The organism is Rhizobium aethiopicum (genome assembly GCF_014197535.1).
Taxonomy (GTDB): domain Bacteria; phylum Pseudomonadota; class Alphaproteobacteria; order Rhizobiales; family Rhizobiaceae; genus Rhizobium; species Rhizobium aethiopicum_A.
Genome location: NZ_JACIFV010000023.1, coordinates 1 through 104287 on the forward strand (window position 1 = coordinate 1; position 104287 = coordinate 104287).

Below are 104287 nucleotides of genomic sequence, written 5' to 3' on the forward strand. Positions count from 1 at the left end.
CTCGACAACCAGAAAATAGACGGAAAACCTCCGTCTGACGGGGCATGCGCCTGCGGCATTTCGATTCACCCAGAACTTTCCCCGGACAGCCCTGCGTTTACGGGGAGAGGGTTAGGGTGAGGGGCAGCCATCTGCACGAAGAGGACAGCATTGCAGCACAATCGGGAGTTTCGGTCTCTTCGAGATAATAAGGCAGGAACGGGGATAATTGCCAGCGTTCCATCCGTTCGGCAGTTATCACGAGATCTTCATCTGGCTCGAATATGCCCTCGACGTACCATCGATTGAGACTTATCCTTGCGTAATAGGAAGCGATATCGATTCCCAATGACGGCAGCCTAACCCGCATATATTCCCGCTGCATTCTTGGAACGACTTCAGTGGAAAGGCGCGCCAGGAAAGCCTCTTCAGCGGCCCTCTCTGCGCCGTGGGCTAAAACCGGCATTGCCAGCGCCCCGCAGAGCAAAGCAGCCTGGATCAAACTTCCATCTAACCCCATGTCGAGCCCCTCAGCTTTCCCGAGCATGGTAGCGGTAGCAGCGCGCAAGCGCCATACAACTTATCTGCGACTGCTCAAAATTCCTGCTGGCGGCACACCCCTGGCGATCCGCCTCACTCAACCTGGCATTTCGCCTCATCAGCAACAAACGATTCACCATTGTTGATGGCAAAAATCGCGCTAGAATGCCTACCATGGCGGCGTCCGTCCTGAGAATGGGCGTTGCACCCTGTTTCTGTCGACAATCGTGGAGGAGTATCGATGGCAACTGAACGATGGAACAGCCCGGTCACGGTCGGTTTCGAGGGAGCCGATGCGCGAACGGTCACCGGGCCGTTCGATGCCCTGAAATGCCTGGCGGATTTCTGGCCGAGTTCGCGTGGGCTTCATTATATCAAGGCCCGCAGCACCTGCCGGGCGGCGCTCGACGGGCGCAAGAGCGTGGAGGAGGCGAGAGCCGAGTTCCTGGCGGCGGCCGAAGAGGCGAAGCTGAAGCTGCACTAGTAAGGCCGCCGGCTATTGTCGATTTGTTCGGCATGACGTGCCGGAACGATACAATGTATAATTTTTACTTAACCCTGCATCCAGCAGGCGCCGGGTTTTGGCGCAAAAGGCGTTGCGCCTGAGACAGGTGTTTCGATAGAAAACAGGCAGCCATCATGATGATGGTCAGAGGCTCGTCACCGGAAACGCAGGCGAGCCTCGTTCGAGCAGATCGGATTTTCAGCAGTCCGCCCCGCCTTCATTTTCCACCTCGAGATAGCCTACACCGATGATCGTGCCGTCTGCCGCGCGAATGAAGGACGGCAGATAGTGCGGCTCTGCCGGCTTGCACGCGGCCGTCTCCGTATATTCGTTGAGAGCGATCTGGTCCTTCGGAAGCGCGGAATAATTTGTGCCGGTTTCGAGTGAGGCATGGGCGGAGCCGGCAAAGACACCGCAACCGATAATCAAGGTCGTTGCCCAGAGGCGAAGAAGCGACTGCATGATGGTCTCCAGCGTTTCAGGTCCGGCATTTCAACACGTGGCGGCTCACTTGGTTCCCTCAGCGCCGCAATAGGCGGCTATGCACATGGCTTCGGCTGACGATGCTGCCGCTATCTAAGGCCGCCCGTCCCGGCGCATGAAACCTTCGAGAGGACGACGGGCAGGCAGCTCTTGGCGAAAGAGGCTGCGGCTTCCATATTCGGTTCGAAAAGAGGGATGACGACGATGAAAGTGCTTCTGCCCGCCTTTGTTGCCGCGGTTTTGCTGGCCGGCTGCTCCTCGGCTGATAGCCCGGCGCTGGAACCCATTCACGGGAGCATCACCTATGGCGGCCAGCCGCGGACCAAGCTCACAAAATCCCCGATCGGCAGCGCCGTCTACAATCAGTTCTACAATGAGACGGGGCAGCGCGTGGAGGAAACCTATATTCTTCAGCCGGACCGCAGCTTGAAACTGGTGCGGCGCGAGGTGGGACCGGATTTTCCCGATTGAGGATCGCCGAGCCGCAGGCTTGACAGCGGGCGAAATCGCGAACATTCAAGGAACATCTAATCTTCTCGCAGTGATTCTGCGGGAGCCCGACCGGACGGCTGGATGTATCTCGAAAAGCTCAATCCCCAGCAGCGCTTAGCCGTCGAGCACGGCACGCTCACCGACGGCAGCCATATTGCCGGGCCGCTGCTGGTCATTGCCGGCGCCGGCTCCGGCAAGACCAACACGCTGGCGCATCGCGTCGCCCATCTGATCGTCAAGGGCGCCGATCCGCGCCGCATCCTGCTGATGACCTTCTCGCGCCGGGCAGCCGCCGAGATGGCGCGGCGCGTCGAGCGCATCTGTCGTGATGTGCTGGGTTCGAATGCCGGCGTCATGGCCGATGCGCTGTCCTGGTCCGGCACCTTCCACGGTATCGGCGCGCGGCTGCTGCGCGATTATGCGCAGCAGATCGGCCTCGATGCCGATTTCACCATTCACGACCGCGAAGACAGCGCCGACCTGATCAACCTCATCCGGCACGATCTCGGCTTCTCCAAAACGGAAAGCCGCTTTCCGGCCAAGGGCACTTGCCTTGCCATCTATAGCAGGGCGGTGAATTCGGAGACCGCGCTCGATCAGGTGCTGCGCGACGCCTTTCCCTGGTGCGCGGCGTGGGAGCAACAGCTGCGTGAGCTTTTCGCCTGCTATGTCGAGGCGAAGCAGGCTCAGAACGTGCTCGATTACGACGATCTCCTGCTCTACTGGGCGCAGATGGTCGGCGAGAGCGTGATTGCCGAGGATATCGGCCGCCGCTTCGACCATGTGCTCGTCGATGAGTATCAGGATACGAACAGGCTGCAGGCCTCGATCCTGCTGGCGCTGAAGCCCCAAGGGCAGGGGCTGACCGTCGTCGGCGACGACGCGCAGTCGATCTATTCCTTCCGTGCGGCGACGGTGCGCAATATCCTCGATTTTCCCGGTGCCTTCAGCCCGGCCGCTAATGTCGTCACCCTCGACCGCAATTACCGCTCGACGCAGCCGATCCTGGCGGCGGCCAATGCCGTGATCGATCTGGCCTCAGAGCGCTTCACCAAGAATCTCTGGACCGAGAGGCAATCGGCGGAGCGGCCGCGCCTCGTTTCGGTACGCGATGAGGCCGAGCAGGCGCGTTATATCGCCGACAAGGTGCTCGACAACCGCGAGGAAGGCCTGAAACTCAAACAGCAGGCCGTGTTGTTTCGCGCTTCGCACCACAGCGGGCCGCTGGAGGTCGAGCTGACCCGGCGCAACATTCCCTTCGTCAAATTCGGTGGCTTAAAGTTTCTCGATAGCGCCCATGTCAAGGACATGCTGGCCGCGCTGCGTTTCGCCCAGAACCCGCGCGACCGGGTGGCCGGCTTCCGGCTGATGCAGATCCTGCCGGGCGTCGGGCCATCGACGGCGCAGAAGGCGCTCGACCTGATGGCCGAGGATGCGAGCCCGATATCGGCGCTGGCCGAAATGCCGGCGCCGCCGCGCTCCGGCGAGGACTGGACCGCCTTCGTATTGATGCTGCAGGAGCTGAAATCCGGCCAGGCCGGCTGGCCGGCGGAAATCGGGCTGGCGCGGCAATGGTACGGCCCGCATCTGGAACGGCTGCATGAGGACGCCGCGACCCGGCAGGCCGATCTCCTACAGCTCGAACAGATCGCCGGCGGTTATGCCTCGCGCGAGCGTTTCCTCACCGAACTCACGCTCGATCCGCCGGATGCGACCAGCGACCAGGCCGGCGTGCCGCTTCTCGACGAGGATTATCTCATCCTGTCGACCATCCATTCCGCCAAGGGTCAGGAATGGACGAGGGTCTTCATGCTGAATGTCGTCGACGGCTGCATTCCGAGCGATCTCGCCGTCGGCGCCACCGCCGAGATCGAGGAAGAACGCCGGCTGCTCTACGTGGCGATGACGCGGGCGAGAGACGGCCTCGATTTGGTCGTGCCGCAACGCTTCTTCACTTATGGGCAGAACGCGCAGGGCGACCGGCACGTCTATGCCTCGCGCAGCCGCTTCATTCCGGCGACGCTGCTGCAGTTCTTCGAGGCCTGCAGCTGGCCGCAGGTGAAATCGGACGCCGCCGCCCAGGCGCAGGCCCGGCAGGTGCGTATCGATGTCGGCGCCCGCATGCGCGGCATGTGGCGATAGAACCTTTCTGGTTAAACGCTGCAGCACCGCGCATCCTTTCAGACACGCGGTGCTGCAGATTGTCGTGAACGCAGATCGCTGCACGCTTTTGTGCGCTCAGTAGTCCCAGACGACCGGCACCCAGCGGAAGGCTTCGCCGTCAACCGCGACATGGCAGACGGATGGGAACGGCAGGTGCGTGGCCACCAGCATCTCGCCGGTCGCCGCCAGCTCCCGCAACAGAGTGACCCGGACGCGTGCCGCTTCCTCGGGGTCATGCTCGAAGCCGTTATGCCAGTCAGGCTGATCGAACCCGACCGCGAACACGGCATCACCGGCAAACATCAGCCGCTCGCCGCGGGACGCCAGGCGGACCACGCTGTGGCCGGGGGTGTGGCCGCCGGTGCGGGAGACGACGACGCCCGGCGCCACCTCGGACTGCTCATCGAACAGCCGCAACTGGCTCTGGTACTCGTTCACAAACCGCTTGGCGGTCGCCCGTAGCGCATCCGGGAAGCCCGGCGGCATAGAAGTCCGGGAGAAGTCCGGCGCCTCCCAAAACTTGACCTCGGCGGCGGCCACGTGAATCCGCAGGTCGGCACGCAAGCTTTCCTTCACGCCGTCGACGAGCAGCCCGCCGATGTGGTCCATGTGCAAATGCGTCAGCACCACGTCGGTCACGGACGCAAGATCGATGCCGGCGGCCTCAAGTCGCCTGATCAGCTGCCCGGCGCGCGGCAATTGCAAGTCCGGATCCATCCCCAGACCGGCGTCGATGAGGATGGTCTGCGCACCGCTGCGCACCACAACCACGTTCAGAGGCCAGTCCAACGCGTCTCTCGGTAGGAACATGTCGTCCAGCCAGGCTGCCCGAACCGCCGGTTCAGCATTGTGCGCCAGCATCGCGGTTGGCAGCGGCAGTACGCCATCGCTGATGATCATCACCTCGATCTCGCCGATTCGCACCGCGTAGCGCGATGGAACCAACTCGTCGAGCCTTGGCCTGCCGGTGTCGTCCAGCTTGTTTGTCTCCTGCTGACCAGTCGTACGAGGTTTTGCTTCTGCCTGCGACATGATGCGCTCCTGTTTTGGGTGATCGAGAAGTGTGGGGTCACCCTGCGGACACTATGTTGGCGCGTGTTGACGGTCGATCGGATCAAGGGAGAGGTAAAGCTAGGCTTTCGGACAGGACGGCCCATGGTTTCGGCGGGGCACAGCGCAGATTTGGCGTGAAGAGGCCGGCATGAGGGCGCAGAGGCTCTCGCCCGGGGCGGTGCCCCGCATACATCAATGCAGAAGGGTTACAGCATCAAAGCGAAAGCGGCGGCTCGGCCGGTTTCAGGAAGCGCTCGACCGTTTCCGCCGTCACCGCCTCGACCGAGGCCGGCGACCATTTCGGATTGCGGTCCTTGTCGATGACGGCGGCGCGGATGCCTTCGAAGAAATCGGGATTATCCAGCATCTGCAGGCAGGCGCCGAGTTCGCGGCGAAGACATTCGGCGAGCGAGGCGCTGCGCCGACCCACCCTCAGCAGCCGCAGAGCGAGTTTCAGGCTGGTCGGCGAACGACTGAGCAGCACCCGGCACGTCTCGGCGGCAAAGTCGCCCTCTTCCTTGGCGAGAGCCGCGAGGATTTCCTCGACACTGTCGAAGGAAAATGCGCGGTCGATCACATCGACATTCTGCCGCAACCGGCTTTCCCCCAGCGGCTCGGAAAATCCCTGCAGCAGGGCATCGACTTCAGACGACACGCTGGCGCGCGGCAGGTGGCAAAGAGCGTCGATCACCGCGTCGAGCCGCGACGAAGCGATCTGAAGATCGGCGAGACCCGCATAGATCGCGTCCGCAGCACCAATATCGAGCCCGGTCAGGCCGAGCCATGTTCCGGCTTCGCCGGGTGCCTTCGGCAGCAGCCATGTGGCTCCGACGTCAGGGACATAGCCGATGCCGGTTTCCGGCATGGCCAGCCGCGTGCGCTCGGTGACGATGCGATGGCGGCCGTGCGAGGACAGACCGACGCCGCCGCCCATGGTGATGCCGTCCATCAGCGCGACATAGGGTTTGGGATAGACGGCGATCATATGGTTGAGGCGGAATTCCTCGCGCCAGAAGGTTCCGGCGAGATCATTGCCGGCGCGGGCGCTTTCATGCAAGGCACGGATATCACCGCCGGCACAGAAGCCGCGTTCGCCTTCGCCCGTTATCACGACGCTCGCCACGTCGGATTCGGAGGCAAAGCCCTGAAGGGCTTCGGCAAGCGCGCGGATCATCGGCAGCGTCAGACTGTTCAGCGCCCGCGGCCGGTTGAGCCGGATGATGCCGGCAGTGCCCCGCCGTTCGATGATCACTTCGCTGTGCTGCATGGTTCACCTCGTCTGTTGAACCATGCATAGACGAGGATGCGGCATCGCTCCAGAGTATTTGCGGGCGAGCACCGATCGATTGCTCAGGCCGACAGGGCGTCTCGGGCTGACGCTGCGGCTTCGCAGCGGCCCGCATATTCGATGGCGAGTTCCAGCGGCAGAGGCCGTGAGAAATAATAGCCCTGCGCCAGACGCACCCCCATCGCCTTCAATCCCTCGGCGATCGCTTCGCTTTCCACGCCTTCGGCGACCGAGGCGATGCCGAGATTCTGACAGAGGTTGGCGACCGAGCGAGTGATGTTCATGCAACGGGCGTCGCGATCGAAATTCATCACGAAACCCTTGTCGATCTTCAGCTTGTCGAAGGCAAGGCGATGAATATGGCTGAGGCTCGAAAAGCCGGTGCCGAAATCATCGAGGGCGATCGAGATGCCGGCGGCGCGCAGCATCGTGATCACCCGGTCGGCCGTGTCGAAATCGGAGAGCAATGCGGTTTCGGTGATTTCGAATTCGATGCGCTTTGGGTCGACGCCGGAGCGGGTGATCATGGCAAGCAGCGCCATCGAGGTCTCATGATCGCAGATATCGCGGGCCGAGAGGTTGAAGGAGAGCCTCAGATGCCGCGGCATGATCGCCAGCGCTTCGAGCGCCTGGGCAAAAAGGATGCGCGTCATGCGACCGATCACGGCCGTGCGCTCAGCGGCGGGAATGAAGGCTGTGGGACTGATGCGTCCGAAACGGGCGCTATCCCAGCGGGCGAGCGCCTCATAAGCGACGACGCGGCCGCTCTTCAATTCGACGATCGGCTGGTAATCGAGCTTCAATTCCCCGGCGAAATCGTTTGCCTGCAGCTCGAGTTCGATCAAGTGGCGCTGCGTCAGGATCTTTTCGTGTTCGGCAGAGAAGAATTCGACGCCGCTGCTGCGCTTGCTCTTGACCTGGTAGAGGGCGAAATCGGCCTTCTCGTAGAGATCTTCGGCGGTGTATTCGCCGAGATCGGGATAGACGATACCGCAGGAGCCGAAGACGCGCACCGAGCCGTCGGGGATTTCGATGGGATCACGGACGGCGGCGCAAAGCGCCTGGCCGAGATCGGCGACCGCCTGGTGCGTCATCGATGAGGGGAAAATGATGCCGAATTCGTCGCCGCCGAGACGGGAGACGATACCCCCCTCGCCAACCAAAGCGGTGAAGCGTCGGGCCGTTTCCTTGAGCACGAGATCGCCGGCGGCATGGCCGAAAACGTCGTTGACGGGCTTGAAGCCGTCGAGATCGATAATGCCGAGAACGGGCGGCGAGAACGGATTCTTCTGCAACCGTTCTTCCAGGGAGAGAAAGAAGCTGCGGCGATTGGCAAGGCCGGTCAGCTGATCATGCAGCGCGTTGCGGCTGTTGACGAGGTTCAGCTCCTCGGCCTCCGCCTGCTTCTTCTTCAACTCCTCGGTCAGTTGCACCAGGCCGACGAAATTCTGGAAATAGCTGTTGATTACCCTGAGGAAGGGTAGGATCAGGAAGAGGCCGCTGACGGCGGTCGCCACGAAAACGGGATTGCCGGAGAACATGAAGGTGGTGATCATGGCGGAGAAGGTGATGACCGTGGTCATCGCCGCAGCCATCGGCAGATGCATCAGGCAGAAGATGCAGGAAATGCCGGTCACGACGAGGAAATAGGCGATCTGGCCTTGCTGCGACGCATCGCCATATTGGTAAAGCGCGATCGACCAGCTGCCGAAAGCGACGGTCAGGATGCCGGCGCCCGATATCGTCACCTTCATCAGGCGATAGGCCCGCTCGGCGGTGATGTTTTCCTTGCCCCTGATCTCCCACCAGCAGAGACGGAAGAAACAGACGACGCTGAGCGCCAGGGGAATGTAGAGCGACAGCCACAGCGGCGCGGATTTCAGATGGGTGATCGCCACCGCCAGCGCATTGATGATCAGCAGGATATAGAGAATGGGGATCTGCGACGACAGGGCCTGGAACTGCGCCATCAGAAGCGTCGGATTGTCTTTTTGCAGCTGCAATGAAGCCAGAAAGTTCTTCATCTTCTCTTATCCGTCGGCCGGAGCCAGCCAGAGAAAGTTTGGTGTTTCCTTATTCACGTCACATCATGCGAGACCGCGGGTGCGGAGGTAACCGGGCCGTTGCCGCCAGGCGCCGATTAAAAGGATGCGGCGGCAAGTGCCCGGTGGATGCTGTGCAGGTCGTCGACGTTTCTGTTCGACAGGAAGAGTTCCCAATCGAGCGAACTCTGGACGATGGTCTCAAGCGAATCGTAGCGGGGCTTCCAGTCGAGCACCTGCCGGGCGAGCGAAGGATCGGCGACGACGCTGGCCGAATCTCCGGCGCGCCGCGGCGCCATGTGAATCTTGAAGGAATGCCCGTGCAGGCGGGTGACCATGTTCAAAACGTCGAGCACGGAATAGCCGCTGCCATAACCGCAATTGGCGACGAGCGGGCCCTTGTCCCTGCGCAGGTGCTGCAGCGCTTTCAGATGCGCATCGGCGAGGTCGGTGACATGGATGTAGTCGCGCACACCGGTGCCGTCATGGGTGGGGTAGTCGATACCGTAGACATGGACGCTGTCACGCTTGCCGAGCGCTGCCTCGCAGGCAACCTTGATGAGGTGCGTGGCGCCCGAAGTCGACTGGCCGGTGCGGTGGTGCGGGTCGGCGCCGGCGACGTTGAAGTAGCGAAGCGCGACATAGTTGAAATCATAGGCGGCGGCGGCATCGCGCAGCATGAATTCGGTCATCAGCTTCGACTGACCGTAAGGATTTTCCGGATTGAGGGGTGCCGTCTCCTTGACTGGCAGGTCCGTCTGCTGCTGGCCGTAAACGGCGGCCGTCGAGGAGAAGACGAAATTGCGGATGCCAGCCCTGACCGAGGCGGAAAGAAGCGCCCGGGTCTTGCCGGAATTGTTGTCGTAATAGGAGAGCGGATCGGCGACCGAAACCGGCACGACGGCGGAGCCGGCGAAATGGATGATCGCCTCGATGTCGTTTTCGATGAAGATCTTCTTCAGGATGTCGGGGTCGGCGATGTCGCCGAGATAAAAACGCGCCGCCGGCGCCACCGCCCAGCGGAAGCCGGTGGAGAGACGGTCCAGCACGACCACATCCTCGCCGGCATCGATGAGCGCCCAAACCATGTGACTGCCGATATATCCGGCGCCGCCCGTCACCAAAACCGCCATGCCCCACACCCCACTTCCATTTATAAGCAGGGGCATCAGGCGCCGGTTTTCTTTCCAATTTTCTTATCACGGCGCCGTTGGAAGGCTTTTGAACGGGTATGTTTGGAGTCGTGGTTAGAGGCCGATTTCGGTCTTTGCTACAGTTTTATCGATCGGGCGATTCCGGCACGAAATCGTCCCGGCAGTGCGTGCGCCCCGCCCCTCTCAGCGCTTGAGAATATAATCGCAGAGACGCTCGGCCGCGATCGCCACCTGGGCGGGGTCGCGCAGGAAACAGGCGCGCAGGAAGAGCTCGCCGCCGGCGCCGAAGGCAGTCCCGGGCGCAAGGCCGACGCCTGTCTTGTCGACAACGTCGATGGCGGCGCTACGGCTGTCGGTGACCCCGTCGATCTTCAGGAAAGCATAGAGCGCGCCGTCCGGCTTCAGCGTCTCGACACGATTGGTGGCAATCAGCGCGTCGCAGAGGACATCGCGCGACCGCGCCGCCTTGGCGATATTGGCGGCGACGAAATCGTCGCCTTGATCGAGGGCTGCGACGGCGCCTTTCTGCATGAACTGCGCCACGCCCGATGTCGAATATTGGATGAGATTCTCGAGCACCTGGCCCATCTCGGGCGGTGCCACGATCCAGCCGACGCGCCAGCCGGTCATCGACCAGTTTTTCGAGAAGGAATTGACGAAGACGATCTTGTCGTCCGGCTCCATCACGTCGAGGAACGACGGCGCGCGGCCGCCGGCGAAGTAATAGAGGGCGTAGATTTCATCCGCCATGATCCAGAGATCATGTTTACGGGCGAGCGCCAGGATGTCGGCAAGATCCTTCTTCGTCGCCGTCCAGCCCGTCGGGTTCGACGGCGTGTTGATGAAAATGCCCCTGGTCTTCGGCGTGATCGCGGCTTCGATACGGTCGAGATCGACCGCCCACTTACCGCCTTCGAAATCCAGCTTAACGCCGACGGAGCACGCACCTGCTATTTCGAGGGCAGCGGCGATATTCGGCCAGGCGGGGGTGAGATAGACGAATTCGTCGCCCGGCGAGGTCAGCGCCTGCACAGCGATCTGGATCGCCTGCATGCCGGAACCGGTGACATAGAAATGCTCGGCCGGCAGCCGGACGGCGAAATGCCTGTGGTAATAATCCGAAAGCGCCCGGCGAAGCTCGGGGATGCCGCGCTGCCAGGTGTAGAAGGTCTCGCCGGCGGCCAGCGCATCCATCGCCGCCCTGCTGATGAAATCCGGCGTCGGAAGGTCACCTTCGCCCACCCAGAGCGGCAATAGGCCCTCGCGGCCACGGGCATAATTGACGACTTCGACGATCCCGCTTTCTGGCGCCGCTATGGCGCGCGGGCTGAGGCTTTTCACGATCGACATGCATATCTCCGGTTTCCGCCTTCATAGCGGATTTGTGCCGGCAAATCCTATGATAACAAATGATGGCATATCGATTTTCGTGATGAATAGCGGCCCGCTCGAACGCGGGCCGAAGACCGGTCAGACGGCCGGGCGGTTGGCCAAGAGATCGCGGATCTCGGTCAGCAGCTGGACGTCGGCCGGCGGCGGCGGCAATTGTTCCGGCTCCTGCTTTTCCTGACGCTCGACCTGCAGGCGCAGATAATTCACCGCCTTGACCATCAGGAAGATAATCCAGGCAAGGATCAGGAAATTGATGAGGACGGTGAGGAAGCTGCCATAGGCGAAGACCGCCCCTTGGGCGCGGGCGGCGGCCAGCGTCGGCGCGTTGACGGCCGACGAGAGCGGCAGGAAATAATTGGAAAAATCGAAGCCGCCGAAAATGGCGCCGACGATCGGCATGATAAGGTCGTCGACCAGCGATTTGACGATGCCGCCGAAGGCACCGCCGATGATGACGCCGACCGCAAGATCCATGACATTGCCGCGGGCGATAAAGGCCTTGAACTCATTGAGCATCGGATCCGTCTCCCTTCGATCCCATTTCAGAGATATGCCGTTGTTTCGATTAGCTACATCTTCGTTGCAATTAATCAATCGGCAATCGCAATTATCCGGCGAAGTCGCCATGAAGTCTTTGACTTAAGGTGTAGATGCGCGGGAATTTCCAAGGCAGCTGAAATGACTTAAGCTGCCCTTATTGCGGGAGGTGCCGGCGGCCTTTTCGCCGGCGGAGGGTCAATGCTTCCAGGCTGGGTCATATTCGCGTCTGCCTTCGGCTATCTGCTCCTGCTTTTCGCCGTGGCAAGCTACGGCGACCACAAGAACCGCGGGCCAGGGGCGCTTGAAGGCGGATGGCCCGTCGTCTATGCGCTGAGCCTTGCGATCTATTGCACGTCGTGGACCTATTTCGGCAGTGTCGGGCTTGCGGCGCAACGCGGCCTGGAATTTGCCGGCATCTATATCGGCCCCGTCCTCGTCTTCACGCTCGGCATGCCGCTGCTTCGCCGCATCATCGAGCTCGCGAAGGCGGAGAAGCTCACCTCGGTCGCCGATTTCGTCGCCGCGCGCTACGGCAAAAATCCGACGGTCGCAACGATCGTGGCACTGATCTCGCTGATCGGCACCGTTCCCTATATTGCGCTGCAGCTGAAGGCGATCTCGAGCACCGTCGGGGCCATGGTCAACCCGTCCGATTACGGCATCGGCAGCGGCAATCTCTATTTTCTCGATCTGCCGCTCATAGCGACCCTGGTGCTTGCCTGCTTCGCCATCATGTTCGGCACGCGACATACGGATGCGACGGAACACCAGGATGGGCTGATCCTCGCCGTTTCGATGGAATCGGTGGTCAAGCTGGTCGCCTTCCTGACCGCCGGCGTCTGCGTCATCTGGTTTCTTTTCGATGGCCCGGCCGATCTCTGGCAGAAGACTGTCGACGACGAGCTGGTTATGTCGGCGCTCGCTTACCATACGCCGATCAGCCGCTGGATTACCCTGATCCTGTTGTCGGCCTTCGCGATCATCATGCTGCCGCGGCAATTCCATGTGACGGTCGTCGAAAACCGGACGGCGAAGCAGCTGAAACTCGCAGGCTTCCTGTTTCCCATCTATCTCATATCGATCAATCTCTTCGTGCTGCCGGTGGCGATCGGCGGGCTGCTGACCTTCGGCGGCGGCGGTAACGCCGATTTCTACATGCTGTCGCTGCCGCTGGCCGGCCAGATGCCGGTAGTGACGCTGATCACCTTCATCGGCGGCTTCTCCGCCGCAACGGCGATGGTCATCGTCGATTCCGTGGCGCTGTCGATCATGGTGTCGAACGACATCATCATGCCGATCTTTCTCCGGCGTAAACTTGCCGGCCGCGCCGGCCAGCGCGACGATTTCGCCAAGACGCTGCTCAACATCCGCCGCAGCGCCATCTTCGCCGTGCTGCTGTTCGGTTATGCCTATTACCGCTCGACCGACAGCACCGCCGGCCTCGCCTCGATCGGTCTGCTTTCCTTTGCGGCGATCGCGCAGATTGCGCCGGCGCTGTTCGGCGGGCTGATCTGGCGGCGGGCGAATGCGCGTGGCGCCATTCTCGGTCTGACCTCCGGCTTCGTCATCTGGGTCTATCTGTTGTTCCTGCCTTCGCTTGGCGGGCCTGATTATTCCTATGTGGCGAGCGCCGTGCTCGGCTTCATCTTTCCCGGCGCGACGCTGTTTACCGCCGCCGACGCCGATCCGCTGGTCAATGCGACGGTCATGAGCCTGCTCGTCAACACCGCCTTCTTCATCGTCGGCTCGCTCACCCGCAATGCCAGGCCGCTGGAGCGCATCCAGGCCGGCATCTTCGTCAAACGGCATTCGCGCTCGCAGTTCGCCACCCGCGGCTGGAAGACCCGCATCAGCGTCGGCGACCTTAAGGCGGCGATCTCGCGTTATCTCGGCGAAGAGCGCATGCAGCGCTCGTTCACCACCTACGAACAAAGCTCCGGCCGCAAGCTGGAGGACGAACAGCAGGCCGACATGGCGCTGATCCATTTCAGCGAACAGCTGCTCGGCAGCGCCATCGGCTCGTCCTCGGCAAGGCTGGTGCTGTCGCTGATCCTGCAGAAGATCGAGGATGCCTCGTCCGACACCGCCTGGCTGCTCGACCAGGCGAGCGAGGCGCTGCAATATAACCAGGACATGCTGCAGACGGCGCTGTCGCAGATGGATCAGGGCATTGCCGTCTTCGACAGTTCCAACCGGCTGACGATCTGGAACCGGCGCTTCCGGCAATTGCTTGAACTGCCGGAGAATGCCGGCCAGGTCGGCTTTCCCCTCTCAGAGATCGTCACCATCCTCAGCCAGCGCGGCGACATCGCGCCCGGCGATCTCAACCAGACGGTGCGGCATTTCCTGACGCTCGACAAACCCTTCGCGCTGGTGCTCGCCGGCGGCGAGCGGATCATCGAGGTGCGCTCCAACGCCATGCCCGACAAGGGCATCGTCGCCACCTTCACCGATATCACCCAGCGCGTCAGCGCCGACCAGGCATTGAAACAGGCGAATGAGACGCTGGAGCAGCGCGTCGCCGAACGCACGGCCGAGCTTACCCGCGTCAACCGCGAACTCGCCGAAGCGCGGGCCGCCGCCGACGAGGCGAATATCGGCAAGACCCGCTTCTTCGCCGCCGCCGGCCACGACATCCTGCAGCCGCTCAATGCCGCCAGGCTCTATTCCTCGGCGCTGGTCGAGCGCATGGCGCAATCCGACAACAGCCCGATCGTGCGCAACATTGATTCAGCACTGGAATCGGTCGAAACCATCCTGGGCGCGGTGCTCGATATCTCCAGGCTCGATACCGGCGCCATGCGGCCGCGGCTTGCCTCGGTCGCGCTTTCCGACCTCCTGGAGCGGATCGAGACCGATTTTGCGCCGATCGCCCGGGAGAAACAGCTGAAGCTGGTGGTCATGCCGACATCGCTGCGCGTCCGCTCAGATCCGAACCTTCTGCGCCGCCTGGTGCAGAACCTCGTTTCCAACGCCATAAAATACACGATCACCGGCAAGGTGCTGGTCGGCGCGCGGCGGCGCGGCAACCAGGTGATCATTCAGGTGATCGATTCCGGCATCGGCATTCCGCCATCGAAATTTCGCACCGTGTTCAAGGAATTCGCGCGGCTGGACGAAGGCGCCAAGACTGCTTCCGGCCTTGGGCTCGGCCTTTCGATCGTCGACCGCATCGCCCGCGTGCTCAACCATCCGGTTGAGCTGCTCTCGACGCATGGCAGGGGCACTGAATTCCGCATCGCCATGCCGCTCGACGTCTCGCGCCCGGCCGAGGCTGCGGCAGCCGTCACCCAAGCCGACCGCCCCGAGCAGCCGCTCAAGGGTCTGAAGATCCTCTGCATCGACAACGAGCCGAAGATCCTCGAAGGCATGCGGTTGCTGCTCAGCGGCTGGGGCTGCGAGGTGGCGGCGGTGGATTGCCTTGCCGAGGTGATCGCCATGGACGGCCGGGATGGGCCGCCGGATCTTGCCATCGCCGATTATCATCTCGACGACGGCACCGGCCTTGCCGCAATCCTGCATCTGCGCCGGCAGTTCGGCATCGACATCCCCGCCTTGCTTGTTACCGCCGACCGCACGCCCGAAGTGCGCAGCGAGGCCGAGCGCTACGGCATCGCCGTGCAACACAAGCCGGTGCGGCCGGCGGCGCTGCGCGCCTATATCACCCAGATATCGGGCCTCAAACGCGCCGCTGCGGAGTAGCACAAGTTCAGTCGGGCGCGCTGATGATGCGCGAGACGAGATCGCGCACACGCGCCGTATCCGGCGCGTCGCCGAACAGGATGCGGTACATGATCGGCGCCACCACCTGGTCCATGACGAGGTCGACATCCGGAAAGGTCTCGCCGCGCGCCTTTGCCCTGTCTGCAATGACAACGATCTGCTGGCGCGTATATTCGCAGCACTTGCAGGCATTGGCGCCGGCCTGCGCGGCCAACACGTCGCGGATCATCTCGCGGCCCGGCCCGGAGGACATTTCTTCGGCATATTGTTCGGCCCAGGCCTGAAGATCGGCCCTGCCGCTGCCGGCGTCGACCGGCTGCATATCCGGCCGCAGCCGCTCGACGGCGACGTCGGCGAGAAGCTCCTGCAGATCGCCCCAGCGGCGATAGATGGTCGACGGCGTCACGCCCGCCCTGGCGGCGATCAGCGGGATCGTCACCTCCGTGCGATTCATCTCGGCCATGAGATCGCGCGCCGCCTTGTGCACCGACGCCTGGACGCGGGCGCTTCGTCCGCCCGGACGGAGATTCTCTTTCACTGCCATGCCTGCAACCCGACCTTCGTCCTGGCATTGATGGTTCAAAATCTTTGACAGGAGCATAAACGCAAATAATTTGCCTTTGCGGCTTATTCACCCTACATGGAGCTAACGCAACGGGTTAGCTTTAAGGGGCTTATATATGTTCGCTGCCGCCAAATCCACAGAGAATGCGCCGCGCCCCTCGATCGGTTTTCATGCGCTGACGCTCGCCACTTTCTTCGGCGCCTCCTCGGTGCCGACGCCGCTCTACCGGATCTATCAGGAGAACTTTTCCATCTCGCCGGTGCTGATCACCGTCATTTTCGCCGTCTACGCCTTCGCGCTCCTGGCGGCGCTGCTGACCGCCGGCTCGATCTCCGATCATCTTGGCCGCCGGCCGGTGATCTTTTCCGCCCTGCTGCTCGAAATCGCCGCCATGATCCTGTTCGTCGTCGCCAGCGGCCCCGGCTGGCTGATCGCGGCGCGGATCGTCCAGGGCATTGCCACCGGCATCGCCGGCGCCTCGCTCGGAGCAGCGCTCGTCGATGTCGACCGGGCGAAGGGCCAGATCGTCAATTCGATTGCGCCGCTTTGCGGCATGGCGGTGGGGGCGGTCGGCACCAGCGCCCTGATCCAGTATGGCCCCTTCCCGATGCATCTGGTCTACGCGCTGCTCTTCGTCGCCTTCGCGCTGCAGGCCGCCGCGACCTGGCTCATCCCCGAGACCGGCGGCACGCGGCCGGGTGCGCTCGGTTCTCTGATACCGCGGGTTTCCATTCCGCCGCAGGCGAAGCGGCCGCTCTCGCTGGTGACGCCGATCAATATCGCCAACTGGACGCTCGGCGGCTTCTACCTTTCGCTGGTCCCGTCCTTGGTCGCCAGCACGACCGGCAGCACCGCGCCGCTGACGGGCGGGGCGGTCGTCGCCGCACTGACGGCGAGCGGAGCGATCGCCGTCTATCTCAGGCGCGGCAAGACGGCCCAGGCCAATCTCGCCTTCGGCGTATCGGCGAAGACCCTCGGTATCCTGACGGTCGTTGCCGGCGTGCATCTCGCAAACGTGCCGCTGCTGCTGATCGGCACGATTTTTACCGGAGCCGGTTTCGGCACCAATTTCCTCGGCTCGCTCGGCACCATCATGCCGCTTGCCAAAGCGGACGAGCGGGCCGGACTGCTGTCGGCCTTTTACATCCAGAGCTACCTCGCCTTCAGCCTGCCGGCGATCCTTGCCGGCTTCCTGGCGAAATCCGCCGGATACCAGGTTACGACGGATATTTATGCGACGGCGATCCTGCTGTTGCTGGGCGTCGGGATCGTGGCCCTTCGCGCCGGCGGAGGAAAAACTGCGGAGAATGCCGCCTGATTCCGGAGGGAGTGTTCACGGCTGGAGATCCAGCAGTGCCCGGCCGCTGCCATCCATGGCGAAAGGCACCGAGGCGTGCTGGTGGGCGACCAGCCAGCGGCCATCCTGCTTGACGAGGCCGAGGGTCTGACGGAACCAGAGATCGACTTCGGTGCCATCGATCTTGGTCCCGGTCATCCGCATGAGGCCACTCCAGAAAGCGACACCCTCGCCGACCGTCAGTTTGGCATCGCGCACCTCGCCGCCGATCGGACCTTCCCAGGTGTCGAACCAAGCCTGCAGGCCTGCCTTGTCCTTGCCGTTGATGACCAGCGGCGGCGCCAGGGAAAATTCCACGGAATCTTCGGCCTCGTAGGAAAGCGCCTCCTCGGCGTTCTTTTCCCCCAGCGCCTTGGCCCGCATCATCAGCATGGCAATGACCGCCTCTTCCTCGTGCCTAGCATTTGCTTCGTCTTTCACGGCCGTTCTCCTTCTCCGTTATGGACAGAGGACGCGCGGCAGGAGGACGATCCGACAATGATGCATTTCAATCTTGGCAATTTCCGACGCAAGATCGCGGCGCGTTCTACGGAAATTGCTTCAGAGATAACTCGTCACCTCAGGCTCGTTCCACCAGGCATCGTGCCTGCCATCGGCGTAACGAACCGGCAGCGCCGCCAGTTCCTCGGGCGTAATATTATCGAGGCAGGCGATGTTGATCGAGACATAGGCGCCGCCGATCGCCTCGACGTAACCGTCGCCATAGGCCGGCACGCCGCAGGTGCGGCAGAAGCGGTGATGGCCGCTCATCGTGTTGAACTGGTAATCCGACGTCTCCGCCGGGTCAGACATTAGCCGGAAATCCTCCGGTTTGACGTTGGCGCCCCAATAGCGCCGTTTGGCGCAGATCGAACAATTGCAGCGGCCGGTGCCGGCTTCGAGATCCATATCCACCTCATAACGCACTTTGCCGCAATGGCAGCTTCCCCGATAGGTCTTCTTCATGGCGCGCTCCTCCTTCGGCGTTGCATCAGGCTCTTGGATATGACAATATGTTGTCACTATGGATGAGATACAAAATAGACAACATGTTGTCAAACAAAATCGACCCGAGCGAACAGTCGAAGGAGACGCCTTCTCCGCTTTCGCGATCACAGCTCTGCGTCTGGCCGGCCACCTGACGGCGGCCGGAGACCGGTTGGCGAAGCCTGCAGGACAAACCAGCGCACGCTGGCAGGTCCTCGCTGCGGCAAGGCGCGGCGACTTGTCGGTGGCGCAGATCGCCCGCGCGCTCGGCCTCGCCCGACAGGGCGTGCAGCGGATTGCCGATGTGCTGGAGGGTGAAGGGCTGATCGCCTATGCCGACAACCCGCAGCACCAGCGCGCCAAGCTGGTGCTGCTGACCGAGAAAGGGGCGGCGCGGCTCGGTACGATCGAGATGGCGCAGGCCGGATGGGCGAACGGGCTCGGCGCCGCGTTTAGCTCAGCCGAGCTTGATGCGGCGCGGACTGTCATGGCGCGGGTGATGGAAATGATGGAGGTCGACGAGATACCCGGCAATTGAGCAATTCGCCCTGTGATGATGCGCCCGCCGTCGACCGGAAACAAAAAAAGGCCGGGCTAACCCGACCTTCCCTGCCATCTCAACGAACCGTGCCAGTACATCCGTGGTCACGATCCGGAGATGAAATTCAAGCCTTTGAAGGCTCAGGCCGCCTGGAGGCGGTCTGCCGACATTTTGCCGGACTTGTTGTCGCGGACGAGATCGTAGGATAGCTTCTGGCCATCCTTGAGATCACGCATGCCGGCGCGCTCGACGGCCGAGATGTGGACGAAAACGTCGGCTGCGCCGTCATCCGGCTGAATGAAGCCGAAGCCCTTGGTTGCGTTGAACCACTTTACGGTACCAGTGCTCATGACGATATCCCTTTCGAATCGCTCATAGAAGATTGCAGCCCGGCGAAATACCGAGCGGCGATGAAAACCGATTTTGGAGGAAGGTCGCCAGGAACGACGCGAACGCCGTTTCAAAGTTCATCTAGCAAGATCGATGCAGCAATGTTTAATCGGGAATTGTGTCGACGGCAAGGCGTCAGCAAGGAAAAGTTGAATTCGACGGCTTGAGCGAAATTGGAAGATCCTTCAGCGTTGTGCCGTGCCACCCCCTCTGCCCTGCCCGGCAAAGGGGGTGGCACGGCACAACGGCAAAGATGGTCCCCCTAAAGCCAAGACCGCGAAAGCGGCTTACGCCGCCTTCCCCATCTTTGCATGGGGATCGAACCGCCCATAAAACGTCTCGTCCTTGGCGGCCATATCTTTCAGCAGCGGCGTCGACTTGAAGTGAGATCCGTAAGTCTCTGCTAACTTTTCGGCCAGTTCGACAAAAGCCTTGACGCCGATGCCGTCGATGTAGCTCAACGCCCCGCCAGTATATGGCGCGAAGCCGAAGCCGAGGATCGAGCCGACATCGGCTTCGCGCGGATCGGTGACGATGCCTTCCTCGACGGTGCGGGCGGCTTCGAGGGCGATGGTGACGAGGAAGCGTTGTTTGAGCACGTTGACGTCGACCTCGTCCGCCTTCTTCTGCGGGTAGAAGCTCTTCAGCTCCGGCCAGAGCGACTTCTTCGCCGGCTTCGGCGGATAGTCGTAGAAGCCCTTGGAATTCTTGCGGCCGAAGCGTCCCTCCTTTTCGACCATGCGGGAGATCAGGTCCATATGCCTGGGATCGATGGCCTTCTCGCCGAGATCGGCAACGGTCGCCCTGAGGATTTTCAGCGAGAGGTCGATCGCCACCTCGTCGTTCAAAGCCAGTGGTCCGACAGGCATGCCGGCCATCTTGGCGGCATTCTCGATCATGGCGGGCGGCACGCCCTCGATCAGCATGTCGTAGCTTTCCGACATGTAACGCAGCACGCAGCGATTGACGAAGAAACCGCGGGTGTCGTTGACGACGATCGGCGTCTTCTTGATCGCCGCGACATAATCGAGAGCGACGGCGAGCGCCTTGTCGCCGGTCTCAGCCCCGAGGATGACTTCGGTCAGCATCATCTTTTCGACAGGCGAGAAGAAGTGGATGCCGATGAAATCGGCCGGGCGTTTGGAATTCTTCGCAAGACCCGAGATCGGCAGCGTCGACGTGTTGGAGGCGAAGATCGCGCCTTCCGACAGCACGGCTTCGACCGCCTCGATAACAGCCTTCTTCACCTCGCGATCCTCGAACACGGCCTCGATCACGAGACCGGCATTGGCGAGTTCAGCATAATCGGCCGAAGGCGTGATGCGGGCGAGAAGGGCTGCCGCCTCTTCTTGCGTCAGCCGCCCCTTACCGACAGAATCCTTGACCAGGCCTTCGGAAACGGCCTTGCCCCTGGCGGCCGCTTCCATGTCGCGGTCGATCAGCGTCACCGGAATGCCGGCGGCGGCGGTGACATAGGCGATCGAGGCGCCCATGAAGCCGGCGCCGACGACGCCGACATGCTTGAGTTCCGTCTTCGGAATGCCGGCCGGGCGGCGGGCGCCCTTGCCGAGTTCCTGCATGGAGATGAACAGCGAACGGATCATCGAGAAGGCTTCGCGGGTCTGCAGCACCTCGGTGAAATAACGCTGCTCGATCTTCAGACCCGTGTCGAACGGCACCTGCAGGCCTTCATAGACGCATTTCAGGATGGCGAGGGCTGCCGGATAATTGCCGGATGTTTCCCTGCGCAGGATCGCCGGCGCGGCCGGCCAGAGCTGGGCTGAGGCCGGCGTCCAGATGCCGCCGCCCGGCAGCTTGAAGCCTTTCTCGTCCCAGGGGGCGACCGGCTTCAGGCCATCCTTGATCATCTGCTTGGCGGCCGGGATCAGCTGATCCGGCTCGACCACCTGATGGACGAGGTTCATCGCCTTGGCGCGCGAGCCGCTCAGCGACTGACCCGTCGTCATCATCTGCAGCGCGTCCTGGGCGTTGGCGAGCCGCGGCACGCGCTGGGTGCCGCCTGCGCCGGGGAAGATGCCGACCTTGACCTCAGGCAGCGCGATCTTGACGCTCTTGGCATTGGAAGCGACGCGGCCGTGGCAGGCGAGCGACAATTCGAAAGCGCCGCCCATGCAGGTGCCGTTGATCGCCGAAACCCAGGGCTTGCCAGAAGTTTCGAGCTTACGAAACAGGCCGCTCATCCGGCCGACGATACCGAAGAGCGTCTGCACCGCCTTTTCCGGGCTCTTGGCCTTTTCCTCCTGATAGGAGCTGAACATCGACTTGATCATTGAAAGATCGGCGCCACCGGAGAAGGAGGATTTGCCTGACGTGAAGACGACACCCTTGACGGCGGCGTCGGCAGTGGTGGCGTCGATGATGGCGTTCAGCTCTTCCATTACCTCTGATGTGAAGACATTCATCGATTTGCCGGGCATGTCCCAGGTGACGAGCGCGATGCCGTCGGCGTCGGTTTCGAGCGTGAAATTGGTGTAGCTGCTCATTGGGAATTCCTCTCCCTGAATTCTCTTGCGGTGAAGCCCCTCCCCTTGTGGAGAGGGCCCCGATCCCATCACACGCGTTCGATAACGGTTGCCGTGCCCATGCCGGCGCCGATGCAGAGTGTTACCAGCGCGGTGTTGAGGTCGCGGCGTTCCAGCTCGTCGAGCACAGTGCCGAGGATCATGGCGCCAGTGGCGCCGAGCGGGTGGCCCATGGCGATGGCGCCGCCATTGACGTTGATCCTATCGTGGTCGATGTCGAAGGCCTGCATGTAGCGCAGCACGACGGCGGCGAAGGCTTCGTTCAGCTCGAACAGGTCGATGTCCGACAGGCTCATGCCGGTCCGTTTCAACAGCTTCTCGGTGACGTCCACAGGCCCTGTCAGCATCAAAGCCGGATCGGAGCCGATATTGGCGAAAGCCTTGATCCGGGCGCGCGGCTTCAGCCCCATGCTTTGACCGCCTGCCTTGGACCCCAAGAGCACCGCAGCGGCGCCGTCGACGATACCCGAGGAATTCCCGGCGTGATGGACATAGTTGATGCGTTCGATCTCGGGATGAGCTTGGATACCGACGGCTTCGAAGCCGCCCATCTCGCCGGGCATCTGGAAGGACGGGTTGAGGGAGGCGAGCGCCTGCATATCGGTGCCGGGGCGCATATGCTCGTCCTTATCGAGGATCGTCAGGCCATTCTGATCCTTAACGGGGACGACCGATTTGTCGAACCAGCCCTGCTCCCAGGCGTTGGCGGCGCGTTTCTGGCTCTCGACGGCGTAAGCGTCGACATCGGTCCGGCTGAAGCCGTATTTGGTGGCGATGAGATCGGCCGAGACCCCCTGCGGCATGAAATAGGCTGGGAAATTCACCGACGGATCCATGAACCAGGCGCCGCCCGACATGCCGAGGCCGACGCGCGACATGCTTTCCACCCCGCCCGCGACAATGATGTCGTCGGCGCCCTGGGCGATCTTGCCGGCGGCGAAATTGACGGCATCGAGGCCGGAGGCGCAGAAGCGAGAGATCTGCATGCCGGGCGCACGGGTGGAATAACCGGCTTCGAAGGCGGCAGCCTTGGGAATGACGGCGCCGGCATCCATGACCGGGTCGACGCAGCCCATGATGATGTCGTCGACGGTCTCAGTGTCGAGCCCGTTGCGGTCGCGGATCGCTTCCAGCGTCTTCGCCGCAAGGCGGACGGAAGGCACCTCATGCAGGGCGCCGTCCTTCTTGCCGCGGCCGCGCGGCGTGCGGACGTGATCGTAAATGAAAACCTCGGTCATAGTCTCATCTCCCTGACGGCGCAGACGCGCCGGTGAATTTCAACTCCCCTTCTCCCCAGCGGGGAGAAGGTGGCCGAAGGTCGGATGAGGGGGCGGCTCGCTGCAACTCGGCCTTGCTTGCGCTCGGCCGTTCGCTCCTTCGTCGCTCACCCCCTCATCTGTCCTTCGGACATCTTCTCCCCGCTGGGCAGAAGGGGGAATTCGGCTCAAAACGCTTCCGCATCCAGTTCCATCATCGTGTCGGCGCCGGCTTCGATGCGGGCCCTGCGAAGGGCGGTTTCCGGCATAATCCGCTCCATGAAGAATTTCGCGGTGATCAGCTTGTTCTTCAGGTAATCCTCGCGACTCGCATCGCCTGACGCAAGGCCGTCCTCAGCGGCCTTTGCCATCTTCGCCCACATATAACCGAGAACGACGAGACCGAAGAGGTGCATGTAATCGGTCGAGCCGGCGCCGGCATTGTCGGGCTTGGCCATGGCGTTCTGCATGAACCACATGGTCGCGCCCTGGACGTCGTTCAAGCCTTTCTTCAGGTGCTTGGTGAAGAAGGAAAGCTTTTCGTCGCTGCGGTTCTCCTCGCAGAAATCGCCGATCTCCTTGAACAGCGCCATGGCGGCGCGGCCGCCGTTGAGCGCGAGCTTGCGGCCGACGAGATCGAGCGCCTGGATGCCGTTGGCGCCTTCATAGATCATGGCGATGCGGGCATCGCGCACATACTGGCTCATGCCGTGTTCTTCGATATAGCCGTGGCCGCCGAACACCTGCTGGGCCATGACGGCATGGTCGAAGCCCCTGTCGGTCATCACGCCCTTGAGGATGGGCGTGACGAGGCCGAGAATATCGTCAGCGGTCTGACGTTCCTTCTCGTCGGTGGCGCGGTGGGCGATATCGGATTTCAGCGCGGTCCAGAGCAAGAAGGCGCGGCCGGCCTCGTTGAAAGCGCGGATGGTCATCAGCGTCCGGCGGATGTCGGGATGGACGATGATCGGATCGGCCTTCTTATCAGGCGCCTTGACACCCGAAAGCGAGCGGCCCTGGATGCGGTCGCGGGCGTAGTTCGCCGCATTCTGATAGGCGATCTCCGAAATGGCGATACCCTGCAGGCCGACCATCAGGCGAGCTTCGTTCATCATCACGAACATGGCGTTGAGGCCGCGGTTTTCGGCGCCGATCAGGAAGCCGGTCGCCTCATCATAGTTCATGACACAGGTGGCGTTGCCGTGAATGCCCATCTTGTGCTCGATCGCGCCACAGGTGACGGCGTTGCGCGCGCCAAGGGCGCCGTCCTTGCCGACCAAGTATTTCGGGACGATGAAGAGCGAGATGCCTTTGGTGCCCTCGGGCGCACCTTCGATGCGGGCCAGCACCAGATGGACGATGTTGTCGGTCAGGTCGTGCTCGCCGGCGGAGATGAAGATCTTCTGGCCGGATATTTTATAGCTGCCGTCCGCCTGCGGCACCGCACGGGTGCGCAGCATGCCGAGATCGGTGCCGCAATGCGGCTCGGTCAAGTTCATCGTGCCGGACCAGGAGCCGTCGACCATCTTCGGCAGATAGGCTTCCTTCTGCTCCTGCGTGCCATGGACGAGGATCGCGGCGATCGCGCCCTGGGTCAGGCCGGGATACATCATCAGCGACATGTTGGCGGCGGAGGTATATTCGCCGACGGCGGCATGCAACGTATAAGGAAGCCCCTGCCCGCCGAACTCCTCCGGTACCGCAAGGCCGATCCAGCCGCCTTCGCGATAGGCGTTATAAGCTTCCTTGAAGCCCTTCGGCGTCGAAACACTGGCGTCGTCCTGACGTCTGCAGCCTTCCTGGTCGCCGGAATAATTGACCGGAAAAAGAACTTCTTCGGCCACCTTGGCCGCCTCGCCGAGGATCGCCTCGATCATATCGGGCGTCGCGTCGGCAAAGCCGGGAAGATTGTTGTAGCGTTCGAGGCCCAGCACGTCGTTCAAGACAAAAAGCGTGTCGTTCACCGGGGCCTTGTAGACTGGCATCTCTCAAATTCCTCCCATTCGGATAACCGGAACGCGCCGGCCTTGGTCATCGTCTTACAAAATATTGACGTTTGCGTAAACGTCAAATTCTGCAGCTGTGCTCTCTTTTTTTGAAAAATCCTGATCCTGCGAATCTGCGCGCAATGGAGGAGACGTCATCCCCCCTTCCTTGTCCATCAAGCAACGGCGTATAAGCGGAGGCGTCTTTCAATCCGGAAGTCGCAATGGGTCAGGGGGAACCGCGGGGATGATCAGTTTCGAGGGGATAAGGCAGCGTGCGGAAGAGCGGAAAGGCGGAGCAGCCGCGTTGCAGGCAATGCTGGAGAAGCACCAGCCGGATCACCAGCGGCTGCGCGCCATGTCCGACGATCGCATCCTCGCGGACATGACCCGGCGCGTCTTCTACAGCGGCTTCGTGCAGAAGGTGATCGATGCGAAGTGGCCGGGATTCGAGGCGGCATTTTCCGGCTTCGATCCGGCGGCGCTGAACATCGCGCCCGACGATTACTGGCATGAGCTGACATCGGACGAGCGGATCATCCGCAATGGCGCGAAGATCATGTCGGTTCGCGCCAATGCGGCCCTCGTCCGGGAACTGGCGAGGGAACATGGCAGCGTCGGCGCTTTCTTCGCCGACTGGCCGCGGGAGGACCAGATCGGCCTTCTCGAGCTGTTGAGCAAACGCGGCAGCCGGCTCGGCGGCATGACCGGGCAATATTTCCTGCGCGGCATCGGCCGCGACAGCTTCGTCGCCACGCTCGACGTGCTCGCCTGCCTGAGATCGGCCGGCGTGCCGCTCTCCTCCTCCGGCACGACGAAGAAGGATCAACAGCTGATCCAGCAGGCCTTCAACGACTGGGCCAGCGAAACCGGGCTTTCGTTCATCCACCTCTCGCGCATCAGCGCCTATTCGATCGACGCAGCGCGCTGAAATTCCGGCCGGATGATGGCTACCCGATCCGACGAATTTCACGGCAATTGCCGCCTGACACAGCCTTTCGACTGCAAACGTTAAAAAATTCTCATCGATCTTAACGGCTTGTTTACCACGTTTCGTGAAAGGTGCGGATTGAGCCGTAGTGATCCGCATTCCTTTTCCCCGTCTCGCGTTTCCCAAGGATGCCGCTACATCGTTCAGCGTGAGGAAAGTCTAATGGACTATCTTCTCATGGATGAGGCGCTCCGGTCCGCGTGAAGACGTGGGCAGCAGACGAAGAAGCCACGGATCGAGCTCTGACGAGAGGTCGAGCAGTCGAAGCGAGCAAGAAGATGAACGGATCGCGATCAAATCCTTCCCGACAGTCCGACAGGACCTCGCTCGATGCGCTGAACCGCACGATCGAAGGGCTGGAGGCGCGCATCGAAGGGCTGATGGGCAGCGGACGCGATCAGCGGACGCGCACGCCAACGGCCGAGCGCGATCCTTATGCGGCCTCCAATGCGCCGCGCCCCACACGAGCGCCGGTCGAGCCGCGGCCGGATCCGCTGGCGGAAATTCGCCAGCGCCAGCGCGCATTGGAAGCGGGCCGCGAACGCTCCTATGGGCGCGAGCAGGCCACCCAGCTGCGCGACCCCGCACCGCGCGTCGCCGCGCCACTGGCCGCCCCTGCCTTGCGCGCCGGCGACGACACGATGACCGAGATCGCCCAGGCGCTCGTCAACCTCAGGCAGGACTTGAAGCGCGATATTTCCGAGGGCGTGACCCGCGAGATGAGCGCACTGCGCGCCGAACTGCGCGAGATCAAGGCGACCGCCGGAGACAGCCGCTTCGCCGACGACATTCGCGCCGACATGAACCGCCTGGCCCAGAGCATCAGCCAGTTGACCGGCCGCTCGAGCGGCCCGGAGGCCGCCGGCCTGCGCGAGGATTTCGAGGAGCTGCGATCGCTGATGGACGGGCTGGCGCGCGAGGAATCGCTGCGCCATATGGAAAATCGCTGGGACGGCGTCGAGAGCCGGCTTGCCGCACTCGATACCGAGGGGCTGCAGGAAGAGCTCGTTTCGCTGGCCTACCGGCTCGACGATATCAAGCGCCATATCGGCGGCATGGGCGAAAGCCCGGCGGTCCGAGCGCTGGAAGACAAGCTCATCGCCATCGCCACGGCGATGGAGCAGTTCGGCAACATGATCCAGCCGCATGACCGGGTCATGTCCGAGCAGTTCGCGGCCATGGACACGCGGCTCGACGAGATCAGCCGGGCGATCGCGGCCAGCGGACGCGCGGCTGCCGGCAACGATCCGACGCTGTTGCAGCGGCTGGAAAGCCGCCTCTCGTCGCTCGCCGACCAGATCGACCTGATGAGCCATGACGCGGCCACCCGCGCAAACCCGGCCGACGAGCTGGCGATGCGGCTTGAGGCGCTGACGGAGCGCGTCGAGGAATTGACCAAGGCGGAAGCGACGTCCCGGCTCGACGAGCGGCTGGAACATCTCTCCTATCTGTTGGAGCGCACGCAGAAGGCGGCCGCGCAACCCGACCTCACCGGCCCGCTTTCCGACATCTCCCGCAAGATCGATGCGCTCGAGAATGGCGCGGTCAATGACGTGCTGGCGCAGCGACTCGATTATCTCGCCCGGCGGATCGACGAGATGGCCCATCAGCAGCCCGCACCTGCCGCGGCGATCGATGACAGGGCCTTCCAGCGTCTCGAAGGCCGGCTGAGCGACATTGCCGCCCGGTTGGAAGAAACAACAGCGGCGCCGCCGACCGATCCGCGGGCGCTGAAAAATCTCGAAGACCAGATCGCCAACCTTTCGGCGCTGATGAGCGAGCCGCGCGAAAGTGCCGCGATCCCGGCCGACCTCGACCGGCGCATGGCCGCGATCGAAGATTATATGGCGACGAGCGACGAATATATCATCGAGGCGGCGCGGCAGGCGGCGGAAGCCGTCGTCGAGGCCTATTCGCGCAATGGCGGCCTTCAGGGCGGCGTGCCTGCCGCCGACATGTCGGCATTGGCGGCGCTGGCCGAGGATCTGCGCCATCTCGAGGATATCAGTCGCGACAGCGAGGAGCGCACCCACAAGACCTTCAAGGCGCTGCACGAGACGCTGGTCCATATCGCCGACCGTCTCGACGGCATGGAAGAGCGCGGACGGCCGATCGCTCAGATGCCCGTGGCCGACGTCGATTTCGATGTCGACCCCTATGCGCTGATGGTGGCTGAAGCCGCCCGCACGCCGGACGCGGCCCCGGCGGCGAAAGCCTCTCCTGTCATCCGCACGGCAGAGGTCGCGGCGGAACCTGCCGCCCCAGTTCAGCCCCCCGCCATGAGCGCGACGAGCGCAATCGCCATCGAAGCCGCAACGAGGACGCCGGAGGGCCCGGCACCGGCGCCTGTAAAAACCAGCCTGCTCGCCAGCCTTGGCAAGCGGCTGCGGCCCGCTAAGAAAGCCGAGGCGCAGGCGAACGAACGACCGGTGATCGACCCGGCGCCGTCGATTGATCCCGCCGACGTGGTGCAGACGGATGCCGCGAACGAACTGCTCGAGCCGGGTTCGGGCGCGCCGGACGTCAAGAAGATTCTCGAGCGGGTGCGCGCCAGCCAGAGTGCTCAACGCGGCAAATCCGCCGTCGAGACCGATCGCGCCGATTACATCGCCGCTGCGCGCCGGGCGGCGCAGGCAGCCGCAATGGAAGTGGACGCCAATCCGAAGCAGGCGGCCAAGGCCGAAAAGGCCGGCAAGACCGATAAGGCAGGCAAGACCAGCGCCTTTTCGCGCTACCGCCGGCCGATCCTTCTCGCCGTCGGCGCCGTGCTGCTCGCCATCATGGCCTTTCCGCTGGCCCGGACGCTGACGAGCGGCGAACCGGCGCCGCAGCCGCCGGCAGAGGTCTCGGCACTGACGGGGGCGACGGAAAATCCGCAGCCGGTTCCGCGTGAGGCGACACTCGCCCAGCCGGACGCCGCCGCCGCCGATATGAACGCCGCTGCAACGGCGAGCGCGCCGGCCGCCGATCAGGCGCAACCAGAAACAGCTCCGCCTGCCGCCGGCGATCATCTGACCGATGCAACGCCGCTCGACGGCGAAGGCGCTGCAACCTTTGCTCCCGCCGGTTCGTCCGGCACAACGCAGGAAACGTCGAGCTTCACTGCGAACAGCCCGACCGCAGCAACACCCGCGCCGCAGGCAGCGATCACCATTCCCGACAGCGTGCAGCCGAAATCACTTGCCGATGCGGCACAGGGCGGCGACACCCTGGCGCTATTCGAGATCGGCGCGCGCTATTCGGACGGCCGCAACGGCATGAGCGTCGATCAGAAACAGGCCGCAGGCTGGTACCAGCTTTCGGCCGACAAGGGTTTTGCGCCGGCGCAATACCGGCTCGGCAGCATGTATGAGAAGGGCAACGGCGTCGAACGCGACATCGCCAAGGCGAAGGGCTTCTACGAGCAGGCGGCGAACCAGGGCAATGCCAGCGCCATGCACAATCTCGCCGTCCTCTACGCCTCCGGCGCGCTCGGCCAGCAGGATTATGCGACGGCGGCCTCGTGGTTCACCAAAGCCGCCAATCTCGGGATCACCGACAGCCAGTTCAACCTGGCGATCCTCTGCGCGAGGGGCAACGGCGTTCCGGCGGATCTCGAAGAATCCTATAAGTGGTTCGCGATCGCCGCCAAGGCCGGCGACAAGGATGCAGCACAGAAGCGCGACGAAGTGGCCAATGCCATGAAGCCCGACCAGCTCGAACGGGCGCGCGCGAAGGCCGATCTCTGGAAGCCGGAACCGCTCGACCATCGCGCCAACGGCATCGACATCCCCGACGAATGGGCCGGCACGGGCATGAAAACGGCAACCGTCGACATGAAGAAGGCGATCCGCAACATCCAGGCGATCCTCAACAATAACGGCTTCGACGCCGGCGTGCCGGACGGCGAAATGGGGGCAAAGACTGTCGCCGCGATCAAGAGCTTCCAGAAGTCGATTGGCCAGGAGCCGGACGGCAAGGTGAGCGACGCGACCGTGAAGGCGCTGCTCGAACGCAACAAGCAAGTCGCCAAGGCGATCTGAGGCGCGTCGACGGAGGTTGAGCCGCCGGTGAAGACCCCTCCCCAGGGGAGGGTCTTCGCCGGCTTCGCGGCGCTTTGCCGCAGGCTTTTCCGAATTTTTCCAACCCTCGTCACAAAACCTGAAAAAAGCCCGATTATGCCGGACATATCGATCCGCGCATCGCCGAATCTCCTGCCATCGATCTCCATCAATCAGGGCCGATCGAAAGCCTCTGGCAACGATTTCACAGTATGGTGTGCATTCGAACGGGGACGTGACAGGAACCGCCCGGCAAGAGCGGTCATCATTCGGGGTCAGTTGTGACAATCTATCTGCCCATCGCAGAATTGTCGGTGAACATCTTCATCATTCTCGGCATGGGGGCGGCCGTCGGATTCCTGTCCGGAATGTTCGGCGTCGGCGGCGGTTTTCTCATCACCCCGCTGTTGATCTTCTACAATATTCCACCTGTCGTCGCCGTCGCCACCGGCGCCAACCAGGTCGTGGCGTCGTCGATCTCAGGTGCGATCACCCATTTTCGGCGCGGCACGCTCGACGTCAAACTCGGCACGGTGCTTCTGGTCGGTGGTCTTTCAGGCGCGACCGTCGGCATCTGGATCTTCTCGCTGCTGCGCGCCATCGGCCAGCTCGATCTGATCATCTCGCTGATGTATGTCGTCTTCCTCGGCACGGTTGGCGGGCTGATGCTGCTCGAAAGCATCAATGCCATGCGGCGGGCCGCACGCAACGAGCCACCCGTACCGCGCAAACCCGGCCACCAGCACTGGGTGCACAAGCTGCCGCTCAAGGTACGCTTCAAGAAATCGAAGATTTTCCTCAGCGTCATTCCGATCGTTGCGCTCGGCTTTGCGATCGGCATCCTGACCTCGATCATGGGTGTCGGCGGCGGCTTCATCATGGTGCCGGCAATGATCTACCTCCTGCGCATTCCGACCAATGTCGTGGTCGGCACCTCGCTCTATCAGATCATCTTCGTGACCGCCTATACGACGATCGTGCAGGCGGCGACGAACTTCTCCGTCGACATCGTGCTTGCCTTCATTCTGATGGTGGCGGGTGTCGTCGGGGCGCAATACGGCGTGCGCGTCGGCCAGAAGCTTCGCGGCGAGCAGCTGCGCGCTCTGCTCGGCCTGCTGGTTCTGGCGGTCGGCCTGCGTCTGGCGATCGCGCTGGTCGTAACCCCTGCCGACGTCTACTCGGTGGTGATGGGGACCGGCAACTGATGCGCCTGCTTGCCTCAATCCTCCTGTTCCTGTGTCTGCTGCCGGCGGTTGCCGGGGCGCAGTGGCTGCCGGGGCAGGCAACGGAAGCGGTGCGCGAGGGGCTGGAGATCGGCACCTCGACCAGCGAAATCGCCATCACTTCGGATTTCCATGGCGCCGATCTGACGATCTTCGGGGCACTCTCGAACACCGACCAGTTGCTGCTCGCCATTGGCCAGTATGACGTGGTGGTTGTGCTGGAAGGCCCGCGCGAGGACGCGACGGTGCGCAAGAAGGAACGCGTCTTCGGCATCTGGGTCAACAGGCGCTCGATGACTTTCGAGGCGGTGCCGCACTCCTATTCGATGTCGAGCTCGCGCATGATCGACGATCTGACGACGCCGCTGGAACTGACCGATCAGGGGATCGGCATCGATCACATTCCGCTGACGCCGGTCGGCTTCGTCGGCGACGGCAGCAATCTCGGCGAGTTCCGTCAGGCTTTCCTGCGGCTGCAGCAGGGCGGCGCGCTTTATGACCGCAACCCGAGCGGCGTGCGGTTCGTTTCATCGAACCTCTTCAAGGCGAGCCTGCGCCTGCCGGCAAATATTCCGAACGGGGTGCATACGGTGCGCGCCTATCTCTTCAAGAGCGGTAATCTCATCACCGATAAATCGCTGCCGCTGCGCGTCATCAAGACGGGCATCGAACAGACGATTACCGATGCGGCCCATGATCAGCCGATCCTCTACGGCTTTGCGGCCGTGGCGCTCGCCGTCGTCACCGGTTGGGGTGCCAGCCTGATCTTCCGCAAGGAATGATCCGGCTCCCGACGGCAAGATCGTCGCGGCCGTATCTTATGTCTTCAGGAAGGCGAGCCGCTCATCGACGCGGGCGGGGGCGATTTCCAGGATATCGGCGCTGACGACGCCTTCTGCCACAAAGGGATCTTCCTGAATTCGGGTTTCGAGGTCAGCGCGCGACGTGTTGTGAGCGACGACCGCTCCACAGGTGTCAAGGCCCGAAGTTGTTCTAATGTCGGCCGTCGTCGCAACCGCTTGCATATTGCTATTGGTTGATCTATTATGAACCGGTTGCTTATTGAAAGCGGTTTCGCCGCGGAGGAGGATGAAAATGCGGAAGCTTGTCGTCTGGAACCTAATGACGCTCGATGGCTATTTCGAAGGAAGGAAGCCGTGGGAGATCGACTTCCACAATCTCGCCTGGGGACCGGAGCTCAAGCGGTATGCCGAGCAGTTCGGCGAGGAAGGTGATCTTCTGGTCTTCGGCCGCAAGACCTATGAAGGCATGGCCGCCTACTGGCCGACCGCCGAGGACGAAGACAAGATCAAATCCTATATGAACGGCATTGCCAAGATTGCCGTCTCCCGAACGATGACCGATCCCGGCTGGAACAATGCCCGTATCGTCAGCGATCCGATCCCCGAATTGACGAGGCTGAAGCAGGAAGACGGCAAGACGATTTTCATCTTCGGCAGCGCCGCACTTGCCGACAGCCTGCTGAAGGCCGGTCTCATCGATGAGATCAGGGTCTGCGTGGTGCCGGTCATTCTCGGCGGCGGCAATCCGCTCTTCAAGCCGGCCGAGGCCCAGGTGCCGTTGAAACTCCTTGAATCCTCGACCACGCAAAGTGGCGCGGTGATCCTGCGCTACGAGCCGGTCAAGGCGTAGCGGGCTGCAGATCATGTCTGTCTAGTTCCTGAAGAAAACCCCTCCCCAACCCCTCCCCAAGGGGGAGGGGCTTGAATGCTGCGCCGATCTTATCCCTTTCACCGTCTCATCCGCGGATGCGTTGATGTTTGTCGTGGGCGGTGCCTGCATAGCCCCTCCCCTTTGTGGGGAGGGGTTGGGGAGGGGTCTTCCCCGTGGCTCAACCCGGTCGGTCGCGATAGCCTGCCCCCTCAAAAAAGCTCGTATTCGACTAAAAACCGGTTTTTAACATTTACGAGTTAGTAATCTCTCGGAAACGAGAGGTTCTGTTATGCGTACTCGTATCGTTCTGACCGCCGTGGGTCTCGCGCTGCTTGCCGGCTGCGCGACGGCGCCGAAGCAGACGAGGAACATCTGCGCCGTCTTCGACCAGCGCGAAGGGCTCTTCTCCAGCTGGCAGATGGCGGCCGAGCGGACGGAGAAGAAATACGGCGTGCCCGTGCCGATCCTGATGGCGACGATGTACACCGAATCCGGTTTCCAGCCCTATGCGCGGCCACCGCGCACCAAGCTCTTCGGTTTCATTCCCTGGACCCGGCCGTCGACCGCCTACGGCTATTCGCAAGCGCTCGACGGGACATGGGATCACTATCAGTCGCAGACGGGAAACTGGGCGGCGCGGCGGACGAATTTTACCGACGCGATCGATTTTATCGGCTGGTATCATTACCAGAACAGCGTGGACACCGGCATTCCGCTCAACGATGCCTATAACCTCTATCTTGCCTATTATTCCGGGCCGACGGGATATAAGCGCGGCGACTGGCGCTCGAACGGGCAATTGCAGCAGACGGCGCAGAAGTTCGCACGGATGGCCGGGACGTATCAGCAACAGTTGCAGGGGTGTGATTGAGTTCAAAGGCGTGCCGTGTGGCACCCCATCGACAGGCGCTATCCCCGCAAATTCCCGTAGCGGACCGAATAGATCCTGTCTCGTCCCAAGAGGTGCGCGATCAGCGAAGCTTTGTCGAACAGGCCCTTCATCGCCTGATGGCCGAGATCGAGACCACCGCTCATCACGCCGAAGGCCGGCATCAGGAGGCGAGCGCCGTCGGTGGCGAAACAGGGGCGGCGGATCGATCTTTCGCGTCGGCGCACGGTCGCCGAAGGATGCAGATGGCCGGCGATCTCGCCGCTCTGTAAACCATTTCTCGGCTCGTGGCGGAAGGTCAGGCCGGCATAGTGCACCTCGTCGACGGAGGCGCCCGGGAGATCGACGACGCCATCGGGATCGTGATTCCCATTGACCCAGATCCATTCGCGGCCGCGCGCCATGCCGACGATCAAAGCGCGGAAATTTTCCGGCAGATGCTTCGAGCCGATGCGGTCGTGAAAATTGTCGCCGAGCGAGACGACGAACTTCGGGTCATAACGGGAGACGACGGCGGAAAGCACGGTCAGCGTCGCCAGCGTATCATAGGGCGGCAGCATCATGCCGCGGCGGGCGAAGGCGGCACCCTTTTCCAGATGCAGGTCGGAGACGACGAGCAGGCCAGCATCCGGCAGATAGAGGGCGCCGAGCGGATCGCAGACGGCGGCAATACCGTTCACCGATGTCTCGATACTTGGTATCGCGGCCAGTCCGGAAATGTCGCGCGCCAGCGCCAGGCGGTTCATCACAGTCGTGTTTTTCCTAGTCATTATGCCAGAGCTTCGGCGATCAGATCGTCCGCCGCCTCGGCCAATAGCGCATCATGGGCCTCGCCCGGCACCGCCTCCCGTCCGATCTCCAGCATCACCGGCACGGCGAGCGGGGAGATATGATCGAGCGGGCGATGGGTGATGTGGCCCCTGATTCGCATCAGCATATCGCCAAGCCGGCTGATATCCAAAAGTCCGGTCGCCGCATCCTGGCGCGTTGCCTGCAGCAGGATGTGATCCGGCTCGTGGCTGCGCAGCACATCATAGATCAGATCGGCGGAGACGGTGATCTGGCGGCCGCTCTTTTCCTTGCCCGGATGGCGGCGTTCGATCAAGCCCGCAATCACGGCGCAATTGCGGAAGGTGCGCTTCAGCAGGAAGGATTCGGCGAGCCAGGCTTCGAGATCGTCGCCGAGCATATCTTCGTCGAAGAGGTCGGAGAGGCTGAGCCGGCCATTGGCGATCATCAGCCCCATGTCCTCCAGGCCCCAGACGGCCAGCGAATAATCGGTGGCGACGAAGCCGAGCGGCTTGGCGCCGGCCCGCTCCAGCCGGCGGGTGAGCAGCATGCCGAGCGTCTGGTGGGCGAGACGGCCTTCGAAGGGATAGGCGACCATGTAACCGCGGCTGCCGCGCGGGAAGGTTTCGATCAGGAACTCGTCGCGCTTCGGCAGCATCGACTTGTCAGTCTGCAGCGATAGCCAGTCGCGCACCTGATCCGGCAGGTGGCGCCAGCGATCGGGATCGGCAATCATCGCCCGCACCTGCTCGGCGAGATAGGTCGATAGCGGAAACTTGCCGCCATTATAGGCGGGGATCTTCGGATCGAGGGAAAAAGCCTGCGAGGCCAGGCATTCGTTTTCGCGGATGCCCTCGAAGCGCAGCACCTTGCCGGAGAAGACGAAGGTGTCGCCGGGCGACAATTGCTCGAGGAAATATTCTTCGACCTTCCCCAGCGTGGCGCCACCGCGGCCGATCCTGCCGCCCTCGCCGCGCTTGACCATGCGGATGTTCAGCATCGGGCTTTCGACGATGGTGCCGAGATTGAGGCGGTATTGCTGGGCGACCGCCGGATTGGAGACGCGCCAGCGGCCCTCCTTCGTCTTGCGGATGCGGGCGTAACGCTCATAGGTTCGGAGAGCATAACCGCCGGTCGCGACGAAATCGACGACGCGCTCGAAAGTCTCCCAGCTGAGATCGGCATAGGGCGAGGCGCTGATGATTTCGTCATAGAGTTCCAGCATGTCGAAAGGTTCGGCGCAGGCCATGCCGAGCACGTGCTGGGCGAGCACGTCGAGCGCGCCGCGGCCGACGGGCGGCGTGTCCTGGGCGCCGATATAATTGGCATCCAAGGCTGCCTGGCACTCCATGACCTCGAAACGATTGGCCGGCACCAGGATCGCCTTCGAAGGTTCGTCCATGCGGTGGTTGGCGCGGCCGATCCGCTGGGCAAGCCGCGAGGCGCCCTTCGGCGCGCCGACATGGATGACGAGATCGACATCGCCCCAGTCGATGCCGAGATCGAGCGTTGAGGTGGCGACCACGGCACGCAGCCGGTTTTCGGCCATCGCCGCCTCGACCTTGCGGCGTTGCGCCACATCAAGCGAGCCATGGTGGAGCGCGATCGGCAGGTTGTCGTCATTGATCGTCCAGAGTTCCTGGAACAGCATCTCCGCCTGGCTGCGGGTGTTGACGAACAGCAGCGTCGTCTGGTGTTCGAGGAGCTGCTTGTAGACATCGGGAATGGCATAGCGGGCGGCATGACCGGCCCACGGAATGTGCTCTTCGGTCGACAGGATCGAGATATCGGGTTTGGCACCGCCTTCGACGACGACGAGACCGGCGTGATGTTCCCTCTCCTCCTCCTGGGCGACGAGCCATTTCTGCAGGTCCATCGGCTCGGCGACGGTCGCCGAAAGCCCGATGGTCTTCAGTTCGGGGGCGAGGCGGCGGAGGCGGGCAAGACCAAGCGACAGCATATGGCCGCGCTTGGAGGTGACGAGCGAGTGAAGCTCGTCGAGCACGACATATTTCAGGTCCTTGAAGAAGCGCTCCGCCTCGCGGTTCGCCAGCAGCAGGGCGACCTGCTCCGGCGTCGTCAGCAAAATATCCGGCGGATTGAGCTTCTGGCGCTGGCGCTTGGCAATCGGCGTATCGCCGGTGCGGTTTTCGATCGTGACGGGCAGGTCCATCTCCCGGACGGGCTTCATCAGGTTGCGCTCGATATCGATCGCCAGCGCCTTCAGTGGCGAGACATAGAGCGTGTGGATGCCGGTGAAGGCCGAGCCGGGCGGAATGCGGCCGCGGCGGGTGAGATCGGTGAGCGAGGGCAGGAAGCCTGCCAGCGTCTTGCCGGCGCCGGTCGGCGCGATCAGCAGCGTGCTGTGGCCGGCCTCGGCGCGGGCGAGCAGCTCCAGCTGATGGGCGCGCGGGCGCCAGCCCTTTTCCGCAAACCAGCGGGAAAAGGCAGCAGGCAGCAAGGCGTCGGAATCGATCTGGTCCACGCCCTGAAAGTAGTGAAAAGCGGGCGAAAAAGAAGAGCTGGGTCGCCGCTTACATCGCGATATAGCGGTCCTTGCGGTGATTGATGGCGAGTGTCAGGTTGAGCACGACGGCGCCAAGCACCGAGCAGGCGATGATGAAGGGGCTGGCGACAAAGAAGGAGAGCGCCAGCACGATGCCGTCGAAGCCGAGCTGGACGAGGCCGGCGCGCCAGCCGAGACGATCCTGGATATAGAGGGCGAGAATGCCGATGCCGCCGAGGCTGGCGCGATGGCGGAAGAGCGCCAGCATGCCGGCGGCGATGACGAGACCGCCGAAGAGCGCGCCGGCAACGGGATGGACATGCGTCACGCCGATGAAGCCAGGCGCGAACTCGGACAGGACCGAGGTCAGCCCGATGGCGACGAAGGTCTTGATGGTGAAGGCCGGACCAAGACGACGGAAGGCGAGATAGTAAAAGGGCAGGTTTACCGCAAAGAAGCAGAGACCGAAACTTATCCCCGTGGCGTAATGGGCGAGGAATGCAAGCCCCGCGGTGCCGCCGGCCAGCAGCCCGGCGCCGGAAAGAAGGGAGACGCCGAGCACGGCGAGCATGCTGCCGGCGATGATGCCCTGCGCGTCGTCGAACAGCGAATGTCGATCGGCGCTGGAATTCAGAAGGCCTGCGAAGGCGTTGGATGCCATGATGTTCCCCTGTCGGCTTTGCCGTTTTCTATCCGGCGCAGGGATAAAGACAAGTGCCCAGCGAGACGCTGTTGACAGCGCGCATAATCGTGGATATCTTTTATCCACGAATTGAGGAGACGGCGTCGATGAAAATGAGCGATGGAGTCGAGCAGGCCATTCACAGCGTCGCCATGCTCTCCGGCCTCTCCGAAGGCGGCGTGCTTTCGGCCGCGGCGCTGGCGGAATTCCACGGCGTGTCGACGAGCTATCTGCTCAAGCATCTGCAGGCACTGTCGGGCGCCGGCATCCTCGATACGGTGACGGGGCCGAAGGGCGGCTATCGGCTGGCGAAGGCGCCGGCGGAGATTTCGCTGCTCGACATATTGCTTGCGGTCGAAGGGCCGGCGCCAGCCTTCCGCTGCGCCGAAATCCGCCAGCGCGGACCGAAGCCGGTCTCCGACCGCTTCTTTTCCAAGCCCTGCAACATCAGCGCGGCGATGCTCCGAGCCGAGCGGGTCTACCGGGCCGAACTCGCCAAGACGAGCATTGCCGATCTCGGCGTCGAACTCGCTGCCCTCGACGACGGATCGATCGCAGCCCGGGGCTGCGCCTTCCTTGAAATCCATGAACGCAAAACGGCTCGTTGAGCCACAACACAGGAGAAAGACATGCAACCGCGTTTCAACTTCGCCAAAGCCGCTCCGGATGCCTACAAAGCCGTCGTCGCGCTCGAACAATATGTCCAGTCTTCCGGGCTGGAGCGCCGCTTCATCCATTTGATCAAGCTGCGCGCCTCGCAGATCAACGGCTGCGCCTACTGCGTCGATATGCATGTGAAGGAAGCCCGCCATGACGGGCTCAGCGAACAATGGATCAACCTGATGTGCGTCTGGCGGGAATCGCCGGTCTATGACGCGCGCGAAAGGGCCCTGCTCGGCTGGGTCGACGCGGTGACCAATATCGCCAAGACAGGCGCGCCGGACGCAGATTACGAGGCGCTGAAGGCGCATTTCTCCGAGAAGGAGATGACCGAGATCACGGTGGCGATTGGTGCGATCAACATCTGGAACCGCCTTGCCGTCGGCTTCCGCTCGCAGCATCCGATCGATCAGGTGACGAAGGCCGCGTAATCGATATTGACGGAACCGACCCGAAGATTTCGGGTCGGTCGAATATCAGGTCAATCGTGATCCGCAGCGGCCCGGGCGGCAACGGCTTCAGAGCCATTGTCCGAGAGGTCGATGCTGTTGAATATGTCGCGGACGACCTTGGTAATTTCCTCAGCGGAAGCGCCCTTGGCGTATTCTTCCTGCATGCGGCGTCTTACGAGTTTTTCCAAATCTGACATGGTTCACCTCATCAAATCCGGCGCGACAGGAGTGTCGCGCCGGGGCTGATCTGAGGCAAGTTACGATTTGTTTAGAGTGGGTTACCGATTTGTAAGGTTTGAGCTTGGCCGGCGCGCCAAGAAAAAAGTCCCCTTCCCAACCCCTCCCCACAAGGGGGAGGGGCTTACCGTGCGGCCTTCGCAACATTCATCCTCCATCGAAGAGTGTGTAGACGGCTCGTTGGTTTGCAAGACGATGCCCCAGCTTAGCCCCTCCCCCTTGTGGGGAGGGGTTGGGGAGGCGACTTTTCTTTGGGATGAGGCAGCCACCCCTACAACGCAATATAGCGGTCGGCGCGGTGATTGATGGCGACGAAGAGATTGAGGACGATGGCGCCGAGGACTGAATAGAAGACGACGGGCGGCGTGGTGACGAAAAAGGCGGCGGCGAGGACGCACATGTCGATGGCGAGCTGGACGAGGCCGGCGCGGATGCCGAAACGTTCCTGCAGATAGATGCCGAGAATGCCGACGCCGCCGAGGCTGGCGCGGTGGCGATAGAGCGCCAGCAGCCCGAAGCCGAGCAGCAGGCCGCCGAGGAGTGCGGCCCAGGCCGGGTGGATGCTCGAAATCGAAAAGAAGCGTGACTGCACGTCTGATAGCACCGAGGTCAGGCCGATGGCGATGAAGGTCTTGAGGGTGAACACCATGCCGAGGCGCTTCCAGGAGAGATAGAAGAACGGCAGGTTGAGCAGGAAGAAGGCGATGCCGAAATTCACGCCGAAGGAATAGTGCAGGAGGAAGGCGACGCCGGCGGTGCTGCCGGTGAGAAGGCCGGCACTGGCGAGCACATAAAGGCCGAGGGCGGCGATTAGGCTGCCGGAGAAGATACCCTGCACATCTTCAATCGGCGTATGACGCGTCGCGCTGCTGTTCCAGACGCCAAGGGCATTGATTCGCTGTGTCATATCCCAGTCTCCACGGCAGACGAGTTCGCGAACGCCTCGGAGGAACTCCTGACGGCGGTGACGTTTTTCCAGTGTGAAATGAACCGGCGGGCCCGGCCTGTATCGCCGCGCTCTTGGCGGATATCACCGCAATATCAGCCTTCTGCCATTGCGATCAAGCGATATAGGTAAGCCATGCTGACCTTTTAAAAAATAGCAAGAAATATTCGCTCACGCGGCCTTGCGCGTAAGGAACAGAATGCCGGAAACCGGTTTTCCGCCATCTTTGCGAATGACCGTCCTGACGATCTTGAGGATTTCGAAGCCGTGGCGGGAAAGCAGCTGCCTCACATAGGCTTCCGAATGGGCATAACGCAGCGACGGGGCGAGATGGAAGCCGTCGCCGTCGCCCGCATCCTCGACGGAAAAGGCGAAGTCCGCACCGACGGCGGCAAGTTCGCCGACGATCGCAAAGACGCTCTCGAGGTTGCCGAGATACATCAGCACGTCGGCGGCGGTCACGAGGTCGGCCCGCCGGCGCCCGGCATCATCGAACAGGCCGGAGCGATCGGACGCAAGCGACAGATCGGCCTGAGCGAGGTGATCATAGACCTGTTTCTCCGCGGCCTTGGCCAGCATGTTCTGCGATAGGTCGAAGCCTTCGAGGCGGTCGGCGCAAGCGCCGATCTCGGGGCCGAGCAGGCCGGTGCCGCAGCCGAGATCGACGGCGCATGCGTAATGCCTGCCGGTGGAGGCGACGAGGGAGGCAAGCTTCTGCGGCACGCTGTAATCGAGTTTTTCGACGAGCGACGTTTCGAAACGGTCGGCATAATCGTCGAACAGGCGCTCGACATAGCGGCTCGGCGGCCGGTCGGGGATGGCAGCGTCGCCGAGAAGGGCAAGCTTGAGGGTGGCGCCGAATATATCCTCGGGATCGAGGGCGAGCGTCCGGCGATAGGCCTCGATCGCGGCTTCCCCCCTGCCCGCTTTTTCGCGATAGGTGGCGAGGCGATACCAGCCGGCGGCCCAGGCGGGCACGAGCTCCAGCGCCTGCTCCATCAGCTCGGCCGCTGCCTCCGCCTCGCCGCCTTCTTCGAGCATCCTGGCATAATCGGCGCGGCGGTCGGCGATGACATCGCCTGAGGAAAGCTGGTGGGACTGCATGACGGACCTATCGTTTCGCTGGCATTTGGCGGCGGCCACAAAAAAACTCAAGTCCTATTTCAGAGGCGAAGCGGCCAATTCCGGAAAGGGCTTGCAGGCGGCGCACCGCGACCTTATTCCATGGGCAAACAGGAGATGGCGCATGTCCGATCAGGTGAACAGGTTCCTCGGCGATTCGCTCGGCCGCACATTGATTAAACTCATCGTGGTGTCGCTGATCGTCGGATTCGTCATGACCGTGTTCGGCCTGACGCCGTGGAACATCATCTATGGGTTCCGCGACTTCATCCTGGACCTATGGCACCGGGGCTTTGCCGCGCTCGGGCGCGTCGGCGACTATCTCCTGCTCGGGGCGACGATCGTCATCCCGCTCTTCCTCATCCTTCGCGTTTTCAGCTATCGCCGGTAACATGACATCGATCGATCTTTCCAGGCGCAGCCTGCTCACTCTCTCCGGACTTGCACTCGCCGCCGGCATCGCCGGCTGCACCACGACCCCGCGAATTGCCGGCACGCCCTCGAACGGCGAGGACGAGACGGCGAGCGTCCTGCCGCTCGTCAACCAGTTGAGGGCGAAGAACGGCCTGCCGCCGCTTGAGGTCGATCCGGCGGCGCAGACGGCCGCCCTTTTCCAGGCCAAGCGCATGGCGAGCGCCGGCAAGATGGCGCACCTCATGGGCATGACCGACAGTTTCGGGACCCGCGTCAAGGCGAGCGGCGTGCGGCTGCCGGCGGCCGAAAACATTGCTTCCGGCCAGCAGAGCGTCGACGCCGTGGTGACGGCCTGGATCAATTCGCAGCATCATCTGGAAAACATGCTCGGGCGTTATGACGGCCTCGGCGTCGCCGTCGCCCATAATACGTCTTCCAGGAACCTGCCTTACTGGGCCATGGTGCTTTCCAGCCGAGGCGATTTCGCCTCGATATGAGGCAGGTCATGGATACGCGCAGCAACGACGCCTTCGCTTTCGACGTGACGCATCGGCTGGTGCTGTCGATCGCCGTTCCGATGACGCTCGGCTTCATGACGACGCCGCTGCTCGGGCTGACGAGCACCGCCGTCGTCGGTCATATGGGCGATGCGGAAGCGCTGGCGGGCCTGGCGATCGGCGCCATGCTCTTCGATCTGATCCTCGGCAGTTTCAACTTCCTGCGCGCCTCGACGACGGGGCTGACAGCGCAGGCCTATGGCCGGCGCGACCGGCACGAACAGCAGGCTGTCTTCTGGCGGGCGCTGATTTCAGCCCTCGGCTGCGGCCTGGCACTCCTCTGTCTTTCGCCGCTGCTCGAGACGGCGGGATTGCGGCTGATGGGCGCGGAAGGGGCGATCGCCGAGGCGACCGGCACCTATTTCGCGATCCGCATGCTGGCGGCACCGGCGGCGCTGGCGAATTACGCCATCCTCGGCTTCGTGCTCGGGCGCGGACAGGGCAGTGTCGGACTGCTGCTGCAGGCGCTGATCAACGGTATCAACATCCTGCTTTCCATCTATCTCGGCCTATCGCTCGGCTGGGGCGTGGCGGGGGTCGCCTGGGCAACCATGGCCGGTGAAACGATCGGGGCGATCGCCGGACTTTTCATCGTGCTTAGCGGCTTTGCCAAGGCGAAGCGGCCGGCGTGGCCGGAGATCTTTTCGCGGCAGCGGCTGGCGGAGCTTTTCGCCCTCAACCGCGACATCCTGATCCGCACCTTCGTGCTGATCGGCGCCTTTACGATCATGACGCGGATCGGCACCGGCTTCGGGGCGGTGACACTGGCCGCCAATGCCGTGCTGATGAATTTCTTCCTGCTGTCAGGCTATTATCTCGACGGGCTTGCCAATGCCGCCGAGCAGATTACCGGCCGGGCGATCGGTGCGCGTTATCGGCCGGCCTTCGACCGCGGGCTGAAGCTGACAACCATCTGGTCGTTCGGATTGGCGGCGTTCGCTTCCGCCTTCTTCTTCCTCGCCGGACCCTGGCTGATCTCGGTGCTGACCACCTCGCCCGAGGTGCGCCAGGCCGCCGAAACCTATTTGCCCTGGGCTGCCATCACCGGCCTGACGGGGGCGCTTGCCTTCCTGATGGACGGAGTCTTCATCGGCGCGACATGGTCTGTCGACATGCGCAACCGCATGCTGATATCCTTTGCCGGCTACCTCGCCATGCTCGCCGTCTTCGTGCCGCTCTTCGGCAATCACGGCCTATGGCTCGGCATGAACGCCTTCCTGCTGTTCCGCGGTTTCTTCCTGGCCATGCTGGTCAAGCCGCGCGCCGATCAGACTTTTCGCGCTGCCCAGTAATCGAGCTTGCTGTCGCGCAGTTGGCGGATCGAGCCGACCTTTTCGCGGTCCATGAGCTTGGAGAGGCCGCGGACGATATCGCCGGGCAGGCCGGGGCCTTCATAGACCATGCAGGAATAGAGCTGGACGAGGTCGGCGCCCGCCCTGATCTTTTCCAGCGCGGTTTCGGCCGAGGAGACGCCGCCGACGCCGATGATCGGCAGATCGGGGCCGACGCGCTTGCGCATCCGGGCAAGCACCGCCGTCGATTTTTCGAACAGCGGCACGCCGGAAAGGCCGCCCGCCTCCTTCGCCTGTCGCTGGTCCTTGAGACCGTCGCGCGACAGCGTGGTGTTGGAGACGATCAGCCCATCCAGCGTATGCGCGAGCACTTCCGCCGCGATATCGTCCATGCCTTCCTCGGTCAGGTCAGGGGCGATCTTCAGAAAGACGGGGATCTCCCGGCCGGATTTCTCCGCCATCTCGTCTCGCGCCGCAAGCACGGCCGACAGCAGCGCCGCGAGGCTTTCGCGCGCCTGCAGGTCGCGCAGGCCAGGCGTGTTCGGCGAGGAGATGTTGGCGGTGAAATAACGCGCCACCGAATAAAAACGTCGGATGCCGGCGACGTAATCGGCGATGCGGTCGTCGCTATCCTTGTTGGCGCCGATATTGACGCCGACGATGCCGGTGCCCGTCAATGCCGCGAGCCGCCCGAAGGCGGCCTCATGGCCTTCATTGTTGAAACCGAGGCGGTTGATGACGCCTTCGTCCTCGACCAGGCGGAAGATGCGCGGGCGCGGATTGCCGGATTGCGGCTTCGGCGTCACGGTGCCGATCTCGGTAAAACCGAAGCCGAGCTTCAGGAGCGCTTCGGGCACCTCGGCATTCTTGTCGTAGCCGGCCGCCATGCCGAGCGGGTTTTCGAAGGTGAGGCCGGCGACGGTCTGGCGAAGGCGCGGATCGGGAGTGATCCGGCAGGCAGGCACGAGGCCGGATTTCAGCGCGGCGATCGACACGCCGTGCGCCGTTTCCGGATCGAACAGGAAGAGACCCTTGCGGGCGACGCGCTTGAAGGGATCGATCATGGCTGCAGCTCCGGGAAGATATGAACGCCGTTCTCATCGAGCGGCAGCTGCGCCTCCCAGAGCACGGCCGCAAGCGGCAGATCGGCGTAGAGATGCGGGAAGAGATCGCCGCCGCGGGAGAGTTCGAAGAGGAGCTTGTCACCGAAGCCGCTGGCATCGACGGCGACCAGCACGAGGCCGGGCTGGCCGGCGAAATGCAGGGCCGCGGTCTGCTTCACCTGGTCAACCGTCGAGAAATGGATGAAGCCGTCCTTGAGATCGATGCTGGCGCCATGAAAAACACCGCTTTGTCTGGCTTGCTGCCAGAGCGTTTCCGTCACGATCTTGTAAAGGGTCGGTGTCACGGTCATCATGGCCTCGCGATTGCTGATCCTTGGGTCATGAGCGCTTTGCCGGAAAGAGGCGGCGATGTCCACGCCCCGGCACTCAAAAAGCGGGGCCATCCCAGGCAAAATCCGGAGGATGAGACGATGAAGATTTTGGTTCTCGCACTTGGCGCTGTTCTCCTGCCGCTTGGCGCCGCGGCGGCCGAGACCGATACGAGCCGATTCCAACTGGAGAAGAGCGGCGACCATTTCGTCCGGCTGGACCGCCAGACCGGCGCCATGTCGATCTGCCAGGACAAGGACGGCGCCCTCGTCTGCCGTATGGCGGCCGATGAGCGGGCGGCCTATGAGGACGAGCTCGACCGGCTTTCAGAGCGGGTGACCAAGCTGGAACAGGCAGGCCTCATCCAGCGGGCGCTGCCGAGCGACGCCGAGATCGACCGCTCGATCAGCATCATGGAGCGGATGATGAAGAGTTTCATGGGGATGGTGAAGGAGTTCCAGGCTGACGAAAAAGCCAATCCCCTTCCGCAGAAGACATGATCTGATATAGTCATTTCAGAAAGCATGCATGCAACGCCGAGGGGACGGCGCGCGTGCGGCATGATCGGACTCTTGGGAGGGAGTTTTCGATGCAGGAACAGACCATCATCATCGCGGACGATCATCCGCTGTTTCGCGATGCGCTGCGCCAGGCGGTGATCGGCATGGAAGGCCGGCAGACCATCGTCGAGGCCGGTGATTTTGCCGCCGCCCGCGCGGCTGCGGGCGCAAATCCGGATGCTGACCTGATACTGCTCGACCTCGCCATGCCCGGCGCCAGCGGTTTTTCCGGCCTGATGGCGCTGCGCGCAGAATTCGCCAGCCTGCCGATCATGATCGTTTCGGCGAGCGACGACGCCACGACAATCCGCCGGGCGCTGGAGCTCGGCGCTTCCGGCTTTATTTCCAAATCCTCGGGCATCGAAGACATCCGCCGCAGCATCCAGACGGTGCTTGCCGGCGATATCGCCACGCCGGAAAGCTATCGCGACGGCCAGGAGCAGGATCCCGATGTCGCCGATCTGATCCACCGCCTGCACACGCTAACACCGCAGCAGAGCCGGGTGCTGACCATGCTGGCCGAAGGCCTGTTGAACAAGCAGATCGCCTATGAACTCGGCGTCTCCGAAGCGACGATCAAGGCGCATGTCTCGGCAATCCTGCTGAAGCTCGATGTCGACAGCCGCACGCAGGCGGTCATCCAGCTCGGCAAGATCAACATGGCGATGGTGGCCTGAGGGCCGCCGAAACCGCCGATAGCAGGATTTTATTCCTCCTTTACCTTTACGGGCGCCGCACGGTCGGTTACTATTCCGTCCGGCTACAGCATCGGCCCGAAAATCGAAATCGATTTTCGGGCCGATGTGTAGATTTAAAGAGCTAGAGCGCCCTTTGTGCGTACGAACGGACGCCCGGCGCTCTGGAGCGATTCAGCTTTCACGGAAGCGCAGAGCCGCTCTAACCTTTTGTATTTACGCAATTCCGGACGGAAACCGCTTCGCACTTTTCCTGGAATTGCTCTAGAGCGCGGCCTGAGACAGGCTGCACGGAATCGGGCGCATATGCTGTCACACAAGCAGATCTGGGAGGCGATCGACAGGCTTGCCGAACGGCACGAGCTGACGCCATCCGGTCTTGCGCGCCGCGCCGGACTCGACCCCACCTCGTTCAACAAGTCAAAACGGCTTTCCGCCGATGGGCGGCTGCGCTGGCCGTCGACGGAATCGATCGCCAAGGTGCTCGATGCGACAGGCGCGAGCATGGAGCAGTTTCTCGCCTTCATGCAACCGGCCGCCAGTTCCGCCGGAGAGCGGATCGGCGAGCGTGCCGCCCCCCCGCCGGGCAGCGCCATTCCTCTGCTCGGCTTCGCCCAGGCCGGCGCCGGCGGCTTCTTCGACGATGGCGGCTTTCCGGCCGGTCATGGCTGGGACGTGGTGGAGTTTCCGACAAACCCGTCGCAGAAATCCGGCATCTATGCGCTGGAGGTGCAGGGCGAAAGCATGATGCCGCTTTATCGCGACGGCGACGTGCTGATCGTCGAGCCCGGGGCGCAGGTGCGCCGCAACGACCGCGTCGTCGTGCGCACAGGCGCGGGCGAAGTGATGGCCAAGGTGCTGCTGCGCCAGAGCTCGCGCTCGATCGAGCTGATGTCGCTCAATCCCGAACATCCCAACCGCACGCTCGATCTTGCCGATGTCGATTGGATCGCCCGCATCATCTGGGCCAGCCAGTAGGAAGATATTCCATGCGCCCTGCCGCCGTCTTTACAGGTATCACGGGGATGGCGGCGGTGGTCGGCCTGCTGATGGCAGGCGAAGCGAGACTTCGCGGCGGCACCGCATGGGAAGAAACCGGAGCCGCAGAGGAAACGTCGGCCGCGGCGCCGAAGGTTGCCTCCGAGACCGCCGAACCGGCGGCGACGATATCCGACGAACGTGCCGAAATGATCGCCCGCTCGGTGGAACCGGCGATCCCGCCCCCAGCGGCGGCGCCTGATGGCACGGCGCCCAAACCCGCCACGATCCCGCAACATGCGGCGCCGGCATCCAGCCAAACGGCAGGTCCCGCCGAGAAAAAGGCGATGGAGCTGTCGCGGCCGCTGGTCGAGAACGCCGGCAGTCTTTCCTTCGGTGAGCGTAGGCTCCAGCTTGCCGGCATCGTCCCCACGCCAGCTGACAGGATATGCGGGCCAGCAGGCCGGCAATGGCCCTGCGGCATGATGGCGAAGACGGCGCTGCGCCAGCTCTTGCGCAACCGCAGCCTCACCTGTGATCTCGATACGGCGGAATGGAAGGGAACGGCGATCGCCGCCTGCCGGCTCGGCACGCAGGATCTCGGCGCGTGGCTTGCCGAAAGCGGCTGGGCGGAAGCAGAGGCGGGTTCGCCGCTTGCAGCCGTCGCCGAGAAGGCGAAACAGGCGCAGAAAGGCATTTACGGCGGCGATCCACGCCGCAAGTGACAGGCCGTCCGCCGGGGCGAGATGCTGCCGATCTCTTGTAATGGCGGCCGCCAGTTCCTAATCTGGGCTGATCAAAAAGGAATCAGAGATGAATAAGCCGCTTTCCGCCCATGATGCGCTGATCTACGTGATGGTGATGGCGTCGGCCGTCGATAGCACCATGAACGATAAGGAGATGGAAAGGATCGGTCAGCTGATCGGCTTCCTGCCGGTTTTCAGGGATTTTGATGACGACAAACTGATTCCGATCGCGCGCGACTGCGCCGCGCTGCTGGCCGGGCCCGAGGGCCTCGACGTCGTTCTCGAAACCGTACGCGACACCCTGCCGGCAAAACTCTACGACACGGCCTATGCGCTTGCGGTCGAGGTGGCATCCGCCGATCTCTCGGTCAAGGCGGAGGAACTGCGGCTGCTCAGCCTGCTGCGGGACCGGCTCGGCCTCGACAAGCTCACTTGCGCGGCGATCGAGCGCAGCGCGATCGCACGCTTCCGCAAGGGCTGATGTTTTCTTTATGCATGTCGTTATCCCAAAACCGCTGCACACTTTTGGGCGACATGCATTTCAATAGAGCCCGTAGGGAAAATAGCGCAGATAGATTTCCTGAAGACGGCCATTGCGCGACAGCGCCGCCAGTGCATGGTCGATGGCGGAGGTCAGCACACTGTCCTTCTGTCGCAGCATGATCGTCATGCCCTCGCCGAGGAATTGCTCGGAGAGGTAGGGGCCGTCGAACAGCGCGCAGCATTTGTCGGAGGCCGGCGAAGAGACCCAGAAAGAAAGCTGCAGCGCATCGGCGAAGGCGGCATCGACCTTTCGCTCCTTGAGCGCCGCAAGCAGGGCGTCCTTCGTGTCGAAAGCCTGCGCTTTCAGCGCCGGGAAGAAGGCTGCCAGCATCGCCTCGTGCACCGTGCCTTTGACGACGCCGACCGGATGGTTCGAGAGCGCAGCAGCGGTCTTTCCATCGAGCGGGGCGGCGAGATTGCGCACGAAGCGCGCCGGCAGCATCAGATATGGCCGGGAGAAGAGAAATTGCCGGCGCAGCTCCGGGGTGACCGCAAGGCCGGCGATGACGGCATCGCCCTGCGAGGCGGCGAGCGCGTCCTTGAGATCGGCGAAAGGGATCGCCTGGATCTGGCACTTGTCCGAAATCTCCAGCTCGCTGCAGATTTCGCGGGCGAGATCGACGTTGAAACCGGAAAGCTTGCCGTTCTGATCGGTGAAATTAAATGGCGGGAAATCGACCGACGTCAGAAAGCGCAGGCGGACCAGCGAGGAGAGATCCGGTCTGGCGAGACGCTCGCGGGCATCGAAGAGCAACGGCAGCGAGGGCGCAGCTTGCTGGGCGAATGCCGCAAAGCTCGAAAGCAGCGCCGCCAGAAACAGGCCGGCCGCTAAAAAAGCCCTAAGAGTCGGGGATGCCTGCCGGGATTCAATCATGATGATCCAGTGTCGGGGTTGGGGTCGCCGAGATGTAACAGAGTCATGGCCGGCGGGGAATATACATGGGAGTGAGGCGAGCGGATGAGGCTCTCTTGAGCGATGGCGAGAACCTGCTGCTCTCCTCAAAATTTAGGCGGGACTGCGCCTGCGCGTTTGCGCGGAATTAAAGAATATCACCTCTATTGTCGCGACGATACGGACCCCGCCAGCCGATTGCATGATGCATGCGTCAACTCCCTTTCCGGCGCCGCGACAACCAGGCAGCGCTCTTTACAAATCCAATTTCCAAACACCGGACGCGCGGCGCGCCCGGCCAGATCGGGTGACATTTCCCATGTTGAAGCATCTGAAAATCCGCACCAAAATCATATCGGTCGTGGCGCTGTTCGGGCTGATCACGATGGCGGGGCTGATCTATGTCATATCCGAATTCCGCCGGGCGGACGCCGCCTATAGCGCCTTTATCGATCATGAGGCGCAGGCCTCGATGCTGAGCGCGCGCGCCAGCGCATCGGTGGTGGCCTCGGTGCTGCAGGTCACCCTGCTGGCCGACATGAAACCCGATACGCCGGCCTTCCAGACGGCTCTTGCCACACCGAGCAAGCTGCCGCAGGCCCGCGACCGGATGAAACAGGCCCTCGCACTGGTTCCGAGCCGCAAAGCGGCAATCGACGAAATCCAGGCCGGCATCGATGAAATCGAAGCTTTGGCCAACAAGATCATCGAGCAGAGCAAGGCCAAGGACAGCGCCGGCGCGCTCGCGAATGTCGCGCTGATCAATGCCAAGCTCGACGCGCTGACGCCGAAGATGATCGCCAACAACGATGCGATGATGGCATTGCTCAACGACGGCGGCGACGGGCTTTCCGCGTCCGTCAACGGCCAGATCACCTTCTGTTTCGTCCTGATCGGCATCGCTGTTCTCACCGGGATCGGCTTCGCCGTCGCCGTGGCGCAGAAAGGAATTGCCGGCCCGATGACGAAGCTCAGCCTGCGCATGACGCGGCTTGCCGAGGGCGACACCAATAGCGATATCAGCGGTCTCGATCGCCGCGACGAAGTCGGCCAGATGGCAAAGGCGGTTTCGATCTTCCGCGACAATGCGATCGAGCGTCGCCAGATCGAGGCACGCGCCGAGGCAGACCGCAGCGTCAGCGACGGCGAGCGCCGCGAACGCGACGCGCAGAAAGCCCGCGAGGCAGCCGAGCTCGAACGCGCCGTCGCAGCCCTTGGCGATGGGCTGCGCCGCCTTGCCGCCGGCGATCTCGCTTCGCATATCGACCAGCCCTTCGTCGCCCATCTCGATGCGCTGCGCCAGGATTTCAACCACTCGATCGAGAAGCTTAACGAGACCATGCAGGCGGTCGGGGCCAATGCCCGGGCGATCGGCGCCGGCGCCAACGAGATCCGTTCTTCCGCCGACGAGCTTTCCCGGCGAACGGAACAGCAGTCGGCCTCGGTCGAAGAAACCGCCGCAGCGCTGGAAGAGATCACCACGACGGTGCGCGACGCCGCCAAGCGCGCCGAAGAGGCGAGCCAGCTCGTCACCCGCACGCGCCTCGGCGCCGAAAGATCCGGCGAGATCGTCCGCAAGGCGGTCTCCGCCATGCACGAGATCGAAAAGTCGTCGGGCGAAATCTCCAATATCATCGGCGTCATCGACGACATCGCCTTCCAGACCAACCTCTTGGCGCTGAATGCGGGCGTCGAGGCGGCACGCGCCGGCGAAGCCGGCAAAGGCTTTGCCGTCGTCGCCCAGGAAGTGCGCGAGCTCGCCCAGCGCTCGGCCAATGCCGCCAAGGAGATCAAATCGCTGATCACCAATTCCGGCACGCATGTGCAGACCGGCGTCACGCTGGTCGGCGAGACCGGTAAGGCGCTCGACGTGATCGTCACCGAGGTGCAGGAGATCAACAAGCACGTCCATGCAATCGCCGAAGCCTCCCGCGAACAGTCGATCGGGCTGCAGGAGATCAACACCGCGGTCAACACCATGGACCAGGGCACACAGCAGAACGCGGCAATGGTCGAGCAATCGACGACCGCCAGCCACAGCCTCGCCACCGAAGCGTCGGCGCTCAACACCCTGCTCGGCCAGTTCCGGCTGACCGGCACCGGCGGTTTTGCCGTTGCCGCGCCGATCGCCCCGGCCCGGCCGCCGGTTGCAGCGCCACTCGCCGCCGCGCGCCCGGTCGCCAAGGCCGCCGCGATCCGCGTCGCCAAGGAGGGGGCTGCCCGCTCGACCGCCTCGCCGGCCCGCGCCCTCGGCCAAACACTCGCCAACGCCTTCGGCGCCCGCAGCAGCGCCCCAAAAAGCCAGGATGGCGACTGGACGGAGTTCTGAGCCGTCAAGACAGGTATTGGCAAGGGCGGCTCAGGGGCCGCCCTTTCTATTTGGGGACCTAGCCCGGCCGCCAGCCGATCTCGACGAGGATGTTCCCGGGCGCCGTGCAATAAAACAACCAGCCGCCGCGCATGGCGGCCGGCGGGCCGGAGAGCGCCGCGCCGACAGCGGCAAGTCCGGTATGAACAGCATCGACATCCTCCCTCTCGGGCAGGATAAAGCCGATATGATAGGTCTGACGCTGCAGTTCGACCTGGTCGGCAGTGCCGAACTTGGCAATCGGGTGGCTGAGGACGATTTCGAGGCCGGCATCATCGCTCAGGATCGCCAGGCCGTTCTGGCCGCGCATATCCTTCAGCGTCAGGCCGAAATGGCGAATGAAGAAATCGGCCGTAGCGGCGATATCGGGTACGTGAAAATCGAGATGGTTCAGGCGCATGACAGTCTCCGTTCAAAAAATCCCGGGACTGCCTTTTTGCCGTCTCCGCACGCCGCCGGGATCCCGCATCTTAATGCGGATCACGTCGCGGGTTCTCGTGCCAGGGCACGGAGCAGAGCTTCTTGAGAGCGCCGTTGACGCTCCGACGGAAGGGATCGGGCTTACCTCAACCGATCCTGCCTTTTTCGACGCTGCCGTTCTAGCAGACGGCGCCGGTTTCGGCAATGGAGAGCCTGAACCGATCACAGCGCTCCCGGCGGGACCTCCCGAAGGATTAAAGGCGGATTTGCCGTTTCAACTGGTGGGCGCGATGCGATCGGGAGTAAGATCACATCCTGCGGCGATCGAGAGGGGATTGATATGAAACCTGCAGTCATCGGCCTTATCGGCACCCTGGTTCTCGCCGGGTGCACGACCGTCACCTATGACGGCCCAGGCCTCGAACCCATTCCGGGCAGCATCACCTATAATGGCCAGCCGCGCAGCAAGCTCACCAAATCCCCGCCCGGCTCCTCCTTCCCGCATGATTTCATCGACCAATACGGGCAGCAGGTGGAGGAAACCTACGTCATCCAGGCCGACAGAAGCCTTATCATCGCGCATCGGCGCTACAAGCCGATTCGGTTCTTTGGAGATTAGGCTTTTCTCGACAGGGTCGATGACGTCGTCGATGCTCTGCGATGCGCCGGCGCGAAATTCGCAAAAACCGATGCCGTTGAAACCGACGACGTCTGGAAGCTTAGACAAAACTTAGGATGTGGTGCGCTTTCCGAAACCGAATGTCTTTCTCAGACTGCTATCGACCGCATTTGCCGGCATAAACCTGCGCAGCCGGCTGAGCAGCGTCGCCTGGCCACCCGCCGGTTGACGCATTTTGTATGGACCGTTGATTGCCGCCAGGATTTTCTCCGCGACAGCCAGCGGCGACGGCGCGGTTTTGATCTGGGCCTGTACCGTTTTGATGGTCGCATCGGCCTGTGTTGCGTAAGCGCCCAGGGGCGCCTCTGTTTGTGCCGCGTTTACATCGAGGTTGGTGTTGGTGAAGGTCGGCTGAACCAGCACGACGCGCACGTTGAACTCACGAATCTCATGGTCCAGCGACTCCGACAGTCCTTCAAGCGCATGCTTGCTGCTGGCATATATTCCCATGAACGGCGCCGGCAGGAAACCGAGGACCGAGCTGATATTGATGATCAGACCGCTGCGAGCGGCGCGCATGGAGGGCAAGGCAGCGCGGATCATGCGCAGAGGGCCGAAAACATTGGTATCGAAGACTGCCTGAGCTTCGGCAGGCGACGTGTTCTCGACCGGGCCGACCAGCGAAACGCCGGCATTGTTGATCAGGACGTCGATCTTGCCTGCCTCGGACAAAACCCATTGAACAAAATCGGAGACCGAGGCGTCATCGGTCACGTCGGCAGTCCCATAGCGCACGCCGGGAATGGCATTGACACGCTGCGGGTTACGCACGCCGCCAAAGACTTGGAAGCCGTTTTGTGCAAGAAGGCGGGCCGACGCTTCGCCTATTCCGGAGGATGCTCCGGTAATGACGACGACTTTATTTTGAGACATGGAGGCTCCTGGCTGGGCGCGAGTGGTTGACTACGTGCTTCAATAGACGGTCAGATTTTTCACCCTGTCGCCAAAGGACAGTGCCTCAGAACCTGGCATCCAAGCACGTAAGATTTCGATCGACATCTATCCTTGCTTTAGATGTCAATCGAAATATAAAATCAAGCATTTTTTGTTTTACGGCGATTTTTTTTGGTGATCGCGCCTCCAAACGTGCCGGGGCAGTGTCGCTGGGAGCGGCATGAGCCTCAACGGGTTCAGGATTTGTCAGCGGCAGTCCCCAATCGGTTTCGAGCGACCATTTCGTCGTGGGTCAGGCTCGTGCCTGCCGCGAAGAATTCCTTGATCAGCGCGTCGCGATTATCGGCTGCGCGGGATCGATCCGCCGATCGCAGCGCTTCTTCCAGCTGATCTGCTGCAAGCTCGGTGCAATAGGCCGGGGTGCCGGGCTGCTGACGCCAGGATGCCGCCAGCCCTCCCGCATCCAGCGCATTAAAACCGGTGGCCTCGACCAGCCCTATGGCAATCGCCTTGGCGCGCGGAGCATCGCCTGCAACCGGGATGGCGATGCGTCCATCCGTGGCGTCAGGCCGCCCCTTCTCCGCCAGCGTTGTGGCGAGCACGGCGTTCCAAGCCTTGACGACCGGTCGGCCGATCTGCCCGCTCACCCAGACGCTCTCGGGCATGCCGTCGTCGACGTCGGCGATCGCACCGTCACGAAACGGATAATAGTTTGACGTATCGATCACCACGACCTCTTCAGGCACGCCCTTGAAGAGCCCAGCGAGATCGCGATAGTTTGCGAATGGGATCGAAAGAACCACCACCTCGACGCCCCGGACGGCTTCTTCCTTCGAAACGGCGGCCGCTCCGATATCGCCGGCAAGATCGCGGATGGTGTCCGGTCCCTTTGAATTGGCAAGCTTGACCGCATGGCCGCCGGCGGCGAGTTTTCTCGCCAGAGTCGCGCCGATATTTCCAGCACCGATGATTCCGATCTTCATAGGATGTCCTTTCTCTGATGTGGAAGTAAGCCCGTCTCAATCGCGGGCGGGACGAGCGAATGCGTGCAGCGTGTCGCGCAGATCGGCCAGCCCCTCGTCCGTGAGCTGGCAGGCGGTTTTGATCTTGTCGGTGACGGCCCATAGCTCGTCACGCAGAGATTCGCCGGTTTTGGTAAGATGGATGAGCACCCGCCGCTCGTCGTCGCAATCGCGCGTCCGGGTCACCATTCCGGCCAATTCCAGGCGCTTGAGCAGCGGCGTGATCGTTCCGGTATCCATGTCGAGGTTCAAGCCCAACTCGCCAACGGCGCGCGGCGTGCCGCCATAAAGTTCAAGCATCACCAGGTATTGCGGGAATGTCAGGCCGAGCGGCTGCAGAAATGGCTTGTGAAAACGGGCCATCCGGTTGGCCGCCCCATAGAGCGCAAACGAAAGTTGGGTGCCCACCGCGCGGCGGGATGCGATCTCGTTGTTCGACATGGTTTCATCTAGTGTGCGTTTATCTAGTGCGCTAGATAATGACTTATTCGGAGAGAACAAGGTCGGCAGCGCTAAATTGGGCGCCTGTCGCTCTCGCGGCCCGACGTGCCAAGCGCTTTCATGATGAAGCGGATCTGGGCATGGAGGCTGATTGCGGTCGCCTCACCCTCCTGAACACGCTGCTCGAGCAGAACCGGATGGAAGAACGGCAAGAAGGCCGTGATGACGCCGCGCGCGGCTTCGTCGGCGTCTTCGACCTTGAACTCGCCTGTCTGCTGACCCTCGCGGACAAGTCCTTTGAGAATTGCCAGGATGTGTTCATTGTGCGCGTTGATGGTTGCCCAACTTCCGCCCATGGCGGCGACGAGCAGATCGTGCATCGGTCTGTCCTCGACCAGCATTTTCGTGCTGTGGCGGTGGATGGCGGTCAAAAGATCCGCCAGCCTTTTGCTCGCCGGCGCATCCGTTCGCGCGATCGCCAGAGCGGTTTCAGCAACCTCTTTGACCACAAGTCCGCAGACGGAACTATTGATCGCCGTCCTCGAGGGAAAGAAGCGATAGACGTTGGCGCGACTCATGCCGAGTTCGGAGGCGATGTCGGCGACCGATGTCTTATGATAGCCGATCCGCCGAAAATAGGTCATCGCCATCTCCGGAGAACATCACTCTGCAGCCATTGCCGTCGGCAACTCCACCTCCTTCGGTAACTCCACCTCCTTCGGGGAGTTTTCATGGCTTTCCTTTTTCGTCGGCTTGATGCGGAACCAGGTGGCGTAGAGAGCCGGAAGGAAGAGCAGGATCATCACCGTGCCGACCGCCGTTCCGCCAATCAGTGTGTAGGCCATCGACCCCCAGAACACCGAGTGCGTGAGTGGTATGAAGGCGAGGACGGCGGCAAGGGCTGTCAGAATAACTGGACGCGTCCGCTGCACCGTCGCCTCGATAACGGCATGATAATCGTCGAGACCGGCTGCCTTATTCTCCTTGATCTGTTCCGTCAGGATCAAGGTGTTGCGCATCAGAATTCCAGCCAGCCCGATCAATCCGAGAATGGCATTGAAACCGAAAGGCTTATCGAAAAGCAGCAAGACCGGAACCGCCCCGGCAAGACCGAGCGGCCCTGTCAGCATGACCATGGTCATCGTCGACAGGCTACGGACCTGCAGAACGATAACGATCAGCATGGCGGCAACCATCGCCGGGAAGATCTTGACGAGGGCGTTGTTGGCCTTGAGGGATTCCTCGATGTTTCCGCCCATCTCGATACGATATCCCACGGGCAGCGAGGCAATTAGCGGCTGAAGCGCCTTCATGACCTGCGCTGAGACCTCCGGCGGCTGTGTCGCTTCGTTGATATCGGACCGGATCGTAATGACAGGCATTCGATCGCGGCGTTTCAGGATCGGTTCTTCAAACCGGATTTCGGAGTGGCCGATCTGATCGAGCGGAACCTGTCTCCCATCCCGGCTCATCAGCGAGAAGTCCGCCAATCGTGAGGGATCAAGCCGGTTGCCGCCGGCACTGCGTGCAACGACCGGCACGCTGCGGATATTTTCGCGAACCTCGGTGATCGGAATTCCGCTCAGCAGCAACTGCATCTGCTGGGCTGCCTCGGCCGGCGACAGGCCAATCAGGTTCAGCCGATCCTGGTCGGGAACGAAACGCAGCACCGGCGTGCGGTTGCCCCAATCGCGGTTTGCCTGGCGAACATCCGGCACGCTCTTCATGATGTCGAGAGCTTTCTCGGAAATCTGGTACAGTTGCTCCTGATCCGGGCCAGTGATCCGGAACTCGACCGGAAACGGCGTGTAAGGACCGAAGACGAGCTGGGTGACGCGGACATAGGCTTCAGGGGTGAGGCCGTCCGAAATCGCCGCGCGGAGCCGAAGCTTCAAGACCTCGCGCGTGTGAGCGTCAGGGGTCAGCACGACGATCTTGGCGAAAGACGGGTCCGGCAATTCCGGGGCCATGGCAAAGAAGAAGCGGGGCGCGCCCTGGCCGACATAGCTGGTGACCGTCTTTGCTTCCGGCTGCTTCTGCAGCCACCCTTCGAGCTTCTCGACCGTTGCCGTCGTCGCCTCGATACTGGTGCCTTCGGGCATGCGGACTTCGACGAGGACTTCGGGACGGTCCGACGTCGGGAAGAACTGCTTTTTCACCGCACCCATTCCGACGACGGAAGTCCCCATGGCGATGGCGACCACCGCACAGGTGACGAACTTGTGGCGCACGGTAAACTCGATCAGCCCTCGCAGGCGGCGGTAATTCGGGGTGTTGTAGATGGCGTGATGACCACCTTCAACCGGCTTGATCGCCGGCAGCATCTGGACCCCGAGATAGGGCGTGAAGATCACTGCGACAATCCAGGATACGATCAAGGCAAATCCGACGACCCAGAAGATGTTGCCGGCATATTCGCCGGCGGTCGATCGGGCAAAGCCGACCGGCATCAATCCGATTATCGTTACCAGTGTACCCGACAGCATCGGCGCTGCCGTATGGCTCCAGGCATAGGCGGCCGCCTTCATGCGATCCATCCCCTCTTCCATCTTCACCACCATCACCTCGATGGCGATGATGGCGTCGTCGACCAGAAGGCCGAGCGCCAGGATCAGCGCACCGAGGGTGATGCGGTCGAAGAACCGGCCGGTTTCCAGCATGATGAGGAAGACGACGGCAAGTGTGAGCGGCACGGCCAGAGCCACGACGATGCCGACACGCCAACCGAGACTGACGAGGCTGACGAACAACACGACGCCGAGCGCCATGGCGAATTTCAGCATGAACTCGCCGACGGCTTCGTCGATGTTGACCGCCTGGTCGCTGACCTTGGCGAGCGTCATGCCGAGCGGCAAGGTCTTTGCGATCGCTGCGGATCTTTCTTCCAGCGCCTTGCCGAGATCCAGACCGTTCCAGCCCTGCTGCATCACCGCGGCAAGCATGATGGCGGGCTCGCCGTCATGGCGAATGAGATAGGTGGCCGGATCTTGATAACCGCGCCGCACTTCGGCAAAATCCGAGAGCTTCAAGGTGCGCCCGGCTGCGACGATCGGCGTGTCGGCGATCGCCTGGATGCTGTCATAGGCGCCATCGAAGCGAATGAAGACCTGCGGGCCGCGCGTATCGATCGACCCTGCCGGCGTCACGGTGTTTTGCCGCTGCAATGCGGCCGCGATGTCCTGTGCCGAAATGCCGAGGGTGGCCAGCTTGGCATAGGAGAACTCGACAAAAATCTGTTCGGGCCGCTCTCCGAGGATGTTGATCTTCTTGACTCCAGGCACATGCAGAAGATCCTGGCGGATCACCTCGGCCTGACGCACAAGCTCGCGCATCGGCATGCCCTTGGCCTTGAGGGCATAAAGACCGAAGCTGACATCGGAATATTCGTCGTTGACAAAGGGACCGAGCACGCCCCTTGGCAGGTTGCGGGCCTCGTCTCCAAGCTTCTTTCGGGCCTGATAGAATTCCTCCTCGACTGCCGTTGCCGGCGTACTGTCTTTCAAGGTGACGGTCAAAAAGGCGTAGCCCGGGCGCGTTGTCGTTTCGACACGATCGTACCAGGTGAGTTCCTGGAGACGCTTCTCGAGCGGCTCGGCGACCAGATCCTGCATCTCGCGGGCTGTCGCGCCCGGCCACACCGATGTCACGGTCAAGGTCTTGATGGTGAAGGAGGGGTCCTCGGCGCGCCCGAGCTTGACGAAGGCATAGGCGCCGGCGGCCGCCAGCAGAACGATGAAGAACAGGGTTACGGCCCGCTCGCGAACGGCGAGCGCGGATAGATTGAAGTTCATCAGTTTGCCGCCTCTGTCTGTTCCACCTTGGTGCGCACGCTGGCGCCGTCCTGCAGCAGATGGGCGCCGAGGGCGACGACCGGCTCGCCTGCATTGACGCTGGAAACCACCGCGACCTCCTCACCCAGCTGCTCTATTTTCACCTGCCGGAAGTGGACGGTCGAAGATTTCTGATCGAAGACCCAGACGCCGGTTCGGCTGCCATCATCCAAGACGGAGCCGACGGGCACCGCCGCATGCGATTGGCCGCTGCTGTTGGAGATTCTGATCGTCACCGTCGCACCCAGCGGAGCCGACGCTGCGGCGCCATCCAGAACCCAGCGCGCCTCATAGGTGCGGGTTTGCGGATCGGCGGCATCGGAGATCTGCCGAAGCCGCGCCTTGTCCTGCCGGCTGTCGTTGCCGTAGACGCTGGCATTGGCGATCTCGCCGAGCTGCGGCCTGAGAAATTCCGGCATCCAGACCAGCGCTTCACGCGGCCCGGCCTGGGCGAGCCGGACCACGGTTTGTCCCGCCGTCACGACCTGCCCCGGCTCGCCCAGCGTTTCGACAACCGTTCCATCGGTGTCGGCAACGAGGACGGAATAGGCGGCCTCGTTTTCCGCGACCTTGGCGTCTGCTTGCGCGGCGGCAAGCTGCGCGGTAGCGGTGTCAAGCGCTGCCTTTGCCTGCTCGTAGCGCTGCGGCGTCGCGGCCAATCCGTTTTTCACCAAAGCGGCGTAGCGTCTCTCGTCTGCTTGCGCCTGGGTCAGCACAGCCTCGGCTGCAGCGACCGCGTTTCGTTTCGCTGTCAGCGCAAGCCGCAGATCGGTCTCGTCGATGCGCATCAGCGGCTGGCCGGCCTTGACCTGCACTCCAACGTCCACATAACGCTGCACGATCTTGCCGGGCACGCGAAAACCAAGGTTGCTTTGCACCCGGGCGGCGATGGTGCCCGTGAAGCTGCGTTCGGCGCTCTCCGGCCTCTTTGCTTCCACCAACTTGACGAAGGGCGCTGCTGTTCGGGGATCGGCGGCCGGCACGCTTGCGTCCGAAGACTTGGCGGTCAAGACGAACGTCGTGGCGCCGGCAGCCGCCAAAAGGCCGAAGGAGGCGAGGAGAATTTTGCGGTTCATGTCAGTAACCCTTCTTGACGGGCGCAGCTATTTATTTAGATTGCGATCTAACTCTAATTCTTATATAGATGTCAAATGAAATCTAATTGGAGATCGCTATGAGAGTCAGTCGCGCCCAGGCCGAGGCCAATCGAGAAACGGTGATCGATGTCGCAAGCCGGCTCTTCCGGGAGCATGGCTTCGACGGCATCGGGTTGAAGGACCTGATGAAAGGTGCCGGCCTCACCCAAGGCGGGTTCTACAAGCAGTTCGAATCGAAGGATGATCTTGTGGCCCTTGCATCCGGGCGAGCGATGGAGAGTGCGCTCCGCAGATGGTCAAGGGTTGCCGCCGGAAGGCCCGATCCGCTTGAAGCGGTTGTCGACCTCTATCTCTCGCCCGGGCACCGGGAGGAAAAGGGCGATGGTTGCCCTTTGGCAGCGCTCGGATCCGACGCGGCGCGCCTGAGCGAAGGGGTCCGCGCTCCATTCCAGAATGGCATCGAAGCTCATCTTCAGATTCTCGACCAATTGATCCCGGCGCCGGATGGCTCGAAACCCGATGACAAAGCCATGGTCATCCTCTCCCTCATGGTAGGCGCCGTCACGATCTCTCGCATCATGACGGATCGGCGCATGTCGGAGCGTGTCCTCGAATCCGCGACCGCTGCGGTCAAGCGCATCGCAAACTCCACAGAAGAAGTGTGAGATTCAGTAGCAGTGAAGGAGCAGCTGGAGCGGGTGAAGGGAATCGAACCCTCGTATTCAGCTTGGGAAGCTGCTGCTCTACCATTGAGCTACACCCGCGATGCGCTGAGATTTCCAACAGATGGGGGCCGCTGTCAAGTCGCCGCCCGTCAGGCCGGCGTCAGATGCGGAAATGTTTTGAAAGCTTGAGGCCCTGGGCCTGGTAATTGGAGCCGAGGCCGGAGCCGTACAGGCTGGCGGGTTTTTCCTGCATGTGCTCGTAGACCAGGCGGCCGACGATCTGGCCGTCTTCGAGGATGAAGGGGACTTCGTGGCTGCGCACTTCGAGCACGGCGCGGCTGCCGCGCCCGCCGGCCGGCGCATGGCCGAAGCCCGGATCGAAGAAGCCGGCATAGTGGACGCGGAACTCGCCGACCAGCGGATCGAAGGGGGTCATCTCGGCGGCATAATCCGGCGGCACATGCACGGCCTCGCGCGAAACGAGGATATAGAACTCGTCGGGATCGAGGATCAGTTCGTTGCGGCCGCGGCTATAGAGCGGTTCCCAGAAATCGAAAATATCGTGCTGATCCTTCTCGTCGACATCGACGACGGCGGTGTGGTGTTTGCCGCGATAGCCGATCAGGCCGTCCTTGTCGCCGGTGAGGTCGATCGACAGCGCGATGCCGCCGCCCGAGACGTTCGGCTGCTTGCTGGCGACCAGCGTCTCGCTTTCATGCAGCTTCAAAAGTTCCGGCTCGCCGAGCACGGACTGGCCGACGCGGAAGCGGATCTGCGACAGGCGCGAGCCGCGGCGCACGACGATCGGGAAGGTGCGCGGGCTGATTTCGAGATAGAGCGGGCCGGAATAACCTGTCGGGATCTTGTCGAATTCCTGGGCGTAGTCGGTGATGACGCGGGTGAAGATATCGAGCCTGCCGGTCGAGCTCTTCGGATTGGCCGAGGCCGACATCTCGGCCGGCAGCGCCAGGCTCTCCATCAGCGGCACGATGTAGACGCAGCCGGTTTCGAGCACGGCGCCCTGGGACAGGTCGATCACGTGCAGGCTCAGCCGATCGAGCTTGTCGGAGACCAGATGCGAGGGACCGGGCATGAAGGAGGCGCGCACACGAAACGCCTTGCTTCCCAAGCGCAGGTCGAGACTTGCCGGCTGGATCTGATCGCGGTCGAGCTCCCGCTCGGAGTTCAGACGCCCCGTTTCGAACAGTGCCGCAATCGCGCGGTCCGCCAGAATTCCAGTTTCGCGAGCCATCATGCCCCATCCATCATTTTGCCGCCGACAAAACCAAACTCGGGGAATTGACGCAAGCAGCTAACAGCAGTATTGCAGAATTATCCCGTGGTGATTTGGCCGGTCGGCTTGCAGCCACGTTAAACAAGTGGCTAAAAAGACCGGGTTGAAACCGGTCTGCTTTTGCGGCCGGTTTTTTTGTTATGTGAAGGTGATGGCATGAGCAAGACCTGGCGCCCGGCAACCCAACTCGTCCATGGCGGCACGCTGCGTTCGCAATATGGCGAAACGTCGGAGGCAATCTATCTCACCCAGGGTTTCGTCTATGACACGTCGGAAGCGGCCGAGGCCCGCTTCAAGGGCGAAACGGACGGCTTCATCTATGCCCGCTACGGCAGCCCCACCAACGACATGTTCGAAAAGCGCATGTGCGCGTTGGAAGGCGCCGAAGATGGCCGCGCCACCGCCTCCGGCATGGCGGCCGTCGCCGCCGCCGTTCTCTGCCAGGTCAAGGCAGGCGACCATATCGTCGCCGCCCGCGCCCTGTTCGGCTCCTGCCGCTGGGTCGTGGAAACGCTGGCGCCGAAATACGGCGTCGAGTGCACGCTGGTCGACGGCCGGGATCTCGCCAACTGGGAACAGGCGATCCGCCCGAACACTAAGGTGTTCTTTCTGGAAAGCCCGACCAACCCGACGCTCGAAGTGGTCGATATCGCAGGCGTCGCCAGGCTCGCCAACCAGGTCGGCGCCAAGCTGATCGTCGACAACGTCTTTGCGACGCCGCTCTTCCAGAAGCCCTTGGAGCTCGGCGCCCACATCGTCGTCTATTCCGCCACCAAGCACATCGACGGCCAGGGCCGCTGCCTCGGCGGCGTGGTGCTCGCCGACAAGGCATGGATCGACGAGAACCTGCACGACTATTTCCGCCATACCGGCCCGGCCATGTCGCCGTTCAATGCCTGGACGCTGTTGAAGGGCATCGAGACACTGCCGCTGCGCGTGCGCCAGCAGACCGAGAATGCGGCGAAGATCGCCGATTTCCTGGCCGAGCAAGGCAAGGTCGCCAAGGTGATCTATCCCGGCCGCAAGGATCACCCGCAGGCCGAGATCATCGCCAAGCAGATGACCGGCGGCTCGACGCTCGTCTGCTTCGAGCTGAAGGGCGGCAAGGAGGCGGCCTTTGCACTGCAGAATGCGCTTGAGATCATCAAGATCTCCAACAATCTCGGCGACAGCAAAAGCCTGATCACCCATCCGGCAACGACGACGCACAAGAACCTGACGGAAGAGGCGCGCGCCGAACTCGGCATCTCCCCAGGCACCGTCCGTCTTTCGGCCGGCATCGAGGACACCAACGACCTGATCGAGGATTTCGCGAAGGCGCTTTCCAAGGTTTCGGCCTGATCGACTGGAATATCGGCCGGATTTCAATGTGGAGCCGGCCGCCGATCTGCGGGAACAAGTACCGCCGCGCGGGCGTTGCGAAGTAAAATTAACGCTGACTGTTAGGCTTAACGATCGAAAACCATTCGATCATCACCATTTGACCGCTGATCAACGTTCCGTTTCTTGACGGACAGGGCCTCTTTATAAGATACGGGTAACATATCTTGACTATGGTGCAAGGCATGTATCGCGCCCTCACAAGAGATATCGAAGTCGTGGTCGAACCGTTCTATCTGGAGGAGCAATCCGATCCGGAAGATGATCGCTATGTCTGGGGTTACCGGATCGTCATCAGCAACAATTCCGGCGTCGCCGTTCGCCTCGTCAACCGCTACTGGAACATCACCGATCAGAACGGACAGGTGGACGAAGTGACCGGCCCCGGCGTCGTCGGCGAACAGCCGCGGCTCAGCCCCGGTGACACCTACGAATATTCCTCCGGCTGCCCGCTCGACACGCCCTCAGGCCTGATGTTCGGCCATTATCAGATGGAAACGGATGAAGGCGAGCTGTTCGACGTCGACATCCCAGCCTTCTCGCTTGACTCGCCGGGGCTGTTGCGCGTGCTGAATTGAGGGGCAAGTTCCCGCTCAAGAGATTGCCGAGATCTGAAAAAGTCCCCTCCCCAACCCCTCCCCACAAGGGGGGTTAACGCTGCGCCAACGGCAGCAGAAATCAGCCGCTCTGCGGATGAGACGGTGAAATAGAAAACAGTGGGTGCGGCATCCAAGCCCCTCCCCCTTGTGGGGAGGGGTTGGGGAGGGGTTTTTGGCGCCGCCGAGAATTATTCCGCCGGCTGAAGCTCGGCCGCTTCGAAGCGGTAGGTGGTGGAGCAGAATTCGCAGGTGACGGATATTTCGCCGTTTTCCTGGCTGGCCTCGATCTCTTCGGCGGTGAAACCCTTCAGTACGTTGCCGATCTTTTCCCGCGAACAGCTGCAGCGGTCGAAGACGGCGCGAGGCTCGAAGACACGCACGCCGCGCTCGTGGAACAGGCGGAACAACAGCCTCTCCGTGCCGACCTGCGGATCGGTCAGCTCGTCGGCATCGATGGTCTCGACCAGCGAGCGGGCTTCGGTCCAGGCGTCGTCCTCGCCATGCGGGCGGTCGCCGTCATCGCCGTCGCCGCCGTGGAGATCGGGCTGGCGCATGCGCTCCGGCGCTTCCGGCAGGAACTGGGCGACGAGGCCGCCTGCCCGCCAGCGGTGGCGCGGCTTGCCGGCATCGTCACGGTCGAAGAGTTCGGCCGCAGCCAGGCGCACACGCGTCGGGATCTGCTCCGACTGGCGGAAATAGACGCCGGCAATGTCTTCGAGCGAGGTGCCGTCGAGCGCGACAATGCCCTGATAGGGCTGGGCGAACTTGCCCTGATCGATGGTGAAGGCGAGCACGCCCTTGCCGAGCAATTGCTCCGGCTCGGTCTCGCCTGAGGCAATGGCCTGGTCGAGCAGCGCCCGGTCGAAACGGGCATAGGCGCGCACATTTTCCGGCGTCGAGAAATCGGCGACGAGCAGATCGACCGGGCCGTCGCCCTTGGTCTGCACGGTGAACTTGCCGTCGAACTTCAGCGACGTGCCGAGCAACACGGTCAGCACGACGACTTCGGCAAGCAGCCGGGCGACGGGCGCGGGATAATGATGGCGCTCGAGGATGGCATCGAGCATCGGGCCGAGTTGGACGGCGCGGCCGCGCACATCCAGACCCTCCACCTGAAAGGGGACGACATGATCATCGCCGGCGAAATCGAACTGGCCGAGGGCGGCTGCAGCTTCTGCCATGGCTTTCACTCCTAGTTTCGGGAGCGGCGGCCAAAGTGTCCGGCGCTCGCGCAGTCGGGCCGCAAGCTTATGACTCGCAACATCCGACTATGGTTCAGATCGCGCCCAGGCACCAAGCAAGAATCGACTTCTGCGCATGAAGACGGTTTTCCGCCTCATCGAAGACTACGGATTGCGGGCCGTCGATCACCTCGTCCGTCACTTCCTCACCGCGATGCGCGGGCAGGCAATGCATGAACAATGCATCGCTGCCGGCCTTGGCCATCAGGGCCGCATTGACCTGGTAAGGCTGGAAGACGTTATGACCCCGGGCCCGATGTTCCTGATTCATGGAGACCCAGGTATCGGTCACCACGCAATCGACGCCTTCGACCGCACGGTCGGCATCATGGCAGAGCATGATTTCGGCGCCCTCATTGCGGGCCCAGTTCAGATAGTGATCCTTGGGCTCCGAACCAAGAGGGACGGCCATGTTCATGCGGTAGCCGAAGCGGGCAGCCCCTTCGACCAGCGAATGCAGCACATTGTTGCCGTCGCCGGTCCAGGCGATGGTCTTGCCCTTGATCGGGCCGCGATGCTCCTCGAAGGTCATGATATCGGCCATGATCTGGCAGGGATGGGTATCGTCCGTCAGGGCATTGATCACAGGCACGGTCGCATGTTCGGCAAGCTCCAGCAGGCGCGAATGCTCGGTGGTGCGGATCATGATCGCATCGACATAACGCGACAGCACCTTGGCGGTGTCGCCGATCGTCTCGGCGCGGCCGAGCTGCATTTCGGTACCGGAGAGAAACAGCGTTTCGCCGCCGAGCTGGCGCATGCCGACGTCGAAAGAGACGCGGGTGCGCGTCGACGGCTTCTCGAAGATCATCGCCAGCATCTTGCCGGCGAGCGGCTTGTCGCCCTTGCCGGCCTTGAAGGCCTGCTTGCGGGCGAGCGCGTCGTTCATGATGGTTCTGAGGTCGGCCGAGGTAACGGCCGAAAGATCGAGGAAATGTTTAGGAGTCATGTTCTTACCTGTCGTGCGCCCGAAGGCGCAATCCCTTCAAGCCGTCTTCTTGATCTTGGCGGCACGGATGCTCTCGGCGGCGCGCTCGAGGCGCACGAGCCCCTCGCGGGCTTCCTCAGCGGTGACCACCAGCGGCGGAAGAAGGCGGATGACGTTGTCGCCGGCCGGCACGCCGAGCAGATGCGCGGCGCGGATCGCCTGCAGCAATTCGGCCGAGGGAACCGCAGCCTTGACGCCGAGCAGAAGCCCCTCGCCTCGGATATCCTCGATCACATCGGGATAACGATCCTTGAGCGAGGCCAGCCCCTGGCGGAAGACGAGCGCGACGTCGCGCACATGTTCAAGGAAGCCATCGGCGAGGATGACGTCGAGCACGGCGCTGCCGACCGCCATGGCCAGCGGATTGCCGCCATAGGTCGAACCATGGGTGCCGGCCTTCATGCCGGAAGCGGCCTCTGCTGTCGCAAGGCAGGCGCCGAGCGGGAAACCGCCGCCGATGCCCTTGGCGACGGCCATGATATCGGGCGTGATGCCGGACCATTCATGGGCAAAGAGTTTGCCGGTACGGCCGACGCCCGTCTGCACCTCATCGAGGATCAGCAGCAGGCCGTTTTCATCGCAGATCCGGCGCAGCGCCTTCATGAATTCACTGGTGGCGGGACGCACGCCGCCCTCACCCTGCACCGGCTCGATCAGGATTGCCGCCGTCGCATCGGTAATGGCGGCGCGGACGGCTTCGATGTCGCCGAACGGCACCTGATCGAAACCCGGCGCCTTGGGGCCGAAACCTTCGAGATATTTCTCCTGGCCGCCGGCTGCAATCGTCGCGAGCGTGCGGCCATGGAAGGCACCTTCGAAGGTGATGATATGGAACCGCTCGGGATGGCCCTTGGAAAACTGATAGCGGCGCGCCGTCTTGATGGCGCATTCGAGCGCCTCGGCGCCCGAATTGGTGAAGAACACCTTGTCGGCGAAGGTGGCGTCCGTCAGGCGCTTGGCCAGGCGCTCCTGGCCGGGGATCTCATAAATATTGGAGAGGTGCCAGACCTTATCGGCCTGCTCCTTCAGCGCCGCGACCACATGCGGGTTGCCGTGGCCGACGGAGGTGACGGCGACGCCGGCGCCGAAATCGAGATAACGCTCGCCGCTCTCGGTGATCAGCCATACGCCCTCGCCTCGCTCGAACCGCAGCGGGGCGCGAGAATAGGTGTCATAAAGCGGCGCGGCTTCAGCCATGGCGCGGGTCTCCCGTTCAATGTTGTCTTTGCACGGACTCCGGCTAACAAAACCAGGTCCAAAAAATCAAAAATGCCGCCTTTCGGCGGCGAGCGGTACTATTTCCTTTTCGCGCTGCGATGTCAACAAAACTGCCGCCTTAGCCTATGCAGCAAGCTTGTACAGCGGCACCTTCGGCCTTCAACAGGCATTATTGCAGAAATGCCACGCAGAGGCAGCAAGTTGGGGAAAACTTGAAATTCGATTCATCCGGATTCCCGCGACTCTTGTCACGGAGTCAGCCTCACACTAGGTTAAAGTTCAATTACTAGACTGCATGCGGCGGAACTAGTCACCAAAATTGATCAAGCGTTTCTTGTTTCGGAGGCTTCCGGGACAACGGTGAGGGATTCTGCCATCACCAACGCAAAAGGTGGAGACAGGGCATGAACTGGACAGACGAGCGGGTCGAGAAACTCAAGAAGCTTTGGGCCGAAGGACTGAGCGCCAGCCAGATCGCTGCGCAGCTTGGCGGGGTCAGCCGAAACGCCGTTATCGGCAAGGTGCACCGGCTGAGCCTTCCCGGCCGTGCCAAGGCCGGCGGCACAGCCACCGCGGCGCGCACGCCGAAGCGCCAGACATCGGCGCCGCGCGCCCCGAACTACGCCTCCCGGATCGCCACCCGCACCGTCACCCGCCAGCAGGGCGCAACCCTGCTGAAGGAAGAGATCGAGATCGAAACGGTCGAGGAAATGGAATACGTGCCGAAGGGCAACGTGGTGGTGCCGATTTCCCGCCGCCTCGGCCTGACGGAGCTCACCGAACGCACCTGCAAGTGGCCGGTCGGCGATCCGCTCAAGGAAGATTTCCATTTCTGCGGCTGCGAATCCCCGGACAATTCGCCCTACTGCAGCTATCATCAGAAGCTTGCCTATCAGCCGATCAACGAACGCCGCCGGGCGGCGGCGCGGGTCAGCTGAGAAGGCGACATCGTCGAGAGTGAGAAACGGGCCGCGCGGCCCGTTCTTTTGTGAGTGGAAATCGTCGGGACTGCCCCTCATCCGCCTGCCGGCACCGACCTGGGCGAGCCACGGGTCTCGACCCGTCCTTCGGACCCCCGCGCGCGGGGCGAAGGGGATGTGCCGCGACCTCTCCGTCCCCCGCATGCCTCTCGCAGGGCACGTCCCCTCGCCCCGTTTACGGGGAGAGGGTTAGGGTGAGGGGCAGATGTACCGCGAGGCGGATGCAGCTACGCGCAGAAATCCCTCAGGCTTCCATCGAATAACCGGCGCCGCGGACGGTGCGGATGACGTCTTGCATGTTGGAGAAATTCAGCGCCTTGCGCAGGCGGCCGACATGGACGTCGACAGTGCGTTCATCGACATAGATGTCGTGACCCCAGACGCCGTCGAGCAGCTGCGAGCGCGAGAAGACCCGGCCCGGCGACGACATCAGGAATTCCAGCAGGCGGAATTCGGTCGGGCCGAGGCGGACTTCGCGGCTCTTGCGGTGGACGCGGTGGGTTTCGCGGTCGAGCTCGATATCGCCGCATTTCAACACCGAGGACAGCACTTCGGGACGGGCCCGACGCAGCATCGCCTTGACGCGGGCGACGAGTTCGGGGGTCGAGAAGGGCTTGACGACATAATCGTCGGCGCCGGTGGACAGTCCGCGCACCCGCTCGCTCTCCTCGCCGCGCGCCGTCAGCATGATGATCGGCAGCCGCTCGGTTTCCGGCCGCATGCGCAGGCGCCGGCAGAGTTCGATGCCGGAGACGCCGGGCAGCATCCAGTCGAGGATGAGAAGGTCGGGCGTGCGCTCCTGAAGCCTGATTTCGGCCTCGTCGCCGCGCAGGATGGTATCGACCTCGAAGCCTTCCGCTTCGAGATTATAGCGAAGGAGCACGCTGAGCGCTTCCTCGTCTTCAACAACTGCGACTCTCGGGATCATGCGTGTCCGTCTCCTCGCGCACAAGCCTTAAACCGGAACGATTTAAGCAGGCGTCCTGCGCAAATTCAGAAATTGGCTGCGACCTCTTTGCGCGCCCCGAACGGGCGCGCACGCAAGTGACTGTCCGGGCCGTGGCCCGGGCGGCTCGTTCGGAACGATTATTCCGTCGCGGCGCCGACGGTGTTGGCGCTGTCATCCTTCGGACGATCGCCTTCCGGCTGGGCGCCCGTCGCCATGTAGTAGATCGTCTCGGCGATGTTGGTGGCATGGTCACCGATGCGCTCGATGTTCTTGGCGCAGAAGAGCAGATGCGTGCAGCTTGTGATGTTGCGCGGATCTTCCATCATGTAGGTCAAGAGCTCGCGGAACAGCGAGGTGTACATCGCATCGATCTCGTTGTCGCGCTCGCGGATGGCGGTCGCCTTGTCGGCGGCGCGTGTCGTATAGACGTCGAGCACTTCCTTGAGCTGGACGAGCGCCAGCTCGGACAGGTGTTCGAGACCGCGGGCGAGCTTGCGGGGAACGCCGGTGCTCTGCACGGCGATGACGCGCTTGGCGGTGTTCTTGCCGAGGTCGCCGACGCGTTCGAGGTCGGCGGCGATGCGGATCGAACCCATGATTTCGCGCAGGTCCGCGGCCATCGGTTGGCGGCGGGCGATGGTGACGATCGCCTTGTCGCCGATCTCGCGCTCGGTGTGATCGAGGATCACATCGTCGGAGATGACCTTCTGCGCCAGCGCCGTATCGCCGTTGACCAGCGCCCGGACGGATTCTGCGACCATCTGTTCGGCCAGGCCGCCCATTTCGGAAATCCGCCTGGAGAGGAACTTCAGATCATCATCATAGGCGGAATAAATATGTGTCGATGCCATGGGGCTTTGTCCTCGAATAACGGAAAGCTTCGTGTCGCCGCAATCAGCCGAAGCGACCCATGATGTAGTCCTGGGTGCGCGGATCGTCGGGGTTGGTGAACATCTTGTCGGTGTCGTTCTCCTCGACGAGGTTGCCGAGATGGAACATGGCGGTACGCTGCGAGACGCGCGCGGCCTGCTGCATCGAGTGGGTGACGATGACGATCGTGTAGTTTTCGCGCAGCTCGTGGATCAGCTCCTCGACCTTGGCGGTGGCGATCGGGTCGAGCGCCGAGCAGGGCTCGTCCATCAGGATGACTTCCGGGCTGACGGCAACGGCGCGGGCAATGCACAGGCGCTGCTGCTGACCGCCGGAGAGGCCGGTGCCGGATTCATGCACGCGGTCCTTGACCTCGTTCCACAGGCCGGCGCGCTGCAGGCTGCTCTCGACGATCTGATCGAGATCGGCCTTCGACTTGGCGAGGCCATGAATGCGCGGGCCGTAAGAAACGTTTTCGTAAATCGACTTCGGGAACGGGTTCGGCTTCTGGAAAACCATGCCGACGCGGGCGCGAAGTTCGACGACGTCGATATCCGGATCATAGATATCGTCGCTGTCGAGCGTGATCTTGCCGGTAACGCGGCACCCCTCGATCGTGTCGTTCATGCGGTTGAGGCTTCGCAGGAAGGTCGACTTACCGCAGCCCGAGGGGCCGATCAGGGCGGTTACGGTGTTTTCGCGGATGTTCAGGTTCACGTCGAAAAGCGCGCGCTTCTCGCCGTAATATACGGAGACATCCTGTCCGATCATTTTATACGGGACGTTGCTCATCTTCTGATCCAGCGCCTTTTCAACTGCAGCTTCCGTCAGCATGTTCATGATGTTTAACTCCGTTTACCAGCGGCGCTCGAAGCGACGACGCAAGAGGATGGCGCCCATGTTCATGACAACCAGGAACAGGAGCAGGACGATGATGGCACCCGAAGTACGCTCCACGAAGGCACGTTCGGCCTCGTTCGCCCACATATAGACCTGCACCGGCAGGGCCGTCGAGGGCTCGAGCGGCGTCGTCGGTGCATTGGCGACGAAGGCGACCATGCCGATCAAGAGCAGCGGCGCGGTTTCGCCGAGCGCGTGCGCCAAGCCGATGATCGTGCCGGTGAGGATGCCGGGCATGGCGAGCGGCAGGACATGGTGGAACACCATCTGCATCTTCGAGGCGCCGAGGCCGAGCGCTGCGGCGCGGATCGACGGCGGCACGGCGCGCAGAGCCGCGCGCGTGGCGATGATGATCGTCGGCAGAGTCATCAGCGTCAGCACCAGGCCACCGACCAGCGAGGCCGAGCGCGGCAGGCCGATGAAGTTGATGAAGACGGAAAGGCCGAGCAGACCGTAGACGATCGACGGGACGGCGGCGAGGTTGTTGATGTTGACCTCGATCAGGTCCGTCAGCCTGTTCTTCGGCGCAAACTCCTCGAGATAGATCGAGGCGGCGACGCCGATCGGCAGCGACAGAACCAGCACGATCAACATCAGGTAAAGCGAGCCGATCAGGGCGACGCCAAGGCCGGCGGCCTCCGGACGGCTGGAATTGCCGTTGACGAAGAGGCCGGTGTTGAACTGCTTCTGGAGAGCGCCGCTCGCCTTCAGCTGGTTCATCCAGTTGACCTGCTTGTCGTTGACCTTGCGGTTCTTCTCATCGACGGCAAGATCGATCTGGCCCTTGTTGGCGCTGTCGATATTGGCATCGGCGAGCAGGGTGACATTGACCGTCTTGCCGATGATCGAGGGGTCGGCGACGACCAGATCCCGCAGCTGGATCGGCGCGCTCTTGGAAAGCATGGCGGTTGCATCGCGCACATCCGGACGGCTCGATGCATTGATGTTCAGCTGCTTGACGATCGCGTCGCGCAGCAGAACCGGATAGTTGGCGGCGATCAGCACCGAAGGATCGGTCGCCCGCTTGCCGTTCGGATCGATCGTCTTTTCGGCAAATTCGATCGGCAGGGTGATCGCCGTCTGCTGGAAGGCGGTGTAGCCTTTGCCGATCACCGTCCACAGCAGGACGAAGAGAAAGATGAGGCCGAAGGCGATGGCGGCGATGCCGTAGGCCTGGAACCGGCGCTCGGCGGCATAGCGGCGCTTGATGCCGATATCACGGCGGGCAGGCGCCTTGGAAACGGTGACACCGACGGCGGGAGAAACAATATTCGTCATTCGTACTGCTCCCGGTATTTGCGCACGATGTAGAGCGCATAGATGTTGAGGCAAAGCGTGATGCAGAACAGCGTGATGCCGAGCGCAAAGGCAACCAGCGTCTGCGGCGAGGTGAACTCAAGGTCGCCCGTAAGCTGGTTGACGATCTTGACGGTCACCGTGGTCATCGGCTCGAAAGGGTTGATCTGAATGCGGGCGGCAACACCGGCGGCCAGCACGACGATCATAGTTTCGCCGATGGCGCGCGAGGCGGTCATCAGCAGCGCGCCGACGATGCCGGGAAGGGCTGCCGGCAGGACCACCTTCTTGATGGTTTCGGAGCGTGTGGCTCCGAGACCGAGCGAACCGTCACGCAGCGCCCGCGGCACGGCGGTGATGATGTCGTCCGACAGCGAGGAGACGTAGGGGATCAGCATGATGCCCATGACGATACCTGCGGTCAGAACACTCTGCGCCTGGATGAAGTTCGAATAGTTGCCGGAGAGCAGGCCGCTGATCTGCGCCGAGAAATCGCGCAGGAAGGGGCCGACGGTGACGAGCGCGAAGAAGCCGTAGACGATCGTCGGGATGCCGGCGAGCACTTCGAGCAGCGGCTTGGAGACGCCGCGCAGCTTCGGCGAGGCGTATTCGGCCATGTAGATGGCGGCAAAGAGACCGACCGGCACGGCGACCAGCATGGCGACGAGGCCGATATAAAGCGTGCCGAGCAGGAGCGGGATCAGGCCGAACTGGCCGAAGGACGAGCTGCCGGCGCCAGCAAAACGCGGATCCCAGACGGTGCCGAAGAAGAAGTCGGCGGCGGGGACGGCGGCAAAGAAGCGGACGGCTTCCGACAGCATGGAGAGCACGATGCCGATCGTCGTCAGGATGGCGATCGAAGAGGCAAGCAGCAGGCCCCAGAGCATGACGCGCTCGACGCGGTTGCGGGCGCGGAAGCGCGGCGCGATGGCGCGCAGCGCGTAAAAGGCGCCGGCAACGGCCAGGATGAAGACGATCGCGGTCATGGCGAGGCGGCTCGTCATGCTCATGGAATTGAGCGTCTTGGCGGCCTCGACCATGTAAGGCTGCGGCTGGCCGGCGAGCGGCACGCCCTTTTCGCTGAGCTTGGCCTGCAAGGCGGCCGGATCCTTTGCCACCGCGGCGGCTTCGTCCGATGTCAGCATCGTCAGGCCGCGCGCGACCGTCGCCACCATCGAATAACTCAGATCCTGTTCGACTGCGGCCTGAGCCTTGACGTCGGCAGGGAAAGCGCCCCGAACCGAGGACTGGATGATGCCGGGGCTGACGGAGAGCCAGACGCAGAGGACGATGAGGGCGGGAAGAACCGCCCAGATCGCGGCATAGGCGCCGTAATAGGCCGGCCGGGAATGCAGTGCGGAGGACCTGCCTCCAGCAAGGGCCGCGGCACGGCCGCGCGCGACCAGATAGGCGGCGGCGCCGATCACCACAAGGCACAGAAGTATGACGGATGTGCTCATTCGTTACGTCCCCAGGCCCGTGGCCCCCAAAAAGCGCGGGCGGCTTCATCAGCCTGCCTTCGGCTTCCAATCATGGAGAAGGAATTCAACCCTGCAGCGGAAAGACCGGCACACAGGGACATAAATGATGCCGGCGCGGGCTTTGAAGCACCGCGCCGGCAAAGTCATTACATGGACTTACCGGCTTCGACGTCCTTGCGGATCGCATCACGCTCGGCATCCGGAGCGGCAACGAGGCCGTATTCGGCCAGCGGGCCGTCGGGGCCGATCATCTGGTCGGATACGAAGAAGTTGACATATTCCTTCAGGCCCGGAACGGCGCCGAGATGTGCCTTCTTGACGTAGAAGAACAGCGGGCGGGAAACCGGATAGGTGCCGTTGGCGATCGTTTCGGTGGACGGAACGATACCGTTCACGCTGGCGACCTTCAGCTTGTCGGCGTTGTTTTCATAGAAGGAAAGGCCGAATACGCCGACGCCGGTCTTGTTGGCGGCGATGCGTGCGAGGGTTTCCGGATAGTCGCCGTCGATGTCGACTGCAGCGCCGTCCTTGCGGACTGCGACGCAAGCCTTGGTCTGGGCGGCCTTGTCGGAGATTTCCTTGGCGATGACGTCGAGAGCGCCCGAAGCCTTGCAGCCGGCGGCAAGGACGTTCTGTTCGAAGACTTCGCGCGTGCCGTGCTTTTCGCCCGGGATATAGGCGGCGATATCAACAGCCGGGAGCTTCGGATTGACTTCCGACCACTTCTTGTAGGGGTTGGCGACGAGCTTGCCGTCGACGACGACCTGGGCAGCGAGGGCCTTGTAGATGTCGGCCGGAACGTAAGCGACATCAGGGTTGGACGAGTCGGTTGCGAAGACGATGCCGTCATAACCGATCTTGACTTCCTGGATGTCGGTCACGCCGGCAGCCTTGCAGGCTTCGGCTTCGTTCTTGTTGATCGGACGCGAAGCATTGGCGATGTCGATGGTGTCTTCACCCACGCCCTTGCAGAATTCCTTCAGACCAGCGCCCGTGCCGCCGGATTCGACGACCGGGGTCTTGAAGTTGGTGAAGGTCTCGCCGAAGGACTCGGCAACGATCTTGGCGTAAGGCAGGACGGTGGACGAACCAGCGATCTGGATCTGGTCGCGAGCGACAGCTGCGCCAGCGAAAGCGGCAGTTGCAGCGAGCGCGGCAACGGTGAGCTTGAAGGTGTTCATTAGAAATCTCCCGCATTGGGCTTGTGTGAGTAAGGCCTATCGAGAGGCCCTCGCAGTGCCTTTTTTCATCGGCGGGACTCTCTTAACGCTGTAAGCACCGTCCTTTTATGTCAAACTCGTGAAACATTTGTGACACGTTATATATTTGTTTTTTAATCATAAATTTTATTGAATCCGCCTGAACATGTCGGCTGATGGCAAAGTTTGGATCGGCTCTCGACCTGGCATTGTAAAATTGATCGCGCACGGCCCTTCGGTTGCTGGATGCCTCCTGGCCTTTCCCGCCTGCGTTCTTTCATTCAGGTCCGCCCGTGGGATTTGCCCCTCATCCGCCTGCCGGCACCTTCTCCCCGCACGCGGGGCGAAGGGGGCGTGCCGCGACCTCTCAGTTCCTCGCAGGCCTCTCATAGGGCATGTCCCCTCGCCCCGTCATTACGGGGAGAGGGTTAGGGTGAGGGGCAAATCGCACGGCACGCCATCGCTAATTGCCCACAGCCGGAAAGAACCGCAGATCCGTTGCCTCGACGCGTGCCGCCAGCCGCCCGTCGCAGATTGCAACGATCGTCTCCAGCACGGAGGGCAGCGCGCTCAGCACGTCTACATTCCGGAAACGAACCACCGACCAGCCATTGTTGGTCATGAAAGTATCGCGAATTCCATCCCGCCGATTGTCCGCATGTTGGCTGCCGTCGATCTCAATGACGAGCCGCAGTTCACGACAGGCGAAATCTGCAAAATAGGGGCCGATCGGTAATTGCCGGACAAACTTGTGTCCGTTGAGCCGGCGGTCGCGCAGCTCGTGCCACAATTTACCTTCTGCGTCGTTGTCCGATTGGCGCAGTGATCGTGCTCGGGCGGTGGTTTTTGGCTTGGCGCCTCTCATCGAAATCGCTCCGCCTCAGAAGCGCACCGTAAAATCGGTGCCCTTGCCGACTTCGGACTTGACGATCAGCCGGGCGCGGTGGCGGGTGAGGATATGTTTGACGATGGCAAGGCCGAGGCCGGTGCCTTTCTTCGAGCGACTGTCCTCGATGCTGACGCGATAGAAGCGTTCGGTCAGACGCGGCACGTGCTCGGCCGGGATGCCCGGCCCCTTGTCGACGATGCTAACTTCCACGGGCGCTCCGGCGCCGTTCTTCAGCCAGACATCGACGGTCTTGCCTTCCTGGCCATATTTGCAGGCATTCTCGATCAGGTTCTCGAACACCTGGACAAGCTCGTCGCGATCCCCCAGCACCTCCACTTTTCCGTCCGGCAGATGCAGGTTGATGTCGACGCCGACATCCCTGGCGAGTGGCACCAGCGAGTCGCGGACATGGCCGAGCAGCGGCACAAGGTCAACCTTCTCGTCCGGCGCGATGTGCGATTTCAACTCCAGGCGGGAGAGCGACAAGAGGTCATCGACCAGCCTGCTCATGCGCGTCGCTTGATCGAGCATGATGCCCAAAAACTGGGCCTGCGCCTTCTGATCGTTCTTCGCCGGACCCTGGATGGTCTCGATGAAGCCGCGCAGCGAAGCAAGCGGCGTGCGCAGCTCATGGCTGGCATTGGCGACGAAATCCGAACGCATGCGGTCGATGCGGCGGACCTCCGATATATCGCGGAAGGACAGGATGAAAAACCGCTCCGGCTCTCCGTCCGCCTGGAATTCGACAGGCGCGCTGCGGACGATGTAGACGCGTTCGGACGGGAGCCGCTCGGCATGCTCGATCTGGTTCGGCGCATTGGTGGCGATGGTTTCGCGCACCATGTCGAGCACGCCGGGCGAGCGCAGCCGGGCCGATATATGGGCGCCGAGCGCCACCTCGCCGAAGGCCTTTTCGGCGGCGCGGTTCTGGAACAGCACCGAGGCGTCGTCCGACAGCACCATGGCGGGGATATCGAGCCCGGCAAGTGTCGCGGAAATGTCAGGCAGGCGGCTTGGCGGCGCTTGCGGCTCCGCCTCCACCGGCTCGACGGGTTCCGCCTTGAGGACGGGCGCCTCATTGAACAGCGCGGTCAAGATCATGACGAGCAGGAGAACGAGCACGACCCACTTGTTCATCCCGGCGGCAAGGGCGGCTAGCGCGCTGAGGATGGCCGCAAGCAGTACCGGCCGTTCACGCCGGATGCGCGCCAGCAGGCTTTTTCTCCAGGGGGTTTCGTCTTGCAACTGGGCCTCGCGGCGTCGATTCGTTTTTCTTTATATTGAACTCTGCCTGATAGCGACAATTCATGACAGAAGTTTTCGGCTGGCGCCGCTCAAGCGAAAGACTGCAGCACAGCTTCAAGAAAAATCGCCGGGCTAGAGCGAAAGATTTGATTTTCAACGGCAAATATGTTCGCCTGCGGCAAGAGGACCACCAGCGCAGGAGGAGCATATGGGCGAGGCTGTCGAAAGCAGGGCCGTGGAGCTCGATATCCACGGCAAGAAGCGCATCTTCGACGTCGATGATCCGGTGCTGCCGGACTGGGTGGAGGAAAATGCGCTGGAGTCCGGCGGCTTTCCCTACAAGAAGAAACTCAATGAGGAGGACTATCTGGAGCAGCTCACAAAGCTGCAGGTGGAACTCGTCAAGGTGCAGTTCTGGCTGCAGTCGGCGGGCAAGCGTGTGATGGCGCTGTTCGAGGGGCGCGACGCGGCCGGCAAGGGCGGCGCGATTTCGGCCTCCTCGGCGCATATGAACCCGCGCCTTGCGCGCGTCGTCGCGCTCGCCAAGCCGACCGAGCGCGAGCAGGGGCAATGGTATTTCCAGCGATATGTCGCGCAGTTCCCGACCGCAGGCGAATTCGTGCTGTTCGACCGCTCCTGGTACAATCGCGCCGGCGTCGAACCGGTCATGGGGTTCTGCACGCCGCAGCAATATGAAGGCTTCCTCAACCAGGCGCCGCAGCTCGAAAAGATCATCGCCCATGAGGGCATCTTCCTCTTCAAATTCTACCTCGATATCGGCCGGGAGATGCAGCTCAAGCGTTTCCATGATCGCAGGCACGATCCGCTGAAAGTCTGGAAGCTTTCATCGATGGATGTCGCGGCGCTGACGAAATGGGGCGATTACAGCGAAAAACGCGACCGAATGCTGAGGGAAACCCATAGCGATTTCGCGCCATGGACGGTCATTCGCGCCAATGACAAGCGGCGCGCGCGTCTGCAGCTCATTCGTCACATGCTCGACAGGATGGACTATGACGGCAAGGACAAAGCGGCGCTCGGCGAGATCGATAAGGAGATCATCGGCTCGGGCCCCGGCTTCCTGAAATAGGTCGTCGGACGGCGAAAAGCCGCGTCACTGCCCCGGCAGGATGCGAATCGCGAACAGGTTGATGCCGCGCGCCTTGCCGTCGAGATCGCTGTTGATGACAAGCGTACCGGGCGAATTCGGCGCGAGCGAGCGGTCGAAGCTTACCTGCAGCAGCGCATCCGACTTTTCGCGGGTGACGCTGAAGCGATGGCGGGCGCAATTGCCGAGCGATTGAAAATTGCATTCGACCGAAACCTGCGTCGGCTCGTCGGTGGTCGATTGCAGCGTCAGGGCGATGGTCGAGGATTTGCCGGCAAGCTGCTGTAGGACCGAGGCGGGTACGCTGACGGAGATATTGCCGTCAGCCGCACCGCTTTCGGAAATCAGGCGCACGGCGGGGCCGTCGTTCTCGGTGATGTTTTCGATGCGCGCCCGCGGACCACTTTTGATCTTGTCGGCTTCATCGGGCTTGAACACCGGGATCCAATCGGCCGAAAAGCTGTTCTGCGGATCGATGGTCACCGGCTGATCGGTGTGGGTGGCAGCATTATCGGCGCTGTCGTCGTTGCCGGTGAAATCCTCCGGCTGGGTGCTGGCCGGCGGATTGGCGACGCTGGTGTCGCGCTCGGCCGCCGTCAGGAGCAGGCCCGACGTATAGGCCCACCAGGCGCCGATGCCGATGAAGGCGAGCAGCACACACCAGACGAGAAGCCTCGAAAAGAACTTGCGCGGCTTGCGGCGGCCGGCCGCCCGCTCCGGGCGGAAATCCATGTTGGCGGCGCGCTGGCCGCGCGCGAGCCGCTCCTCGCCGAGCGGGGCAGCCGAGAGATGATCGGCGGTGCTCGCATGCACGTCGTCAAGGGGCGACTCGTCGCTGCGGTGCATGATCACGTCGGGGCCACGGGTCTCGCCCGCCGCCACCGGGCTGTCGATCAGGCTGTCGATATCGGCCACATCCCCGCGGTGAGCCGGCGGTGCCGGCATGTCGACGACCGGCGGCACCGGCACTTCAGGCGGTCTCTGGCGCGGATGTAGTCGGTCTCGCTCCTCGCTTTCGATGGCGTGGATGGTGGTTTCCAGACGATGGCGGTGATGGGCGACGGCCTCGGCATCGGTGATATCCTGCTTGCGCAGGCCGGCTTCCAGCGCCTGGCGGGCCGACTGGTAGATCCTCGCTCGAACCTCCGGATTGTCGCGATCGGCATTTTCGAGCGCTGTTCTGATGGCCGTTTCTAATCCGCTCACGTCAAGTCCTTCACTTCGAACCCGGCATCGGACTGCCGTCCCTGCCGTTCTCCATCAAAATTCGGTAGCGGCAAGCGCGGCAAACCGCAAGCCTTGCAGCCCCGCCGGTCGCTGATCGGCGGCGATAATCGCCAGCTTTCGCGGCTCCCAGGCCCTACCCTCTTCATTCGCGCCTGATATATCCGCGTGAAATCGACGAAGGCGTGGCGGCCGCTCTTTTATCGGCTTTTCTTCTCTGTTATGAGATTGACGTTTTCGTAAACGTCAATGCGAGCGGTAAACCATGGCCCTGCCCCCGATCCTCAAGGACAAACTCAGACTGCCGGTGATCGGCTCGCCGCTCTTCATCATCTCGCATCCGGCGCTGACCCTGGCGCAATGCAAGGCGGGCGTCGTCGGCGCCTTCCCCGCGCTGAACGCCCGGCCGGAAAGCCAGCTCGACGAATGGCTGGCCGAGATCACCGAGGAACTCGCCCGCCACGACGCCGCACATCCGGAACGGCCGGCCGCACCCTTTGCCGTCAACCAGATCGTCCACATGTCGAACAAGCGGCTGGAGCACGACCTCTCGCTCTGCGTCAAATACAAGGTGCCGATCGTCATCTCCTCGCTCGGCGCCGTGCCCGAGGTCAACGCCGCCGTGCATTCCTATGGCGGCATCGTGCTGCACGACATTATCAACAACCGCCACGCCCACTCGGCGATCCGCAAGGGTGCGGACGGGCTGATCGCGGTGGCATCAGGCGCCGGCGGCCATGCCGGCACGCTGTCGCCCTTCGCACTCGTCCAGGAAATCCGCGAATGGTTCGACGGGCCGCTGCTGCTTGCCGGCGCAATCGCGACCGGCGGCGCCATCCTGGCCGCGGAAGCGATGGGCGCCGACATGGCCTATATCGGCTCGCCCTTCATCGCAACAGAGGAAGCGCGCGCCGCGCCCGCCTACAAGCAGGCGATCGTCGACGGCGCAGCCACCGACATCGTCTACTCCAACTATTTCACCGGCGTGCACGGAAACTATCTGAAGCCCTCGATCATCGCCGCCGGCATGGATCCCGACAACCTGCCCGTCGCCGATCCCTCGAAGATGGATTTCGAGCAGGCGACCGGCGGCGCCAAGGCCTGGAAGGACATATGGGGCAGCGGCCAGGGCATCGGCGCCATCAAGGCGGTGGAGCCGGTGGCAAATCTCGTCGACCGGCTGGAGGCCGAATACAAGGCCGCCCGCACGCGGCTCGCGCTCTGAAGGTCTTTCACAGCCTCTCTCTTTTTTACCAAAGGCATGACAGGGTGCTTGAAATCTTCAGACAATGCCTGTATCAGCGCCATGCAAATCGCAGGCCGCACGCTTCGGCCGCCAAATGCCGCTTTAGCTCAGTCGGTAGAGCACATCATTCGTAATGATGGGGTCACGTGTTCGAGTCACGTAAGCGGCACCAAAAACTTCAACAAAATTAATAAGATATCGTTTCAGGTGCGGAACGTTTCGCACCGCGCGCTGCCTAGGGGGAAAATCTGGGGGAAAATTGGCTTTCCGGTTTCCCCGGCCTTGTGTCATTCTTCCCCCATGCCCGTCTCCTCGAAAAGAACGCCGTCATCCGATCCGCATCGGTCCCTACGGGCGGTGACGATCCCGAACCCGTACTTCAGCCCGGCGCATGACGGTGAGGCGGGCAACCCCCGAACCATTCCGGCGATCGTCAACATCAGGGAAAGTGCCATTACGATGCTGGCCTCGCGCGGCCGGATCGACGCGGCTCAGCTCGCCGCCGCGACGAGGTTCCGCGCCTTGTGGGAAGCGATGTGCCGGAGCACACGGGCGGTCGATTACGGCCGGGAGCCGGTGGACGGCGGCACCCATGCGGACCCGATCGGTCACCGGCAGATGCATGCGGCCGAGCAGCTTCGTCGGATTCGACCTCTGCTCGGCGACAAAGGGTACCGGCTGGTGTCCCGGATATGTGGCGAGGGCTATTCCCTCGGTGAGATCGTCGGCCCAGGTGCCAGCAAGAGGGCCAAGCTAAAGGCCGCCCGCGACCTCCGCGAATTCCTCGATCTGCTCTGTGAATTCTGGAACCTCTCCACCCGGCGCTGATGCTCCGCCTTGCCTCCCACGGGGCCGCCAGCGCGCTTCGTCGATCCGGCCGGGGGATTATGCTCCGTACCGAACATCTCGCGTCGCCGGCGCCCAGGAGCCTTTCAGGTATCGGCGCGATGAGGGTGGCTTTACGGGGTGGCTCGCGACCCGCTTACCGCATATCCCCAAAACATCGGCCTATCGATCAATCGAGATTTTTAAAGGGATCCAGCATTGTTTCCCGTGACGGGAAACATTCAGCCGTTCGTGCTGGAACAGGTAGCCAAGGCCGACCCGGACATCCAGGCGATCATCGCGGAGCGCATCGAGGCCGGCGAAATCTTCCCCGCCGCCAAGGTAAGACATCCAAAGGGTCGCCACATCAAGAAGTTGATTTCACACAACCGCAGCGGAGCGGTATGTTTAGATAGGAAAGTGCCGAGGGCGTTTTAGGCCCGGCATCTGACCGCAGTACGCCTTCCTCGCAGATCGCATCCTAATTCAGCGATCGGATGTGAGAGGCGCAGGGCGACCTGCCCGGACCCTAATCGTCCGGTACTACGACTTATCATGCATCGAGAAGACAACGCGCGTTCCTGCAATCAGTGAGCAACTTCTTGGCGTTCTTTGAGGAGCTGCCTCCAAAGGAGGTGTGCTATGACACTCGTCTCATCAATCATATCCCTGATCACACTTGCGACTATCTCTCTCGGCACTCCAATTGGAGCCGACGCCCATCAAGCGGCTAGCGGCTGGACCTATCCGCTCGCGTGCTGCAAGGCTCACGATAATGGTGGAGATTGTGAAGCCATCCCCGCTGACGATATTCATCCGGGGCGACGTGGTTTTTCGGTCTTCCTGCACGTGGGAGACCACCACCTTGCGACAAAACCACACGTGTTCTTCATTCCATATGGCGACGAAATACCCTCCGGCGATGGCCAGTACCATATTTGCCTTCATCCGACGGAAAACTACGTCAACTGTTTCTTCGCGCCGCCCACCGGTGCCTAGCTGGCGACGCGGATGGCGGTTTTTGCCCGCTTGATAGGCGACGTCGAACGGCTTGCCGCCGGCAAGCACGGAGTCAGTGAGGGGTCTTGAATGGGTGAGGACCGTCCGGTCTTGTTGCAAGAGCTTCGCACTGAAAAGGGTGGAAATTTCTTCCGCCTTTTTCTTCCCGCGCCCGCCCTTCTCCGGCTCCGGGTACATCATGGCGACGGCCATGGCTCGCGCGCCCTTGGTCAGATGTGTGTAAGTACACAGCCGGGGAACTATGCAGCCGCTACCCTACCGATAGGTGGAAATGCAATGGTTGGTGATCTCCAACCAAAGGCGCCGCCCCACCTTCTCTTCGGAATGCTCCCACTCATGCTCGATCAGCGATATCGCCTGAGAGACCCGTTTTGAAGCCATGGGAAGATTACAAGCGCACATAAGCAACGGAAGATTCTTGAATCTCTCGTCTGTCTTGCCGAAGCGTTTCGTCAACTGCTTCATATCGCCGTCTACTGCGACGAGTATGGCCTCGTTTTCCAAGGCGGTCTGGCAGACCACGGGATCTTTCACACCCTCATCGAGGGCTTCCCGATGGTAGATGACCTCGTGGCCAGCGTCTAAAAGTACAGTTCCGACTGAATCCGGAACGCTTGCGTCAAGAAAAAACCGCAACCTGACGCCCTCGTATGATGATCAAGCAGCGGCTCCATGTCTAATCGCTGCGGCAATATCTTCGGGGGTAAGTGTCGGGTACTCTTTAATTATTTCCTCGACGGTGTAGCCAGCGTCAGCGAAAGCCTTCACTGAAGCGACAGGAATTCTTGTTCCCGCAACAACAGGTTTGCTGTTCGCTATGCCCCTCTTGCTCTCAATCCTACCGAACAAAGATTTGTCACGCTCCCGCATCTTCTCAACAGCGCGATTCATATCACCCGTAATAACTTTAAGCGGAATTTGCAGGACACCCTGACCGGACAAGACCTCTTCTTTTGCTTCGGTAATTGGATTGTCGAATATCACTCTACGATTAAGGACGTACAGTGTAGTTTTAGACCACAAATCCTCTCCCAGATGCTCGAGTTTGTCCTTAACAGCACGAAGATGGGGAAGCGGAACTTTTGCATCATTTCGAAGGGAGTTCAGTATCTTCAGAGAAAGAAGATCTCTGAAAGAGTAGAGCCGGCTGTAAGCTTGGCTTCTATCGTCATACGCGAGACTGGGGGCAAAAAAGCCGGTTTTGTCCCAGTGCTTGAGTTGGCGCACGGTAACACCCGTCAAGCGTTCAACCTGCTCCTCGGTGAACGCGGAAATAACAACTCTGGGCGTTTCCATTGCCATGCTTTGCCTCTCTCGCGATAAAGACATAGGCTGCTTTCGTTAAAATATCCATGTGGCAAATCGAGGGGGCTCACGAATTGTGGGCGCGCTTGCTTCGGGTCATTTAAGTCCAGTGGAGGGCTATGATGCTTTCTTCGGTACCCGACACTAGAAAGCCCCCGGATCGAGCGAGCGGGCATGTGGGGCCGAAACTCGGCACGTCCGGGATCGGCGTCGGCGCGTCCACCAATCCGAAGGAACCCTTTGCGGGCGGGCCGTTTGATAAAACCTTGTCGGCAGGACCCAGGGACACTGATTCGCTGATGTGAGGCGGACGCAAAATCGCCGCAATCGCGGAAGCACCCCCAGGGCCGCCCCGGTACATCGCCACGCTGCGTGGTGGCGATCAGAGCGGCGGTGGAGGCGCATATTCCGACCAACCGAAACGAGCTTTGAGCGCAAACCGGATCGCTCGCAAGGCCACGTCACCGTTGCCGCTGGCAAGGCGGAGCAGATGGCCGACACGAGCGGATTCCAGTTTTGCGGCGCCGACGTCCAACTTGCGGCGAAAGCGTCGCCTCAGGGTTCTAGGATCGAACTTCCGCGCGCATCGAACGAAACGACGCTCGACGCTATCATCGGGTCACCGGGTAACAACAACGTTTGAGGAGGGCGGGTTTGCTTCCGCATTTCGGTTGAGTAACGGACGTGTTCAGGCATAGTCAGGGCATGGTTGATCTCTCGTTTCCTTGGCCCATCGGCCCCGTCCCCATAGCCCTGACCGCCTGGGCGTCTTACGGGCTCTACCGTGCAGTAGTGACGCGGGACGGGCTGACCTTTGTGTCCGCAGTGTCAGTACTGGGGCTGGTGGGATTTCTGGCTGCTCTTACTGCCCACATCGTCAAACCCGCTTTCAACCTTTTTTGGTGATTATGCTCGCCCAGTTTCTCGGGACAGCTGCGTGCTTTCTGTTGGCCAAGTTACTCTGGTCGGTTAAGAAAACGAAACCGGAGCTGTCACTCAGGCGGCAAGCAAATGGAAAACTGCTCGAGGCCATGGCCATCGCGGCTGGCTTCCTGCTGGTTGTGGACGGCGCTTTCTATTTATTCCCCGACGCCGGCAAGTGTTACCATTTCAAAGATTACATGGCGGATAAGTGTGCCGCGCAGGAATTATTCATTGGAATTCACGACCTTCCAGTGGTGATTTATTTTTGTATTCTTTTGGGCGTTCCTGCGCTGGTCGCGCTGATTTTGTTCGTCTGGTTGATGATCAAGACAGCAGGTCTTCCAATGGCCGACGAATCGAATACGGAAGGCAGTGGCGGCGGGTAACACTATCTGTCGGAACCGCTGCTAATATCCTTGATCCTATTCCAAAAGGGGTAGTGGTGCGCGCACCACCAATGCGTTTCGACGGTTTTGCTCGGGGCAAAACCGAGGCCGCCCCACTTCGCGCAGCCGGCGACGCAACAATGGTGCTCCGCGATGACGTTCGCCCCCGGCGCCGTCGAATGTCCTTCAATGCTCATGATGCTCCCCCACATGAAACCCAAACTTCAGTTTTCCAGCCTTCGCTCCGCACTCTGTGCACTTTAAGCGCTGCTCAATCTCGCTGATCAGTGAGAATTGCAGGTGGCTCGGCAAGCTCTCCCTTGCGAATTCCCGCGCCGCGCCGCAGGCGGTGCATTCGGCCATGATGGCGACGTGTTCTGGCGTGACGTTTATATAACCCGGCGACCAGTCCTTGAACTCCTGAAACCGTCGGGCGCCTACCATTTCGGTCCCCTTTCAATCGTCATGGCCCGCGGCGCGCTCTTTGGCAGGTAGGCGATCGCCACGCGGCGGCTGCCGCAAACCGGGCAGCGCATGCGCTGCGAGAGCATGGCGAGCGGGAAGTCGCGCCCGCGAGTTGCCACGAGGGTGACCAGATCCAGCCGGTGCTTCCATTGGCATTCACGCACGCTCTTCAGCCCCTCTCGCTTTCCCCATGCGCATCTCGCGGTGACATCCCATCCTGCGTCCATTGCCTCGCCGATTGTTTCGGCCATGCGTTATCATCCCCTTTCGAGGTCCTTTCTGCCGCATTGTTGTTGAATGCTCCGCCCGAGCGATGTTGCTAATATGTTCTCGTCCGCAGGCGAGTCAATAATCAATCTTAGTCAATTGCTTTTTAAGGTGTGGCTGCTGAACTGCGGTCATGACAAAGCCGCCTCGCAAGCCTTCTCAGCCGCTGCTGGGTGACGCTGACGCACCGCTCCGCAGCCGGCCGCGTAAGAAGTGTGACCCGGCACAGCATCAGCTTACCCTCGACCCAATGGCGGCGCGCATTGATCCATGCCTGGCGCTGTTGAAGCCGCGCCCACCGAAAGGGCGGCAGTGGGCTTTCGAGGTGAAATGGGACGGTTACCGCTTGGCCGTTCATATCGAGCCGAAGGGTGTCCGGATCCTGACCAGCGGCGGTCATGACTGGACGGACCGTTTTCCTGCCATTGCGGCCGCGGCAAAACGCCTTCCTGTTTCAACAGCGATATTGGACGGCGAGGCCGTCGTGTTTGATGAGCTGGGGCGATCGGATTTCGGCAAGCTTCAGCAGTCGCTCGGCGGCCGCGGCGGAAAGCGGACATCGTGGGAATCGGTCTTGATGGTCTTCGATGTCCTCTATCTCGACGGCCACGACCTCACCGGGACAGAGCTCACCGCCCGGCGCCATCTCCTCGAGGGGGTAGTGCCGGCCGGCGGGGAGGAGGCTATACGTCTCTCCGAGGAGATCGAAGCGGATGGAGACACTCTCTTTCGCATCGCCTGCGAGCATGGGCTTGAGGGCATCATCGCCAAAGACCGGAACAGCACGTATCGCGGCGGGCGCGGCGGCGAATGGCAGAAGATCAAATGCATCCAGAGCGGCAGCTTCGCGATCGTCGGCTATCAGAGGTCCAGCTCGGCGTTCGGGAATATCCGCGCCCTGCTGCTTGCGGCGCGAAAGGAAGGCCAGCTGGTCTACGTCGGATCGGTCGGAACGGGCTTCAAGGCAGACCAGGCAATGCAGCTGCGTGCAACCATGGACACGATGAAGGTGTCAGCGCCAGCGGTGAGGTATACCGGCCATCGCAAAAACCTGATCTGGATTAAGCCGACACTCGTCGCGGAGATCGAATATCGAGCCTGGACGCATGACGGGAAGCTGCGGCACCCATCGTACAAGGGGCTGCGGGATCCAGCGGATAATGCCGCGGTTTATGAGTTAGAATAGTGCGGCAACTGCTACGATCCGCAACCGAAACTAAAGTCCGAGAAGAGCCAAGAAGCCTCACAAGACCGTCAGGCTAGGGGTGAACGACCACTCCTCGGCCATGAACTCGAGCGTTTCGTCGCGAAAATAATAGAGAAAATGTCGGGAGTTGGCGGTGTCTTCGTGGATTGTTTCCCACGGCACGGCATCGCGGATCGGGTCGTGGCCAACTAACTCATAGAACTCGCCCCATCGCGGAGCTATGCCACTGTAGCGACCATGGCCATCTACCTTATACCATTCATGATCGTTGGTGTTGTCCCAGCGCCACCGGCTGCAGCAAATGAAGCTTAGAGTGCCCCATGTCTCATCAAACTTCGGACCGGCCTTCGAAAATAGGTTCAAAGCGCTGAGAATACCTGACGGTTTTTCGTCTCGCACTGGCCTATGCGAGCGGAAACAGACGTTGACGTTGGAGCCCGCAACTGAAACTTCAGGCTGGGGGGCATTTGGCTCTGCAACCCAACCCTGGCCGAGCTGTAGTTCTACAAACTTAAGCATGGACGACGACTAGTTGAATTGCATGACGGTTTCCACCCAACGTGTCATCAAGCACCTATAGTTCACGGCAACGCGGCGGCGTGGCAATGAACTCGCAAGGTTCGACCTGTTCCGGAATTCCACGAACGCTAATGATTAACTACGTCGAAAAAAGCAACCATTGGCTCGCAATCAGCGCGAAGAGTGAGCCCTTTTATCGCACTATCGGAGACGGGGACGAAGCTTTGGGCGAAGTAGGACCAGTTGTACAACCGGTCCTTACCATCATTCCTGACCACGAGCACTGCGTGAAACGCGAATTGGTAGTCGGTGGAGCCACCGCCATTTGTAAACGGTGTCCGCATCCTCAAACCCGCCAATTCAGCGCGTTGGGTGACTGCCTTGTACTGCCCGAGATAATCCTTGGGCACCTGCACGCAATAGGGATGTGAACCGGCGACCGCGAGTGCACGCCACTCCACAATCTTGATGTTGAGGGCGGACCAAAGAAATAGGGCGGCAATAGGTCCAGCAACCGACGACGCCACCACCATGTGTAGCAGTTTGACCGCTCTCGGGCTATCGATCCAGCCTGGCGCGAGCGCAAGGATCGGCAGATCGACCAGCGCAGCCAGCAATAGAAACAACCAGATGGCGGGACTAATCTGGTCTGTCACCGATACCACTAGCCCAACAGCCAGACTCACCCCGAAGTGCACAGCGACGGCCCGCTTCATTAAACGTGAAGCCGGCTGATCCATAATAAGTGCACCGGCTGAAATCGCAAAAGCCACAAGCGGACCCGAAAACCATAACAAACTAATAAGGACAGGGGCGATGTGCCAACTGTCATACGCGATCGGGTGCACCGACCATAGAAAGATCCCTGCCATCAAAGAGCACCAGCCGCAGAGCAGGGTTAAGCGGAGTACCGGCAGTGGGCTCAAAGGTGTCAACACGTAGGATGCGGTCATGTTTCTTTTTGACTAAATTTATTGCGATTTCGAACGTCAGAAGGGGACGTCCCAGAATAAAATTCACTAATAACGGCCGGCAGTTAAAAAGAAGCCTAGCAGAGTTCGTTGGATCATGCGGTGCCGTCTACGTTACCATCTTCGTCCAGGTCGTGCACCGGCAGATGGGTATTCTTCTCCATCCACTCCCGGACGATGAACCGGACGGTATCGTTGCGCGTCTTGCCGAACTCGCCTGATAGATCCCGGAGAGCTTCTTCGATATCGTCCTCGAAGGCGATTGAGCCGGAGTTGCGCAACAGCAGGGCTGCGCGGCGGAGCATGATCTGCAGGTCCGCGCGAGACATGTCCGCGATTTGATCGGCGGCATCCTCGAGGAGGGTGGCTATGTCGGGCAACTTCATCACCTTAACCTTAGAAGTGCGAACGCCAGCGAGGTATGTAACAACTCGGCGGCAGCGAAAGGCTAGGAGAAATCTCGCAGCGCGAGAGTCGGAAATAGCCCTCTGCCTCCATGCAGTAGCTGGTATAGAAGCCAGATTCGTCAGAGGCTATTCGATGTTCAATCCGCTTGACCTCGCAAGCGTACCACTGGTTCGTCTTGCTGTCGTCTTCCCAGCGAGAAACCACAATCAGAACTAGGCCGGTTATCACGGATACGCCCAGCAATATTTTGACCAAACTGCCCAGCGCCTTGAGCATCATCGCTACCTTGCATTGTTATCTGACGGTCAGCCGATAAACCGATAGGCCGTAGTAGTCGCCCTTTAATTTGCCGACACCGCATTCGTAGTCTCCCCGCTTCAAGCCCGCGTCTGAAGCGTCAAAGGCCAAGACGTTCACCGCGGCTCGGCACTCATCGACGCTTTTAAGGCCGGGTCTACTCTTGAACAAAGATAAGTTTGATCGATCGGGATAATAGAACGCATCAACGGTTTCCCACGGTGCCGCGCCGTCTTTATAGAGTTTATTTGCAATGAATTTCCCAGGGTCGCCAAGCCAGAACCATAGTCCGATCCCAGCACAGAAGATTAACGGTAGGGCGCCGCTATTATCGCTCATTGCCATCCTCCTGGCCGGGACATAGCGCTTCGATTTCCGCACAAGCTTCCATCCGCCGCCCGGTCGTAATAGGAATAGCAATTGCCAGGATAGCGCCTATACGGCGTGTAACCACCGCCGCCGCAGTTGCCATTTGCGCATATCGCCGCCGCCGTCCCGACCAGCGCGAGCCCTACCATCACCGCTGCCGCTTGCCTTTGCTGGAGGACCATCTGCTGGCATTCGGGGATACTCATTCCGCGTCGGTTCAGTTCCGCAACAAGCTGGACCTGAAATTGCGGGTCTTGAGTTTCGAATACGGTCTTGCAGAGCGCAGCTTTGCTGACTGCGGACGGTTTCTTGTTGAACTCAGCCGGCGTCGTCGTGCAGGCCGCCAACGCAAACGACATTGCCACGGCGCCGAAGCGTCGAGCTAGCAGATACATTTTCACGGATAACCCCTCAGTTGCCCAAGGAGAACATCGCAGAATTCCGCTCCACGTCAAATTGCATCTTAATATATCGTTAACGCAGCTTTAGGATGTGGGGCGCTCGCTTCGAAACCACCTGCATGCGATTTAAAGCGCCGGTGTTTTCCCCTCCATCCATGTGGGATTTCCTGCCTTCAGTCGGGTGGTCGTGGCGCAAATTGCGACCATCCGAAGCGTGACTGCAACGCGAACCGGATTGCCTTCAACGCGACGGCGCCTCTACCCCCGGCGATGCAGAATTAGATGCGCCGCGACCGCTGCAGCACGCGCACGGCGCGTAGGCTACGGCGATCAACAAGATATTCATCCTCGCCGTAGCGTTTCGGCATTTTCATCAGGATTGCTTCGGGCGGGGCAAATGTTTCTAGAAGCACCGACCCGTCTTCATACATGCGGGAGGTACCTTCTGCAAATCTCTCGGCGACAGACCGGTTTGCTGACCATGACAAGCCGTAGCAGCGCCGCCGCCGGTTATCTGCGCCTTCGCCGCGATAGAGCAACACCGCCGGACCGCGATAGGAAGGCAGAAGCACCCGATATGCGTCGACAAGAATGCGATCACCTAACTCCTGCCGGAGATGATCACCGTCGTGGTAATGAAGCTCGCGAAAGTATTTTTTTGTACTCCACGGCACGTGGGGCAATCGAGCGGCGGCACGCAAGCAGGCCGGGCCAAGGCCGAAAACAAGATCGAATTGGCACACGATATCGGAAAGCGCTTTGATGTCTCCGGCTTGCGCCGCCATGACGAAGGTGCGGACACTTTCGCGGACTATGCGACTTTCGGCAGCATGGCGTTCACGCAAATCACTTATCGTCATTTGACCCCTCCCGCATATAGCCGGAGCATTGAACGTCAGAACTCAAAGAATTGTTAACGGGGCGGCGGGGCGTAGCGCGACCAGCCGAATCGGCTTCGAAGCAAGAAGACGATCGCCCGGAGCGCCACATCGTCAGTACCGGCGGCAAGGCGGAGCAGATGGCCGACAAGCTTGGCCTCGACCTTCGCGGCGCCGATGTCTAACTGCCTGCGATAGGCCCTCCGCAATGTCTTTTCGGAGATATCGAGAACCCGGGAGATTTCCGCCTGCGGCACGCCCTCAGAAGCAAGCACCTGGACGAGATGACGGCCGGTTATATTGGGGATGTGCGGGGGGCGTCCGGGCGGGCGGTTCAGGTTTTCCATCACAGGCGGGAAAAATCTCCGTGGACCGTGTTTTCGCAGGCGAAAAAAAATCTGCGGATGAGGGGGGCGCGGGTCTTGTGGCCGGCGGTCATCTTCGCATCGGACCTCCCCCCTTCTGCACGCCTGCGTGTCACTGGAGCGTCGCGCTCGGTGCGTCACGTTCAGCGAAATACTGCAAGAGCGCATGCAGGAGGAGGTCGCGCTCACGCTTATCCGGTGCGCGGCCGAAGTGGCAGGTAAAGGCGATAGCGGCGTTCAAGGCGGTGACGGCTATCTCTTCCCGCTGCTGATGGTTGGTCATCGCCGTCACCTCCCTGATGCCTTCGGCCGGGCGGATTTCGCCGCCAACTGCCAGATGCTCGGATCGCTGCCGGGTACGACGCCTTCCGGCGTATCCGCGAGCGCGATCCACATTGCGCCATCTGAAGTGACGACCGAGCCTTTCCTGTATGGCAAAGCCCGCTGCCAGATGCCGGCGTAGCGGACGCCGCCAGCTTCAAGCTCTGAGATGCGGGCGGAGAGCGCCTTTAGCTTCGCGGCTGTGGCGGCTGTGGTGGCCGCGACGAGCGCGTGAACCATTCGCCTGCTCAATGGCCGTTGAAGCTGCTCTTCCGTGAAGTTGGAGTCGAGGCCGGTTTTGATCTCCTCGGCGCGCGCCGCGATAAGGGCTAGCTGCTCGTCTTCGTCCTTGCCTGTCATTGGCCGCTGATGACCTCCGCGATCTCGGCGCCCGTCAGACACCGGCGTTCATCAAGAATAAGCGCAAGCTTTTCGATCTGTTGACGATGATCGAGCACGAACTGCCGCGCGGCGGCAGAGAGTGCGCGGTTCATCTCTTCAGGTGGGTCGGCCCACGAAGCGAGGAAAAGCGCATGCCGGAGCAGTAACAGATCTGACTGCGACAGATCGGTTTCCGGCGCCGCAGCTTGGCCGGCTAAAGCCACAATCCCGTATGCCGCAGCCACCGCACCATGGTGGTGTCCGCGCTCCAGAAATTCCCCAGGCGGCAAAAGAACTACCTCGCCCGCGTCAATCGACACATGGCGAACGTCGATCCCATTCCCAAGTGCCGCTAGAACATGGGCGGCTTCGTGTAACGCAGTTTGGCTTACCATCTATGCCGCCTATTCGAATGCCGAGAGCTGTCACTGTAGCAAATCGCCTTGAGGCGGGGCGTTATGCGTCACCGGCCAGCCCCTGGCACAGCACCCGCACCATGTCATTAAGCCCCCGCTCGACAGCTTGGTCGTCATCTGCGTCCTGCGGATCGAGGAAATTCAGAGCCTCCAACACGACGGAAAGTGCAACATCGTCGACCACAAGCCGGACTACACGGAGGCCGGATTTTCGGCGTTCCCGGTAACGGCGCTGGCGCTCTTTGGAGGAGGCACCCATCGATCACCAAGCCCACCCGCAAAGGGCTTCCAGGTCCGGCTCCACCACATTCTCCGAGCGCTCGCCTTGAGCGAGCACCCGGTCAAGCTTCGCCTCGATCTTGCCGAGCCGCTCAGCCATGCGCTTTTGCTCCGCGATTTAGCTGGTCGATCAGGCTGAGCGTATCCGTCATGCGTCGAATTCCTCTCCCCGCTCTGAAGAACGATAATGGTGACGGCTCTGGCGCGACATGTAATCGTCGACCGCGTCGGCTGCCGTGCGTGTCATTCTTTCGTCTTTGTCGGCGAACAGCGCCCGATCGACGGGAGCGCCTGCCGCCTTTGCGGCTGCCTCCGCCCTCTCGACCGCCCGCCGGGCGCGCCACTTGGCGACGGCCTCCGGATCGCCGGCCGGCGCCGGCAGGGCGCGGGGCTTGTCGTCCTCAGCCCAGAGGTAGCGGCGCTTTTCTTCGGCGGCCCGCCTCTCTCTTTCGCGAAACGGTTCCATCACGCGGTCGATTTCGCGTCGCAATTCGCTCGGCGACGGCAGGAAGCCATGGCTAAGTGCACCCTGGTTTATCCGGCGTTCGGCCTCGAATAAGCCCCACTGGCTGACGTTTTCAAGCGCCATCAAGTAGGCGCGCCTAACGAGCGTAAAGTCGTTTGGCGCTCGGCTGGGATACGCCGCGAACAAGCAGGCAAGCACGGCAAGTTTTTCGGCCTCAGTGGCCGGGCGGCTTACGTCCGGTTGGGCCGCTGGTACGTTCGTTTGCGTCATTGGCCAATCCTCCCGTGCGAGCCTTTCTGATGGGCTTGGCGCGCCGCTTCTTTGAATTGATTAGCAAGTGGCTGTTGTTGGCCCGTGCCCTTTCGATTTGCGTCGGCGGCATCCTTCCGCGCCCATATTCTCCAGGTTGCCTCCCAATCGAGTTTGCGGCCTCCGGCACCGGGTCTATTTTTCCAGTAGTCGACGAAGTTGAGCGCGCTTCGCCTCGCCCCTTCGGTCGTCATACCCTCCGCCAGGGCAATGGAGATGTCCGGGCTGAAGTTTTCGGGGATGCGGGTGCCGCGGCGGTCGGGGGCGAGTTCGCGCTTGCGCAACCCCCTCCCAGTTCTTTCCAGTTCCCTTTCCGGTTCTTCTTTATAAGGGGGTGCACGACGTGCCGGTTTAGGGGTGCACGACGTGCCGGTTAGACTGGCGCTGGTGCCGGTTAAATTCAGTTCCGGGGCATCGTTATCCGGCACCGCCTGCCGGTTAAAATCGCACGAAAGGTGATAGCTATTTCCCGCCTTGCCTCCGCCTTCGACCCGGATGAGACCGGCCTGCTTTAGCTTGGTCAGGGCCTTGCGGACCGCGCGTTCAGAAAAGTCGGTCTCTTCGCAGATCGTCGCAACCTTCGGGTTGCATTGCCCGGTCTTGGAATTGTGGTGCTCGGCAAGAGCGACCAAAACATTCTTGGCGACCGGGTCACCCAGACGCTGACTGCGTGCCCATCGGACGGCGCCGTAGCTCATGACGCGTCCCCCTTACCGTCGAGGGCCAGGCTAAGCGCATCCTCCCATGGAATCGACGGATCACGCTCGAATTCGCAGCGGATGCGCTCGGCAAGATCGTCAGGAAGGTCGACCATAGCGGCTTGTTCCCGTGCGCGGCATTCCAGATCGCCGATCTCCTGTTTAATTCGTTGCAGGCCGAGGATATGCCGTGCCCGCTGTTCGATGATCTCTACCGATGGGATGACTTTCTGCACGCCGTGTTCGAGGAGCCCGGCTTCAAGCCACTCAATGAACTGGTCCGACGACATCGCGTTCAACTCGACGCGCCGGCCGCCGGCGAGGAACAGCAGTTCGTTATGAGGTGCACCGTAGCGGCGAAGGCCCTTCATCACCTTGTGGTGGTTGCCCTCGATCTCCTGGCGCTCCGCCTGCAGCTGCATCTCTTCGGCCTGTTCAAGCCTCAGGCCCAGGCGCCGAATGTCCGGAGTGTTGGTGAATGTGTAGCGCGTGCTGTCCGATCCCAGCGTGCCGAAGATCCTGATTCCGGCGATGTCGAGATCGTGCGCGACCAGGATCGGAAGGCGTTGTGCGGAAAGCCGGTCGACCAGCGCCCTGGCGGCTACAACCGACATACCCTTTGTCGACATGACCGCGATGTCAAAGCGCTCCGCGATTCGTGTTGCCCGCAACAGCGGCTCGAAGCCTTCCTTTTCAAGGAACAGCACCGCGCCGTAGCGGTCGCCGGGACCGGCAGTCTGGTGCAGGCCGCCGGCGGTCGAGATCAGCGCGCCGGTGTCTTGCCGCCGTTGGCGCTGGAGATATTGACGGACGTGCAATGTGCCGAGCGGTATCGAATGATCAGTATGCGGCTCGACCAGATGGCCGCGCGCATCGTAGACCACATCCCAATGCGCCGAAGTTTCCGGGTTTTCCTCCATGAAGGCCGGCAACAGCGTTTGGGTGAAATAGATATCGTTCAGTTTGCTATGGCCGGTCATCTCCAGTATCGCCGGTCGCGCCGCGTACATGATCTGCCGTGCGTTTGCGGGCAGCGTGCCGCCTGCGCTGGCTCTCAGATAGGCTTCCGCCATCGCCTGATAGGCAGCGTCCTTGATCGTGTATCCCCGCCTGATCGGCCTGTGCGACTTGCGCAATGCCGACCCAATGGCAGCGGCGAGGTATCCCCGGAACGGCGTCAGGTCAGGCGTTTTGCCATCGCTGATCAGCGCAATGGCCGGTGTCGTAATGGCAATGGTCAGATGATAGGAACCCTTCGGAACCTGCCCCAGTTCGCAGAAAAGGCCGCAGCCCTGGAAATAGGAATCTCCGCCTGAATAAAGCGATAGTTCGGCGACGGTCGGGGTCCGATTGACGATCAGGGTGATGTCGTCCGCACCGTTGCGGCCCTTCTGTCTAGCCCAGACCTGGACGATCACAGGAACCGCGCCACCGATCACTGCTAACCCTTTTTCGATCCTGTAGGCACCGCCGAAGGAATCCTCGGGGACCGGCAAGAGCTTCGGTGGCGGCGGAGCAAGACGATTCAACACGTCGAGCGAGAGTTCGGATGCGGGCGCTTCAGGGTCGATGTAACGCTCGGACGCGCCCGATTGACCTCGCTCAACCTCATCTTCGGGAGCGTTACACAACTCGACGCCGAACAAATTTGCGAGGTCTTGCGCCGTGCCGCGCGCTGCTTCGATCAGTTCCTTGAACGCCGGGGCCGAATACCAACCCGGATGTGTCCGCATCGGCATTGCAGCCGGTCCCGCGAGTTGGATCGCCTGATTGCCCCAGGCGGTCGCCTGCGGATCAATCGGCAGTGCGTCGCCGAACCGGATCGTGATCCTGGTCCCGGCGGCGATATCGCTGTCGTCCGTTGCGGTGACGATGGTTTCGCCAGTGCTGCGGTCGAAGTCGAGTTCCTGGCGGACCTTGCGGCTCTCGACGATAATCTTGCCGCCCGAGGCGAATGCGGCACCAGTCGCGACGCGCAGTCCGTTGCCAACCATGCCTCGGGTTGGGCGCCGGATTAGCTTAGTCGACATCATAGGCCGCGTGACGGAAAAGAGCTCGACCACCTTCTCGGGCGCGATCCCAGGACCATTGTCCGAGATAACGAACGTGTTGGTGTCGACTTCGACCAGGGTCACCGTCGCCGCGGCGTCGAGGGCGTTGTCGACCAGTTCCTTGATCGCCATCCGGCGCAGGTGAGCCTTGGGCGCCCCAGCCTTCTGAGATAAGCGATCCGGGTGCAGGAATAGGCTGGCATCCGTTCTGACGAACTCAATCGCCGCCGCCTGCTTCTTCCCTGCACGATGTCGGCGCACACGCTCGCGGGTTTTCTCGCGCTGTGTGACGCTTCGCTCCGCTGGCCTGTGGAAAGGCGATTGCGACATAACGGTTCCTCTCTTGCTCGGAACCGCCGTGGTCTGGCGCGTTGAACTCGATGTGATTAATTTTCGGGCACTTTCCGATGCCTATTCCAGTCGAGCCCTTCCTGCGTCCGATGCGGCGGGGGCTCATTCCGTAACGATTTCGGTGTTGGTCTTGCGAGGCGGCGGTGCATGCTTCGGCGCGTTTTCCCTCGCCAGCCGGTACTGCTCCTTAGCCCGGCGGTCGGCTTCATCGAGCTCCGCAAGGTCGAAATAATTCCGATTGCCGAATAGAGCCGGTTCCGGAAGGCGTCCGGCCCGAATCCAACGCCAGACCGTCATGTCCGAAATGCCAGCATATCGCTGCTTTAGCTGTGACTGGGTAATGTATTCCTTACGGTCCATGGACGCGCGTCCTCCGTCACGACACAAAACACTGTGTACCAGAGTACGGCAGTCGAGCAATTATGCAAACGCGAATTTGTCTGCTAAGTGTTTGAACACGCAAGGTTTTCTTGCCATTTAAGACAATTCATCTGCAACCTCTTCTTTCATCGTAACTTGCTAATGCACTCGTTCTCTCAAGGAAAACAACGCGATCATTCGCCGCTCTCCCGCAAGCTAACCTTGCCAAATGAAATAACGTTAGAGACGGGTCCGGCGGAAATAATTTTTTTGATGTGACGTTCCCAACGGAATAGCGCTTCCCGCTTTTCCGTTTCGTAGCGGGCATGATTGTAGTGGGCGGCAACGCCGACGCGGGCGTGGTTGAGGATCGCCTCCACCGTATGCGGCGCTACGCCAAGATCGCCCAACCGCGTGGCAAGCGTGCGTCTCAGGTCATGCAACGTAAAGGGCTCCAACTTCACTTCATCGGGATCGTTACCACTTTCTTCGGCTTCGCTCCGGACTATTTTCATCATGGCTTCATCAAGCCGCCGTTTGCCGCGCGAATAGCCCGAAATGCTAGTGTCGCCATTGGTCGATAAAATAAAATCGCTCTGGCCAAGGACCTTAGGCAAGCTAGTCAAAATCGAGACCGCCGTCGGCGCCAATGCAACCACTTGCTCGTTTCCGTTCTTCGCCCTTCCGCCTGGAATCGTCCAGCCCGGCTCCTTGCCGGTTAAATCGAATTCCGGCCAGCTAGCGGCCGCAACCTCCTCGCGGCGCTGGCCAGTCAAGATGAGCAGTTGCACCATTGGGCCGAACGGCCACCCGATGGCCTCGGCACCTTTCCAGACCCACCGCAGTTCAGAATCGGAAAGCACGCGCTTGCGCTTGACTACTGGGGCGGGAACAGGAACGCCGACGCAGGGTGATGCGTCCAGCCAGCCGGTGCCGACCGCCCAACTGAAGAACTTGCGCGTGAGCGCTAGCAGGCGTACCGCCGCCTGAGGCCGGCCGCTTTCAACAACGTCGTCCAGCATGGTGACGATATCGCGCCGGCGGATAGCAGCAACGTGCTTCCCCTTCCAACGTGGTATCAGTTCCTTGTCGATGTAGCGCTGTTGCGCCTGTGCCGTGCTGTCGCGGTTCTTGCGCTTGACGTGCCGCTTCACAAATTGGGCGAGCACGTTCTCAATCAGATTGTCGTCGGAGAGCAGTTCTTTCTTCTCGGCGCGCGGATCGCGGCCCTCGTCATAGGCGCGCATAATTCGGCCGGCCTCTTTGCGGGCATCGGCGAGCTTCCAGGCGCCGACGCTCCCGATAGTGAATTTCGGTTTGCCCTTGTAGCGAACGGCCCAGCTCTTCCCGCCACCCGGAAGAGGCTGGATGATTAAATAAAAGCCCTTCAAACTGGGATCGGGTATCTCCTGCCGCTTGTCGGTTGCTGCGACGGCCTCGACCCATTTTGCCGTAAATGCGCTCTTCGCCTTTGTCATTCTCCACCCCTCAAATTTTTCCCCGGAACATCCGGGGGAATGCTGGGGGAAAATTATAGAGGCGATTGCCAATGTTAGCTAATGTTAAATTCTTATATGTTAACCCTCTGTAATTTAACTGTTATTCTCGATTATTTGCTAAGACTAGGTTAGACGATGTTAGGCTAATTTTTGGGCTGACACGTTATTCGTAATGATGGGGTCACGTGTTCGAGTCACGTAAGCGGCACCAAAAACCTCTATGCCTAGCAAATCGCTGACGGTCATGCCGCCGGCTGCACCAAATGCGACCGCGCCGATGACCAAACCCGGCACCCTGAACAGCACCGATTTCTTCTGCGGATTGCGATAAACCGGACGCATGCCCCATCTCCGCCATTTCGCGCGAAAGATCGTACCTGCGTTGGCGCGCGGCGAACATCTGTCCAAAAGGAGTATCTCGCACTGCCAAGCACGGCTATGTGCATTCTGGCACGGGGGACTTTAGCGGGAATCGCCTGAAATGCTCCTCATGCGCGCTAAGAGAGGAAAATTGTTCGGGCACGCTTGGTCGATCCGCAAGGACCGCAGGATCGCCGCGACCCCCATCGTCACCTATCCACGGATGACGGGCAGCGGACAGGGGGCCTCAGAGTGGCGGCGAAACATTGTCGATGTTTTGCGCCATGTCGTAAGTGGAAACCGCCCCAACCTGCTCCTCGGTAAACGAAAGCACGTAACTGAAGGGTGTAAAGAGCCAATGATCTGAGTGTGCGCTCTTGTACGCTGCCACGCCCCCAAAATGAACACTGGCTAGACCTCCCGCATTGGGCCTGTACATCACGGGGTAGGTACCTGATTCGGTATAAGTCTCGCCTGGGAAGATCGTATAGCCAAATGAAGCATGCGAAGGGTTGTCGAAATTTTTCTGTGCATCCATGATTTGCTGCACAGCCGCGGAAGTTGGCTGGTCGCGCGTAAGGTGACACATCGCCCTTGTTGCTGGCCTATTGCCGAGGTTCGCCATGGTAGTCTTTAGAAGAATCGACCGTATTCCGTCGCCGTCATCAACAGTCGTCCCCTCGACTGTCATTGACACCTTTATCCACGGTCGCTGATCACCTGCAATTGCGGCGAGTTCATCCCGCTGTATCGCGATCTGCTCTTTCAGCAGGGCTTCATTTTGTGCGGCCGCGCTTCGCGTCGCAGTCACCGTCCACTTTGCGGCCAACAGCGCCATGAATCCTGCAATGGCGGTGGCCACGGCCGATGCGCCTCCAGCGAGCGCGCTCCATTCACTTGTACCCCACGCCATTACCAGTCCTCAATTTTCAAATGTATCGTCAAAGCCTAGAGACATTAGATATTCTTACACGGAATGAATGCAGAGTTTGTCTCGGCAGAGCCGAGCCAAAAATGTTCGATGCCGGTCGAAGCTGAGTGAGGTCTAATGCAGTTCTCATTTCGGCGTTATTACATGAAAGCCATTAGCGCGGAAGGTAGGGCCTCGGCCCCCCCGTCGGCGAATGGCGGCCCTAGCTCCGCAAGAACAGGTTCATCCGCTAAGCGCGAATGTGGGTGCCCGCGACGCCACATCATCGATGCCCGCGGCGATACGGAGCAATTGCAGAAGCGCGGCTTGACGCTTAGCAGCGCCTCGATCCAACTCGGGCCGGTAGCGCCTCGCCGTGTCTTCTCGGAGGCGTCGAGAACGCTGCAGATTTGCGCCTGCTGGATGCCCTGAGAGGCGAGCATCTGGACGAGACGGCTGTCCGTTTGCGATGAGGCGCCGCCGGCGTGCTTTTCGGGTGCTTCATGCATAGACGGAATAACTGCCATCGACGAGATAAATGGCTGATAATTTTACCCGAAGCATATTCACGCCGGCAGCTGTGCCAACTGAATGAAGAGAGTGAACGCCAGGCGCCGCTCGCTGCAAGCCTCCGTTATGGCATGTCACTCACGCCAGTGCCCGCCCACCGATGGAGTGCCGCGGCATACTGGCGCATCTGCTGGAGGTGCGGTCGAGCGGCAGGCAGTTGCAGATCGGTCGTCCGGCTCTAGGTCGCCACCTGCCTCTGTTGCGTCAGGCGCCTGCCAACCGACTGACCGGGCAGCTCGATGAACTTGTAGCCTAGGAAGGACAGGACATAGACGGCGGGGATGGTGACGATCAGCGTCGCCAGCCAACGGGCGGGATTGCTGAGATCGGTATTGCCGATCAGCCAGGCGATCACGGGCTGCATGATGAGCAGGTGAATGAGATAGGCCCCGAAGGAAAGTTCCCCGAGATTTCGAAAGAAGCTGTTGCCGAGCACCGAATTGACCGAGCGCGAATAATGGCCGGCGGAACCCGGGAAACGATCGGCGTGCACCAGGACAAAGAACAGCGCGACGATCCCTACGCGTACGCTTTCGTGCAGCACGGTCACGTCGCCGCCGAGAGGGATGAGGACCAGCAGAGCCGAGATCGCAAAGGCGAGGTAAGCTCTACCCTGCGACATCCATAATGCACCCGCGAGCAGCATGCCGGCGGCGAAGATGTGCATTTTCATCGGTAGAAACGACGGCATCGGGAAGCGGAAACCCAGGTGATGGACCACCCAGGCGGCAGTGACGGCCAAGCCGACGGTGACGAGCATGCCCTTCAGCCAGCCCAGCCGCCCGAGAACGATCATGATGAAGGGCAAAGCCGCATAGAACTGCATTTCCAGGCCGATGCTCCAATCGGGAAGCGCCGTGCGGAAGGCATGGGCCGGGGACAAGCCGAACAGGAAGGAAAGATGCATCAGGTAGTTGGTCAGGCTATCGTCCAGATAGCGGGATGCCGCTTGCGGCGGATTGCCGTTGAACGCGTCAATGACCATCCTTGCCTGATAGATCTCGGACCCGGCGATGAGAGCAATTACCAGCATGACGTAATAGAGCGGTGCGATGCGGAAGAAGCGACGAGCCCAGAAGACCGCCCACGTTTGCGGGCTCTCCCATGGCTCTCTGGCCTTGCGTCGCTGATAGTGGAACACCATCAGGAAGCCCGAGAGCATGATGAACAGGTCGACCCCCAGCTCGGGATCTCCGATAATCGGCACCTTGAAGCCCGTCAGGATGTGCGCATGGCCGATCAGCACCCAAAGCGCTGCCAAACCCCGCAAACCATCCAGACATTCGATGCGTCTGCCGCCTTTCATCGCGTCCATGAGATACCTCTATCCATTCGTATCCGCGGGCAGGGTTAGCATCTTCGACGGCAACCGGATAGTGTTGAGCGGATTTTAGTGGGCTGCGACACAACTCGCGCGGGTACACAGTCGATCAAGGTCGGGGTGTCAGACGGCCAGCTTCGTCCCTTCGAGTGCGGAATATCGGGAAGGAACATGCCGCTCCCGAGCAGGTTTCTCTCTTGAGACAACAAGGATGGAGAAGACCATGTCCTGCAAACTCATCGCAATATCCTTCCTTTCCATCGCTCTTGCCGGCTCGGCTCTCGCCCAGACAGCCGGCGGGGCGAATTCCAGCGGGCGGCTTTCGGTGGCGCCCATTATCGGCGGCTCGGGCAATACAGGCACGGGTTCGACTAGCACCGGCTCCGCCGGTACGGGGTCGACCAGCAGCGGTTCCGTCGGCACCGATTCCGGTACAACCGGCAGCACCAGCGGCAATGGCGGCGTCGATCTCAACAGTGGCCGCAGCACGATCAATCCGGGCGGCCTCAATCCGGATCTCCAGCAGACACCGGGCTGCACCGACGGCAGCGGTTCGATGAGCGAGGCATGCCAACAGTGAGAATGGCGAGCGCCAGCCTGCCGACAGAATGAGTGCCCGGCCGTGATGGCGCCGGGCCTTCATTTCAACAGTCGTCGCTGACGTCGCGCAAATTGGCGGCGGCCTAAGAGAATTGCTTTACCGGCCGGCATTCCGGTCGTACAAGAACAGCATCCCTCCGCACATGGCGATCGCCACACTCAGCCAGCCTGCCGATATCTCCGGCGTCCGCGGAGCACCCGAAGAGGACCGCCATGTCGAATGCAGCGCATCGCTCGAACCGCGTGCTTGTCGTCGCGACCATCATGGTGGCGACATTCATGGTCGCCATCGAGGCGACGATCGTGGCGACGGCGATGCCGCGCATCGTCGGCCAGCTCGGCGGCTTTTCCTATTACAGCTGGGTGTTTTCGGCCTTCCTGCTGGCGCAGTCGACGACCACGGTCATCTACGGCAAGCTTTCCGATATTTTCGGACGCAAGCCGGTGCTGATCGGCGGCATCCTCATCTTCCTCGCCGGCTCTTTGCTCTGCGGCTTTGCCTGGTCGATGATGTCGCTGGTGCTGTTCCGGCTGCTGCAGGGGCTCGGCGCCGGCGCGATCCAGCCGGTGACGATGACCATCATCGGCGATCTCTTCAAGCTCGAGGAACGCGGCCGAGTGCAGGGCGCGATGGCGACCGTCTGGGCGACATCGGCCGTCGTCGGGCCGCTTGCCGGCGGCATCATCGTCGACAATATTTCCTGGGCCTGGATCTTCTGGATCAACCTGCCGATCGGCATCGTCTCGATCATCGCCTTCATGATTTTCCTGAAGGAGGACGTCGCGCATAAACAAGCAAAGATCGATTACCTCGGATCGGTGCTGTTCTCGATCTCGATCGTCGCCCTGTTGGTGATGCTGACGGAAACCGATGCGAGCGCCTGGATCCTGCTGTCGCTCTTCGCCGTCTTCGTCGTCTCGGGGCTCTTCTTCCTCGCCCAGGAGAGGCGGGCGCCGGAGCCGATCATTTCGATCGCGCTCTGGAGCCGCCGGCTGATCGCGACCGGCAATGCCGCCACCCTGCTGGCCGGCATGGCGCTGATCGGGCTTTCCACCATCCTGCCGATCTACGTGCAGGGCGTGCTCGGCCGCACGCCCATCGTCGCCGGTTTCACGCTGACCATGCTCATCGTCGGCTGGCCCTTAGCGGTGATGCTCTCCAGCCGCTTTTACCGCGCCTTCGGCATTCGCCGGACCCTGCGCGTCGGCAGCCTGATGTTTCCGTTCGGCGCCTGCTTCCTGCTGTTCCTGACGCCCGAAAGCTCGCCTGCTCTGGCCGGCGCCGGCTCGTTCTTCATGGGCTTTGGCATGGGCCTGATCAGCCTGACGAGCATCGTGCTGGTGCAGGACAGCGTCGAATGGTCGATGCGCGGCAGCGCCACGGCCTCGATCATCTTCGCCCGCAGCCTCGGCAATACGCTCGGCGCCACCGTGCTCGGCGCCATTCTCAATGCCGGCATCAGCCATTATGCGAGCGGCGAAACCGCGGCCGCCCTTCATAAAGCGCTGAACCAGCCGACCGGGCTCTCGGCGCTCGCCGCCGATCCGGCGATCCGCAGCATCTTCGACGCGGCCCTGCACTGGAGCTTCTGGGGCGTGGTCGTCGTCGCGGTGCTGACCTTCTTCACCACCTGGCTGATCCCCGTCGGCCACCGCCAGACACGCGAAGAGCCGGCGGTGGCAAGCGAGGCGGCCTCGCATTGATAACTCTCTGCATGGGAGCGCCTGGCAGTTTGTTGACAAGGTCTTCTCCGTCATCACCGGAGATCGGTGAACACAGCCCCTCATCCGCCTGCCGGCACCTTCTCCCCGTAAACGGGGCGAAGGGGATATGCCGCAACCTCTCCGTTTCTACCACCTCTCGCGGGGGCACGTCCCCTCGCCCCGCGAGCGGCAGGGCTGTCCGGGGAAAGTTCTGGGTGAATCGAAATGCCGCAGGCGCATGCCCCGTCAGACGGAGGTTTTCCGTCTATTTTCTGGTTGTCGA

At 61.7% G+C, this 104287-nt stretch carries 105 protein-coding genes, 2 tRNA genes and 1 riboswitch; of the genes, 37 read left to right on the forward strand and 70 right to left on the reverse strand.

The features are described 5' to 3' along the window. Positions 1–97 precede the first annotated feature (97 nt). Positions 98–499: a hypothetical protein gene (locus GGD53_RS24260; protein ID WP_184459312.1), complete on the reverse strand. Its 402-nt coding sequence runs from the start codon at positions 497–499 to the stop codon at positions 98–100. A 261-nt stretch (positions 500–760) separates the two neighbouring features. Here GGD53_RS24260 and GGD53_RS24265 point away from each other — a divergent pair, with 261 nt between their 5' ends. Continuing rightward, the gene (locus GGD53_RS24265; protein ID WP_010034787.1) at positions 761–1003 is read left to right on the forward strand and encodes a DUF982 domain-containing protein; all 243 of its coding nucleotides are present in this window, start codon (positions 761–763) and stop codon (positions 1001–1003) included. Positions 1004–1222: 219 nt separating this feature from the next. Here the strand turns inward: GGD53_RS24265 and GGD53_RS24270 are convergent, their stop codons facing one another. Beyond that, a complete protein-coding gene (locus tag GGD53_RS24270; RefSeq protein ID WP_184459313.1) occupies positions 1223–1486 on the reverse strand; it encodes a hypothetical protein in 264 nt (87 codons plus the stop codon). A gap of 225 nt (positions 1487–1711) precedes the next feature. Here GGD53_RS24270 and GGD53_RS24275 point away from each other — a divergent pair, with 225 nt between their 5' ends. Beyond that, positions 1712–1978, forward strand: coding sequence for a hypothetical protein (locus GGD53_RS24275; RefSeq protein WP_184459396.1), 267 nt, complete (start codon positions 1712–1714; stop codon positions 1976–1978). A gap of 102 nt (positions 1979–2080) precedes the next feature. Beyond that, entirely contained in the window at positions 2081–4141 is a 2061-nt protein-coding gene (locus GGD53_RS24280) for an ATP-dependent helicase (RefSeq protein WP_184459314.1), read from the forward strand. Positions 4142–4237: 96 nt separating this feature from the next. Here GGD53_RS24280 and GGD53_RS24285 read toward each other — a convergent pair whose 3' ends face one another. The 6 genes from GGD53_RS24285 to mscL form a co-directional block, all read right to left on the reverse strand. Further along, complete coding sequence (locus tag GGD53_RS24285) at positions 4238–5194, reverse strand: MBL fold metallo-hydrolase (protein ID WP_184459315.1); 957 nt, start codon at positions 5192–5194, stop codon at positions 4238–4240. Between the two features lie 235 nt (positions 5195–5429). Further along, positions 5430–6482, reverse strand: coding sequence for an enoyl-CoA hydratase/isomerase family protein (locus GGD53_RS24290; RefSeq protein WP_184459316.1), 1053 nt, complete (start codon positions 6480–6482; stop codon positions 5430–5432). A gap of 83 nt (positions 6483–6565) precedes the next feature. Beyond that, positions 6566–8527, reverse strand: a complete 1962-nt coding sequence (locus GGD53_RS24295; protein ID WP_184459317.1) for a putative bifunctional diguanylate cyclase/phosphodiesterase — start codon at positions 8525–8527, stop codon at positions 6566–6568. A 116-nt stretch (positions 8528–8643) separates the two neighbouring features. Then, the gene (galE, locus tag GGD53_RS24300) at positions 8644–9678 is read right to left on the reverse strand and encodes a UDP-glucose 4-epimerase GalE (protein ID WP_184459318.1); all 1035 of its coding nucleotides are present in this window, start codon (positions 9676–9678) and stop codon (positions 8644–8646) included. 204 nt (positions 9679–9882) lie between these two features. Then, entirely contained in the window at positions 9883–11049 is a 1167-nt protein-coding gene (locus GGD53_RS24305; protein ID WP_184459319.1) for a pyridoxal phosphate-dependent aminotransferase, read from the reverse strand. Between the two features lie 120 nt (positions 11050–11169). Further along, complete coding sequence (gene mscL, locus GGD53_RS24310) at positions 11170–11607, reverse strand: large conductance mechanosensitive channel protein MscL (RefSeq protein ID WP_184459320.1); 438 nt, start codon at positions 11605–11607, stop codon at positions 11170–11172. A 222-nt stretch (positions 11608–11829) separates the two neighbouring features. Here mscL and GGD53_RS24315 point away from each other — a divergent pair, with 222 nt between their 5' ends. Further along, a complete protein-coding gene (locus tag GGD53_RS24315) occupies positions 11830–15333 on the forward strand; it encodes a PAS domain-containing hybrid sensor histidine kinase/response regulator (protein WP_184459321.1) in 3504 nt (1167 codons plus the stop codon). 7 nt (positions 15334–15340) lie between these two features. On the opposite strand, the gene GGD53_RS24320 is transcribed toward GGD53_RS24315, so the two are convergent. Beyond that, positions 15341–15898, reverse strand: a complete 558-nt coding sequence (locus GGD53_RS24320) for a TetR/AcrR family transcriptional regulator (RefSeq protein WP_184459322.1) — start codon at positions 15896–15898, stop codon at positions 15341–15343. A 136-nt stretch (positions 15899–16034) separates the two neighbouring features. Here GGD53_RS24320 and GGD53_RS24325 point away from each other — a divergent pair, with 136 nt between their 5' ends. Continuing rightward, a complete protein-coding gene (locus GGD53_RS24325) occupies positions 16035–17237 on the forward strand; it encodes an MFS transporter (RefSeq protein WP_184459323.1) in 1203 nt (400 codons plus the stop codon). A 15-nt stretch (positions 17238–17252) separates the two neighbouring features. On the opposite strand, the gene GGD53_RS24330 is transcribed toward GGD53_RS24325, so the two are convergent. Beyond that, positions 17253–17696: a nuclear transport factor 2 family protein gene (locus GGD53_RS24330; protein ID WP_184459324.1), complete on the reverse strand. Its 444-nt coding sequence runs from the start codon at positions 17694–17696 to the stop codon at positions 17253–17255. Between the two features lie 120 nt (positions 17697–17816). After that, positions 17817–18221: a GFA family protein gene (locus GGD53_RS24335; RefSeq protein ID WP_184459325.1), complete on the reverse strand. Its 405-nt coding sequence runs from the start codon at positions 18219–18221 to the stop codon at positions 17817–17819. A 58-nt stretch (positions 18222–18279) separates the two neighbouring features. Between GGD53_RS24335 and GGD53_RS24340 the strand changes: the two genes are divergently transcribed. Further along, a complete protein-coding gene (locus GGD53_RS24340) occupies positions 18280–18780 on the forward strand; it encodes a MarR family winged helix-turn-helix transcriptional regulator (RefSeq protein ID WP_184459326.1) in 501 nt (166 codons plus the stop codon). A 143-nt stretch (positions 18781–18923) separates the two neighbouring features. Here the strand turns inward: GGD53_RS24340 and GGD53_RS24345 are convergent, their stop codons facing one another. From GGD53_RS24345 to GGD53_RS24360, 4 genes are all read right to left on the reverse strand, one after another. After that, the gene (locus GGD53_RS24345) at positions 18924–19133 is read right to left on the reverse strand and encodes a cold-shock protein (protein ID WP_088390723.1); all 210 of its coding nucleotides are present in this window, start codon (positions 19131–19133) and stop codon (positions 18924–18926) included. Positions 19134–19460: 327 nt separating this feature from the next. Continuing rightward, positions 19461–21677, reverse strand: a complete 2217-nt coding sequence (locus tag GGD53_RS24350) for a 3-hydroxyacyl-CoA dehydrogenase NAD-binding domain-containing protein (protein ID WP_184459327.1) — start codon at positions 21675–21677, stop codon at positions 19461–19463. Between the two features lie 68 nt (positions 21678–21745). Continuing rightward, the gene (locus GGD53_RS24355) at positions 21746–22954 is read right to left on the reverse strand and encodes an acetyl-CoA C-acetyltransferase (RefSeq protein WP_184459328.1); all 1209 of its coding nucleotides are present in this window, start codon (positions 22952–22954) and stop codon (positions 21746–21748) included. A 206-nt stretch (positions 22955–23160) separates the two neighbouring features. Next, on the reverse strand, positions 23161–24957 hold the full coding sequence (locus GGD53_RS24360) for an acyl-CoA dehydrogenase C-terminal domain-containing protein (protein WP_184459329.1): 1797 nt from the start codon (positions 24955–24957) through the stop codon (positions 23161–23163). Between the two features lie 247 nt (positions 24958–25204). On the opposite strand from GGD53_RS24360, the gene GGD53_RS24365 reads away from it, so the two are divergent. The 4 genes from GGD53_RS24365 (at position 25205) to GGD53_RS24380 (ending at position 31993) form a co-directional block, all read left to right on the forward strand. Continuing rightward, the gene (locus tag GGD53_RS24365; RefSeq protein ID WP_184459330.1) at positions 25205–25888 is read left to right on the forward strand and encodes a DNA-3-methyladenine glycosylase I; all 684 of its coding nucleotides are present in this window, start codon (positions 25205–25207) and stop codon (positions 25886–25888) included. 338 nt (positions 25889–26226) lie between these two features. Then, a complete protein-coding gene (locus GGD53_RS24370) occupies positions 26227–29970 on the forward strand; it encodes a peptidoglycan-binding protein (RefSeq protein WP_184459331.1) in 3744 nt (1247 codons plus the stop codon). A gap of 299 nt (positions 29971–30269) precedes the next feature. Then, complete coding sequence (locus tag GGD53_RS24375) at positions 30270–31193, forward strand: sulfite exporter TauE/SafE family protein (protein ID WP_184459332.1); 924 nt, start codon at positions 30270–30272, stop codon at positions 31191–31193. Beyond that, positions 31193–31993, forward strand: coding sequence for a TIGR02186 family protein (locus GGD53_RS24380; protein WP_085858019.1), 801 nt, complete (start codon positions 31193–31195; stop codon positions 31991–31993). The genes GGD53_RS24375 and GGD53_RS24380 overlap by 1 nt, the downstream gene beginning before the upstream one ends. A 36-nt stretch (positions 31994–32029) precedes the next feature. On the opposite strand, the gene GGD53_RS24385 is transcribed toward GGD53_RS24380, so the two are convergent. Further along, complete coding sequence (locus GGD53_RS24385; RefSeq protein ID WP_432443163.1) at positions 32030–32236, reverse strand: hypothetical protein; 207 nt, start codon at positions 32234–32236, stop codon at positions 32030–32032. 70 nt (positions 32237–32306) lie between these two features. Here GGD53_RS24385 and GGD53_RS24390 point away from each other — a divergent pair, with 70 nt between their 5' ends. Beyond that, positions 32307–32864: a dihydrofolate reductase family protein gene (locus tag GGD53_RS24390; RefSeq protein WP_184459333.1), complete on the forward strand. Its 558-nt coding sequence runs from the start codon at positions 32307–32309 to the stop codon at positions 32862–32864. A 310-nt stretch (positions 32865–33174) separates the two neighbouring features. Beyond that, positions 33175–33756 (forward strand): transglycosylase SLT domain-containing protein, encoded by a 582-nt coding sequence (locus tag GGD53_RS24395; RefSeq protein WP_184459334.1) that lies wholly within the window; start codon positions 33175–33177, stop codon positions 33754–33756. Positions 33757–33794: 38 nt separating this feature from the next. Here the strand turns inward: GGD53_RS24395 and pdeM are convergent, their stop codons facing one another. From pdeM to GGD53_RS24410, 3 genes are read right to left on the reverse strand one after another with little or no spacing between them, the layout of a single operon-like run. Then, on the reverse strand, positions 33795–34520 hold the full coding sequence (pdeM, locus tag GGD53_RS24400; protein ID WP_184459397.1) for a ligase-associated DNA damage response endonuclease PdeM: 726 nt from the start codon (positions 34518–34520) through the stop codon (positions 33795–33797). Between the two features lie 23 nt (positions 34521–34543). Next, positions 34544–37048: a ligase-associated DNA damage response DEXH box helicase gene (locus tag GGD53_RS24405; protein ID WP_184459335.1), complete on the reverse strand. Its 2505-nt coding sequence runs from the start codon at positions 37046–37048 to the stop codon at positions 34544–34546. 49 nt (positions 37049–37097) lie between these two features. Further along, on the reverse strand, positions 37098–37730 hold the full coding sequence (locus tag GGD53_RS24410) for a YitT family protein (RefSeq protein ID WP_184459336.1): 633 nt from the start codon (positions 37728–37730) through the stop codon (positions 37098–37100). Positions 37731–37858: 128 nt separating this feature from the next. Here GGD53_RS24410 and GGD53_RS24415 point away from each other — a divergent pair, with 128 nt between their 5' ends. Then, a complete protein-coding gene (locus GGD53_RS24415; protein WP_184459337.1) occupies positions 37859–38359 on the forward strand; it encodes an RrF2 family transcriptional regulator in 501 nt (166 codons plus the stop codon). Positions 38360–38380: 21 nt separating this feature from the next. Then, positions 38381–38842: a carboxymuconolactone decarboxylase family protein gene (locus GGD53_RS24420; protein WP_184459338.1), complete on the forward strand. Its 462-nt coding sequence runs from the start codon at positions 38381–38383 to the stop codon at positions 38840–38842. A 50-nt stretch (positions 38843–38892) separates the two neighbouring features. Here GGD53_RS24420 and GGD53_RS24425 read toward each other — a convergent pair whose 3' ends face one another. The 3 genes from GGD53_RS24425 to GGD53_RS24435 form a co-directional block, all read right to left on the reverse strand. Further along, on the reverse strand, positions 38893–39060 hold the full coding sequence (locus GGD53_RS24425; protein ID WP_184459404.1) for a hypothetical protein: 168 nt from the start codon (positions 39058–39060) through the stop codon (positions 38893–38895). A gap of 311 nt (positions 39061–39371) precedes the next feature. Then, positions 39372–40007, reverse strand: a complete 636-nt coding sequence (locus tag GGD53_RS24430) for a YitT family protein (RefSeq protein ID WP_184459339.1) — start codon at positions 40005–40007, stop codon at positions 39372–39374. A gap of 210 nt (positions 40008–40217) precedes the next feature. Next, a complete protein-coding gene (locus GGD53_RS24435; RefSeq protein ID WP_184459340.1) occupies positions 40218–41150 on the reverse strand; it encodes a class I SAM-dependent DNA methyltransferase in 933 nt (310 codons plus the stop codon). Positions 41151–41292: 142 nt separating this feature from the next. Here GGD53_RS24435 and GGD53_RS24440 point away from each other — a divergent pair, with 142 nt between their 5' ends. From GGD53_RS24440 to GGD53_RS24450, 3 genes are read left to right on the forward strand one after another with little or no spacing between them, the layout of a single operon-like run. Next, positions 41293–41559: a DUF6460 domain-containing protein gene (locus tag GGD53_RS24440; protein WP_184459341.1), complete on the forward strand. Its 267-nt coding sequence runs from the start codon at positions 41293–41295 to the stop codon at positions 41557–41559. 1 nt (position 41560) lies between these two features. Next, a complete protein-coding gene (locus tag GGD53_RS24445; RefSeq protein WP_184459342.1) occupies positions 41561–42079 on the forward strand; it encodes a CAP domain-containing protein in 519 nt (172 codons plus the stop codon). 8 nt (positions 42080–42087) lie between these two features. Continuing rightward, on the forward strand, positions 42088–43431 hold the full coding sequence (locus GGD53_RS24450) for an MATE family efflux transporter (RefSeq protein ID WP_184459343.1): 1344 nt from the start codon (positions 42088–42090) through the stop codon (positions 43429–43431). On the opposite strand, the gene GGD53_RS24455 is transcribed toward GGD53_RS24450, so the two are convergent. Next, a complete protein-coding gene (locus GGD53_RS24455) occupies positions 43407–44495 on the reverse strand; it encodes a quinone-dependent dihydroorotate dehydrogenase (RefSeq protein ID WP_184459344.1) in 1089 nt (362 codons plus the stop codon). The genes GGD53_RS24450 and GGD53_RS24455 overlap by 25 nt on opposite strands. Next, positions 44492–44845, reverse strand: a complete 354-nt coding sequence (locus GGD53_RS24460; protein ID WP_184459398.1) for a DUF952 domain-containing protein — start codon at positions 44843–44845, stop codon at positions 44492–44494. Before GGD53_RS24460 ends, GGD53_RS24455 begins: the two co-directional genes overlap by 4 nt. Before the next feature lie 120 nt (positions 44846–44965). Here GGD53_RS24460 and GGD53_RS24465 point away from each other — a divergent pair, with 120 nt between their 5' ends. The 5 genes from GGD53_RS24465 to GGD53_RS24485 all read left to right on the forward strand — a co-directional run bounded on the left by GGD53_RS24465 (position 44966) and on the right by GGD53_RS24485 (position 48324). Then, positions 44966–45364 carry a hypothetical protein gene (locus tag GGD53_RS24465; RefSeq protein WP_184459345.1) on the forward strand — a complete coding sequence of 133 codons (399 nt, stop codon included), beginning with the start codon at positions 44966–44968 and terminating at the stop codon, positions 45362–45364. 89 nt (positions 45365–45453) lie between these two features. Continuing rightward, complete coding sequence (locus GGD53_RS24470; RefSeq protein ID WP_184459346.1) at positions 45454–46101, forward strand: response regulator; 648 nt, start codon at positions 45454–45456, stop codon at positions 46099–46101. A gap of 324 nt (positions 46102–46425) precedes the next feature. Beyond that, positions 46426–47097, forward strand: coding sequence for a S24 family peptidase (locus GGD53_RS24475; protein WP_184459347.1), 672 nt, complete (start codon positions 46426–46428; stop codon positions 47095–47097). A gap of 11 nt (positions 47098–47108) precedes the next feature. Beyond that, positions 47109–47822: a thermonuclease family protein gene (locus GGD53_RS24480; RefSeq protein ID WP_184459348.1), complete on the forward strand. Its 714-nt coding sequence runs from the start codon at positions 47109–47111 to the stop codon at positions 47820–47822. Positions 47823–47910: 88 nt separating this feature from the next. Further along, positions 47911–48324, forward strand: coding sequence for a tellurite resistance TerB family protein (locus GGD53_RS24485; RefSeq protein WP_184459349.1), 414 nt, complete (start codon positions 47911–47913; stop codon positions 48322–48324). A 60-nt stretch (positions 48325–48384) separates the two neighbouring features. Here GGD53_RS24485 and GGD53_RS24490 read toward each other — a convergent pair whose 3' ends face one another. Further along, complete coding sequence (locus GGD53_RS24490) at positions 48385–49260, reverse strand: transporter substrate-binding domain-containing protein (protein WP_184459350.1); 876 nt, start codon at positions 49258–49260, stop codon at positions 48385–48387. Between the two features lie 337 nt (positions 49261–49597). Between GGD53_RS24490 and GGD53_RS24495 the strand changes: the two genes are divergently transcribed. Continuing rightward, positions 49598–51607, forward strand: a complete 2010-nt coding sequence (locus GGD53_RS24495) for a methyl-accepting chemotaxis protein (RefSeq protein ID WP_184459351.1) — start codon at positions 49598–49600, stop codon at positions 51605–51607. 58 nt (positions 51608–51665) lie between these two features. Here GGD53_RS24495 and GGD53_RS24500 read toward each other — a convergent pair whose 3' ends face one another. After that, positions 51666–52046, reverse strand: coding sequence for a VOC family protein (locus GGD53_RS24500; protein ID WP_184459352.1), 381 nt, complete (start codon positions 52044–52046; stop codon positions 51666–51668). Positions 52047–52406: 360 nt separating this feature from the next. On the opposite strand from GGD53_RS24500, the gene GGD53_RS24505 reads away from it, so the two are divergent. Further along, positions 52407–52685 (forward strand): hypothetical protein, encoded by a 279-nt coding sequence (locus GGD53_RS24505; RefSeq protein WP_003570550.1) that lies wholly within the window; start codon positions 52407–52409, stop codon positions 52683–52685. Positions 52686–52796: 111 nt separating this feature from the next. On the opposite strand, the gene GGD53_RS24510 is transcribed toward GGD53_RS24505, so the two are convergent. The 6 genes from GGD53_RS24510 to GGD53_RS24535 all read right to left on the reverse strand — a co-directional run bounded on the left by GGD53_RS24510 (position 52797) and on the right by GGD53_RS24535 (position 60008). Continuing rightward, entirely contained in the window at positions 52797–53618 is an 822-nt protein-coding gene (locus GGD53_RS24510; RefSeq protein ID WP_184459353.1) for an oxidoreductase, read from the reverse strand. 257 nt (positions 53619–53875) lie between these two features. After that, the gene (locus GGD53_RS24515; RefSeq protein ID WP_184459354.1) at positions 53876–54622 is read right to left on the reverse strand and encodes an NADPH-dependent F420 reductase; all 747 of its coding nucleotides are present in this window, start codon (positions 54620–54622) and stop codon (positions 53876–53878) included. Between the two features lie 36 nt (positions 54623–54658). After that, positions 54659–55102, reverse strand: a complete 444-nt coding sequence (locus GGD53_RS24520) for a MarR family winged helix-turn-helix transcriptional regulator (RefSeq protein ID WP_184459355.1) — start codon at positions 55100–55102, stop codon at positions 54659–54661. Between the two features lie 71 nt (positions 55103–55173). Then, positions 55174–55746: a TetR/AcrR family transcriptional regulator gene (locus tag GGD53_RS24525; RefSeq protein WP_246717873.1), complete on the reverse strand. Its 573-nt coding sequence runs from the start codon at positions 55744–55746 to the stop codon at positions 55174–55176. Positions 55747–55764: 18 nt separating this feature from the next. Further along, positions 55765–58893 carry an efflux RND transporter permease subunit gene (locus GGD53_RS24530; RefSeq protein WP_184459357.1) on the reverse strand — a complete coding sequence of 1043 codons (3129 nt, stop codon included), beginning with the start codon at positions 58891–58893 and terminating at the stop codon, positions 55765–55767. Further along, the gene (locus GGD53_RS24535; protein ID WP_184459358.1) at positions 58893–60008 is read right to left on the reverse strand and encodes an efflux RND transporter periplasmic adaptor subunit; all 1116 of its coding nucleotides are present in this window, start codon (positions 60006–60008) and stop codon (positions 58893–58895) included. Before GGD53_RS24535 ends, GGD53_RS24530 begins: the two co-directional genes overlap by 1 nt. 98 nt (positions 60009–60106) lie before the next feature. Here GGD53_RS24535 and GGD53_RS24540 point away from each other — a divergent pair, with 98 nt between their 5' ends. Beyond that, positions 60107–60694, forward strand: coding sequence for a TetR/AcrR family transcriptional regulator (locus GGD53_RS24540; protein WP_184459359.1), 588 nt, complete (start codon positions 60107–60109; stop codon positions 60692–60694). A gap of 25 nt (positions 60695–60719) precedes the next feature. Here the strand turns inward: GGD53_RS24540 and GGD53_RS24545 are convergent. Continuing rightward, positions 60720–60793: transfer RNA gene (locus tag GGD53_RS24545), tRNA-Gly, on the reverse strand. A 61-nt stretch (positions 60794–60854) separates the two neighbouring features. Continuing rightward, positions 60855–61949, reverse strand: coding sequence for a 2'-deoxycytidine 5'-triphosphate deaminase (locus GGD53_RS24550; protein ID WP_184459360.1), 1095 nt, complete (start codon positions 61947–61949; stop codon positions 60855–60857). Between the two features lie 74 nt (positions 61950–62023). Beyond that, positions 62024–62102: riboswitch (SAM riboswitch) on the forward strand. A gap of 42 nt (positions 62103–62144) precedes the next feature. On the opposite strand from GGD53_RS24550, the gene GGD53_RS24555 reads away from it, so the two are divergent. Both GGD53_RS24555 and apaG read left to right on the forward strand, forming a co-directional pair. Then, entirely contained in the window at positions 62145–63329 is a 1185-nt protein-coding gene (locus GGD53_RS24555; protein WP_184459361.1) for an O-succinylhomoserine sulfhydrylase, read from the forward strand. 224 nt (positions 63330–63553) lie between these two features. Then, positions 63554–63946 (forward strand): Co2+/Mg2+ efflux protein ApaG, encoded by a 393-nt coding sequence (gene apaG / locus GGD53_RS24560; protein WP_011423893.1) that lies wholly within the window; start codon positions 63554–63556, stop codon positions 63944–63946. A gap of 209 nt (positions 63947–64155) precedes the next feature. On the opposite strand, the gene GGD53_RS24565 is transcribed toward apaG, so the two are convergent. The 3 genes from GGD53_RS24565 to GGD53_RS24575 all read right to left on the reverse strand — a co-directional run bounded on the left by GGD53_RS24565 (position 64156) and on the right by GGD53_RS24575 (position 67393). Further along, entirely contained in the window at positions 64156–65148 is a 993-nt protein-coding gene (locus GGD53_RS24565) for an Hsp33 family molecular chaperone (protein WP_184459362.1), read from the reverse strand. A 94-nt stretch (positions 65149–65242) separates the two neighbouring features. Further along, complete coding sequence (argF, locus tag GGD53_RS24570) at positions 65243–66157, reverse strand: ornithine carbamoyltransferase (protein ID WP_184459363.1); 915 nt, start codon at positions 66155–66157, stop codon at positions 65243–65245. Between the two features lie 36 nt (positions 66158–66193). Beyond that, positions 66194–67393 (reverse strand): aspartate aminotransferase family protein, encoded by a 1200-nt coding sequence (locus GGD53_RS24575; protein ID WP_184459364.1) that lies wholly within the window; start codon positions 67391–67393, stop codon positions 66194–66196. A gap of 425 nt (positions 67394–67818) precedes the next feature. Here GGD53_RS24575 and GGD53_RS24580 point away from each other — a divergent pair, with 425 nt between their 5' ends. Further along, positions 67819–68352: a GcrA family cell cycle regulator gene (locus GGD53_RS24580; protein ID WP_184459365.1), complete on the forward strand. Its 534-nt coding sequence runs from the start codon at positions 67819–67821 to the stop codon at positions 68350–68352. Between the two features lie 286 nt (positions 68353–68638). Here GGD53_RS24580 and phoB read toward each other — a convergent pair whose 3' ends face one another. From phoB to phoR, 8 genes are all read right to left on the reverse strand, one after another. Further along, positions 68639–69322: a phosphate regulon transcriptional regulator PhoB gene (phoB, locus tag GGD53_RS24585; protein ID WP_004672768.1), complete on the reverse strand. Its 684-nt coding sequence runs from the start codon at positions 69320–69322 to the stop codon at positions 68639–68641. A 158-nt stretch (positions 69323–69480) separates the two neighbouring features. Continuing rightward, positions 69481–70194, reverse strand: coding sequence for a phosphate signaling complex protein PhoU (gene phoU / locus GGD53_RS24590; protein WP_004672769.1), 714 nt, complete (start codon positions 70192–70194; stop codon positions 69481–69483). A gap of 43 nt (positions 70195–70237) precedes the next feature. Beyond that, positions 70238–71053 (reverse strand): phosphate ABC transporter ATP-binding protein PstB, encoded by an 816-nt coding sequence (gene pstB, locus GGD53_RS24595; protein ID WP_085776826.1) that lies wholly within the window; start codon positions 71051–71053, stop codon positions 70238–70240. Positions 71054–71068: 15 nt separating this feature from the next. Then, entirely contained in the window at positions 71069–72391 is a 1323-nt protein-coding gene (pstA, locus tag GGD53_RS24600; RefSeq protein ID WP_184459366.1) for a phosphate ABC transporter permease PstA, read from the reverse strand. Beyond that, positions 72388–73869 carry a phosphate ABC transporter permease subunit PstC gene (gene pstC, locus GGD53_RS24605; protein ID WP_184459367.1) on the reverse strand — a complete coding sequence of 494 codons (1482 nt, stop codon included), beginning with the start codon at positions 73867–73869 and terminating at the stop codon, positions 72388–72390. The genes pstA and pstC overlap by 4 nt, the downstream gene beginning before the upstream one ends. Before the next feature lie 167 nt (positions 73870–74036). After that, complete coding sequence (locus GGD53_RS24610) at positions 74037–75071, reverse strand: substrate-binding domain-containing protein (protein WP_085776823.1); 1035 nt, start codon at positions 75069–75071, stop codon at positions 74037–74039. 481 nt (positions 75072–75552) lie between these two features. Further along, positions 75553–75954, reverse strand: a complete 402-nt coding sequence (locus GGD53_RS24615) for an endonuclease domain-containing protein (protein ID WP_184459368.1) — start codon at positions 75952–75954, stop codon at positions 75553–75555. 15 nt (positions 75955–75969) lie between these two features. Further along, a complete protein-coding gene (phoR, locus tag GGD53_RS24620) occupies positions 75970–77190 on the reverse strand; it encodes a phosphate regulon sensor histidine kinase PhoR (RefSeq protein WP_184459399.1) in 1221 nt (406 codons plus the stop codon). Positions 77191–77431: 241 nt separating this feature from the next. On the opposite strand from phoR, the gene ppk2 reads away from it, so the two are divergent. Next, a complete protein-coding gene (gene ppk2, locus GGD53_RS24625) occupies positions 77432–78313 on the forward strand; it encodes a polyphosphate kinase 2 (RefSeq protein ID WP_184459369.1) in 882 nt (293 codons plus the stop codon). 24 nt (positions 78314–78337) lie between these two features. Here the strand turns inward: ppk2 and GGD53_RS24630 are convergent, their stop codons facing one another. Then, positions 78338–79537 (reverse strand): regulator, encoded by a 1200-nt coding sequence (locus tag GGD53_RS24630; protein WP_184459370.1) that lies wholly within the window; start codon positions 79535–79537, stop codon positions 78338–78340. A gap of 283 nt (positions 79538–79820) precedes the next feature. Here GGD53_RS24630 and GGD53_RS24635 point away from each other — a divergent pair, with 283 nt between their 5' ends. The 4 genes from GGD53_RS24635 to GGD53_RS24650 all read left to right on the forward strand — a co-directional run bounded on the left by GGD53_RS24635 (position 79821) and on the right by GGD53_RS24650 (position 82064). After that, positions 79821–80780, forward strand: a complete 960-nt coding sequence (locus tag GGD53_RS24635) for an NAD(P)H-dependent flavin oxidoreductase (RefSeq protein WP_184459371.1) — start codon at positions 79821–79823, stop codon at positions 80778–80780. A gap of 117 nt (positions 80781–80897) precedes the next feature. Beyond that, positions 80898–80973, forward strand: a tRNA-Thr gene (locus GGD53_RS24640). A gap of 128 nt (positions 80974–81101) precedes the next feature. Further along, on the forward strand, positions 81102–81629 hold the full coding sequence (locus tag GGD53_RS24645; protein WP_184459372.1) for a hypothetical protein: 528 nt from the start codon (positions 81102–81104) through the stop codon (positions 81627–81629). 216 nt (positions 81630–81845) lie between these two features. Then, positions 81846–82064: a hypothetical protein gene (locus tag GGD53_RS24650; protein WP_184459373.1), complete on the forward strand. Its 219-nt coding sequence runs from the start codon at positions 81846–81848 to the stop codon at positions 82062–82064. A 219-nt stretch (positions 82065–82283) separates the two neighbouring features. Here GGD53_RS24650 and GGD53_RS32320 read toward each other — a convergent pair whose 3' ends face one another. From GGD53_RS32320 to GGD53_RS24665, 3 genes are all read right to left on the reverse strand, one after another. Continuing rightward, a complete protein-coding gene (locus tag GGD53_RS32320) occupies positions 82284–82838 on the reverse strand; it encodes a hypothetical protein (RefSeq protein ID WP_184459374.1) in 555 nt (184 codons plus the stop codon). A gap of 63 nt (positions 82839–82901) precedes the next feature. Further along, positions 82902–83282 carry a DUF5615 family PIN-like protein gene (locus GGD53_RS24660; RefSeq protein WP_184459375.1) on the reverse strand — a complete coding sequence of 127 codons (381 nt, stop codon included), beginning with the start codon at positions 83280–83282 and terminating at the stop codon, positions 82902–82904. A 21-nt stretch (positions 83283–83303) separates the two neighbouring features. Further along, a complete protein-coding gene (locus tag GGD53_RS24665; protein ID WP_210303332.1) occupies positions 83304–83948 on the reverse strand; it encodes a DUF433 domain-containing protein in 645 nt (214 codons plus the stop codon). 911 nt (positions 83949–84859) lie between these two features. Here GGD53_RS24665 and GGD53_RS31975 point away from each other — a divergent pair. Then, entirely contained in the window at positions 84860–85261 is a 402-nt protein-coding gene (locus tag GGD53_RS31975) for a hypothetical protein (protein WP_246717875.1), read from the forward strand. A 186-nt stretch (positions 85262–85447) separates the two neighbouring features. On the opposite strand, the gene GGD53_RS24675 is transcribed toward GGD53_RS31975, so the two are convergent. Both GGD53_RS24675 and GGD53_RS24680 read right to left on the reverse strand, forming a co-directional pair. Next, the gene (locus GGD53_RS24675) at positions 85448–85705 is read right to left on the reverse strand and encodes a hypothetical protein (protein ID WP_184459376.1); all 258 of its coding nucleotides are present in this window, start codon (positions 85703–85705) and stop codon (positions 85448–85450) included. Further along, entirely contained in the window at positions 85699–85977 is a 279-nt protein-coding gene (locus GGD53_RS24680; protein ID WP_184459377.1) for a hypothetical protein, read from the reverse strand. Before GGD53_RS24680 ends, GGD53_RS24675 begins: the two co-directional genes overlap by 7 nt. Positions 85978–86126: 149 nt before the next feature. On the opposite strand from GGD53_RS24680, the gene ligD reads away from it, so the two are divergent. Next, positions 86127–87179, forward strand: a complete 1053-nt coding sequence (ligD, locus tag GGD53_RS24685) for a non-homologous end-joining DNA ligase (RefSeq protein ID WP_184459378.1) — start codon at positions 86127–86129, stop codon at positions 87177–87179. Positions 87180–87236: 57 nt separating this feature from the next. Here the strand turns inward: ligD and GGD53_RS24690 are convergent, their stop codons facing one another. The 19 genes from GGD53_RS24690 to GGD53_RS24780 form a co-directional block, all read right to left on the reverse strand. Next, entirely contained in the window at positions 87237–87719 is a 483-nt protein-coding gene (locus GGD53_RS24690) for a hypothetical protein (RefSeq protein WP_184459379.1), read from the reverse strand. 128 nt (positions 87720–87847) lie between these two features. After that, the gene (locus GGD53_RS24695) at positions 87848–88672 is read right to left on the reverse strand and encodes a hypothetical protein (protein WP_184459380.1); all 825 of its coding nucleotides are present in this window, start codon (positions 88670–88672) and stop codon (positions 87848–87850) included. A gap of 113 nt (positions 88673–88785) precedes the next feature. Beyond that, complete coding sequence (locus GGD53_RS24700) at positions 88786–89076, reverse strand: CopG family transcriptional regulator (RefSeq protein WP_184459381.1); 291 nt, start codon at positions 89074–89076, stop codon at positions 88786–88788. 316 nt (positions 89077–89392) lie between these two features. Then, entirely contained in the window at positions 89393–89734 is a 342-nt protein-coding gene (locus GGD53_RS24705) for a hypothetical protein (RefSeq protein WP_184459382.1), read from the reverse strand. Then, positions 89731–90159 carry a hypothetical protein gene (locus GGD53_RS24710; protein ID WP_184459402.1) on the reverse strand — a complete coding sequence of 143 codons (429 nt, stop codon included), beginning with the start codon at positions 90157–90159 and terminating at the stop codon, positions 89731–89733. Before GGD53_RS24710 ends, GGD53_RS24705 begins: the two co-directional genes overlap by 4 nt. A 284-nt stretch (positions 90160–90443) precedes the next feature. Then, complete coding sequence (locus GGD53_RS24715; protein ID WP_184459383.1) at positions 90444–91025, reverse strand: hypothetical protein; 582 nt, start codon at positions 91023–91025, stop codon at positions 90444–90446. Positions 91026–91078: 53 nt separating this feature from the next. After that, positions 91079–91390 (reverse strand): RNA polymerase subunit sigma-70, encoded by a 312-nt coding sequence (locus GGD53_RS24720; RefSeq protein ID WP_184459403.1) that lies wholly within the window; start codon positions 91388–91390, stop codon positions 91079–91081. Positions 91391–91520: 130 nt separating this feature from the next. Further along, complete coding sequence (locus GGD53_RS24725; protein ID WP_171049163.1) at positions 91521–91691, reverse strand: hypothetical protein; 171 nt, start codon at positions 91689–91691, stop codon at positions 91521–91523. Between the two features lie 5 nt (positions 91692–91696). Further along, positions 91697–92089: a transposase gene (locus tag GGD53_RS24730; protein WP_184459384.1), complete on the reverse strand. Its 393-nt coding sequence runs from the start codon at positions 92087–92089 to the stop codon at positions 91697–91699. After that, complete coding sequence (locus GGD53_RS24735) at positions 92086–92505, reverse strand: hypothetical protein (protein ID WP_184459385.1); 420 nt, start codon at positions 92503–92505, stop codon at positions 92086–92088. The genes GGD53_RS24730 and GGD53_RS24735 overlap by 4 nt, the downstream gene beginning before the upstream one ends. Positions 92506–92566: 61 nt before the next feature. Then, a complete protein-coding gene (locus GGD53_RS24740; RefSeq protein WP_184459386.1) occupies positions 92567–92785 on the reverse strand; it encodes a hypothetical protein in 219 nt (72 codons plus the stop codon). 168 nt (positions 92786–92953) lie between these two features. Continuing rightward, positions 92954–93394 carry a hypothetical protein gene (locus tag GGD53_RS24745; RefSeq protein WP_246717877.1) on the reverse strand — a complete coding sequence of 147 codons (441 nt, stop codon included), beginning with the start codon at positions 93392–93394 and terminating at the stop codon, positions 92954–92956. Positions 93395–93537: 143 nt separating this feature from the next. Next, on the reverse strand, positions 93538–94278 hold the full coding sequence (locus tag GGD53_RS24750) for a helix-turn-helix domain-containing protein (RefSeq protein ID WP_184459388.1): 741 nt from the start codon (positions 94276–94278) through the stop codon (positions 93538–93540). Continuing rightward, positions 94275–96659, reverse strand: a complete 2385-nt coding sequence (locus tag GGD53_RS24755) for an ATP-binding protein (protein ID WP_184459389.1) — start codon at positions 96657–96659, stop codon at positions 94275–94277. The genes GGD53_RS24750 and GGD53_RS24755 overlap by 4 nt, the downstream gene beginning before the upstream one ends. 123 nt (positions 96660–96782) lie before the next feature. Next, complete coding sequence (locus GGD53_RS24760) at positions 96783–97040, reverse strand: helix-turn-helix transcriptional regulator (protein ID WP_184459390.1); 258 nt, start codon at positions 97038–97040, stop codon at positions 96783–96785. Positions 97041–97234: 194 nt separating this feature from the next. Beyond that, positions 97235–98518, reverse strand: coding sequence for a tyrosine-type recombinase/integrase (locus tag GGD53_RS24765; protein WP_184459391.1), 1284 nt, complete (start codon positions 98516–98518; stop codon positions 97235–97237). 159 nt (positions 98519–98677) lie between these two features. Beyond that, on the reverse strand, positions 98678–98881 hold the full coding sequence (locus tag GGD53_RS31985) for a hypothetical protein (protein WP_246717878.1): 204 nt from the start codon (positions 98879–98881) through the stop codon (positions 98678–98680). A 265-nt stretch (positions 98882–99146) separates the two neighbouring features. Continuing rightward, on the reverse strand, positions 99147–99761 hold the full coding sequence (locus GGD53_RS24775) for a hypothetical protein (protein ID WP_184459392.1): 615 nt from the start codon (positions 99759–99761) through the stop codon (positions 99147–99149). 796 nt (positions 99762–100557) lie between these two features. Continuing rightward, positions 100558–101694, reverse strand: a complete 1137-nt coding sequence (locus tag GGD53_RS24780; RefSeq protein WP_184459393.1) for an acyltransferase family protein — start codon at positions 101692–101694, stop codon at positions 100558–100560. A gap of 229 nt (positions 101695–101923) precedes the next feature. Between GGD53_RS24780 and GGD53_RS24785 the strand changes: the two genes are divergently transcribed. Both GGD53_RS24785 and GGD53_RS24790 read left to right on the forward strand, forming a co-directional pair. Then, complete coding sequence (locus GGD53_RS24785) at positions 101924–102280, forward strand: hypothetical protein (RefSeq protein ID WP_184459394.1); 357 nt, start codon at positions 101924–101926, stop codon at positions 102278–102280. Between the two features lie 233 nt (positions 102281–102513). Beyond that, complete coding sequence (locus GGD53_RS24790; protein WP_184459395.1) at positions 102514–104004, forward strand: MDR family MFS transporter; 1491 nt, start codon at positions 102514–102516, stop codon at positions 104002–104004. The last annotated feature ends 283 nt before the right edge of the window (positions 104005–104287 follow it).

Coding starts and splice junctions, on each gene's coding strand:
- GGD53_RS24565 (WP_184459362.1), bottom strand. CDS start 65,148: ATGGCAGAAGCTGCAGCCGCCCTCGGCCAGTTCGATTTCGCCGGCGAT.
- GGD53_RS24610 (WP_085776823.1), bottom strand. CDS start 75,071: ATGAACACCTTCAAGCTCACCGTTGCCGCGCTCGCTGCAACTGCCGCT.
- GGD53_RS24365 (WP_184459330.1), top strand. CDS start 25,205: ATGATCAGTTTCGAGGGGATAAGGCAGCGTGCGGAAGAGCGGAAAGGC.
- GGD53_RS24730 (WP_184459384.1), bottom strand. CDS start 92,089: ATGACAGGCAAGGACGAAGACGAGCAGCTAGCCCTTATCGCGGCGCGC.
- GGD53_RS24645 (WP_184459372.1), top strand. CDS start 81,102: ATGCCCGTCTCCTCGAAAAGAACGCCGTCATCCGATCCGCATCGGTCC.
- GGD53_RS24320 (WP_184459322.1), bottom strand. CDS start 15,898: ATGGCAGTGAAAGAGAATCTCCGTCCGGGCGGACGAAGCGCCCGCGTC.
- GGD53_RS24725 (WP_171049163.1), bottom strand. CDS start 91,691: ATGACCAACCATCAGCAGCGGGAAGAGATAGCCGTCACCGCCTTGAAC.
- GGD53_RS24470 (WP_184459346.1), top strand. CDS start 45,454: ATGCAGGAACAGACCATCATCATCGCGGACGATCATCCGCTGTTTCGC.
- galE (WP_184459318.1), bottom strand. CDS start 9,678: ATGGCGGTTTTGGTGACGGGCGGCGCCGGATATATCGGCAGTCACATG.
- GGD53_RS24425 (WP_184459404.1), bottom strand. CDS start 39,060: ATGTCAGATTTGGAAAAACTCGTAAGACGCCGCATGCAGGAAGAATAC.
- mscL (WP_184459320.1), bottom strand. CDS start 11,607: ATGCTCAATGAGTTCAAGGCCTTTATCGCCCGCGGCAATGTCATGGAT.
- pstA (WP_184459366.1), bottom strand. CDS start 72,391: ATGACGAATATTGTTTCTCCCGCCGTCGGTGTCACCGTTTCCAAGGCG.
- GGD53_RS24445 (WP_184459342.1), top strand. CDS start 41,561: ATGACATCGATCGATCTTTCCAGGCGCAGCCTGCTCACTCTCTCCGGA.
- GGD53_RS24550 (WP_184459360.1), bottom strand. CDS start 61,949: ATGATGGCTCGCGAAACTGGAATTCTGGCGGACCGCGCGATTGCGGCA.
- phoU (WP_004672769.1), bottom strand. CDS start 70,194: ATGGCATCGACACATATTTATTCCGCCTATGATGATGATCTGAAGTTC.
- GGD53_RS24740 (WP_184459386.1), bottom strand. CDS start 92,785: ATGGGTGCCTCCTCCAAAGAGCGCCAGCGCCGTTACCGGGAACGCCGA.
- GGD53_RS24580 (WP_184459365.1), top strand. CDS start 67,819: ATGAACTGGACAGACGAGCGGGTCGAGAAACTCAAGAAGCTTTGGGCC.
- GGD53_RS31975 (WP_246717875.1), top strand. CDS start 84,860: ATGCTCGCCCAGTTTCTCGGGACAGCTGCGTGCTTTCTGTTGGCCAAG.
- GGD53_RS32320 (WP_184459374.1), bottom strand. CDS start 82,838: ATGGCCGTCGCCATGATGTACCCGGAGCCGGAGAAGGGCGGGCGCGGG.
- GGD53_RS24450 (WP_184459343.1), top strand. CDS start 42,088: ATGGATACGCGCAGCAACGACGCCTTCGCTTTCGACGTGACGCATCGG.
- GGD53_RS24785 (WP_184459394.1), top strand. CDS start 101,924: ATGTCCTGCAAACTCATCGCAATATCCTTCCTTTCCATCGCTCTTGCC.
- GGD53_RS24265 (WP_010034787.1), top strand. CDS start 761: ATGGCAACTGAACGATGGAACAGCCCGGTCACGGTCGGTTTCGAGGGA.
- ligD (WP_184459378.1), top strand. CDS start 86,127: ATGACAAAGCCGCCTCGCAAGCCTTCTCAGCCGCTGCTGGGTGACGCT.
- GGD53_RS24360 (WP_184459329.1), bottom strand. CDS start 24,957: ATGCCAGTCTACAAGGCCCCGGTGAACGACACGCTTTTTGTCTTGAAC.
- GGD53_RS24720 (WP_184459403.1), bottom strand. CDS start 91,390: ATGGAAAACCTGAACCGCCCGCCCGGACGCCCCCCGCACATCCCCAAT.
- GGD53_RS24455 (WP_184459344.1), bottom strand. CDS start 44,495: ATGATCGATCCCTTCAAGCGCGTCGCCCGCAAGGGTCTCTTCCTGTTC.
- GGD53_RS24465 (WP_184459345.1), top strand. CDS start 44,966: ATGAAGATTTTGGTTCTCGCACTTGGCGCTGTTCTCCTGCCGCTTGGC.
- GGD53_RS24505 (WP_003570550.1), top strand. CDS start 52,407: ATGAAACCTGCAGTCATCGGCCTTATCGGCACCCTGGTTCTCGCCGGG.
- GGD53_RS24385 (WP_432443163.1), bottom strand. CDS start 32,236: ATGCAAGCGGTTGCGACGACGGCCGACATTAGAACAACTTCGGGCCTT.
- GGD53_RS24735 (WP_184459385.1), bottom strand. CDS start 92,505: ATGGTAAGCCAAACTGCGTTACACGAAGCCGCCCATGTTCTAGCGGCA.
- pstC (WP_184459367.1), bottom strand. CDS start 73,869: ATGAGCACATCCGTCATACTTCTGTGCCTTGTGGTGATCGGCGCCGCC.
- GGD53_RS24395 (WP_184459334.1), top strand. CDS start 33,175: ATGCGTACTCGTATCGTTCTGACCGCCGTGGGTCTCGCGCTGCTTGCC.
- GGD53_RS24275 (WP_184459396.1), top strand. CDS start 1,712: ATGAAAGTGCTTCTGCCCGCCTTTGTTGCCGCGGTTTTGCTGGCCGGC.
- GGD53_RS24325 (WP_184459323.1), top strand. CDS start 16,035: ATGTTCGCTGCCGCCAAATCCACAGAGAATGCGCCGCGCCCCTCGATC.
- GGD53_RS24705 (WP_184459382.1), bottom strand. CDS start 89,734: ATGAGCGATAATAGCGGCGCCCTACCGTTAATCTTCTGTGCTGGGATC.
- GGD53_RS24485 (WP_184459349.1), top strand. CDS start 47,911: ATGAATAAGCCGCTTTCCGCCCATGATGCGCTGATCTACGTGATGGTG.
- GGD53_RS24340 (WP_184459326.1), top strand. CDS start 18,280: ATGGATGAGATACAAAATAGACAACATGTTGTCAAACAAAATCGACCC.
- GGD53_RS24710 (WP_184459402.1), bottom strand. CDS start 90,159: ATGTATCTGCTAGCTCGACGCTTCGGCGCCGTGGCAATGTCGTTTGCG.
- GGD53_RS24760 (WP_184459390.1), bottom strand. CDS start 97,040: ATGGACCGTAAGGAATACATTACCCAGTCACAGCTAAAGCAGCGATAT.
- GGD53_RS24285 (WP_184459315.1), bottom strand. CDS start 5,194: ATGTCGCAGGCAGAAGCAAAACCTCGTACGACTGGTCAGCAGGAGACA.
- GGD53_RS24540 (WP_184459359.1), top strand. CDS start 60,107: ATGAGAGTCAGTCGCGCCCAGGCCGAGGCCAATCGAGAAACGGTGATC.
- GGD53_RS24280 (WP_184459314.1), top strand. CDS start 2,081: ATGTATCTCGAAAAGCTCAATCCCCAGCAGCGCTTAGCCGTCGAGCAC.
- GGD53_RS24510 (WP_184459353.1), bottom strand. CDS start 53,618: ATGTCTCAAAATAAAGTCGTCGTCATTACCGGAGCATCCTCCGGAATA.
- GGD53_RS24515 (WP_184459354.1), bottom strand. CDS start 54,622: ATGAAGATCGGAATCATCGGTGCTGGAAATATCGGCGCGACTCTGGCG.
- ppk2 (WP_184459369.1), top strand. CDS start 77,432: ATGGGCGAGGCTGTCGAAAGCAGGGCCGTGGAGCTCGATATCCACGGC.
- GGD53_RS24335 (WP_184459325.1), bottom strand. CDS start 18,221: ATGAAGAAGACCTATCGGGGAAGCTGCCATTGCGGCAAAGTGCGTTAT.
- GGD53_RS24500 (WP_184459352.1), bottom strand. CDS start 52,046: ATGCGCCTGAACCATCTCGATTTTCACGTACCCGATATCGCCGCTACG.
- GGD53_RS24635 (WP_184459371.1), top strand. CDS start 79,821: ATGGCCCTGCCCCCGATCCTCAAGGACAAACTCAGACTGCCGGTGATC.
- GGD53_RS24305 (WP_184459319.1), bottom strand. CDS start 11,049: ATGTCGATCGTGAAAAGCCTCAGCCCGCGCGCCATAGCGGCGCCAGAA.
- GGD53_RS24530 (WP_184459357.1), bottom strand. CDS start 58,893: ATGAACTTCAATCTATCCGCGCTCGCCGTTCGCGAGCGGGCCGTAACC.
- phoB (WP_004672768.1), bottom strand. CDS start 69,322: ATGATCCCGAGAGTCGCAGTTGTTGAAGACGAGGAAGCGCTCAGCGTG.
- apaG (WP_011423893.1), top strand. CDS start 63,554: ATGTATCGCGCCCTCACAAGAGATATCGAAGTCGTGGTCGAACCGTTC.
- GGD53_RS24695 (WP_184459380.1), bottom strand. CDS start 88,672: ATGACCGCATCCTACGTGTTGACACCTTTGAGCCCACTGCCGGTACTC.
- GGD53_RS24410 (WP_184459336.1), bottom strand. CDS start 37,730: ATGGCATCCAACGCCTTCGCAGGCCTTCTGAATTCCAGCGCCGATCGA.
- GGD53_RS24745 (WP_246717877.1), bottom strand. CDS start 93,394: ATGGCGCTTGAAAACGTCAGCCAGTGGGGCTTATTCGAGGCCGAACGC.
- GGD53_RS24355 (WP_184459328.1), bottom strand. CDS start 22,954: ATGACCGAGGTTTTCATTTACGATCACGTCCGCACGCCGCGCGGCCGC.
- GGD53_RS24750 (WP_184459388.1), bottom strand. CDS start 94,278: ATGAGCTACGGCGCCGTCCGATGGGCACGCAGTCAGCGTCTGGGTGAC.
- GGD53_RS24420 (WP_184459338.1), top strand. CDS start 38,381: ATGCAACCGCGTTTCAACTTCGCCAAAGCCGCTCCGGATGCCTACAAA.
- pdeM (WP_184459397.1), bottom strand. CDS start 34,520: ATGAACCGCCTGGCGCTGGCGCGCGACATTTCCGGACTGGCCGCGATA.
- GGD53_RS24665 (WP_210303332.1), bottom strand. CDS start 83,948: ATGGCAATGGAAACGCCCAGAGTTGTTATTTCCGCGTTCACCGAGGAG.
- GGD53_RS24440 (WP_184459341.1), top strand. CDS start 41,293: ATGTCCGATCAGGTGAACAGGTTCCTCGGCGATTCGCTCGGCCGCACA.
- GGD53_RS24755 (WP_184459389.1), bottom strand. CDS start 96,659: ATGTCGCAATCGCCTTTCCACAGGCCAGCGGAGCGAAGCGTCACACAG.
- GGD53_RS24460 (WP_184459398.1), bottom strand. CDS start 44,845: ATGACCGTGACACCGACCCTTTACAAGATCGTGACGGAAACGCTCTGG.
- GGD53_RS24690 (WP_184459379.1), bottom strand. CDS start 87,719: ATGCTTAAGTTTGTAGAACTACAGCTCGGCCAGGGTTGGGTTGCAGAG.
- GGD53_RS24535 (WP_184459358.1), bottom strand. CDS start 60,008: ATGAACCGCAAAATTCTCCTCGCCTCCTTCGGCCTTTTGGCGGCTGCC.
- GGD53_RS24790 (WP_184459395.1), top strand. CDS start 102,514: ATGTCGAATGCAGCGCATCGCTCGAACCGCGTGCTTGTCGTCGCGACC.
- GGD53_RS24290 (WP_184459316.1), bottom strand. CDS start 6,482: ATGCAGCACAGCGAAGTGATCATCGAACGGCGGGGCACTGCCGGCATC.
- GGD53_RS24615 (WP_184459368.1), bottom strand. CDS start 75,954: ATGAGAGGCGCCAAGCCAAAAACCACCGCCCGAGCACGATCACTGCGC.
- GGD53_RS24380 (WP_085858019.1), top strand. CDS start 31,193: ATGCGCCTGCTTGCCTCAATCCTCCTGTTCCTGTGTCTGCTGCCGGCG.
- GGD53_RS24780 (WP_184459393.1), bottom strand. CDS start 101,694: ATGGACGCGATGAAAGGCGGCAGACGCATCGAATGTCTGGATGGTTTG.
- GGD53_RS24270 (WP_184459313.1), bottom strand. CDS start 1,486: ATGCAGTCGCTTCTTCGCCTCTGGGCAACGACCTTGATTATCGGTTGC.
- GGD53_RS24435 (WP_184459340.1), bottom strand. CDS start 41,150: ATGCAGTCCCACCAGCTTTCCTCAGGCGATGTCATCGCCGACCGCCGC.
- GGD53_RS24315 (WP_184459321.1), top strand. CDS start 11,830: ATGCTTCCAGGCTGGGTCATATTCGCGTCTGCCTTCGGCTATCTGCTC.
- GGD53_RS24390 (WP_184459333.1), top strand. CDS start 32,307: ATGCGGAAGCTTGTCGTCTGGAACCTAATGACGCTCGATGGCTATTTC.
- GGD53_RS24430 (WP_184459339.1), bottom strand. CDS start 40,007: ATGACACAGCGAATCAATGCCCTTGGCGTCTGGAACAGCAGCGCGACG.
- GGD53_RS24495 (WP_184459351.1), top strand. CDS start 49,598: ATGTTGAAGCATCTGAAAATCCGCACCAAAATCATATCGGTCGTGGCG.
- GGD53_RS24350 (WP_184459327.1), bottom strand. CDS start 21,677: ATGAGCAGCTACACCAATTTCACGCTCGAAACCGACGCCGACGGCATC.
- GGD53_RS24555 (WP_184459361.1), top strand. CDS start 62,145: ATGAGCAAGACCTGGCGCCCGGCAACCCAACTCGTCCATGGCGGCACG.
- GGD53_RS24415 (WP_184459337.1), top strand. CDS start 37,859: ATGAAAATGAGCGATGGAGTCGAGCAGGCCATTCACAGCGTCGCCATG.
- GGD53_RS24765 (WP_184459391.1), bottom strand. CDS start 98,518: ATGACAAAGGCGAAGAGCGCATTTACGGCAAAATGGGTCGAGGCCGTC.
- GGD53_RS24575 (WP_184459364.1), bottom strand. CDS start 67,393: ATGGCTGAAGCCGCGCCGCTTTATGACACCTATTCTCGCGCCCCGCTG.
- argF (WP_184459363.1), bottom strand. CDS start 66,157: ATGACTCCTAAACATTTCCTCGATCTTTCGGCCGTTACCTCGGCCGAC.
- GGD53_RS24525 (WP_246717873.1), bottom strand. CDS start 55,746: ATGACCTATTTTCGGCGGATCGGCTATCATAAGACATCGGTCGCCGAC.
- GGD53_RS24715 (WP_184459383.1), bottom strand. CDS start 91,025: ATGACGATAAGTGATTTGCGTGAACGCCATGCTGCCGAAAGTCGCATA.
- GGD53_RS24680 (WP_184459377.1), bottom strand. CDS start 85,977: ATGGCCGAAACAATCGGCGAGGCAATGGACGCAGGATGGGATGTCACC.
- GGD53_RS31985 (WP_246717878.1), bottom strand. CDS start 98,881: ATGCGTCCGGTTTATCGCAATCCGCAGAAGAAATCGGTGCTGTTCAGG.
- GGD53_RS24700 (WP_184459381.1), bottom strand. CDS start 89,076: ATGAAGTTGCCCGACATAGCCACCCTCCTCGAGGATGCCGCCGATCAA.
- GGD53_RS24345 (WP_088390723.1), bottom strand. CDS start 19,133: ATGAGCACTGGTACCGTAAAGTGGTTCAACGCAACCAAGGGCTTCGGC.
- GGD53_RS24475 (WP_184459347.1), top strand. CDS start 46,426: ATGCTGTCACACAAGCAGATCTGGGAGGCGATCGACAGGCTTGCCGAA.
- GGD53_RS24295 (WP_184459317.1), bottom strand. CDS start 8,527: ATGAAGAACTTTCTGGCTTCATTGCAGCTGCAAAAAGACAATCCGACG.
- GGD53_RS24480 (WP_184459348.1), top strand. CDS start 47,109: ATGCGCCCTGCCGCCGTCTTTACAGGTATCACGGGGATGGCGGCGGTG.
- GGD53_RS24675 (WP_184459376.1), bottom strand. CDS start 85,705: ATGGTAGGCGCCCGACGGTTTCAGGAGTTCAAGGACTGGTCGCCGGGT.
- GGD53_RS24490 (WP_184459350.1), bottom strand. CDS start 49,260: ATGATTGAATCCCGGCAGGCATCCCCGACTCTTAGGGCTTTTTTAGCG.
- GGD53_RS24370 (WP_184459331.1), top strand. CDS start 26,227: ATGAACGGATCGCGATCAAATCCTTCCCGACAGTCCGACAGGACCTCG.
- pstB (WP_085776826.1), bottom strand. CDS start 71,053: ATGAACATGCTGACGGAAGCTGCAGTTGAAAAGGCGCTGGATCAGAAG.
- GGD53_RS24520 (WP_184459355.1), bottom strand. CDS start 55,102: ATGTCGAACAACGAGATCGCATCCCGCCGCGCGGTGGGCACCCAACTT.
- GGD53_RS24260 (WP_184459312.1), bottom strand. CDS start 499: ATGGGGTTAGATGGAAGTTTGATCCAGGCTGCTTTGCTCTGCGGGGCG.